This window comes from Serratia marcescens, assembly GCF_001902635.1.
Taxonomy (GTDB): Bacteria; Pseudomonadota; Gammaproteobacteria; order Enterobacterales; family Enterobacteriaceae; genus Serratia; species Serratia marcescens_F.
Genome location: NZ_MJAO01000014.1, coordinates 56,632 through 157,241 on the forward strand (window position 1 = coordinate 56,632; position 100,610 = coordinate 157,241).

The following is a 100,610-nucleotide window of genomic DNA, read 5'->3' on the forward strand; positions in this document are numbered from 1 at the left end:
CGTGAAGATCCGCCTGCTGGTGCGCGGCATGTGTTCCCTGATTCCCAACCTGCCGGGGATCAGCGACAATATTCAGGTGATCAGCATCGTCGATCGCTTTTTGGAACACGATCGGGTTTACGTTTTCGACAATAAAGGTGACAAACGGGTGTATCTGTCCTCCGCCGACTGGATGACCCGCAACATAGATTACCGTATCGAAGTGGCGGTATCGCTGCTGGATCCGGCGCTGAAACAGCGCGTTCTGGACATTCTGGAGATCCTGTTCAGCGATACGGTCAAAGCCCGCTATGTGGATAAAGAACTGAGCAACCAGTACGTGCCACGCGGCAACCGCCGCAAAGTACGTGCCCAGGTGGCTATTTACGAGTATTTAAAAGCTCTGGAACAACCAGGACAGTAGGCCAGCAACTATGCCGCTAAAAAACACTGCAACGAACAAACCGCAGGAAATCGCCGCCATCGACCTCGGGTCGAACAGTTTCCACATGGTGATCGCCCGCGTCGTCAACGGCGCCTTACAGGTATTGGGCCGTTTAAAACAGCGGGTGCATCTCGCCGACGGATTGGACAGCAACAACGTACTCAGTGAAGAGGCGATAGAACGCGGCCTGGCCTGCCTGGCCCTGTTTGCCGAGCGGCTGCAGGGCTTCCCGGCGGATAACGTCACCATCGTCGGGACCCACACCTTGCGCCAGGCGGTGAACGCGGAAGTGTTCCTCAAACGCGCCGCCAAAGTGATCCCCTACCCGATAGAAATCATCGCCGGTCAGGAAGAGGCGCGTCTGATCTTCATGGGCGTGGAGCATACGCAACCGGAGAAAGGCCGCAAGCTGGTGATCGACATCGGCGGCGGCTCCACCGAACTGGTGATCGGCGAAGACTTTGAGCCGCTGCTGGCGGAAAGCCGCCGCATGGGCTGCGTCAGCTTCGCCCAGCTGTTCTTCCCAGGCGGCGAGATCAGCAAAAACAACTTCCGCCGCGCGCGGCTGGCGGCGGCGCAGAAGCTGGAAACCCTGGCGTGGCAGTACCGCATTCAGGGTTGGCAGTATGCCCTGGGTGCCTCGGGCACCATCAAAGCCGCCCACGAAGTGCTGGTGGCAATGGGGGAAAAAGACGGTCTGATCACCCTCGAGCGCCTGGAAATGCTCAGCGAACAGGTGCTGCAGTTCAAAAACTTCAGCGCGCTCAGCCTGCCGGGGCTGTCCGAAGATCGCCAGTCGGTGTTCGTGCCGGGGCTGGCTATCCTGTGCGGCGTGTTCGACGCGCTGGCGATCCGCGATCTGCGCCTGTCCGACGGTGCGCTGCGCGAAGGCGTGCTGTATGAAATGGAAGGCCGTTTCCGCCACCAGGACATCCGCAGCCGCACCGCCAAGAGCCTGGCCGATCACTACAACATCGACCGCGAACAGGCCAAGCGGGTGCTGGAGACCACCGAGCTGCTCTACTCGCAGTGGATGGCGCAGAACACCAAGCTGGCGCACCCGCAGCTGGAAGCGCTGCTGAAATGGGCCGCCATGCTGCATGAAGTCGGGCTGAGCATCAACCACAGCGGCATGCACCGCCATTCGGCCTATATTCTGCAAAACTCCAACCTGCCTGGTTTCAACCAGGAACAGCAGCTGCTGCTGGCGGCGCTGGTGCGCTTCCACCGTAAGGCGATCAAGCTGGAAGAGCTGCCGCGCCTCAACCTGTTCAAGAAGAAATACTACCTGCCGCTGATCCAACTGCTGCGTCTGAGCACCCTGCTCAACAACCAGCGTCAGTCGACCACCACGCCGGAAACGCTGCGCCTGACCACCGACGATAACCACTGGACGCTGCGCTTCCCGGCCGGCTACCTGGCGCAGAACAACCTGGTGCAGCTGGATTTCGAGCGCGAACAGGCCTACTGGAACGACGTCGTCGGCTGGAAGCTGCTGATCGACGAAGAAGGCTCGCAGAACGAACAACGCTCCGCCTGATCCCCCGCCCCCTGCCAGACAGGGGGTTTTTCTTTCCGCCGTCGCGTCGCCAACCTAAACGAAAACCAAATACGCCGCGCCGCGCGCCGGAAAAAAATAGACAACTTTTGTCATCAGCGCCTAAAATCCGGTTACAAATTCTCGAGCGAATAACACAGGACACCGGCATACCGGGTGATATATGCGCAAGAAAACCACCGGACAGATGACGAAGATAGTGTTGTTTATCAGCTTTATCATTTTAGTCGGCCGACTGCTGTACGCCGCCGTGGTCGCGGTGCCTCACCATCAGGAAAAAAAGCAGGCTTCCGCGCAAAACGCCGCCGAAGTCAGCGCGCCGCAACAGGACGCTTCCTCTGAATAATCGCCGCACCCCGTCCGTTTCATAAAAATGACTCCGGCACTCGCTATGCTCTATCTTTTAATGAGCCTGCGTCAGGAACGCCGAGCGCCCGTTAAGGAACACCATGTCAGCCGCAACCCATAACGTCAAAAAAGTCGCTGAACACCGCCAGCGCATTCTCAATCTGTTGTTGAACGACAAGGAATTGGTCGACGGCATCCTCGGCCGGCCAGGGGATGAACATGTCCTCAGCAAAAGCGAACTGCTGAACCAGACGGCGGAAATCACCGGCCTGTTGGACGATATGCACGCCGCCGACCTGGCGGATCTGCTGGAAGCGCTGCCGCAGGATGAACGTATGGCGCTGTGGCGGCTGGTGGGCAACAGCAAGCGCGGCCAGACGCTGGTGGAGGTCGCCGAACCGGTCTGGGACAGCCTGATCGAGGAAATGAGCGACAAAGACCTGCTCAAAGCGATCAAAACGCTGGACGTTGACGAACAGGCGTATCTGGCGCAATACCTGCCGCGTAACCTGATGGGCCGGTTGCTGACCTCGTTGGAGCCGGAACAGCGCGCCCAGGTGCGCGAGATGAGCCAGTATGCCAAAGACAGCGTCGGCTGGATGATGGATTTCGAACTGGTGACGGTGCGGCCGGACGTCACGCTCGGCGCGGTGCACCGCTTTTTGCGCATGCGCAAAACCATCCCCGACGCCACCGATAAACTGTTCGTCACCGACCGCAAAAACACCCTGCTGGGCGAGCTGCCGCTCACTGCGGTGCTGCTGAACGACCCGGAAATCCCGGTACGCGAAGTGATGGACAGCGATCCCGCCACCTTTCAGCCCGAAGACAAAGCCGAAGAAGCGGCCGGCGCGTTCGAACGTTACGACCTGATCAGCGCCCCGGTGGTCGACGCCAAAGGCAAGCTGATGGGCCGCCTGACCATCGAAGAGATCGTCGACGCCGTCAACGAAGAGAGCGACACCAACCTGCGCCGCATGGGCGGTTTGAGCCCGGAAGAAGACGTGTTCGCCCCGGTCAGCAAAGCGGTCAAGACCCGCTGGGCCTGGCTGGCGATCAATCTCTGCACCGCGTTCGTCGCCTCCAGGGTGATCGGCCTGTTCGAACACACCATTTCCCAGCTGGTGGCGCTGGCGGCGCTGATGCCGATCGTCGCCGGCATCGGCGGCAACACCGGCAACCAGACCATCACCATGATCGTGCGCGCGCTGGCGCTGCACCAGATCGAAGTCGGCAACATTTCGCGCCTGATGCTCAGAGAGCTGGGAGTGGCCATCATCAACGGCGTGGTGTGGGGCGGCATCATGGGCGTAATCACCTGGCTGCTGTACGGTGACGCGGCGATGGGCGGCGTGATGACGCTAGCGATGCTGCTCAACCTGCTGCTGGCGGCGCTGATGGGCGTGGTGATCCCGATGACCATGCTCAAACTGGGGCGCGATCCGGCGGTCGGCTCCAGCGTGCTCATCACCGCGTTGACCGACACCGGCGGCTTCTTCATCTTCCTCGGCCTCGCCACCCTGTTCCTGCTGTAATATGTCAAAAGCCGGCCCCGCGCCGGCTTTTTCGCCATTCTGTCGCCGGGTTTGCGTTAGCGAATTAAAGTCAGTCGCCCCGGTAGGCTTTCCCGCCGCGCTATACTACCCTTTGCCAATAAATCGTCTTAATTCATCCACGTCATGAATCTAATCACTGACAGATGCCATCGGTAAGGTTGTCTATGGATATCAGCGCGCCGAACACATTCGGCACACACAAAGGCGTCATGCTGACTCATTCCCTGTTGGTGGCACTGGCGACGTTTTTACTCGCCTTGCTGAGCCTGTCGCTGTCCAGCGAGGCTCACCATTTTACGCCGCTGTGGTTCCCGACCGCCGCCGCGATCGTGGTGTTGTATCGCCACGCCCCGCGCCACTGGGGCCTGCCGTTGCTGGCCAGCGGTCTGGGCATCGTGTTCGCCAGTTTCCTGCTGTTCGGCGTCAGCGCCATTCCCGTCAAGCTGGCCACCATCAACCTGATGGAGGCGGCGGTGTGCGCCCTGTTGCTGCGCCGAACGCTGCCGGCGAACGATCCGCTGAGCGATCTGGGCTGTTGGCTGCGCTTCGTGGTCTGTGCGGTGATCTTTACCCCGCTGTTCAGTGCGCTGCTGGCCGCCGGGCTGGTGCCCACGCCGGACCAGACGTTTTGGCAGTCGTTCGGCACCTGGTTTATCTCCGAGGCGATAGGGGTACTGTCGCTGGCGCCACTAGGCCTCACCTATCACCGCCGCACGCTGGCGGCGCTGAACCCCTACCCGCTGCTGTTGACGCTGATGGCTACCCTGGCGTTCAGCTACCTGTCGCTGACCTACCTGCCGTTCCCGTTCACCTTCGTGATCCTGCCGCTATTATGGGCCGCCATCGCGCTGCCGCGCTTCGAAGCGTTGGCCGTCTGTTTCTGCGCCATCCTGCTGATCACGGTACTGATCTCGCTGGGGCTGATGCACCTGCAGACCTCCCCGCACGCGTTCGGCGAGTTCGGTCTCTATCTGCCGATGCTGCTGATCCTGATCCCGGCGCACGCGATGGCGATGGTGATGCACACCTTTCGGGTGGAAAAACAGCACATCGTCGAGAGCGAAAGCCGCTTTCGCAGCGCGCTGGAATATTCCGCCATCGGCATGGCGCTGGTATCGACGGAGGGCAAATGGCTGCAGGTCAATCAGGCGCTGTGCAAACTGCTCGGCTATGCACCGGAAGCATTGCATCGCCTGACGTTTCAGGAGATCACCCACCCCGACGATCTCAACGCCGATCTGAGCCAACTGCACGATCTGCTCGACGGCCATATCAGCAGCTATACCATGGAGAAACGCTATATCCGCAGCGACGATCAAATCGTCTGGGCGCTGCTGGCGGTGTCGCTGGTGCGCGACGTTGAAGGTCAGCCGCTGTATTTCATCTCTCAGGTAGAAGACATCAGCGGCCTCAAGCGCAGCGAAGCGGAGAACAACCGGCTGGTGGAGCGCATCACGCTGGCCAACCAGGTAGGCGGCGTCGGCATCTGGGAGTGGGTTATGAACCAGGAAAACTTCACCTGGGATCAGCGCATGTTCGAACTCTACGACCTCAATCCGGACCAGACGCCGACGCTGGCGCTATGGCGCGCCCTGCTGGTGCCGGAGGATCGCGAACGCACCGACCGCGAGCTGGCCGAGATCCTGGCACAACCGCGGCCGTTCATCATGGAGTACCGCATCGTGACCCGCCAGGGCAAAGTGCGCCATATTCGCGGCCAGGGCAACGTGATCCTCGACGAACAGGGCCGGCCGCTGCGCATGATCGGCACCAATATCGACATGACCGAGCTCAAGAGCCTCGCCGAGGCGTTGCACGAAGAGAAAGAGCGCTTGCACATCACCCTCGACGCCATCGGAGAAGGGGTGATCTCCACCGACAGCCACATGCGCATCACCTTTATGAACCCGGTGGCCGAGCAGATGTGCGGCTGGCCGCTTGAATTGGCGATCGGCATGCCCGTCGCCGGCGTGGTGCGCCTGACCAACGGTAAAGACGGGCCGGAAATCGACAATCTCACCCAATACCCGCGGCAATGGCCGGCGGATTACGCGCTGGTGCTGCACAGCCGCGACGGGCGTCATTTCGACGTGCAGCAGTCGGCCTCGCCGCTCAAAACCCTCGACGGCGAAACGATGGGGACAGTGATGGTGTTGCAGGACGTCACCGCCTCGCGCGAGTTGATGAAAAAGCTCAGCTACAGCGCCTCACACGACGCGCTTACCGGCCTGCCGAACCGCACCAACTTCGAGAAACAACTGAAGGCGGCGATCGTCGCCAGCGGGGAACAGGCGCCGCCGCATTCGCTGGTGTTCCTCGACCTGGATCGGTTCAAGGCGGTGAACGACACCGCCGGCCACGCGGCGGGCGATGCTTTGCTGCGGGACATCGCCCAGTTGATGCGGCACCAGCTGCGCAACAGCGACTGTCTGGCCCGGCTGGGCGGCGACGAGTTCGGTCTGATCCTGTTCGACTGCCGGCTGGAACAGGCCAAGTCGCTGATGCAGCAAGTGGTCAACCAAATCAGCCAACACCCGTTCTACTGGGAAGGGAAGATTTACCGCGTCGGCGCCAGCGCCGGCATTACGCACATCGGCGGCGACGCCAAAAGCAGCGAACTGCTGGCGCAGGCCGACATCGCCTGCTACACCGCCAAGCACCACGGACGCGGCCAGGTTTATCTGTACGAAATGCGGCAAAAGCAGATGCTGGAGCGGCAGCACGAATTGCTGAGCTCACAGGAAGTGCTGGCGATTATCCGCGAGGGGCAACTGCGCTTGCAGACCAGCGCGATCGCGCCACCGGCAACGCCGCTGTCGGCCGCGTTCCACCAGGTGAAGCTGCAAGTGATGGCCCCGGACGATCGGCCGCTGCCGCACGAGGCTTTCATCGCCGCGGCGCAGCTGTACGGCCTGATGCCGGACGTCGATCGCTGGGCGGTGGCGCAATTGCTGGTGCGGTACGCCGACGACATCAAACGCAAAGGGCTGTCGCTCGCGTTGCCGTTAGCCACCGACAGCCTGCTGAACGCGGAGTTCCGGGGCTATCTGCTGGAAACGGTGCGCGCTTCGTCGCTGCCGCCGCAGGCGCTGCTGTTCAGCGTCGACGAAACCGTCGTGCTGGAGCACCCCGAGCCGAGCCGGGCGTTTATCCGCGAACTGCAGCAGCTGGGCTGCCGACTGATCGTCAACGGCTTTGGGCATAACATCAATGCCTTCGATGAGCTGAACGAGCAGAAGATCGACATCATTCGCATCGATGAACGCTTTATCACCAACGTGCACTGCAATCAGATGGATGAACTGATGGTGTCGATGCTCAACGGCGCGGCACATCGGATCAAGGCACAGACGCTCGCCGGCCCGGCCCACCAGCCGGTGACGCTGCAGGCGCTACGCGAGATCGGCGTCGATTTGGTGGACGGCGATCAGGTGGCGCAGGAACAACCGCTGGCAACCTTGCTCAGCGACGGTTACTTCGGCATCCGCTAACGCGCATTTTAACCTCCCCCGCGCCATCTTCCCGGACGGCGCCTCACCACTCGCCCTTCACATTATGTTAACGAATATAAGATTAGTGATATAAATAACACCTGAAGCTAAACCGATTAAGTAATATGAAATTCCCATGCGGAAGTGGGCGTATTCGTTGATGTTCTTCGACATGTGATGGTTCAGAGATAAGGGATTATGGAAAAGAAATGGTTTTCCGCCAGGGAACTGATGGGTAAGGCGGGGTTGCCCTCAACCCCGCAAGGCGTCAACTTGATGGCCCGGCGTGAAGGCTGGGTCAGCCGCCGCCGCAGCGGCGTGCAGGGCAAAGCGCTGGAATACCACATCGACAGCCTGCCATTCGGCGCGCGTAGCCTGTCAGCCTTGCGTGACGCCGACCATCCTGATTACGACGTCAAACGCCAGGATCCGGTGCGAGTCTGGATCGAGTATTATTACCACCTGACACCGGCCGAACGGGAAAAGCTGTTGGCGTTTCTGATGCGCGAAGGCATGAGCCGTCTGCTGCAGCTGATCGAATCGCCCCGGTAACCCCGCGTTCAACCTTCCGCTTCCGGCGCCCAGCCGTCGTTGTGCCACAAATGCAACGTGGCGTAAGAGCGCCACGGGCGCCAGCGCTCGGCATAGCGCTCAATCTGTCGTGGCGTCATGCCGGGGAAACGCTGTTTGATCAGATAGTCGCCGGCCAGGAACACGTCCGGCCACGACCAGGCGCGCATCGCGATATAACTGGCGGTCCAGCCGCCGATGCCCGGCAGCGCGGTCAGCGCCTTGATGCCTTGCTCGATATCCAGCACGTTGTCGAGCTGTAGCCGCCCTTCGCACAACGCGCGGGCGATCGCAATCAATGCCGCCGCACGCTTCAATTGTACCCCGAGCGGGCGCAGTTCCTCGGGCTGTAACCGCGCCACACGTTCGGCGGAGGGAAAAACGTGGGTGATGCCCTCATGCGGCTCCGCCAACGCCTCCCCCCAGCGTTCGGCCATGCGCCCGGCGAAGGTCGCCGCCATTTTCACGCTGACCAACTGCCCCAACACCGCCCGCGCCGCCTGCTCGAAACTGTTCACGCAGCCCGGCAGGCGCAGGCCCGGCGCATCGGCCGCCAGGCCACGCAGCGCCTCATTGATACGATCCGGCGCGGCGTCCAAGTCAAACAACAAACGCACGCGGCGCAGCACTTCCGTCGTCACCAGACTGAGCGCAGGCGCGATCTCCACCCTGACCCGGTTGCGTTCTTCTTCCGGCTGCACGCTAACCCAGCCGCGGTGCTCCGTGCCGCCTTGGTTGACGGCGATCGAACGCAGATAGCGGCGGCCTTGCACGCGCTCCACGCCCTGCACGGCGCGCGCCTGCAAGAAGTTCAGCATGCGCTCCCAGTCATAGGGCGGCCGATAGCTCTGGTGAAACACCAGCCCGCTGGCGGCGGCCCGTTCACCGCGCGCGCCACCGCTGCGCAACGCCGACGGAATCAGGCGATAACGCGCCTTGAACAGCTCGTTGAAACGCCGCAAGCTGCCGAAACCGGCGGCGAACGCTACCTCGCTGAGCGGCAGATCGGTATCCGCCAGCAGGCGTTTGGCCTGCAGCAAACGGTGCGACTGCGCATAATCGATCGGCGAGGCGCCAAACTGCTCGGCGAAGATGCGTCGCAGGTGGCGATCGGAGATGCCCAGCCGCGCCGCCAGCGCTTCGCAGCTGTGCTCGGACAGATAGCCCTGTTCGATGAGTTGCACCGCCACCTGCGCGTAGCGGTTGCCCAGATCGATCAATGCCAGGCCGGGGGCCAGTTCCGGCCGGCATTTGAGGCAGGGGCGGAATCCCGCCAGTTCGGCCGCCGCCGCGCTCGGATAAAAGGTGCAGTTTTCCAGCTTCGGCGTGCGGGCGCTGCATACCGGGCGGCAATAGATGCCGGTGGATGAGACGCCGACGAAAAAGCGGCCGTCGAATTTGCGGTCACGCGCGCGCAGCGCGTCGTACAACGCTTGCTGTTGAGTATTCATGGCAACGCTCGGGTTCGGTTTTTTCTGCATTATGGGGCTCGGCTGGCGCGCTGACGTGCGGAATTCGGACATTAAGTTAAGCACGCCGCCACCGCGCCCGCTAAATTTTTCGACACTCGCGCATCGGCGCATTGCCCACCGGCCCCGTCTCGGGTAAAGTCGCCCCCCTTCATTGGCATGGGGACAAAAAGAGATGTTTATAGGATTCGACTACGGGACAGCCAACTGTTCCGTTGCAGTGATGCGCGACCACGGCCCCGAGCTGTTGACGCTGGAAAACAACGCGCCGTATCTGCCTTCGATGCTGTGCGCACCCACCCGCGAAGCGGTGAGCGAATGTTTGCACCGCCATTGGCAGGTGCCGACCGGCAGCGACGAAAATCAGCAGTTGCTGCGCCGCGCCATCAGTTACAACCGCGAAGAAGACATTCCGGTCAGCGGCGACAGCGTGCTGTTCGGCCTGCAGGCGCTGGCGCACTACATGGAAGATCCGGAAGAGGTGTACTTCGTGCGCTCGCCGAAGTCCTTCCTCGGCGCCAACGGCCTGAAGCCGCAACAGATCGCGCTGTTCGAAGATCTGGTCTGCGCCATGATGTTCCACATCAAACGCCAGGCGGAAAACGTGCTGCAGACCGGCATCGATCAGGCGGTGATCGGCCGGCCGATCAACTTCCAGGGCATCGGCGGCGAAGAGGCCAACCGGCAGGCGCAGGGCATCTTGCAGCGTGCCGCCGAACGCGCCGGTTTCAAAGACATTGAGTTCCAGTTCGAGCCGGTGGCGGCGGGACTGGATTTCGAGGCAACGCTGAGCGAAGAACAAACCGTGCTGGTGGTGGACATCGGCGGCGGCACCACCGACTGCTCGGTGCTGCTGATGGGGCCGCAATGGCGCGACCGCGCCGACCGTCAACAGAGCCTGCTGGGCCACAGCGGCTGCCGGGTCGGCGGTAACGATCTGGACATCATGCTGGCCTTCAAACAGCTGATGCCGCTGTTCGGACTGGGCGGCGAAACCGGGAAAGGCATCGCCCTGCCTGCGCTGCCTTACTGGAACGCGGTCGCGACCAACGACGTGCCGGCGCAAAACGACTTCTACAGCGCCGCCAACGGCCGCGTGCTGCGCGATCTGATCCTCGACGCGGCGGAGCCGGAAAAGGTCAAACGCCTGCTGAAAGTGTACCAGCAGCGCCTGAGCTACCGACTGGTGCGCGCGGCCGAAGAGAGTAAGATCGCCCTGTCCGGCCAAACGGCCATCAGCGCGCCGCTCAGCTTCGTGCAGGCCGATCTGGCGGAGAGCATCAGCCAGGATCAGCTCGCCGACGCCATCTCGCAGCCGTTGATGCGCATCCAGGAGCAGGTCAGCGCCGCGTTGGCCAGCAGCCAAACCGCGCCGCAGGTGATCTACCTGACCGGCGGCAGCGCGCGTTCGCCGCTGCTGCGCGCCGCCCTGCAACAGCAGCTGCCGGGCATTCCGATCGTCGGCGGCAACGACTTCGGCTCGGTCACCGCCGGGCTGGCCCGCTGGGCGCAAACGCTGTTCCGTTGATCGCTAAAAGGCGCGGCTCGCCGCGCCTTTTCTCATAGGAGGCTATTCTGTATGTCAACCATCCTTACCCTCGACAGCGCCAGACTGCGGCTGCGCCCCTGGCGCGACGACGATCTGCCGGCGTTCGCCGCCCTCAACGCCGATCCGCAGGTGATGCGCCATTTCCCGGCGACGATGACGGCCGAAGAAAGCCACGCGCAGGCCGAACGTATCCGCGCCTTCATGCAACAACGCGGCTGGGGGCTGTGGGCGGTGGAAGAGAAAGGCGGCGCGCCCTTTATCGGCTTTGTCGGGCTGGCAATACCGGGCGACGATCTGCCTTGTTCGCCCTGCGTGGAGATCGGCTGGCGACTGGCCGCGGCCCATTGGGGCAACGGCTACGCCAGCGAAGCGGCGCTGGCCGCGCTGGATTGCGCTTTCGGCACGCTGCAACTGCCGGAAGTGGTTTCCTTCACCGCCGAAGGCAACCAGCCGTCGCGCCGGGTGATGGAACGCATCGGCATGCGGTTTGACGGCGAAACTTTCCTGCACCCGCGCCTGCCGGCTGGCCATCCGCTGCAAAAGCATGTCTTGTACCGGCTGAACCGACAAACGTGGCGCGATAGCCACGGCGATTAATCGCGCACGCCGCGCCTTACCAGGCGCTGGCGTGGTTCAAGGTCTGAATGTCGTCGCCATCCAGCGTCAAACGGGTGGCGCTGACCAACTCCTCCAGCTGTTGCAGCGAAGTGGCGCTGACGATCGGCGCGGTAATGCTCGGCCGCGCGATCAGCCAGGCCAGGGAAACCTGCGCCGGGGACGTGCCATGTTTGTCCGCCACCTGATCCAGCGCCGCTAATATGCGGAAACCGCGCGGGTTGAGATAGCGCTCGACAATGCGATCGCCGCGCTGGCTTTTGCCCTCGTCCTGCGCGCTGCGGTATTTACCGGTCAGGAAACCGCTGGCCAGCGCGAAGAAATTGATCACCCCCAAACCGTGGCGCTGCGCCACGCCTTCCAGCTCGGCCTCATAGCCTTCGCGCGCATACAGGTTATATTCCGGCTGCAGGGTTTCGTAACGCGCCAGCCCGTTGCTTTCACTCACTCGCAGTGCTTCTTCCAGGCGATCCGCCTGATAGTTGGAGGCGCCGATCGCCCGCACCTTGCCGGCCTTAATCAACGCATCAAACGCCGCCAGTGTCTCTTCCAACGGCGTATCGCGGTCGTCGTCGTGCGACTGATAGAGATCGATATAATCGGTTTGCAGGCGGCGCAGCGAATCTTCCACCGCCTGCTGAATATAACGCGGCGACAACCCCTGCTTGCCTTCCCCCATCGGCTTACCCACCTTGGTGGCGATAATCACCTGGTCGCGCTTGCCGCTCTTCTTCAGCCATTCGCCAATGACGGTTTCCGATTCGCCGCCCCGGTTGCCCGGTGCCCAGCTGGAATAGACATCAGCGGTATCGATAAAGTTGAGCTGATTCGCCACCAGCGCATCCAGCAAACTGAAAGAGGTCGCGTGATCCGCCGTCCAGCCGAACACGTTACCGCCAAAGGTCAACGCCGGCACCTGAATGCCCGAACGGCCCAGTTGTTTCTTGCTCATTGCAGAGGCTCCATGAGTTAAATTATTTGCTCGTTAATTATTAGTGCCAAATACAGAAAGCCGTTAAAACCCATTGGCTATAAGTTAAAAACCTACGCTTATAAACATAGCAGGCAACAATCGATAACTTATTCGGAAAATGCTGACGATTCCTCCTTATTTCCTTCACTTTTATGCCGCTTTAAGTCGCTAAACTAGTATTCTGTAAGGAATGTCATTTTTGTGGCAACCCGTTCCCGCACGGTTGTCCTCTGGAGAGAATTTTCGCCGCCATGAATGCAAAACCCCAACGTCGTTCCCTGATGCTGCGCCTGCTGGTTGCCGTCATCGTGGCCATTGTCGCCGTTCTCATTTGGCGTCATTTCAACGCTGCACCGCCGGCCGCAGAAACGCCGGCTGCCGCCCGCCATACCGGCGGCGCTCAGGGGGCAGCCGGCGGCAAACGGCGCGGCAATCTGTCGCCGGTTCAGGTGGCCACGGCCACGCAGCAATCCGTACCGAGTTATCTGATCGGGCTGGGCACCGTCACCGCCGCCAATACCGTCACCGTCACCAGCCGGGTCGACGGCCAACTGATGGCCCTGCACTTCACCGAAGGGCAGCAGGTAAAAGCCGGCGATCTGCTGGCGGAGATCGATCCCCGGCCGTTCCAGGTACAGCTGACTCAGGCCCAGGGGCAACTGGCGAAAGACCAGGCGACGCTGGCCAACGCCCGGCGCGATTTGGCACGCTTCCAACAGTTGGTGAAAAACAGCCTGATTTCCCGCCAAGAGCTGGATACGCAGGCCTCACTGGTGCAGCAAACCGAAGGATCGATCAAGGCCGATCAAGGCGCAGTGGACAGCGCTCAGCTGCAGCTGACCTACAGCAAAATCATCGCGCCGATCGCCGGCCGCGTGGGCCTCAAGCAGGTCGATATGGGCAACTACATCACCAGCGGTTCCACCGCCATCGTGGTCATCACGCAGACGCACCCGATCGACGTGGTGTTCACGCTGCCGGAAAGCACTATCAGCGATATCATGAAGGCGCAGAAAGCCGGGCCGGTCAGCGTAGAAGCCTGGGGGCGCACCAACAAGACCCTGCTGGCGCAGGGCAACCTGCTCAGCCTGGATAACCAGATAGACACCACCACCGGCACCATCAAGCTGAAGGCGCAGTACGCCAACCAGGACGATGCGCTGTTCCCCAACCAGTTCGTCAATGCGCGGCTGAAAGTCGCCACGCTGCAAAATGCCATCGTGGTGCCGACCGCCGCCGTGCAGATGGGCAACGAAGGCAACTTCGTCTGGACGATGGACGACGAAAACAAGGTCAGCAAACGCCTGGTGACCGTCGGCATTGAAGACAGCCAAAACGTGGTCATCGCCAGCGGCCTGAACGCCGGGCAACGCGTGGTGACCGACGGCATCGATCAACTGACGGAGGGCATGAAGGTTGAGGTGGTGACGCCGCAGACCAAAGCGGCCGGCGGCAGCGCCACGCCGCACGCCAAGCGGGAGAAAGCCTGATGCAGGTGATGACGCCGAACCCCGGCGGCGGCCCGTCCCGCCTGTTTATTCTGCGCCCGGTCGCCACCACGCTGCTGATGGTGGCGATCCTGCTGGCGGGGATCATCGGCTACCGCGCGCTGCCGGTTTCCGCGCTGCCGGAAGTGGACTACCCGACCATTCAGGTGGTCACGCTGTACCCCGGCGCCAGCCCGGACGTGGTGACCTCCGCCATCACCGCGCCGCTGGAACGCCAGTTCGGCCAAATGTCCGGCCTCAAACAGATGCTGTCGCAAAACTCCGGCGGCGCCTCGGTGATCACCTTGCAGTTCCAGCTGGCGTTGTCGCTGGATATCGCCGAGCAGGAAGTGCAGGCGGCGATCAACTCCGCCACCAACCTGCTGCCGAACGACCTGCCCTATCCGCCGATCTACAGCAAGGTTAACCCCGCCGATCCGCCGATCCTGACGCTGGCCGTCACCTCCACCGCCCTGCCGATGACGCAGGTGGAAGACATGGTGGAAACCCGCGTGGCGCAAAAAATTTCCCAGGTGACCGGCGTCGGGCTGGTCACCCTTTCCGGCGGCCAGCGCCCGGCGGTGCGCGTGAAGCTCAACGCGCCGGCCATGGCGGCCAACGGGCTTGACAGCGAAACCGTGCGCACCGCCATCAGCAATGCCAACGTCAACTCCGCCAAAGGCAGCCTGGATGGCCCGAGCCGTTCGGTTACCCTGTCCGCCAACGATCAGATGAAATCCGCCGACGAGTACCGGCGGCTGATCGTCGCCTACAAAAACGGCGCGCCGATCCGTCTGCAGGACATCGCCACCGTGGAGCAAGGCGCGGAAAACACCCGCCTGGCGGCCTGGGCCAACAAACAGCCGGCGATCGTGCTGAACATTCAGCGCCAGCCCGGCGTCAACGTTATCACCACCGCCGACAGCATCCGCGAGATGCTGCCGACGCTGATTAAAAGCCTGCCCAAGTCGGTCGACGTCAAGGTGCTAACCGACCGCACCACCACCATTCGCGCCTCGGTCAGCGACGTGCAGTTCGAACTGCTGTTGGCGATCGCGCTGGTGGTGATGGTGATCTACGTTTTCCTGCGCAACGTGCCGGCGACCATTATCCCCAGCGTGGCGGTGCCGCTGTCGTTGGTCGGCACCTTCGCCGTGATGTACTTCCTTGGCTTTTCCATCAACAACCTGACGTTGATGGCGCTGACCATCGCCACCGGCTTCGTGGTAGACGACGCCATCGTGGTGATCGAGAACATCTCGCGCTATATCGAAAAAGGCGAAAAACCGCTCGACGCCGCGCTGAAAGGGGCCGGCGAGATCGGCTTTACCATCATCTCGCTGACCTTCTCGCTGGTGGCGGTGCTGATCCCGCTGCTGTTTATGGGCGACATCGTCGGCCGCCTGTTCCGCGAGTTCGCCGTGACGCTGGCGGTGGCGATTCTGATCTCCGCCGTGGTATCGCTGACGCTGACGCCGATGATGTGCGCCCGCCTGTTGAATCACGAGTCTCTGCGCAAGCAGAACCGCTTCTCCGCCGCCTCTGAGCGCTTCTTCGAGCACGTGATCGCCGGCTACGGCCGCTGGCTGAAAGTCGTGCTCGCCCACCAGTGGTTGACGCTGTGCGTGGCGTTGAGCACCCTGGCGATCACCGTGCTGCTTTACCTGTTCATCCCCAAAGGTTTCTTCCCGATCCAGGACAACGGCCTGATCCAGGGCACGCTGGAGGCACCGCAGTCGGTGTCGTTCAGCAAAATGGCGGGGCTGCAACAACAGGTCGCCGCGCAGGTATTGCAAGATCCGGCGGTCGAGAGCCTGACCTCGTTTATCGGCGTCGACGGCACCAACGCCGCCCTCAACAGCGGCCGGCTGCAGATCAATCTGAAGCCGCTGAGCGAGCGCAGCGATAGCCTGCAAACCATTATCGACCGGATGCAGGAAAAAGCGGCGGCGCTGCCCGGCCTGAAGCTCTACCTGCAGCCGGTGCAGGATCTGACCATCGATACCCAGGTTAGCCGCACGCAGTACCAGTTTACCCTGCAGGCGATGTCCCTCGCCCAGCTCAGCCAGTGGGTGCCGCAGTTGGTCGACGAACTGCGGCAGACGCCCGAGTTGCAGGACGTCAGCAGCGACTGGCAAGATCAGGGGCTGGAGGCCTACATCAACGTCGATCGCGACTCGGCTTCACGCCTCGGTATCCAGATGAGCGACGTGGACAGCGCGCTGTACAACGCCTTCGGCCAGCGCCTGATCTCCACCATCTACACCCAGGCCAACCAGTACCGCGTAGTGCTGGAGCATGACGTGCAGGCGACGCCGGGGCTGGCGGCGCTGAACGACATCCGGCTGACCAGCAGCAGTGGCGCCGTGGTACCGCTGAATACCATCGCCAAAATCGAGCAGCGCAACGGGCCGCTGGCGATCAACCACCTCGATCAGTTCCCGTCTAGCACGGTCTCCTTCAACGTGGCAGCGGGTTACTCGCTGGAAGAAGCGGTCAACGCCATCACACAGGTCGAGAAAACCCTGGCGATGCCGAAAGACATCACCACCAAATTCCAGGGCGCGACGCTGGCCTTCCAGGCGGCGCTCGGTAGCACGCTATGGCTGATCCTGGCGGCGGTGGTGGCAATGTATATCGTGCTGGGCGTGCTGTATGAAAGCTTCATCCATCCGGTCACCATCCTCTCCACCCTGCCGACCGCCGGGGTCGGCGCGCTGCTGGCGCTGATGCTGGCCGGCAGCGAGCTGGACGTGATCGCCATCATCGGCATCATTCTGCTGATCGGTATCGTGAAGAAAAACGCCATCATGATGATCGACTTCGCCCTGGCCGCCGAGCGCGAGCAGGGCATGAAGCCTTATGACGCCATCTATCGGGCCTGTCTGCTGCGCTTCCGGCCGATCCTGATGACCACGCTGGCCGCCCTGCTCGGCGCCCTGCCGCTGATGCTCAGCACCGGCGTCGGCGCGGAGCTGCGCCGGCCACTCGGCATCTGCATGGTTGGCGGCCTGATCATGAGCCAGATCCTGACGCTGTTCACCACCCCGGTGATCTACCTGCTGTTCGATAAACTGGCGCGCAACACCCACGCCGAAGAAGACGCGCGGGAGACACCGTGAAATTCTTCTCGCTGTTTATCTTTCGGCCGGTGGCCACCACCCTGCTGACGCTGGCGATTGCGCTGGCGGGCGCGCTGGGTTTCAGCCTGTTGCCCGTCGCGCCGCTGCCGCAGGTGGACTACCCGGTGATTTCGGTCTCCGCCTCCTTGCCGGGCGCCGATCCGGAAACCATGGCGACCTCGGTCGCCACCCCGCTGGAACGCGCGCTCAGCCGCATTGCCGGGGTTAACGAAATGACCTCGATGAGTTCGCTCGGCAGCACCCGGGTGATCCTGCAGTTCGATCTCAGCCGCGACATCAACGGCGCCGCGCGCGACGTGCAGGCGGCGATTAACGCCGCGCAAAGCCTGCTGCCTTCCGGCATGCCGAGCCGCCCCACTTATCGGCAGATGAACCCGTCGGATGCGCCGATCATGATCCTGACGCTCACCTCCGACACTTACAGCCAGGGGCAGCTTTACGACTTTGCCTCCACTCAGCTGGCGCAGAAAATCGCCCAGACCGAGGGCGTCGGCGACGTCACCGTCGGCGGCAGCTCGCTGCCCGCCGTGCGGGTGGAGCTCAACCCTTCCGCCCTGTTTAACCAGGGCGTGTCGCTGGACAGCGTGCGCCAGGCCATCAGCAACGCCAACCTGCGCACGCCGCTCGGTTCGGCCGAAAGCCAGGACAAACGTTGGCAGATCCAAAGCAACGATCAGATCAAGAAGGCCGAGGGCTACAAGCCGCTGATCGTGCACTACAACAATGGATCCGCCGTCAGGCTGAGCGACGTCGCCAACGTCATCGACTCGGTGCAGGACGTGCGCAACGCCGGGATGACCAATGCCCAGCCGGCGATCCTGCTGGTGGTCAGCCGCTCGCCGGACGCCAACATCATCGCCACCGTCGATCGCATCCGCGCCGAGCTGCCCGATTTGCAGGCCAGCATTCCGGCCTCGATCAAGCTGAACATCGCGCAGGATCGCTCGCCGACCATTCGCGCCTCGCTGGCCGAGGTGGAGCAGTCGCTGGTCATCGCCATCGCGCTGGTGATCCTGGTGGTGTTCGCCTTCCTGCGCTCCGGCCGCGCCACGCTGATCCCCGCCGTCGCCGTGCCGGTGTCGCTGATCGGCACCTTCGCCGCCATGTACCTGTGCGGTTTCAGCCTCAACAACCTGTCGCTGATGGCGCTGACCATCGCCACCGGCTTCGTGGTGGATGACGCCATCGTGGTGCTGGAAAATATTTCCCGCCATGTGGAAGCCGGCATCAAACCGTTGCAGGCGGCACTGCAGGGGATACGCGAGGTCGGCTTTACCGTCTTGTCGATGAGCATGTCACTGGTGGCGGTGTTCATTCCGCTGCTGCTGATGGAGGGGTTGCCGGGGCGTCTGTTCCGCGAGTTCGCCGTCACCCTGTCGGTATCGATCGGGCTGTCGTTGATCATCTCGCTGACGCTGACGCCGATGATGTGCGCCTACCTGCTGCGCCCACAGCCTAAACGCACGCAGCAGCGCGTGCGCGGCTTCGGCAAGCTGTTGCTGAAACTGCAGCAGGGCTATGGCCGCTCGCTGCACTGGGTGCTCGGCCATACCCGCTGGGTGCTGGCGATCCTGCTCGCGACGGTGGCGCTGAACGTCTGGCTGTACATCAACATCCCGAAAACCTTCTTCCCGGAGCAGGACACCGGCCGCCTGGTGGGGTCGATTCAGGCCGATCAGAGCATTTCATTCCAGGCCATGCGCCAGAAGCTGCAAGATTTCATGACCATCGTGCGCGACGATCCGGCGGTGGCCAACGTCACCGGCTTTACCGGCGGCTCGCGCACCAACAGCGGTTCGATGTTCATTTCGCTCAAACCGCTGTCCGAACGCCAGGACAGCGCGCAGCAGGTGATTGCCCGCCTGCGCGCCAAGCTGGCGAAAGAGCCCGGTGCCAACCTGTTCCTGATGGCGGTGCAAGATATCCGCGTCGGCGGCCGGCAGGCCAACGCCAGCTACCAGTACACGCTGCTGTCGGACGATTTGAGCGCTTTGCGCACCTGGGAACCGAAAATCCGCGCCGCGCTGGCCGCCCTGCCGGAGCTGGCAGACGTCAACTCGGATCAGCAGGATAAAGGCTCGGAAATGGATCTGATCTACGATCGCGATACCATGTCGCGCCTCGGTATCTCGGTGTCCGACGCCAACAACCTGTTGAACAACGCCTTCGGCCAGCGGCAGATCTCGACCATCTATCAGCCGCTCAACCAATACAAAGTGGTGATGGAAGTGGCGCCGCCCTACACCCAGGACGTGAGCTCGCTGGACAAGATGTTCATCATCAACAAGGAAGGCAAGGCGATCCCGCTCTCCGACTTCGCGCACTGGCGGCCGGCCAACACGCCGCTGGCGGTCAACCACCAGGGGCTGTCCGCCGCCTCCACCATCTCGTTCAACCTGCCGCTCGGCGCCAGCCTGGGCGACGCCACCGACGCCGTCACCCGCGCCATGACCCAGCTTGGCGTGCCGCCGACGGTGCGCGGCGCCTTCGCCGGCACCGCCCAGGTGTTCCAGGACACCCTGAAATCGCAGGTGATCCTGATCCTGGCGGCGATCGCCACGGTGTACATCGTGCTCGGCGTGCTGTACGAGAGCTATATCCATCCGCTGACCATCCTCTCCACGCTGCCTTCCGCCGGCGTGGGGGCGCTGCTGGCGCTCGAGCTGTTCGGCGCGCCGTTCAGCCTGATCGCGCTGATCGGTATCATGCTGTTGATCGGCATCGTGAAGAAAAACGCCATCATGATGGTCGACTTCGCGCTCGAGGCGCAGCGCAACGGCGGCATCAGCGCCCGCGAGGCGATTTTCCAGGCCAGCCTGCTGCGTTTCCGGCCGATCATGATGACCACGCTGGCGGCGCTGTTCGGCGCGCTGCCGCTGGTGCTGACCAGCGGCGACGGTGCAGAGCTGCGCCAGCCGCTCGGCATCACCATCGCCGGCGGCCTGGTGATGAGCCAGCTGCTGACGTTGTACACCACGCCGGTGGTCTACCTTTACTTCGACCGGCTGCAGGCGAAGTTCCGTCGCAACAAGCAACTGGCCCCGCTGCCACATTAATGGCCGACCGATGCTGATGAAACACACCGCCACGGTACGCTGGCAACTCTGGATAGTGGCATTCGGCTTCTTTATGCAGACGCTGGATACCACTATCGTCAACACCGCCCTGCCCTCGATGGCTGCCAGCCTGGGGGAAAACCCGCTGCGCATGCAGTCGGTGATCGTCTCCTACGTACTGACGGTGGCGGTGACGTTGCCGGCCAGCGGGTGGCTGGCGGACAAGGTCGGCGTACAGCGGGTGTTTTTCAGCGCCATCGTGCTGTTCACCCTCGGTTCTATCCTCTGCGCCCGTTCGGAAACCCTGAACGAACTGATCGCCTCGCGCGTGATTCAGGGCATCGGCGGCGCGATGATGGTGCCGGTCGGCCGCCTGACGGTGATGAAGATCGTGCCGCGCGAGCAGTACATGGCGGCGATGACCTTCGTGACGCTGCCGGGCCAGATCGGCCCGCTGATGGGGCCGGCGCTGGGTGGTTTTCTGGTGCAATACGCCAGCTGGCACTGGATCTTCCTGATCAATATTCCGGTGGGCATCGTAGGTGCCATCGCCACGCTGCTGCTGATGCCCAACTACCAAATGCAAACCCGGCGCTTCGACCTCAGCGGCTTTATCCTGCTGGCGGTCGGCATGGCGTCGCTGACGCTGGCGCTCGACGGCCACAAAGGCATGGGGCTGTCCGGCGCAGCCATCGCCGGGCTGGTGGCGCTGGGCGTGGCGGCGCTGTTGGGGTATGTTTGGCATGCCTACGGCAATAGCCGCGCGCTGTTCTCGCTGCGGCTGCTGCGCACCCCGACCTATAAAATCGGGCTGCTGGCCAGCCTGTTGGGGCGCATCGGCAGCGGCATGCTGCCGTTCATGACGCCGCTGTTCCTGCAGGTGGGCATGGGCTTCACGCCGTTTCACGCCGGGCTGATGATGATCCCGATGATCATCGGCAGCATGGGCATGAAGCGCATCGTGGTACAGGTGGTCAACCGCTTCGGCTACCGCAACGTGCTGGTGGCCGCCACGCTGCTGCTGGCGCTGGTCAGCCTGAGCTTCCTGCTGGCGGCGCTGCTCGGCTGGCTGTGGCTGCTGCCGGTGGTGCTGTTCTTCCAGGGGATGGTCAACTCGCTGCGCTTCTCAGCGATGAACACCCTGACGCTGAAAGACCTGCCGGATCGGCTGGCCAGCAGTGGCAACAGCCTGTTGTCGATGGTCATGCAGCTGTCGATGAGCCTCGGCGTCAGCGTCGCCGGCATCTTGATCGGCAGCTTCGCCCAACATCAGGCGGTGGCCGACAGCCCGGCCATCCATAGCGCATTTATCTACAGCTACTGCTGTATGGCGTTGATTATCGCCCTGCCCGCGCTGGCCTTCGCGCGCGTGCCGGCCGATAGCGCGCCCAACCGCACACTGACCAAAGAGCCGGGCACCGGTTCAACGAGGTTGCAATGAAGATAGGCATTACCGGGAAGCTGTTCCTGGCCATTTTCGCCGCCTGCATGCTGGTGTTGATCACCATGCATTGGGGGGTGCGCGTCAGCTTTGAACGCGGCTTTATCGATTACATCAAACACAGCAACGAGCAGCGTATCAACATGCTGAGCGAAGCGCTGGAGGAGCAATACAGCCGCCACGGCAACTGGGTGTTCCTGCGCAACAACGATCAGGTGATCTACCAGATCATGCGCTCGTTCGAGCAGAACAGCGACAGCAGCCACAATCTGCCGCCCAAAGGCTGGCGCACCCAGTTTTGGGTGGTGGACAGCCAGTTCAACCGGCTGGTGGGCCACTCCGGGCCGGTGCCGAAAGAGGGCCCGCGCCACCCGATCCGCTACAACAATGAGATCGTCGGTTGGGTGATCACCACGCCGGTTGAGCGCCTGACGCGCAATACCGATATCAACTTCGATCGCCAGCAGCGGCGCACCAGCTGGATCATCGTCGCGCTCTCTACCCTGCTGGCGGCGGCGGTGACCTGGCTGCTGTCGCGCGGCATGCTGGCCCCGGTCAAACGCCTGGTGGCGGGCACCCACCGCCTGGCAGCAGGCGACTTCACCGCTCGCGTGGCGGTCAGCAGCCAGGATGAGTTGGGCAGGCTGGCGCAAGACTTCAACCAGCTGGCCACCTCACTGGAGAAAAACGAGCAGATGCGCCGCGCCTTTATGGCCGACGTCTCCCATGAACTGCGCACGCCGCTGGCGGTACTGCGCGGCGAGCTGGAGGCGCTGCAGGACGGCGTGCGCCAACCAACGCCGGATTCGCTCAGTTCGCTGCAGGCCGAGGTGTCCACCCTGACCAAACTGGTCGACGATCTGCACCAACTCTCGCTCTCCGATCTCGGCGCACTGGCCTACCGCAAGTCGTCGGTGGACTGCGTGCACCTGCTGCAGATCGCCGTCGCCGCCTTCCGCGAGCGCTTCCGCGCCAAAGGGCTGGAGATCGTCACCCATCTGCCGGCCCAGGCGCCGCTGTTCGGCGATCCCGATCGCCTAAACCAACTGTTCAACAACCTGCTGGAAAACAGCCTGCGCTACACCGACGCCGGCGGCCGTCTGGAAATCAGCGCCGAGTTGCAGCCGGGGCGGCTGTTCCTCTACTGGCAGGACAGCGCGCCGGGTATCAGCGATCAGCAACTGACGCGCATTTTCGAACGTTTCTACCGGGCAGAAGGTTCACGCAACCGCGCCAGCGGCGGTTCCGGGTTAGGGCTGGCGATCTGCCACAACATCGTGGAAGCGCATGACGGGAAAATCCGCGCCGAGCATTCGCCTTTAGGCGGCGTGCGGATTACAGTAGAGTTTGCCATCCCTATCAAAAATAAGGCGCCCTGATGGACATTCAGAATCACCCCGTGCAGATCATGATTGTTGAAGATGAACCCAAACTGGGCCAACTGCTGGTGGATTATCTGCAGGCGGCGGGTTACGCCACCCGCTGGCTAACCAACGGCAATGAGGTGGTGCCGACCGTGCACCAGCATCCGCCGGCGCTGATCCTGCTCGACCTGATGCTGCCGGGTGCCGACGGGCTGACGGTATGCCGCGAACTACGCCGCTTCAGCGACGTGCCGATCGTGATGGTGACGGCGAAAATCGAAGAGATCGACCGCCTGCTGGGGCTGGAGATCGGCGCCGACGATTACATCTGCAAACCCTACAGCCCGCGCGAGGTGGTGGCGCGGGTGAAAACCATTCTGCGCCGCAGCTATCGGCCGCAGGAGAACGCGCGGGAAGATGACCTGCTGCACATTGATGAGCCGCGGTTCCAGGCCAGCTATCAGGGGCAGTTGCTGGATCTGACGCCGGCGGAGTTCCGCCTGCTGAAAACGCTGGCCAGCCAACCGGGCAACGTGTTTTCCCGCGAGCAGCTGCTGAACAACCTGTATGACGACTATCGGGTGGTCACCGACCGCACCATCGACAGCCACATCAAAAACCTGCGCCGCAAGCTGGAGCTGATCGACGGCGAGAAATCCTTTATCCGCTCGGTATACGGCGTGGGTTACCGCTGGGAAGCCGAGCCCTGCCGGCTGGTGAATGGGATTTAGGGGGAAATCAGCGCGTCCAGTCTTCAACCGCCAACCCGGGCACCATGGCGAATGCGCGATCGTTGGTCACCAGCGTCGCGCCACGGCTCTGCGCGTGAGCGGCGATCAGTTGATCCAGCGCGCCCATGATTTTGCCCTTTCTCTCCATGTTCGCGCGCATTTCACCGTAGCAGCGGGCGGCCTCGCTATCCCATGCGTAAACCGTCACCGCGGCAAGAAAGGCCTCGACCATGCTTTGCAACGCCTTGTTCCGCCGTTTAGCCACACCGTAAAGCAGTTCCGCTTCCGTGACGCTGGAAATACATACGGCAGAAGGCGGGAGCTTTTCCATGACGTTAAGCACCTGCGGATGCTGCCGAAACAAGTGGCTGACGGTGTTGGTATCAAACATGTACATCGCCTACTCTTCCTCTGAGAATGGATCGCGGTCTGCAACCCCTTGCTGACGATCTTCCGCGCCAAGAAACTCTTGCGGCACCGGCGTTTGGGCGATAATGCTCAGCAGCGGTGCCCAGCTGTCCGGCTTTGCCGGATATTTGGATAAAATCACGTTGCCCTCCCGATCGCGACGGATATAGACACGATCCGTATCAAATTCAAATTCCACCGGTAACCTCACCGCCTGATTTCTGCCGTTTTTAAACAGCTTTGCGATTCTTTCCATCTCGACACCTCCACAGCAGGCATAGGCCAAAGCATATGCCTGTAGCGTGTCGATGCCAAGATGTATCGCTCATTTTTCACTCACCTTTACGTAGCGGGCAAAAGGTAACGCGCAATGCCGCTCGATGAAACCTCGTTATTGTCATTATGCGGCGCACTACGCAATCACCACGCCTTCTCTTTAGCTCCCCGTGCGACGCGATGTTTCCAGGACGAAAACGCCACGCCGACGCAAAAAAACTGCGCATTTTTTCGACTAGGCTGGCATGAGGTTTAGCCGCCGATTTTCAAGCGATTGGCTACACTTACATCACGAATCGGAACCTACAGGAGAAGAACCATGGCCATCGGTCATTACGAGCTGAAAAAAGCAAAGAACGGACAGTACCACTTCAACCTGAAAGCCAGTAACGGCGAGATCATTCTGGTCAGCGAGATGTACGCCAGCAAAGCCTCGGCGGAGAACGGCATCGCCTCGGTGCAGACCAATTCGCCGCACGAAGCGCAATTTGAACTGAAGCACAGCACCAGCAATCAGCCCTATTTTGTGCTGAAGGCCAAGAACCATCAGGTGATCGGCGTCAGCGAAATGTACAGCACCGAAAGCGCGGCCAAACACGGCATCCAGTCGGTGATGAAAAACGGCCCGACCATCGATATCCGCGATTTGAGCGCCTGATCCCCCGTTTCGCCCGCGCGGTGGCCACCATCGCGCGTTTTCCATTTGACCGGGATCAATCTCCCTTGAATAAATCCGGTTAACTGCTGATTTCTTGCCGCGCTGCGGCTACAATCCCCCGCTTTTACTGCGCCATCTGGGGCGCGATATACCCACTGGCTTTCATACGGCAGCTAGACTAAGCGGCAAGTTCGTGAGTCTCCAGGAGCTTGGTCAACCAAGTGACGGGAGTGAGCGAATGCAGCCAACAACGCTGCAGTTAGAAAGACAGAGGTATACTGACCTGAAATCAGACCGAGACACACTATGTTTACACCGGAACTTCTCTCCCCGGCCGGAACGCTGAAAAACATGCGTTACGCCTTCGCCTATGGTGCCGATGCGGTTTACGCCGGCCAACCGCGCTACAGCCTGCGAGTGCGCAACAACGAGTTCAACCACGAGAATCTGGCGCAGGGCATCAATGAAGCTCATGCGCTGGGCAAAAAATTCTACGTGGTGGTGAACATCGCCCCGCACAACGCCAAGCTGAAAACCTTCCTGCGCGATCTGAAGCCGGTGGTCGACATGGGGCCGGACGCGCTGATCATGTCCGATCCCGGCCTGATCATGATGGTGCGTGAAGCCTTCCCGCAGATGGATATCCACCTGTCGGTGCAGGCGAACGCCGTTAACTGGGCGACGGTGAAGTTCTGGAAGCAAATGGGCCTGACCCGCGTGATCCTGTCGCGCGAACTGTCGCTGGAAGAGATCGCCGAGATCCGCGCCGAAGTGCCGGACATGGAGCTGGAAATTTTCGTCCACGGCGCGCTGTGCATGGCCTACTCCGGCCGTTGCCTGCTGTCCGGCTACATCAACAAGCGCGATCCCAACCAAGGCACCTGCACCAACGCCTGCCGCTGGCAGTACAAAGCGGAGGAAGGTAAAGAGGACGATACCGGCAATATCGTGCACCAGCACGAGCCGATCCCGGTGCAAACCGTCGAGCCGACGCTGGGCATCGGCGCACCGACCGACAAGGTGTTCATGCTGTCTGAAGCGCAAAAGCCAGGCGAATATATGAGCGCCTTCGAGGACGAGCACGGCACCTATATCATGAATTCCAAGGATCTGCGCGCCATCCAGCACGTCGAGCGCCTGACGCAGCTCGGCGTGCATTCGTTGAAGATCGAAGGCCGCACCAAGTCCTTCTACTACTGTGCGCGCACCGCGCAGGTCTACCGCCGCGCCATCGACGACGCCGTCGCCGGCAAGCCGTTCGATCCGACCCTGCTCACCACGCTGGAAGGCCTGGCGCACCGCGGTTACACCGAGGGCTTCCTGCGCCGCCACGTACACGAAGCGCAGCAGAATTACGAGTACGGTTCGTCGCTCTCCGAGCGCCAGCAGTTCGTCGGCGAATTCACCGGCGTGCGCCGTGACGGTTGGGCGGAAGTCGACGTGAAGAATAAGTTCGCGCTCGGCGACAGCGTGGAGATGATGACGCCAGGCGGCAACGTGCTGTTCACCCTCGAAAGCATGCAAAATAAAAAAGGCGAACCGATTGAAGTGGCGCCGGGCAACGGCCATATCGTTTATTTACCGATCCCGCAGGATATCGATCTCAATTATGCTTTGCTGATCCGCAATTTGACGGAAGAAAATAGCGCCGGGGCGTAAAAACGAATCGCCGTCATTCGGCGGCGATTTTTAGCAAATATTAGAATTGGATCACATCAATGTGTTCGCAGCTTGGTTACTATCACGCTGCTTAAAACGAACAACGAAAATACTTGCATAGCAATACTAGGAACCACCTCCTTAGCCGGCCCAATCTCCCTTGGGCTGGCTTTTTCTTTATGGGGCCGGCCTGCTTTCATCCGCGTGCCTATTTCCATAACTTTCTCCCGTTATCCGTTTTAATAAAAATAATAACGTCGCATCGATATATAAATAACGCTACTGCGATTCATCCCCCATTAAAAGCCCGCTTCTCTCTGGGTAAAATTCAGATAAATTCCCTATACCGTCATATTCACTGCGCAATGGGAAATAACCGAAATTAGCTGAATATTCTGATGGTCTGCCGGCGGCGGCTGGTTTATCTTGAGGTTTTATTGGTTTTCCGCCGGAGGATTATCGGCAATGCCTAAACACCCGCATGCACCCGCTCTGCTTATTATCAACGGCAAGGGCGCCGGCAACGAAGAGCTGCGCCTGGCGGTCAAACAGTTGCGCAAAGAGCAGATTACGTTGCACGTGCGCGTCACCTGGGAGCACGGCGACGCCGAACGCTACGTCGCTGAAGCCGCTCAGCTCGGCGTCGGCACCGTTGTCGCCGGCGGCGGCGACGGCACCATCAACGAAGTGGCCGCCGCGTTGGTGCAATTGCCAGCGCACAGCCGACCGGTGCTGGGCATTTTGCCGCTCGGCACCGCCAACGACTTCGCCGTGGCCTGCAATATTCCTTCGTCGCCGGAACAGGCGCTGCAGTTGGCGATTAAGGGCCGCTCGGTGCCGATCGATCTGGCGAAGGTCAACGGCAAGCGCTACTTCATCAACATGGCCACCGGCGGCTTCGGCACCCGCATCACCACCGAAACGCCGGAAAAACTGAAAGCGGCGCTGGGCGGCGTCTCCTACTTTGTTCACGGTTTACTGCGCATGGATACGCTGCAGGCCGACCGTTGCGAAATACGCGGGCCGGACTTCCGCTGGGCCGGTGAGGCGCTGGTGATCGGCATCGGCAACGGCAAGCAGGCCGGCGGCGGCCAGGAACTGTGCCCCAGTGCGTTGATCAACGACGGCCTGCTGCAACTGCGCCTGCTGATCGCCGATGAGCTGCTGCCGGCGCTGGTCGCCGCCCTGTTCAATGACGAAGAGAGCAACAGCATCCTCAGCGCGGCACTGCCGTGGCTGGAGATCGACGCGCCGCACGAGATGACCTTCAACCTCGACGGCGAGCCGCTAAAAGGCCGCCATTTTCGCATCGAAGTCTTGCCGCAGGCCATCGAATGCCGCCTGCCGCCTCACTGCGCCCTGCTGGGCTGACCTTGCCGGGCGCAGCCTCTGCGCTCCGTCTTGCTTCTCCCGATATCCCGACGGAACAGCGACGGGTTCGAGATCGAATAATCAACCGCTTAGCGCGCCGGGGGCGATCGCCCCCGCGTATTTGGCTACGTAAATGGCATTTCCTCTCAATCGCATCTATTGTTTCTCCTTGCCGGATCAAGTTCGGTAGTATCGCTTTACAGCTTCAATCACCGCTTTTTACTGCGCCGGTGGTCAAAATACCTTGCATTACCGGTGTATGAAGAAGCTTAATCGGGAGTGAATCATGACTGATATTGTGCAGTTGCTAGGAAAGGAAGCGGAAGATCTGCTGCAACACCGCTGTACCACTATCCCCGCCGAGAATCTCTACCTGCCGGGCGCCGACTTCGTCGACCGCGTAATGATCGATAACAACCGACCCAACAGCGTGCTGCGTTCGATGCAAACCCTGTTCAACCACGGCCGCCTGGCCGGCACCGGCTACCTGTCTATTCTGCCGGTCGATCAGGGCATCGAGCACTCCGCCGCCGCCTCGTTCGCCGCCAACCCGCTGTATTTCGATCCGAAGAACATCGTCGAACTGGCGATTGAAGCCGGCTGTAACTGCGTCGCCTCCACCTACGGTGTGCTGGCGGCAGTATCGCGCCGTTATGCGCACAAGATCCCGTTCCTGGTCAAAATCAACCACAACGAAACGTTGAGCTACCCGACCCAGTACGACCAGACCCTGTACGCCAGCGTCGAGCAGGCGTTCAACATGGGTGCGGTGGCGGTCGGCGCCACCATTTACTTCGGCTCCGAGCAGTCGCGCCGCCAGATTGAAGAGATCTCGATCGCCTTCGAGCGCGCACATGAGTTGGGCATGGTCACCGTACTGTGGGCCTATCTGCGCAACCCGGCGTTCAACAAGGACGGCGTGGACTACCACTCCAGCGCCGATCTGACCGGCCAGGCCAACCACATCGCCGCCACCATCGGTGCCGACATCGTCAAACAGAAGATGGCGGAAAACAACGGTGGCTACCGCGCGGTAAAATTCGGCTACACCGATGACCGCGTCTATAACAAGCTGACCACCGATCACCCGATCGATCTGGTGCGCTACCAGCTGGCCAACTGCTACATGGGCCGCGCCGGCCTGATCAACTCCGGCGGCGCCGCCGGTGAGAACGATCTGCAGGAATCGGTGCGCACCGCGGTGATCAACAAACGCGCCGGCGGCATGGGCCTGATCCTGGGGCGCAAAGCGTTCAAGAAATCGATGAAAGACGGCGTGGCACTGATCAACGCCGTGCAAGACACCTATCTGGACAAGAAGGTCACCATCGCCTGATGTGACAGACCGCTTGTCGCAAGCCCGGTTCGCCGGGCTTTTTTGTGCCCGTTCCCCCAGTTCTGAGACACCGCCCTTCTCTTTCTTTCATTTTAAACTTTCAAAATAAAATATTTATCTTTCAAACTGTGATCTATTTAAAACAAATAGCCCAACAAAGTGACTACTGTAAGGCCCATGGCGACAGAGCCGCCGTTCGCTCCAGGCCATATCAGTCCATTACAGGAGAACATAATGATTGAGCTAATCACCCACGGCGCCGAGTGGTTTATCGGCCTGTTTCAGAAAGGCGGTGAAGTGTTTGTCGGCATGGTGACCGGCATTTTACCTTTGTTGATCAGCCTGTTGGTTATCATGAACGCACTGATCAAGTTTGTTGGCCAGGAACGTATCGAACGATTGGCGCAGCGCTGCGCGGGCAACCCTGTCTCGCGTTATCTGCTGCTGCCGCTGATCGGCACCTTTGTCTTCTGCAACCCGATGACCCTCAGCCTGGGCCGTTTCATGCCGGAGAAATACAAGCCGAGCTACTACGCGGCGGCCTCCTACAGCTGCCACTCGATGAACGGCCTGTTCCCGCACATCAACCCCGGCGAACTGTTCGTCTACCTCGGTATCGCCAGCGGCCTGACCACCCTCGGCCTGCCGCTCGGCCCGCTGGCAGTGAGCTATTTCCTGGTGGGGCTGTTCACCAACTTCTTCCGCGGCTGGGTCACCGATCTGACCACCAGCCTGTTCGAACGCAAGATGGGCATCCGTCTGGATCGCCAGGTGCAACTTTAATTCATGGAGTGCAGCATGAGTGCTTATATCCGTATTGAAAAAGGCGCCAGCGGCTGGGGCGGCCCCCTGGAGCTGCCGATCGAACCCGGCAAGAAAGTGGTGTATATCACCGCCGGCACCCGGCCTTCCATTGTCGATCGCCTCAGCGAATTGACCGGCTGGCCGGCCGTCGACGGTTTCAAAGAGGGCGAGCCGCCGGCGGAAGAGATCGGCGTGGCGGTGATCGACTGCGGCGGCACCCTGCGCTGCGGCCTGTACCCGAAGCGCCGCATTCCGACGGTCAACATCCACGCCACCGGCCAGTCCGGCCCGCTGGCGCAGTTTATCCTCGAAGACATCTATGTCTCCGGCGTGCGCGACCACAATATCAGCCGGATTGAAGCGGCAGAGCGCCAACCCGCCGTCGCCGAAACGCCGCCCAAGGCGCGCGACTACGACACCAGCAAGAAGATCACCGAGCAAAGCGACGGGCTGCTGGCGAAGGTCGGCATGGGCATGGGATCGGTGGTGGCGGTGTTCTTCCAGGCCGGGCGCGACACCATCGACACCGTGCTGAAGACCATCCTGCCGTTTATGGCGTTCGTCTCGGCGCTGATCGGCATCATCATGGCCTCCGGCCTCGGGGACTTTATCGCCCATGGCCTGACGCCGCTGGCCAACAGCCCGATCGGCCTGGTGACGCTGGCGCTGATCTGCTCGTTCCCGCTGCTGTCGCCGTTCCTCGGCCCCGGCGCGGTCATCGCCCAGGTGATCGGCGTATTGGTCGGGGTGCAGATCGGCCTCGGCCATATTCCGCCGCAGCTGGCGCTGCCCGCGCTGTTCGCCATCAACGCGCAGGCCGCCTGCGACTTCATTCCGGTTGGCCTGTCGCTGGCGGAAGCCAAGCAGGACACCGTGCGGGTCGGCGTGCCCTCGGTGCTGGTCGGCCGCTTCCTGACCGGCGCGCCAACGGTCCTGATCGCCTGGGCCGCCTCGGCCTTCATTTATCAATAGCTTGCTGTTCAGGGAGACGTTCATGCACACCATTTTTCACACCACTATCACACAGATCGGCGGCAGCGCCCGCGACGCGTTGCTGGACAACATGCTGATCACCTTCCGTGAAGGCGCGCCGGCGGATATCGAAGAGTTCTGCTTTATCCACCGCCACGGTGCGACCGCCGGCGAGCTACAGGTCGGCGGCGTGATGGAGTTGGCGCAGCAGCGTTACGCCATCACCGCCGTCGGCAGCGTCGCCACGCAGAATCTGCGCGAACTGGGCCACATTACCGTGCGCTTCGACGGCGAAGCCGAAGCCGAATTCCCCGGCTCGATCCACGTATCCGGCCCGACGCCGGCCGATATCCCATTGGGCAGCACGCTGTCATTTATCGCATAAGGAGTAGACCATGTCTGAAGTAGCTGTAGTGATTGGCGGTGGCCAAACGTTAGGCGCCTTTTTGTCCCACGGGCTGGCGCAGGCCGGTTATCGGGTGGCGGTGGCCGATCTGAACGCCGGCAATGCCAATCAGGTGGCACAGCAGATCAACGAGGAGCACGGCGCAGGCAGCGCCTGCGGTTTTCAGGCCGACGCCACCGACGAGCAGAGCGTGATCGCGCTGGCGGCGGCGGTTGACCGGGCGTTCGGCCAGGCCAACCTGCTGGTGTACAGCGCCGGTATCGCCAAGGCGGCGCCGATTACCGATTTCCCGCTGGGCGACTTCGACCGCTCGCTACAGGTGAACCTGGTGGGCTATTTCCTCTGCGCCCGCGAGTTCTCGCGCCTGATGATCCGCGACGGCATCGCCGGGCGCATCATTCAGATCAACTCCAAGTCCGGCAAGGTCGGCAGCAAGCACAACTCCGGCTACAGCGCCGCCAAGTTCGGCGGCGTGGGGCTGACGCAGTCGCTGGCGCTCGATCTGGCGGAGTATGGCATTACCGTGCATTCGCTGATGCTCGGCAACCTGCTGAAGTCGCCGATGTTCCAGTCGCTGCTGCCGCAGTACGCGCAAAAACTGGGCATTGCGCCGGATCAGGTAGAGCAGTACTACATCGACAAAGTGCCGCTGAAGCGCGGTTGCGACTACCAGGACGTGCTGAACACCCTGCTGTTCTACGCCAGCGATAAGGCCTCTTACTGCACCGGCCAATCGATCAACATCACCGGCGGCCAGGTGATGTTCTGACGCCATCGACGCCCCCTTCCGCAGAAGGGGGCCTAAGGAGCCCCCCATGACACAAGCCCTGATTGCCTTCGCATTGCTGGCCTGGCTGCTGCAAATCGCCTTCGGCTGGTGGCAACTGCAGCGCTTCAACCGCGCCTTCGACGGCCTGTGCCGGCTGGGTGCCGTCGGCGTCGGCCGTTCCGGCGGCCGTTTCCGCCCGCGGGTGGTGCTGGCGCTGGCCTTCGACGCCGATCGGCGGGTGTGCGGCAGCCTGTTGCTGCGCGGCCTGACCGTTTTCGCCCGGCCCCACCCACTGCCTCGATTGCACGGTTTGCATCAGCGGGATTTGCGCCCGGATGTGATCTTCCCCGAGGATCGCGCATGCCAGTCTGCACTATCGTTAGCGATTGAACCCAAATCGTGATATTTTCACATTAAAAGACATTACCTTTCATAGTGAATTATTCAGCGAGGGGAAATGCCCAACTCTTGTGAACGGGAATCGCGATGAAACCAAAGCAGCGGCAGGCCGCTATCCTTGAATATCTGCAGCGGCATGGCAAAACGGCGGTAGACGCCCTGGCCGAGCATTTCTCCACCACCGGCACCACCATCCGCAAGGATCTCACCCTGCTGGAAGAAGAAGGCGAGGTGATCCGCACCTACGGCGGCGTGGTGCTCAGCCGTGACGACGGCGATCAGCCGATCGACCGCAAAACCCATATCAACACCGAGAAAAAACGCCGCATCGCCAGCGCCGCCGTGGCGCTGATCGCCGACGGCGACTCGCTGATCTTCGACGCCGGCAGCACGGTGCTGCAGATGGTGCCGCACCTGGCACAGTTCAATAACATCACGGTGATGACCAACAGCCTGACCATCGTCAACGCGCTGGTGGAGCTGGACAACGATCAGACCATCCTGATGCCTGGCGGCACCTACCGCAAGAAATCGGCCTCGTTCCACGGCAGCCTGGCGGAATCGGCGTTTCAGCAGTTCAGCTTCGACAAACTGTTTATCGGCGCGGACGGCGTCGATCTCAACGCCGGCGTCACCACGTTCAACGAAGTGCACAACGTCAGCAAAGCGATGTGCGAAGCCGCCGGCCGCATTATCCTGTTGGTGGACTCCTCAAAATTCGGCCGCAAGAGCCCTAACGTGGTGTGCGAACTCAGCGCCGTCGACACGCTGATCACCGACAAAGACATCAACCCCGATTACCTCGCCGCCCTGCAGGCGAAAGGCATCAATACCATTCTGGTAGGAGACCCCGATGAGTAACGCCAACGCCCTGCTCGCCTTCGCCCGCGAAACGCTGGAGATCGAGCTGACCGAAGCGCAGCGCCTGCTGGCGCGCCTGGACGACAACTTCGTCTGCGCCTGCGAACTGCTGTTGAACTGCCGTGGCAAGGCGGTGATTTCCGGTATCGGCAAGTCCGGCCATATCGGCAAGAAAATCGCCGCGTCGCTGGCCAGCACCGGCACACCGTCGTTCTTCGTTCACCCGGCGGAGGCACTGCACGGCGATCTCGGCATGATCGGCGCCGAGGACGTGGTGGTATTCATCTCCTATTCCGGCCGCGCCAAAGAGCTGGACCTGATCCTGCCGCTGCTGGCAGAGAACGGCATTCCGGTGATCGCCATCACAGGTGGCAAAGAGTCGCCGCTGGCGCTGGGCGCCGCCTGCGTGCTGGATATCGGCGTCGAGCGTGAAGCCTGCCCGATGGGGCTGGCGCCGACCTCCAGCGCGGTCAACACCCTGATGATGGGGGATGCGTTGGCGATGGCGCTGATGCGCCAACGCGGCTTCAACGCGGAGGACTTCGCCCGTTCGCATCCGGGCGGTAGCCTGGGCGCGCGCCTGTTGAACCGCGTGCATCACCTGATGCGCACCGGCGAGCGCCTGCCGCACGTCAGCGAAAGCGCCAACGTGATGGAAGCGATGCTGGAACTGAGCCGCACCGGGCTCGGGTTAGTGGCGGTCTGCGACGCGCAGCAGCGGGTGGTAGGCGTGTTTACCGACGGCGACCTGCGCCGCTGGCTGGTGAAGGGCAATAGCCTGCAGGCTCCGCTCAGCCCGGCGATCACCCGCCCCGGCTATCGGCTGCCGGAGCAGTGGCGCGCCGGCGAGGCGCTGGAAGCGCTGCACGAACAGCACATCAGCGCAGCCCCGGTGGTCGATATGGACGGCGTGCTGGTAGGGGCGCTCAACCTGCACGATCTGCATCAGGCCGGCATCGGCTGATCAACGCAGGGGCGCCATCACCGGCGCCCCCTGGCGGATTATTTCCAGTCGGGATTGTTCTCGAACTGCTGCTTCAGCAGCGCCTTCATGCCTTCATCCGGCTTGCCGAGCCACTGGTACTTGGCGTATTTCTTCGGATGATCGACGGCCTCCGGCCGGTCTTCCACCTCCACCCGCACGCCCCAGGCCTGGGATTTATCCGCGCTGAACGCCACGATCAAAAAATTATTGCCGCAGTCGTGCGGTTTGCACAGGTTGCCGACCAGATACTCTTTACCCTTCCAGCTCAGGTGCTGCGCCGGCGTGGAGGTGCCGACGCCCTTGCGCGCCCAGCCCGGCATCCGCGCCTGGCCTTTCACCATGTTTTGCCAGCTGGTCTGATACCCCGGCTGCTGAATCAAATCCGACGTGGTGACGATCTGCTGGGCAAAGCTGCCCGCGCTGAAGCTGAGCAGTGCGCCGAAAAGGGCGCAACGCAGCGCCTGGTGTCCCGTCATAATCCTTCTCCCTAGGTTGAATCAGGTTTCGCCCATAAAACCGGGCCCGAACAAGTCAGACCACGATGGCTACAAAAAGTTGGCTCACCACCAGGCGTGAAAATGGTGCACCGGCCCGATGCCATGCCCCACTTCCAGCGTGTCCGCCTGTTGCAGCGCTTTTTGCAGGTAGTCTTTGGCGGCGGCCACCGTCGTCGCCCAGTCGGCATGACGTGGGCGCAGCGCCGCCAGCGCGGCCGAGAGGGTACACCCGGTGCCGTGGGTATGCCGGGTGGCGACGCGCGGCGCGGTAAAGCGCTGTTCCCCCTCGGCGGTAAACAGCCAGTCCGGGCTCTCGCTTTCGCTCAGGTGGCCGCCCTTCATCAACACCGCCCGGCAGCCCATCGCCAGCAGCGCCCGCCCTTGCTCGCGCATTTGCGCTTCATCTTCCGCCGGTGCGCAGTCCAGCAGCGCCGCCGCTTCCGGCAGGTTCGGCGTGATGATCGACACCCGCGGCAACAATTCGCGCCGGATCGACGCCACCGCCTCCGGTGCCAGCAACGGATCGCCGCTTTTCGCCAGCATCACGGTATCCAGCACCACGAATTCCGGCCGGTAATGACGCAGACGTTCAGCGACCGCCTGCACGATGTCCGCATTGGCCAGCATGCCGATCTTGACGCTGTCGATACGCACGTCGCTGAACACCGAGTCCAGCTGTGCGGCGACGAACGCCGGATCGATGTAATACACCGACTGCACGCCGCGGGTATTCTGCGCCACCAGCGCGGTGATCACCGAAGTGCCGTAGGCGCCGAGCGCCGAGAAAGCCTTCAGATCGGCCTGAATGCCGGCGCCGCCGCTGGGATCGGTACCGGCGATGGTCAGGGCGTTGATGCGTTTCATCACAGATCCTCCCCACGCAGCTGGTACAAGGCGTCGAGGAATGCCGGCGTAAAGCTGCCCGGACCGGCGGCGCGTTTGGCAGCCAGGCCGCCGCAATGGGACATCACCCGGCAGGCGGTCGCCACGTTGTCCAGGCGATCGCCCGGCAGGCTGCAAAACGCCGCCACCACCGCCGACAGCGCGCAGCCGGTGCCCACCACCCGCGTCATCAGCGGGGAACCGCCCTCGATCGCCCAGTCGCGTTGGCCGTCGGTGACATAGTCCACCGCGCCGGTCACCGCCACCACCGCGCCGCTGCGCTGCGCCAGTTCACGCGCGGCGGGCAGCGCCGCCAGTGAATCATCGCCGCTGTCCACGCCGCGGCCACTGGCGAGCAGCCCGCTGAGCGCCATGATTTCCGAGGCGTTGCCGCGTATCGCCGCCGGCTTCTCGTCCAGCAGCTGTTTCGCGAAGGCGGTGCGGTAGGAGAGCGCGCCGACCGCCACCGGATCCAGCGTCCAGGGTTTGCCGGCCTGATTAGCGGCGGCCACCGCCGCCCGCATCGATTCGGCGCGCAGTGCGTTGAGGGTACCGATGTTGATCAGCAGGCCATCGGCCAGCGCGCTGAACTGCGCCGCCTCTTGCGGCTCCACCACCATCGCCGGGGAAGCGCCGAGCGCCAGCAGCACGTTGGCAGTCAGCGACTGCACCACTTCGTTGGTCAGGCAGTGGATCAGCGGAGGCCGCTGTTGGAATGGGGTCAGACAGGCCGCGGCGCGCGCGCCGGGTAGTGCATCAGGTCGAGCGATCATATTCCTCCCAACCGGCGTTCAAGAAGGCGGCGCCGGTTGGGCGGCCGTGACTTCCCTACGCTGGCATTATCCAGATCAGGTAATACGGGTATTTCTCAGCCTTCACGCGGAAGGGCACCCCGAGTCATGAAAATCAATAGGTTGTGATCAACGTTGCGTTAATCCCTGAGAGGGATCATGCCAGCCGCGGCGCGGACAAACAAGCGATTAAATCGGCTGCACGCCTGATGGCAACGCGGGCACTGGACAAAAAACCGCAAGGCCGGCCCACCGCCGGTTTGCGGCCCGAGAAACATCAAACTTACTGATAATTACTGAGCCTGGTTTGCGCCCCGCCTTAACGCTGGAAAGCACGTTCCCCGCGTTAAACAGGCGCAAAAAGTGTTACCGGAGGCAAGAGTCGTATGCAGGCGCTAGACACAACTCATCAATTCTCATTAATATAGCCACACATTTTATGAGTCATGATGCTATGCCAGAAATCACTGAATCCATTTTCGTCAATTCAGATCTGCTTAATGAACATTTTGACCCCGATGCCATTGATACGCCCATCGTGTCGATCTACGCCTCTTTCTCACATGAGAAAGAACACTCGCTGCGTTCGAAAATGCACTCGCATACCAAAGGCCAGTTGGTCTATGTCAAATCGGGCGCCGCTATCGTCATGTTGGAAGCGCGCATTTGCTCTGTGCTGCCGCACCAGCTGCTCTGGATCCCAGGCGGCGTTTCCCACAATGTGATCCTCCGCGACAATGTCGATTTTCGCGCCGTTTATCTCGACCAAAAACGCTTCGCGTCGCTGTCGAAAAGCGTCGAAATATTTACCGTCACTCCGCTGCTGGAAGAGGTTATCGAGACCATGTGCCGCTCCCCTTTCCACACCGACTGGATGGCGGGAACTGAGTTCCATCTGCAATCCCTGCTCATCGATAAAATCCGGGTCGCCGCCCATCCCCCCACCTGGCCGGCTTTGCCTAACGATTCCCGGGTACGCAACTACCTGCAGTGTTACCACCTAAAAGGCGAAATGGTGCCCCGATTGAATGAGCTGGCGTCCCACTGCGGCGCATCCGAGCGCACCATCCATCGGCTGTTCGTCCAGGGAACCGGCATGTGTTATCAGCAGTGGCGCCAGCAGGTGCGTTTGCAGTTGGCGCTGGAGTTGCTCACCACCAACAAACCGATCACCGAGATCGCCCACTATCTCGAGTTCTCCACCACCAGCGCCTTTATCTCCTTTTTCAAACACCACCGGGACATCACGCCGAAGAAGTACCGCGACCAATTGCCCAAGCCCAACGCACGCTGATCGCGGTCAGCCCAGCCCGCCGATCAGCCAAAACGTCGCCATGCCGAGCAGCAGCATCAAGGTGGCATTGTGCGTTTTCCACATCACCAGCGTCGCCACGAGCGCCGCACACAGTTTTGGCGCGCCTTCAACCGTCAGCGCCGAGGGGGACGCGATCAAGGCAGGCACGATCAGAGACACGATGGCCGTAGCCGGGATCAGTTTCAGCCACTCGCCCACCCGTTCGGGAAACGGCAGGCGGTCATTGAGCCACAGGAAGGAGTAGCGCAGCAGAAACGTACCCAGGCTGCTGATGACCAGCACCCATAAAATCGTCGTCTCGCTCATGACGCTTCCCCACGGCGTTGAGACCATCGGGTCTTGTGATACACACCGCCGGCCAATACGCCCACAGCCATGGAAAACAAGAATCCCAGATTATAGGGCCAGCCGCTGGTAAAGGCGGAAACCAGCCCGGCACAGGTGGCCGCCACCACGATGGGGGCGTTTTTCAACATCGGCACCAACAGGGAGATAAAACACAGGGTGATGGCGAACTCCAGATGCCAGCCGGCGGGAATCAGCGGGCCGGCGAGGATCCCCACCGCCGTTCCCGCTTGCCACACCAGCCACATCGGCAACGCCGTGCCGAAGTAATACAGCGTTTTCTCTTTTGCGCTCGGCGGCTGGGCCTGACAACGCAAAAACGTCAGCGCGTAAGTTTGATCGATCAGCACCTGCGCCGCCGCGAGCTTGGTCAGCGGAGTGAAATGGAGCTTCAGCTGAGACAACCCGGCGCTGTAGATGGCATAGCGAAAATTGATCGCAATGTGCGTGACGATCACCACAAACGGCGCCGCGCCGGCCGTCATCAGCGTGGCAGCGGCAATTTGTGAAGCCCCGGACATCAGCAACAAAGACGACAGTTGGGCAACCCAGGGCGTCATTCCCGCCTGAATGGCGCTGACACCGGTCAGCACGGCGAAGGGCAGCAAGCCCAGCAACAGGGGCATGGCGTCTTTATTGCCCTGAATAAAGAAAGACATCGGCTTCATGGTACGGCTCTCGAGAATAAGCCTTCCCCCGCTGACGGGGGAAGCTATAAGGATGACAGGCGAAATCAGGCCCGCTGCGCATTGGCGATCGCGTCCTGCAATCGCAACAGCTGATTGTATTTGGCCATCGCCTCGGTACGCGCCAAGGAGCCAAACTTCACCTTGGTGCCATTCAGCGCCACCGCCAAATCGGCGATGCTGGTGTCCTCGGTTTCACCGGAGCGCCGTGAGAACACGATGCCGTATCCGGCCGCTTTGGCTGACGCCACCAGGTTCATGGTTTCACTCAGCGTGCCGATTTGATTCGGCTTCACTAAAATCGAGTTGGCCATCTGCATGGCGACGCCCTGCTCAAAGCGCGCCAGATTGGTGGTGAACAGATCGTCGCCCACCAGCTCTATTTCGCCGCCCAGCCGCCGCGTCAGCGCAACCCACCCGTCGAAGTCGTCCTCTCCCAACGGATCTTCCATCAGCATGATCGGATAGCGCCCGCAGAGCGACGCCAGGTAATCAATAAAGGCCGCGGTCGTGAGCGTTCGCCCTTCAGCTGCCAGATGATACCGGCCGTCTTTAAAGAACATCTCGGCCGCGATATCCATGCTCAACCCGACCTCGACACCCGGCTCATAGCCCGCCTTTTCAATGGCTTCCAGCAGCAGCGCCAGCCCCTGCTCATTGGAGCTTAGCGGCGGCAGAAACCCTCCAGTGCCGGAAACGCCGGTGCTGATCCCGCGCGCCATCAGCAAGGATTTCAGCGCCATATGCACGTTCTTGCCGACTTGCAACGCCGCTTCAAGATGCGGTGCATTTAGCGCAATCACCTGAAAATCCTGAAAATCGCAGTTGCCATCGCCATGCATGCCGCCGGATAACATGGAAAAAATGGGTTGCGGCATGGACTTTTCCCGGCCGCGACTGACGTAATCGCACAGCGACTGATTGCTTTGCACCGCCGCGGCATTCGCCACCGCCAACGACACGCCCAAAATCGCATTGGCCCCCAGCCGGCTCTTATTCACGGTGCCGTCCAGCGCGATCAACATGCGGTCGATCTCTTCTTGCGCATAAGGAGACAGGCCGCGCAGCTGCGGTTTAATCACGGTGTGCACGATGTCTATCGCCCGCAAGACGCCCTGGCCGCTGAAGCGCAGGGGATCGTTGTCGCGCACCTCGATCGCTTCATGCTTGCCTTTGGAACAGCCCGTCGGGATGATGCTGCGGCCGCGTTTACCGCTGTCCAGCACGACTTCGACCTCAAGCGTAATGTCCGCGCGGGAGTCAAACACTTCACGCGCGCAAATATCTATAATGGTTGGCATGCTTAACGGCTCTCCTGAGCTGACAAGGGGGAATGAAAATCCTCGATCGTGTGCGCAAGTTGCCCGCCGGGCAGCGTCAACGGCGTGAGCACCGCATCACAATAGAGCCCCCAGCTGGCCAAAATGGCGGAATGCCCGCCCCGTCCCCCTGCGACGACCAGATCGATATCCTGGGCGCTGCGCGTCGCCGGCATGGGATCGCGGCCGGCAAACTGCGCCGGCCTCACGGGCACCAGGCCTTTGCCCTGCACGGCACCAAGCGGGTTATGAATATGTGCGTGCAAATATTCCCGCAGCGCGCTCTTACTCCAGCCCGCGTTCTGCAGCATTTGGGCGTGATCGGGCGTCAGAACAATCAAGATTCGCCCCGGGATGTACGCGTTCATGCGCCCCAGATGGGTGGCGCTGTCGACAATCACCTCAAGCAGGCTGTCCGCCGTTTGGCTCAGAAAATCGACCACGTCGGTCGGCGGTTCCGCCTTCATCAGATACACGCTGGTGGCCCCAGGCCCGAACCGCTCTTCATTCAACGTCGGCCACGGACTGTGGCTCAGGCTTTCGGCAAAACAGTAAGTGAATTCAACCGGCGAACCGAGGCAGCCCAGATCCGCTTTGCCCGGGTAGGCGCGGCACACATTGAGGATCGTCAGGTTAACGGCCCGACCAATGGTGGCATTGGCGCGAAATCCCGGCCCCATGCAGCCCTGGCCAGAACTGATCCCCAGTTCGTCGGCAATCGGGCCGCTGACCAGCACCAGGTTGCCGCCGTTGTACGAGGTAGTGATCGATTGCTGGAAGTTGAATGCAGGATCGGCCATGGCGCGGATCGTCGCCATCACAATGGGCAAGAATGCGGGCTTGCAGCCGGCCAGAATACTGTTGACGACCACATCCCGCACTCGGATGTTTTTGCCTGAAGGCCCCGCCTCGGGTATCAGCACGGTATCCAGCGGCTCAGCGCAGTATTCCAGCATGGCGGCAAAACGCGCCGGCGTCGGCGGGATCACCGGCAAACCATCGCCGATAGACTGGCTTTCATACTCCGCCATCAGCGCATCCAGACCGCTGTAGCGCATCATTTCCGCCCCGGACACATGCCGATCGCGATCCATTTTCGGATGAAGTTCAGCGGCGGCCTGCGTATTGCCGGTGCAAGTGAGCGCCTCCAACACGTAGGCGCACTGGGCGTCAACTTGCCGGCGGATATCGCTGACGGTGCTTGCCTGATAGATATCGAGACGGCAAATGCACAGCTGCCCCGCCCGGTAATGCGCCACATGTTCGGCCAGATTGTCTCCGGGAGGCGAGGCGATCAAGAGCGTGGCGATCCCCCTTTTCTCCAGCTCAATGGCGAGGATGGTGGTCATCACCGACGTTCCCATGTCGGCTAACGCCACCACGGCGGCCTGAACCTGCCTTTGCGCCAGGTTGTCCGCCAGCGCGCGAATCTGTTCCGTCATGGTGCCGCGCACGGACTGACGAACATGTTCGATATGATGAATCCCGTGTTCATTCAACACCGCCTCAAGGCGGGTGAATATTTCGCGGTAATGACAGAAATCCAACTTGGTATTGTCAAAAAACAGAACTTTGCCATCCCTTAATGCCTGCAGGCTGGGGCGTGGCGCCAACTGTAATTCGTAAAAGCGGTTCTCTCCACGCGGATCAAAAATAGAATCAGCCAACTCGTTGCTCATCATTATCATTGTTTACCGTGAGGTTTTCGGGATAAAAATAGTAGCAATGAGCCTAAATCGCGGAATATAAAAAATACGCCAGTTAATTGCCAAAGTCCGCCAAGCTGGCGCAAGGCGGGAAAATCCGCCCGCTGTTCGCCCCTCTTTCGCCTTTTCAACAGCAGGCATTTGCTTTACTCTTTAGCGACGTATTTCCGCCTGTGGCGCGTTTGGAACAGATTGCCATGCATCGACTCTACAGCTACCTTTGCGCTATCCATGCGCTGCCGTCACCGGTAAGAACGGTCAATAAAACGGAAACCATCGAACGATTTCCGGAAGGGGAAAACATGATCGAAGAACGCGAAATCCTTTACGCGTTTAATAATGGCGTTCAAATTTTATATAAAATGGAATCCGATACGTTCCAATCGGATGATGTTTGCCGTGAGTGTTGGGTAAGTTATGAAGTAGTGCACGATGGCGGATACGCCATTTCACCGCAGAAAAAGCAGTTTTATAATCGCTGCCAGGAAGACTTCTGGCTGAAAATGCAGGCTGAGCATGCTTGAAAATATAAAACACCGGCCCCTTGCTCAACCGGTGCTTTATTTATCTGTGACCTAACACGCCTCAATGGCAATGTCTTCGCCGTTAATTTCCACCAGTTGGCCCTGCGTGAACAGCGCCAAAACGTCCCCGTCGAAGCTGTCAAAAATGGGGATGTCTATCGCCATCGCCGACTCAAAAAGAATCGGATCCGCACGATTGCAAATGATCGCCGCCGGCGCGTTACCCTGTTGAAACGCTTCGTAAATCAAAAACGGCGCCATGGTCCCGCCTTTACCGCCCGGGCACACCAGCGCCTTTCCCGCCAACGACTCCCCATAGCGTGGATGATGCGGGATCAGCAGCGCCCCGGTCTGAGGATCGAAGTCGCCGATGAACGAAAATGCCTGTTCGACGAGAAACACCTCTGCGGTCACGCACCCTGGGTTCAGCGATCTGGCCTGTAATTTCATGCGGTCACCTGCGGTGTGGGGGCGGTTGAATCGAGCAATGACTGAATACAACATTCGATGTCCGCAACGCCCACGGAGAGGCGTTTCTGATTCAACTGCGTGATGTAATGAGCGGCCTTCATCGAAGACGTCATTACGGAATTGACCTGCGCCGGGATGGGGGAATCAGGAATGGTGGACATGCAGGCGCTGACCATGACGCCACCCGCGCGTTCAATGGTCGCCGCATAGCCCATTTCCCTGGCGAGCTGGTATTGCTGATGCGCCAACCCGATCCACAAATGTTTATGGCGCGGAATATGCCGCCCCGCCAGCAAACCGGCGAGTAAACGGATCTCCTGAATGGTCAAGTGCGGGCACCCCAGCACCACCATATCGGTCGGGGCCATGTCCCGCTTCGGCGTCACGCCGGCCTGCGGCGACAACAAGGGAACGCCCGCCCCGCTCTTCGGCGCATACTGCGCCAGCGACTGACGCAAGATCTCGCGGCCGACCGAGATCTTTTTCACCGGGCGACGCCCGCCAAACGCTTCTTTCAACGTGTCGGCTTCCGGCGTCACCCCGAGAACATGGCAAACCCCCACCGATCCCGTGACCGTCAGCGGGATCATGATCTGCTTAAGATGATCCATGCCGAGTTCACGGTCGATGCCGTCGATCACGATATTGTGTGATTTGGCCTGCGCCCCCAGGTAATAACCTATCGCGCTAAGCTCCGCTTTTGAGAGCCGATTCGCATCGAGCCCGTCAAACGTGACCCACACCTTCGCCAGGCGGTTGCTATCCAGAAACAAGCCGTAATATGGCGAACGGCCTGTAATGGCCGCCGCCAGCGTGAGCAACGCCCCGTCGCGATTGCAGCGTGCGCCGATGGTCGAATTCACCAGCACCTGCCCTCCGGAACCGATCCAGGAGACGTAGTCGCCTTTTTTCGGCAGGCTGCCCACCATCGCCGGGTAGCAGGTGTAGGTTTGATTAAATCCTTTCTCCGCAAACAGTGCCGCCCGGCGTTTCACATCGGGAAGTTTCGCCTGCGCATACTGCGTGTCGATGCCCATCGACGGCCAGGCGCTGGGGCAAAGCGCGGACATGTGGGGATGCAGGGTGGTCATGACAGGCAGCGTTTCCACCCCCTCGGTCAGCGTTTCCAGCAGCCCCAAGGGAATATTGGGAATCACGTGCGCGCTGGCGATATTCACCAGCTTCGGCGCGCCAAAGGCTTTCGAAAAGTTGACGAGCACCTGCATGCACTTTTGCACGCCAGGCCCGGCCGCGCCGGCAAGGTATGCCTGATCCGTTTCGGTTAGTTGCATAAGTCACTGATTCCTTGGAGGGAGCACCAGAGAGGCCCCTTCAATATTTAGCGTGACGAGAAATTAACACTACAAAAAGAATGGAAATATCAATAATCAGAAGATTAATAACAATAAGCGGCCAACTTGCACCACAGCGACGGCACGCACGCGGCCGCCGCAAACCCTCACCCCATTGCCTACGCCGCGCTTTCTTTCCCCGCCAGATACAGGCTCAGCACGCCGGGCAGCTCTGCCAGCGAGAATGCCACACTCTGCGGCGCCGTCTTGAAAATGTGGTGCAAGGTGCCGGCCACCAGGCTTTGCAACAGCCGGGTTTGCTGCAAGATCTCCGCTTCGGCGGTCTCGGGGCGGCGCAGCTGCAGCACTCTGGCAATCAGCGACAGGAAAGTGGACTTTTCGTCCGGCAGGTTCATTTCCCGCATCACCGGCAGGTAGTCGGTGTGCTCGCGCAGGTATTGCGCATAGGGTGAAAACAGCCGCTGGATCACGTCCTCGGCGGAGAGCCGCCGCCACTCTTCGTCACTGGCCAACGCCATGCCGCTGACCAGCGCCTCGACCGACTCGGTATGCCGATCCGCCAACGCCTTGATCACCGCATGGCGATCGGGGAAAAAGTGATACATCGAGCCGATGGAGGTTTTGGCGTGTTTGGCGAGCCGCTGCATGCTGAGCGCCGCCAGGCCGTCCTGCGCCACGATCGCCGCCGCCGAATCCAGAATGGTTTGTACGCGTTGCCGCCCTCTTTCCTGCTGCGGCTCCCGCCCAGAGATGTGTTCGTCGATATGCATATTCGTATCTGCCAACTATGATCAACGCATTATACCCATTTGCCGCCGTGAAGGCAGGGCGACACAAAAAACTAGATTAATCCCTCTAATTTGAAGTAGAGTATTCATTCTAGTTTCCCAGGCGCAAGCGTTGGGAAGGCAAACAGTGACCTCTCTCACTGAAAAAGAGTCATTTTATTCAGCCAGCCACCTAAGCAAATCGCCAGAGAACGCCCTATGCCAGACAAAAAACTGCTTATCACCTGCTTGACCGCGCTGTTGCTCACCGGGTGCTCGCCGGCACCGTCCATGGTGGTATTCGGCGCCTCGTTCCCCGACTGGCTGTTTTGCCTGTGCGGCGGCGTGGCCGGTATGGTGGCAATCCACCTGCTGCTGCGCACCGCGGAAAAACGCGCCTGGCTGGCACCGCAGCTACTGACGTATCCGGCGCTGACCGCACTGATCGCCATGCTGATCTGGTTACTGGTTTTCCCCCACTGAGATTGACGCCATGACACAACCCCAGACCCCAAACACGCGCAGACTGTTGGTGCTTATCATCCTGGCGTTGACGCTCATCGTGGCCGCCGTCGTCGTCTGGCGGGTGGAAAATGCCCCCACCACCGATGACGCTTACGCCTATGCCGACACCATCGACGTGGTGCCGGAGGTGAATGGCCGCATCATCGAGATGCCTATCCGCGACAATCAGGAGGTGCGGCAAGGCGATCTGCTGTTCCGCATCGATCCGCGCCCTTACCAGGACGCGCTGGCGGCCAGCGAGGCGCGCCTGATCACGCTGAATGAACAGATCAAGCTGACGCAGCGCTCGGTCAACGCGCAGCAGTACAACGCCGAATCGATGAACGCCATCGTCAAACGCTCGCAGGCGCTGGTGGCGCAGGCGACCGACACCCTCAACCGCCGGCAGAAGCTGCTCGGCAAGAACTACGTTTCGGCGGAAGAAGTGGAAACCGCCCGCACCTCCCAGCGCTCGGCGCAGGCAGAGTTGCAGGCCGCGCTGCTGCAGGCGAAACAGGCTGAAGCCGCCGTCAGCGGCGTCGAAGCCCTGGTCGCGCAGCGTGCCGAAGTGCAGGCCGAAATCGCCATCGCCAAACTGAACCTGGAATTCACCGAGGTCAGAGCGCCGTTTGACGGCCGCATCGCCTCCCTGAAAACCACCGTCGGCCAGTATGCCTCCAGCGCCAAACCGGTGTTTACGCTGATCGACACCCGCCACTGGTACGTGGTCGCCAACTTCCGCGAAACCGACCTGAAAGGCGTGCATCCCGGCGTGCCGGCCACGCTGTATCTGATGAGCGATGCCAGCCAGACATTCAGCGGCAAGGTGGAATCGGTCAGCTACGGCGTGCAGCCCGACGACGGCGGTACGGTGCTGGGCGGCCTGCCCAACGTATCGCGCAACATCAACTGGGTGCACGTTTCGCAGCGTTTCCCGGTCAAGATCGCGGTGGAAGCCCCCAACCCGACGCTGTTCCGCGTCGGCGCTTCAGCGGTGGCGAAACTGAACCTGCGCCATGAAGAGTGAAACGATGTCTCGCGGCTGGCTGTCTCAGTTAATCGACGAGCTGCGCCCTTCGGACAGCCGCATCAACCTGGTGATCCGCGCTCTGCTCTCCAGCGCGATCGCCATCGTGATCTCGCAGACGCTGCAGGTGCCGTGGCTGGCGCTGTCGCTGATCGCTGTCTTCTTTATCACGCAATCCAATATCGTGATCACCCGCATGATCGGCATCCTGTTCTTCGTCAGCTCCACGCTGGCGATCGGCGCCGCCATCCTGGTGTTGAAGTTCACCTACGACTACCCGATGCTGCGCATCTTGCTCTCCAGCGCGCTGTTTTTCCTCAGCGTTTTCCTGATGCGGGTAACCAAGGTCGGGGTGCTGTTCTTCCTGATGGCGCTGGTGGTGATCTATGTGCAAAGCTTCGTCGATCTCACCCCGCAGGCGGAAGTGGTGATAAGGCTGGTGCTGTGGGTCTGGGTGGCGATCAACTATGCCATTTTGGTCACCCTGATCGTCAATACCCTGCTGCTGCCGGCCGAGCCGCTGAAGCAGCTACAAAGCCGGATGATCGCGGTGTTGGACGAAACCCGCACCCTGTTGGCCACCGGCGGCGAAACGCACGATCTGAGCGCCATCTCGCAGCACGCCACCGAGCTGCATAAACTGCTGCGCTTTTCGGTGATGCGAAACAATAGCTGCCGCGCCAACGAGCCCGGTTATCTGGCGCTGATCACCCTGGTGTTGCAACTCAATATCCTGGCCTACCAACTGCCGCCGGCTTTCGGCGCGGCCGCGCGTAAATTGGCGCAGGAGATAGACGACGCCTGCCGCACGCTGCAAGCCGCGATCGGCAACGGCAGCGCGCTGCGATTTTCCGTTGAGATCGCCGGCAGCGACGATCCGCAGGTGCCGGCACCGCTCAATGAGATGGCCGGCCACCTGCAGGTCTATGCCAACCGCAGCGACTATGCCGAGGCCGTGCAGGCCGCACCGCCGCCGAAAGTGCCCTTCTTGACTCCCGATGCCCTGACCAACCCGGTTTACATCCAGTTTTCGTTGAAAACGCTGCTGACCGTGCTGGTTGCCTACGTGTTTTATACCGCCGTCGATTGGTCCGGCATTCATACCATCATGCTGAGTTGCCTGATCGTGGCACAGCCCAGCCTTGGCGCCACACAGCGGCGGGCGCGACTGCGTCTCGGCGGTGCGGCAATCGGCAGCCTGCTGGCGCTGATCTCGGTGGTGTGGATCATGCCTCATCTCGACAGCATCGTCGGGTTGCTACTGCTGACGTTGCCGGTGATCGCCCTCTCCGCCTGGATCGCCGCCGGTTCCGAGAAGATAAGCTATGCCGGGGTGCAGATCGTGTTCACCTTTTCCCTGGCGCTGCTGGAAAGCTTCGGCCCGGTCACCGAGCTGACCGAGATCCGCGATCGCCTGATCGGCATCGTGCTGGGAGTGGGGTTCGCCACCTTCATTCACGCCACGCTCTGGCCGGAATACGAAGGGGAGTCGCTGCGGCAGCAGGTCGCCAACCTGCTGCAGGAGCTGTCGCGTTTCCTCGGCGGTGAGAACAAAAACGCCATCGGCATCTGGCAAAAGATCGAAGGCTGCGAAGCGGTGGTGGCCCGGGTGACGCTGGAGCCTACCTGGCAGCTGGCGGATGATAACCATGAAAGTTTCACCCGGCATATCCAACTGATCTTTAACCAGACGCGCAGCCTGCTGCTGACCAGCGAAAAGCTGAATACGTATCTGGCCGGCAACGATGCAGCGCTGTCGGCGCAGGAACGCCAGGCGCTGCTCGAGATACAGCACCAGGGTGGACGCATCCTCGCCGACTATGCGGCGCAGCTTTCCCGCGCCCCGCAAGCGCTGCGGGCGCCCGACTTTCATCCGCCGTTGGCCGCCCTGCACGCCGACACCGTGCGACACCTGGCGCAGGAGTTAAGCGATGGCGTCAATCGCCTGCCCGCCTGGGGAGACGCCTAGCATTTTCCGTTTGCGGCCGTGCACACCCGGCGCAATGCGCTATAGTGAGCACAAACCACCGGGAGATGCCATGCAGATAAGACCCTACCAAGAGACCGACCGCCCCGTCCTGCGCACGCTGTATCTGACGTCGCGCAAGGCGGCATTCGGCTGGCGCGACACCTCAAACTATCAGTTGGAAGATTTCGACAGCGCGACGCAGGAAGAAGAGATCTGGGTCGCGGAAGACGGCGGCGAGCTGCTGGGATTCGTTTCCATCTACCGCGCCGACAACTTCATCCATAACCTGTATGTCGATCCCCATCAGCCGCCACGCGGCGTCGGCAGCGCGCTGCTGCGGGCGGCGAACGCCACCTTCACTGCCACCGGCTCGCTGAAATGCCTGGTGAAAAACGAAAAGGCGCTGGCGTTCTATCGCAAGCACGGTTGGCGCGTCATCTCCACCGGCAATGACGGCGAAGAAGATTATTACCTGATGCATTCCCAGACACTTTAGCCCTTGGCATGCGCGGCATCCGGCATGCCGCGCAGCGTCAGCCGCCAAAACAGCAGTGCGATCAGGCTAACGCCCGCGCCCAGCCAGCAGACGCCGCTCCAGCCCGCCCAGGCGTACATATGAGTACCGGCGAAGGCGCCTAACCCGCTGCCGACGGCGTAAAACAGCATGTAGCAGCCCACCAGCCGGCTGTGCGACTGCGGGTGCGCACTGAAAATCATACTCTGGTTCAGCACGTGGATCGCCTGGCCTGCCAGATCCAGCAGCACGATGCCCGCCACCAGCCAAGCCAGGCCGCTGTCGAGCAAGCCGAGCGGCAACCAGGCCAGCGTCAACAGCAGCAAACACGCGCCGCTGGCCGCTTGCCCCAGCCCGCGATCCGCCAGATGCCCGGCGCGCACCGCCGCCAGCGCACCCACTGCGCCGACCAAGCCGAACGCCCCCACCGCGGCATGCGTGAAGTTGAACGGCGGCTGGCTGAGCGGCAACACCAGCGAACTCCAAAAGAGGCTGAAAGCGCCGAACATCAGCAGCGCCAGCATGCCGCGAATTTGCAGCGTGCGGTCATGCAGCAACAGGCTCAGCATCGAACGCAGCAGCGCGGGATAACTCAGCGTGCTGGGAGAGGTGCGCGGTGCAGGCAGCAGGCGCGACAGGATCGGCAACAAGACCAGCGTCACTCCGGCGGAAAAGAAGTACACCGTGCGCCAGCCGCCAGCGTCCGCCAACGCGCCGGACAAGGTGCGCGCCAGCAACAGCCCCAGCACCACCCCGCCCTGTGCCGCGCCGACCACCCGCCCGCGCTCCTGCGGTGCCGCCAACGCGGCGGCAAAGGCAATCAGCCCCTGCGTCATGGCGGTGCCCAGCAGCCCCACCAGCAACATGCCCGCCAGCAGCCAGGGCGCGCTGTGCGCCCACCCCACCAGCAGCAGCGCAGCGATCAGCCCCAGTTGCTGCACCGCCAGCAGCCGATGCCGGTTCAGCCGATCCCCCAGCGGCACCACTAACAGCAACGCCAGGGCGCATCCCAGTTGGGTCACGGTGATCACCATGCCGACCGCCGCCAGGCTGATGGAGAAATCACGGGCGATGGCGTCCAACAGCGGCTGCGCATAGTAAACGTTGGCCACGCTGAAAGCGCTGGCGGCGGCCAGCAACAGCACCAAGGCAGCCGGCAGACGCCCCAGCGTTGCACAGGGGGGATCCAACAGTTTGTCGCTCATCACGCACCTCAATCTGGTTTCGTTATTAAACCCAGTGAACTTTAGGTGCATAGGTTTTATAATGCAACCAGAATATGCGGCAGGAGATAAACATCGTGAAACGTAAAAGCCTGGAAGATGCGCCGTGCCCGGTGGCGCGCACGCTGGACGTGATTGGCGACTGGTGGTCGCTGCTGATCGTGCGCGACGCCTTCGACGGCGTCACCCGCTTCAGCGAATTTCAAAAAGGGTTGGGGATGGCGAAGAACATTCTTTCCACCCGCCTGCGCGCCCTGGTGACGCACGGCGTGCTGGAGATTGTTCCCGCCGCGGACGGCAGCGCCTATCAGGAATATGTGCTGACCGAAAAAGGCCGCGCGCTGTTTCCGGTGATCGTCGGCCTGCGCCAATGGGGAGAGGATTATCTGTTCGCCGCAGGGGAAGCCCATTCGACACTGGTGGAAAACGACAGCGGCCGCCCCGTCCCGCGCCTGACGCCGATCGGCAGCGCCGGGCAGACGCTCACCCCGCTCAATACCCGGGTGGTGAAAATACCTTAGCGGCGACAACGTTCGGAAGCGCTCAGCCAACCCTGCACGATTCACTTCGCAGCGTCATCCGGGTAATGTATAGTCCGCGTTTTACGGAGATCCCATGCTGACTAACTCATCCATTCGTCTGAACAAATACATTAGCGAGAGCGGCATCTGCTCGCGTCGCGACGCCGATCGTTACATCGAACAAGGCAACGTTTTCATCAACGGTAAGCGCGCTACCGTTGGCACTCAGGTATTTGCCGGCGATGTCGTGAAGGTTAACGGCCAGCTCATCGAACCACGCAATGAAGAAGATTTGGTGCTGATCGCGCTGAACAAACCGGTCGGCATCGTCACCACCACTGAAGACGGCGAGCGCGACAACATCACCGACTTCGTCAACCACAGCAAGCGCATCTTCCCGATCGGCCGCTTGGATAAAGATTCGCAGGGGCTGATCTTTTTGACCAACCACGGTGATCTGGTCAACAAGATCCTGCGCGCCGGCAACAATCACGAAAAAGAGTATCTGGTAACGGTCAACAAGCCAGTGACCGACGAGTTTATTCGCGGCATGGGCGCCGGCGTGCCGATGCTGGGCACGGTGACCAAAAAGTGCAAGGTGAAGAAAGAAGCGCCTTTCGTATTCCGCATCACGCTGGTGCAGGGGCTGAACCGCCAGATCCGCCGCATGTGCGAACACTTCGGCTACGAGGTCACCAAGCTGGAACGCACACGCATCATGAACGTCAGCCTGAAGGGGTTGCCGCTGGGCGAATGGCGCGATCTGACCGATGACGAACTGATCGACCTGTTCACGCTGATCGAGGGTTCCTCGTCCGAGGCCAAACCGGCGAAGAAAGCCCCGGCCAAGCCCGCCGCGGCGAAAAAACCGAGTGCCGGCGGGCCGAAAAGCGCCGACAAATCCGGCGGCGCACCGGCCGGCCGCAAACGCTTTACCCAACCGGGACGCAAGAAAAAAGGGCGTTAAACGCCCTTTCGCCCTCGCTCAGCCCGCCATTGCGCGGGCTTTTTCATCGTAAAAATCAGTCCAGGCTGCCCGCCACCGGCGCTTGCGCCCAATCGAGCGCAAAATCGGCCACCGCCTCCCACCCCTGTTCGCCACAGGTATAGTGGCTGCGGCCGGGAAACAGCTTGTAAGCGCTGATGGCCTGTGAACCCTTGGCGTTTTTCTCGTAATTCTCCCGCTGCACCGCCGGCGGCAAAATATGATCGTTGCCGCCGGCGATAAACAGCAGCGGCGCGCGATCGCCGTTGGCGAAATTGTAGGTGGTCGCCGCATCCGGCGTAAAGTTAGCCAATCCGCCCTGGAACAGCATGCGCCCCGACACCGGCACCGAGTAGCGATCGTACACCGCTTTAGACGCTTCCAGGCTCAGGTTGTTGGTGAAGGCATAGTGGAAATCCTTCTCGCCGATCGGCACGGCGCGATGCAGGTTGGCCGGGTTGCGCAGCACCGGGAAGGTGGCTTTGATTTCGCTGAACGGCAACGCCTTCACCCCTTTTACCGCCGCGCCGTCGATAGAAACGCCCGCAGAGCCGAAGCCGGCATCCAGCAACAACTGCACAAAAGCACCGCCGAACGAGTGCCCCATGATGATCGGCTTATTGTCGAGTGCGCCGACGATCGCCGCCAGATGCTCGTACACCTCGCGCACGCCCAGATTCGCCAGCGGCGAAGGATCGCGGCGCAGCGCCTCAACGCCGGCGACGCCCGGCTCAATGCCCGGATAGCCGGGCGTGATCACCCTCATGCCCCGCTGTTCGTAGCGAGTGATCCAATGCTCCCACGACAGTGGCGTCATCCAGAGCCCGTGAATTAAAACAACCGTGTCGGTCCGCGCTTCTAGCGCCATAATGCTTACCCCATGCCATCGTTAACGGAAGCGCCTCACCGCACGGCGGAACGCTGCATGGCAGCCGTTGCGCCGGCTGCCGCCTCATCGAATAGCCTTTGACTTCGGCAATATTCTGTAGAGATGATGTCCAAATTATAGAAGCGATACAGGCGCACGACATGACCAAAAAGCCGGAATTCTTTGCTGAAACGCCGCCGTATAAAGAGGATGAAGCAGAACCCTTCGCCTTCAAACGCGACGCCTTTTCTGAAGTGCTGGAGCTGATTCGCGTGCGCGGTAATACGGTGTTCACCTGCGCGGCATCGGCGCCGTTCGGCTGGCGCTTCCCCGCCGGCAAGCACCGTCTGCACATCATCAGAAACGGCAGCGTGGCCATTGAGGCGGAAGGCGATGCTCGGGTATACCACGCCTCGCAGGGCGATCTGGTGATGCTGATTCACGGCCACGCCCACACCATCGCCGACCAACCGGGCCGCCCGGCGCACGATCTGACGGCGCTGGCGCGCCGCCACTATCACCGGGAGAGCCTGACGCTCGGCCACGGCGAAACCACCTGGCTGTGCGGTGATTTCGGCTTTGACGGCATGCTGTCGCAGCGCCTGTTGTCAGTGCTGCCGCCGGTCTTGATCCTGAAAGGCCTGCGCGAACGGCCATTCGAGTGGCTGGAGCTGAGCTGCCGCTTCATCCTCGACGAGGCGCTCAACCCGCGCGCGGGCGCCGCCGCCATGATCTCGCGTCTGCTCGACGTGATCTTCGTGCAACTGCTGCGCACCTGGGCGACAGAAGGTGAAGCCGGGCGCGGTTGGCTTTCCGGCGCGATCGACGCGCGCATCAGCCCCGCCATGAGCGCCATTCACGCCGATCCCGGCCATCCCTGGAACGTGCCGGAACTCGCCGCGCTGGCTAATCTGTCGCGCTCGGCCTTCGCCGATCGTTTCCAGCGCATCGTCGGCCAGGCACCGCTCAACTATCTCACCACCTGGCGGCTGGATCGCGCTGCGGAGCTGCTGCGCTACAGCCGCGCTTCGGTAGCGCACATCGCCAACCGGGTCGGCTATACCTCCGAAGCGGCATTCAGCCGCGCGTTTCGCGGCCGTTACGCGCTTTCTCCTATGCAGTGGCGCAAGCTGGCGGCTGTTTAGCCCCCATCATAAAAAAGGCCCGCATCATGCGGGCCTGTAGGTACCAGAGAAGTCTAAAAACAGGATCAGAACGACCAACGCAGGTTAGCGTTGACCGAATTGACGCGGGTATCGGCGCCGAATTGCCCCTGATAACCGACATCCAAGGTCGCGGCGCGCGACAGTTTCACGCTCACCCCAATATCACCCACCATCACGTTGTCATCCACGGCCTGGCCCTGAGTGACGAACGCGTCGCTGCCGGCAAACGCCATGCGTGACGAGGTGTTCTTATCGCCGTAGGCATGCTGCCAGCCAAGCGAGCCGTAAAGGCTGACGTTCTTCGGCAGCTCAGTCACACCGCGCACCCCGAGCGTGGAGTAGAAGGTGTTCATCGTTTCATTACGCACGCTCAGCGCCGCAGCGCCACCGCTTTCCTGGAAGCTGTCGGTATGCAGGCGGATGTAGCTCAGGTTGATGAACGGTTCGACGTTCATCTCCGGCTGGCCGAAACGGTAACCCGCCTCAGTGAACGCCAGCAGCGAGTTCGCGTCGTAATCCGACTTCAGCCGATCCGAGAAGCCGCTGAAATCGACGTTGCGTTTGCCTTCAATCTTGTGCCAGGTGTAACCCAGCGCACCGCGCAACGAGAACGCATCCTGCTGCCCCGCCGCATACAGGCCGAGGTGATAGTTGTCGGTATCAGCCTTGGAACGGCGGCTGTCGACGTCGTAATCGCCGCGACTGTAACCGAAATAGCCACCGATGCGCACGTTATGGTCAGCCAGCTGGCGATCGGCGCCCAACAGGAAGCCGGTGGTGTTGCCATCCAGCTTGCCCACGTTGTTGTTACCGCTGTTTCTGCCCCAGGAACTGAAGGTCTGGCCCCAGACGCCGCTGTTGTGCGCCTGCGCCGGTTGCACCAGCGACATCGCCAACGGCGGTACCGGCAAGCTGTCGTTGTCGAACAAACGCAGCATGCGCTGGTTCAGCACGTTGAACAGCTGGGTGCTGCCGGCGATCAGGTTAGACTGCATCGACGGATAGACTTCGCCGGACAGCTGGTCGAATGCCTCGCGCGCTTCCGGCGCGCTCAACAGCAGCAGCGAATTGTACAGCGCCAATGACGGGCCGCTCTGCGTCAGCGTCGAGAGCGCGCCGGCGGTATTCCACTGGTTGCCGGTCTCGGCCACCGTTTGGAAAATCCCCGGCTTGCCCCCTGGGTTTTCTCCGCCCGGGTTCTCGCCCCCCGGATTCTCACCACCCGGGTTTTCCCCTCCTGGGTTCTCGCCCCCCGGATTCTCACCGCCCGGATTTTCCCCTCCTGGGTTCTCGCCCCCTGGATTCTCACCGCCCGGATTTTCCCCTCCTGGGTTCTCGCCGCCCGTGCCTTTCTGCGCGATGGTCAGATCCACGGCGTTGGCGCTGTGATTCAGCGCCACATCGAGGAATGCGGACTTGGAAACCGCCGCCGCGAACTGGCCGTCAATGCCACCTTTCGAAGTCAGAATGCGGTAGCTTTGGCCGGTTTTATAGCTGGTTTGCGGATCCAGCGCCGTGACCTGCACCTTGGCCTGATCGCTGATGGTGGTTTTGCCCGCCACCAGCAGTTGGTCGCTGCGGCCATCGCCGGCGATATCGACGTCGTAGAAGGACTCGCCGATAAAGTTCAGGTAGCGTTTCAGCGTCAGCGTGCCGATATTGCCGTCGCCGGGCGAGATATGCCCGCCGGACTGGATCTCGGTCTGGCCCAGCCTGCCGTTGCCGCCCAGCGTGCCGCCGGCCTTGATCGACGCGGCGCTGCTGTAGCCGTGACCGTTATTGACGTCAGAGCCCGCCGTCGCGTTGAGAATCAGCGTACCGCCGTTCTCGGCGCTAAGAGTTTGGATCTCGAAGATATCGTCTTCTTTCTGGGTATTGATATCTCTGGCGATGATGAGTTTGCCGCCGCGCACGGTAACGTTCGCCTGCAACCCAGTGAGATCGCCGTTTAGCGTCGTCTGCCCGGCGGTGTTGATCACCTCGCCTTCGCCGCTCATCTTGTTGCTGAACAGGTAGTTGCCGGCGGTATGGTTAAAGTACACATAGCTGCCGAACAAGCCGCCCCGCAGGGCGATCGCCGTCTTGGCATCGAGGGTGCCGGCACCGCCCGCCGCGCCGAGCGTCGGTTCGGTCAGCCCGGTGCCGGTGTCCATGTTGCCGCGGCTGCCAATAATCAGCGCGCCGCGGTGCGAGCCGGAACCGGTCGCCCCCAGCACCAGTTGGTTGCCGCCGGCGGAAAACGTCCCGCCGTCCATGACCGCCAGCACGCCGTTGCCGTAATCGCCGACATTGACGCTGCTGCCGCTGGTAAAGCGTGAGCCGTTGCCGGCGATCACCAGCTCGGCGGTTTTATGCGTGCCGGAGACGCCCGCCACTTGGGCGCTGCCGACATTGACTATGCCGCCGTTCAACACGTCCAGATCGCCGTAGAGCGTGAGCGCGCGGCCGACGATCCACCGGGAATATGCTATGCCGTTGCTCCCCCTGACGGTGACTTTCGGACTCAGTTTGTCGGTTTCGCCTGGCTCATAACCATTGCCAACATATGCATCGTAAGTCGTCCTCAGCAAAGCGCCATCATCAACCAACACGGTGGAACGAGCGCCCAATTCGGGGCCGACGCGAAGAAAGTTGCTGGCGATTTGAGAACCTGCCCCATAGGTGGACTTCAGTTCAATGTAGCTGTCGTAACCGCGGGTAGTACCTACTACGATATTTTTCGCGCTGACCCGCGCGCCATCGTCGACCAGTAAGCTCCCCCACTCAAGCTCCAAGTTGCCGCGCATGACCGATTGATCATTCACCACTTTCAACTCGGCGTTCCACCCGGTAACCGTGATACGGCTGTCATAAATTTGACCGTTGAACATCCGACCGACATAGATGTTATCAACGGTGACTTGGCCATTACGGACAAGCAAGTATCCGATTCGATTGCGGCCGACGTAAACATCCCCGGGGTAGGTCTCCCGTTCGGAAATACGTATGTAACCGTCGAAAATGGTATCGTCTGCGCGAGCGATATCGGCGGGCGCCAGCATCAACAACGGTGCGGAAAATAGAGCGAGGTAAAGTTTGGAAAGCGGTGCCTTGACCGCTAGAGGGTGCGATACATTGTCATTCACGGGCTATCTCCGTCCTCATTAACGTGATCTCGCAAAATAGTTGTTATATGAAAAATCAATGAAACGGTAGAAGTATAAGGCATCATTTCACGCTGGCAGGTTTATTGTTCGTCGAAGCGGAAGCTTATGCCCCCCGGCGCTCACGCTCCGACGACGGAAAACCAGAAAGCGGCAATACCGCCCCCAGAATGAATTATTTATGCGTGACCACCGGCGTACAGGTCGGTGCGCTCAACGATGGGGAGGAGCCTAAAATTCCCGGCATCATCATCGACGAGCAATCGAAAATTCGGCCTTTTTCCGTGGTGGCACGATAAGAAAGTTTTTGCCCGCCCAGCGCATCCGGTTGCGCGCCATTGACGTTGGTCACGGTAATTTCGTCCGACGAGCCCAGGCCCAGCATTTTGGCAGTTTCCGCCTGCAGCAGCGGAATGGCCTGATCGGTTTTCAGGGTGGTACAACCGGCTATCATCATCGTCACGGTTAAAGCGATAAGTGGTTTCTTCATAAATTGTCCTTTATAACCAATCAGTTAAAATTATCGATTGGCTTTATTTTTTCTCTTATCAAAATCCTCGAATAATATATTTCCCTTTCCTAAACTAAAAAACCCTCCTAAAGTAGGGAGGGTTGATAATAATTCATCAGAACTATCTGAACTATGAAGGCGAAAGGAGAATCCTTTGGGGCAGGATTATGCGTTGGTCGTTGATGACCATCCATTGGTAGCGAGCGGCATCGCTAATTTTCTCAGCACGCATTGCCGATTCAAACAGGCGCATGTGGTGACCAATGAAGAGAATTGCTACCGCCATATTAGGGAAAATGGCCCACCGCGTTTACTGGTGATTGATTTTTGGCTCTCTTCCGGCACGGCACTGAAATTACTCAAAGAAGTCAAACAGCTTTACCCGCAGGTGCGCCTGCTGGTGGTCAGCGGCGACGAGAATAACGATATCTGGCAGAAAGTTCATCATGCCGGCGGGCACGGGTTCGTATTAAAAAATGAACCACCTGAATTATTCGCCAAAGCGGTTTTGGCGCTGAATAATAATCAGGATTGGTTTCCTGACGGGAATGAATGCGTCGTTAAAAACAACCATAATCATTTAAATGACTTTAATTTAACGCCGCGGCAAATAGACGTATTGAATATGATGATGCGCGGACTGCCAAATAAAAGAATTGCGACACAGCTCTCTATTTCCGAACCGACCGTCAAAGAACATATCAGCAATATCCTGAAAAAGATTGGCGTCAGCAGCCGGGTAGAGGCCATTACGCTGTTGCACGGTAAACGGGCGCCGTCGCAATGAGATTTTTCAAGCATTTACAAAATGATGGCATCTCCCCGCGCGCGCAGATCCGCCTGCTGGACAACACCTTCATGCGGTTAGTGTTCAGCTTCACCGCCGTGCCTTTCGTCGGCATCCCTTTTGCCATCTGGATTTATTTGCTGGGCGACAAGCTCGAGCCAACCATTACCTGGATAATCATTTACCTGCTATGCGCCGTAGCGATCCGAATATGGCATCGTCGCTACCAGCGCGAGGCCGCAGAAAATGACGAAGACACCGTGCTGCGCCGCTGGCTGCCGCGCATTAATAAGGTGGCCTTTATTCACGGACTGGGGATCTCATCACTCTATTTAATTACGCCGCAAACCCATAACTTTGACTTTTTCCTGCTGCTCAATATCAGCATCGCCGCGATCGTCGCCGCCAACGCAACGCATCTGACGCCCGTCATCAGCACCTTTACGCGCTTTTTCTTCGCCTCCTGGGGGCTGCTGAATATCGGCATCATCTGGCGGTTGGAAGACGTGATGTTCATCGTGCTGATGCTGAACCTGCTGTACGGCTTCGCCATTTACCGCCACGCGTTAACCTCGCATGCGTTCTTTATTCAGCAAGCGCTGCTCGAAGAGCAAAGCTCGCGCCTGGCGGAGCAGTTCCGCCAGGCCAAAGAAGAGGCGGAACAGGCACTGCTGGATAAGAACCAGTTCCTGACCACCGCCAGTCACGATCTGCGCCAACCGGTGCACGCCATGGGCTTTCTGATTGAAGCCATCATCCACAAGAACCGCGACGACAGCCTGACACCGCAGCTGCTGGATCTGCAACAAAGCGTGCGTTCGGTGCATTTGATGTTCAATTCGCTGCTCGATCTCAGCAAGATCGAATCCGGCAACGTGCGCACCGCCGCCACCCATGTGGATATCGGCAGCCTGCTCGACTCGGTGATCACCCTGTTCCGCGAAGAGGCCAACAGCCGCACCCTGGCGTTGCGCACCTGGCGGCCCAAGCGGCGCATCAGCGTGATGGGCGATCCGCTGCTGGTGCGGCAATCGCTGATCAACCTGATCCAAAACGCCCTGCGCTATACGCAACGGGGCGGCGTACTGATCGCTATCCGCCCGCGCGGCGCCGAGTGTCTGGTGGAAGTGTGGGACACCGGCGTGGGCATCGCCGATGAAGAGAAAAGCAAAATCTTCTCCCCTTACTACCGCCCCGAACTGGCGTGGAAAATCGACAGCGCCGGCCACGGGCTGGGGCTGGCGGTGGTGGCGCGCTGCGCCAAGCTGATGAAGGTGAAGTACGGCATGCACTCCGTCGAAGGCAAAGGCTCGCGCTTCTGGATGCGCTTCACGCAATGCAGCGGCGAAGACAAAGCGCCGGAAACCGCGGCCGCCTACGACAACACCGCCACGCCCATCCACTATGCGCCGCTGCGCGGCGCCTGCCTGGTAGTGGACGACGATCCGCTGGTGACCTCCGCCTGGGAGAGCCTGATGAGCACCTGGGGCATCACCGTGCGCTGCGCGGCCTCCGCCGAGGAAGCCTTCGCCATCGTCGACGACGGCTTTACGCCGTTCGCCGTGCTGTGCGACCAGCGCCTGCGTTCCGGCGAGAGCGGCTTCGACATCCTGCAAGCACTGTTCGAACGCCTGCCGGACGTGAGCGGCGCCATGGTCAGCGGCGAGTTCAACTCGCCGATCCTGCAAGAGGCCGAACAAGAGGGCTACCTGGTGCTGCGCAAGCCGCTGGAGCCGGCCAGGCTACATGCACTGCTGACGCAGTGGGGGGCCGGCTGAGGCGATTAAGAGCGGCCAGAAAAGATACGACGAGCAAAACCTACAGGGTGAACATTGAGGCTCGCGCCTCAATGCTCTACGCGCAAAATGGCCGCGTACATCCAGTAATCCCGGGCCTGCCCACGCACCCGGCGGTATTGCCGGATTAAGCCTTCGCGTTGCAGGCCCACGCGTTCCAGGACGGCAATCGACAAGATATTGCTATCAAGGACCGTAGCCTGCACGCGTTGCAGGCCCAACGCCGTATGCGCCCAGTGTACGACGGCGCTTGCCGCTGCCGTCGCCAGCCCCCTGCCGCAGTGGCGCGGGTCAAGATCGTAAGCAATTTCCGCGCGGCCGTGCTCGCGGGATATCTCGTTCAACCCCACCGTGCCGAGCAAACTGTCATTCGAGTCCACGATGCCCCAGCGAAGCGCGTCCCTGCCTGCGGCATAGCCCGAAACAAGTTTCTCCAGATTGGCCGCCCCGACGTCGCCCCAGCTGGTATGTTCCGTAACGCCAGGCCGGCTCAAATACGCCGACCAGGCATGAACATCCCCCCGTTCCAGCGGCCTTAAAGACGCGCCAAGCTCGTCAGGCAGAAGGATTCGTGTTGGCAAAACCGTCATAGCACCTCCGTCATCCCGTTCACCATTCGGCTGCCTAATTTACCGCCGATATAAAGAGATAACCTACTTGGGCTTAGCGCGTTGTGAACCCTGACCAGCGAAAACGGCGCGGATTGGCAATGGGGAAAATTTGGAAGATGGTCGCCGGAGAAAATATAAAAAAGCCCACAATTAAGCGGGCTTAGGGATTATTTTTGCCATTCAGTGCCGGCCTGGGCCGGCTAGGGCTATCAGGCCATGATCAGTCGCTTAAACAGCAGCTGCTGGATATCCTGCCGATGTGACAAAATCGCATGTGCTGTTACCAACCTTCCGTCTACGGAATACAAAACCCGGTAACCACCAGCGTGATTAAACTCCCGGTACTTTGCGCAGCCGATTTTGAGCAGCTCAGGGCAAATCTGGCATCCCTGCGGGAACTGGCCAACGATGCTCTCAAATTGAGTGAGAATATCTGCAATCACCGGGCGCGGTTCGACATCAACGCGACGGAGATGGTTCACTATTGTATCGATGCAGTGCTTTACCGTAAGCGTGTACTCAAAGGTCATCTGCTGTTCCATTGCAATCCCTTAATGTTGAGCACTGTAATGCTTAAAGCCCATCCAACAGCTGTTCCTTCGAGAACACGTGCCCTTCCGCTTTATCTTTCTCTGACAGCGTCAGCAATTTCAGCAGAGCAATGGCGTTCTCCCGCTCCTGCTGCTGCTCATAGGATTCTATCACGTAGGCGGGAACCCCATTTTGCGTGACCAGGATAGGTTCAGAGAGATCGAGCGTGGCCGCGTTTTTTTTAACGTAGCTGATGGTCTCTACTTTCATCGTGCCCCCAGGCGCTATCAATCATACCAAGGTCTGAATATAGGCCATATTTAGACCACAAACAATGTTCGGCTTTATCCAAGGCTGGAAGCATGGCGGAAAAGATATGGCCATATAAAGAAAAACCCCCTGTAAAAACAGAGGGTTTCAGTCACTTCGTCCTAGTTGCGAACAGGCTGCGAAGGGGGTTAATCATTCCCACTCAATCGTCGCCGGCGGCTTGCCGCTGATGTCGTACACCACGCGGGAGATGCCGTTCACTTCGTTGATGATGCGGTTGGACACGCGGCCAAGGAAGTCATACGGCAGGTGCGCCCAGTGCGCGGTCATAAAGTCGATGGTTTCAACCGCACGCAGGGAGACCACCCAGTCGTATTTGCGGCCGTCGCCCATTACGCCGACCGAACGCACCGGCAGGAACACGGTGAACGCCTGGCTGACTTTGTTGTACAGATCGGCTTTGTGCAGCTCTTCGATGAAGATGGCATCGGCGCGGCGCAGCAGATCGCAGTACTCTTTCTTCACTTCGCCCAGTACGCGCACGCCCAGACCCGGCCCCGGGAACGGGTGACGGAACAGCATGTCGTACGGCAGGCCCAGCTCCAGGCCGATCTTGCGCACTTCGTCTTTGAACAGCTCTTTCAGCGGCTCGACCAGGCCCAGCTTCATCTCTTTCGGCAGGCCGCCCACGTTGTGGTGCGACTTGATCACGTGCGCTTTGCCGGTGGCGGAAGCGGCGGACTCGATCACGTCCGGGTAGATGGTGCCCTGTGCCAGCCATTTCACCTGCTCTTGCTTGCAGGCTTCTTCGTCGAACACTTCAACGAACACGCGGCCGATGATTTTGCGCTTGGCTTCCGGCTCGTCCACACCCGCCAGTGCGGTCAGGAAGCGATTTTCCGCCTCGACGTGCACAATGTTCAGGCCGAAGTGGTCGCCGAACATTTCCATCACCTGCTTGGCTTCGTTCAGGCGCAGCAGGCCGTTGTCGACGAATACGCAGGTCAGGCGCTTGCCGATGGCGCGGTGCAGCAGCATCGCGGTGACGGAGGAGTCAACGCCGCCGGACAGGCCGAGGATCACGTGGTCTTCACCTACCTGCTCGCGGATGCGCTCGACCGCATCTTCGATGATGGTAGCTGGGGTCCACAGGGCTTCACACTGGCAGATCTCCAGTACGAAACGCTCCAGCATGCGCTGGCCCTGACGGGTGTGGGTCACTTCCGGGTGGAACTGCACGCCGTAGAAGCGTTTTTCTTCGTTGGCCATAATGGCGAACGGGCAGGTGTCGGTGCTGGCGATGGTCACGAAGTCGGACGGGATCGCGGTCACTTTGTCGCCGTGGCTCATCCACACGTCCAGCAGCGGTTTGCCGGCCGGGCTGATGGCGTCTTCGATGTCGCGCAGCAGCGCGCTCTCTTTGACGATTTCCACCTGCGCGTAGCCGAACTCGCGTTCGTTGGAGCCCTGCACATGGCCACCCAGCTGCATCGCCATGGTCTGCATGCCGTAGCACACGCCCAGCACCGGCACGCCGGCGGTGAACACGTAGTCAGGGGCGCGCGGGCTGCCGGCTTCGGTGGTGCTTTCCGGGCCGCCGGACAGGATGATGCCGCTTGGGTTGAATTCGCGGATCTGCTCTTCGCTAACGTCCCAGGCCCACAGCTCGCAGTAAACGCCGATTTCGCGCACGCGGCGGGCGACCAGTTGGGTGTATTGCGAACCGAAGTCCAGTATGAGGATGCGATGCTTATGGATATTTTGTGTCATTGAGGCGAATTCCAGCAACAAGAGAAAAAGGAAAAATCTAAATCGTCAGGACGATTTCAGGCGGCGAGGCCAAGCAGTTGGCCGCCGCCCGCAGTACAGCATGCGCAGTTGACACAACGTCAATGAGCACTGCGAGCAGCGGACGGCGAACAAATGCGCCGGCCGCAGCCCCTGAAATCAGCCCATGCGGTAGTTCGGCGACTCTTTGGTGATGGTCACGTCATGCACGTGGCTTTCCTGAATGCCGGCGCCGCTGATGCGCACGAACTCCGCCTTGGTGCGCAGATCGTCGATGGTGGCGCAACCGGTCAGACCCATGCAGGAGCGCAGGCCGCCCATCTGCTGGTGCACGATGGCTTTCAGCATGCCTTTATAGGCGACGCGGCCTTCGATACCTTCCGGCACCAGTTTGTCGGCGGCGTTATCGGTCTGGAAGTAACGGTCGGAAGAGCCTTTGGACATCGCGCCCAGTGAGCCCATGCCGCGGTAAGACTTGAACGAACGGCCCTGATACAGCTCGATTTCACCTGGGGATTCTTCGGTACCCGCCAGCATGGAGCCAACCATCACGCAAGATGCGCCTGCCGCGATCGCTTTCGCGATGTCGCCGGAGAAGCGGATGCCGCCGTCGGCGATAACCGGAATGCCGGTGCCTTCCAGCGCTTCCACCGCGTCAGCGATGGCGGTGATCTGCGGTACGCCCACGCCGGTCACGATACGGGTGGTACAGATAGAGCCCGGGCCGATACCCACTTTCACCGCGCTCACGCCGGCTTCAGCCAGCGCTTTGGCGCCCGCTGCGGTCGCGACGTTGCCGCCGACGATCTGCAGATCCGGGTATTTGGCGCGGGTTTCACGGATGCGCTGCAATACGCCTTCGGAGTGGCCGTGCGAGGAGTCGATCAGCAGGACGTCAACGCCTGCCGCCACCAGCGCATCAACGCGCTCTTCGTTGCCGGCGCCGGCGCCGACCGCCGCACCTACGCGCAGACGGCCGTGCTCGTCTTTACAGGCGTTCGGTTTACGTTCCGCTTTCTGGAAGTCTTTAACGGTGATCATGCCCAGCAGGTGGAAGCTGTCGTCCACCACCAGCGCTTTCTCTACGCGCTTTTCGTGCATTTTCTGCAGCACCACGTCGCGCGCTTCACCTTCTTTCACGGTGACCAGGCGATCTTTCGGCGTCATCACCGCGGTAACCGGCTGAGACAGATCGGTCACGAAGCGCACGTCGCGGCCGGTGATGATGCCGACCAGCTCGTTGTCTTCGGTGACGACCGGGTAACCGGCGAAGCCGTTGCGCGCGGTCAGCTCTTTCACTTCCTGCAGCGTGGTGGTTGGGGTAACGGTCTGCGGGTCGGTGACTACGCCGCTTTCATGTTTCTTCACGCGGCTGACTTCTTCAGCCTGGCGCTCGATGGACATGTTTTTGTGGATGAAGCCCAGGCCGCCTTCCTGCGCCAGCGCGATGGCCAGGCCGGATTCGGTAACGGTATCCATGGCTGCGGACAGCATAGGGATGTTCAGGCGGATGGTTTTGGTCAGTTGAGTGCCGAGCTCTGCGGTGTTAGGCAGAACCGTGGAGTGGGCTGGAACCAGGAGGACGTCGTCAAACGTCAGAGCTTCTTTAGCGATACGTAGCATGGGCAATATCTCACCAGGGTGGGCTGTGAAAAAGATAAAATATTGCCGCGGCATTATACAGAGCGGAATCGGTTGCCTCCAGCACTTTCTTACAAAAAGTCTTGATTACCTTTTTCAGCCATGTAGTATCGACCAATTAAGTGATTGTTTTGAAATTTGATCTGGGTCACATGACGCTACCTGTTTCGCCTTCCATTTTTACCGTAAGCCGCCTGAATCAGACGGTTCGCCAACTGCTGGAAATGGAAATGGGGCAGATTTGGCTCTCCGCCGAGATCTCCAACCTCTCCCAGCCCGCCTCGGGCCACTGGTATTTCACGCTGAAAGACGATCGCGCCCAGGTGCGCTGCGCGATGTTCCGCAACAGTAACCGCCGCGTCACCTTCCGGCCGCAAAACGGCCAGCAGGTATTGGTGCGCGCCAGCATCACGCTGTATGAACCGCGCGGCGACTACCAGCTGATCGCCGAAAGCATGCAGCCCGCCGGCGACGGCCTGCTGCAGCAGCAGTTCGAGCAGCTGAAACAGCGCCTGAGCGCCGAAGGGCTGTTCGACCAGCAGTTCAAGCAGCCGCTGCCCGCCCCGGCTAAACGCGTCGGGGTGATCACCTCCGCCAGCGGCGCGGCGCTGCACGATATTCTGCAGGTATTGCAGCGGCGCGATCCGTCGCTACCGATCGTCATCTACCCTACCTCGGTGCAGGGCGCGGAGGCACCGCTGCAGATCGTGCGCGCCATCGAGGCCGCCAACCGCCGCGATGAATGCGACGTGCTGATCGTCGGCCGCGGCGGCGGTTCGCTGGAAGATCTGTGGAGTTTCAACGACGAACGCGTGGCGCGGGCGATCTTCGCCAGCCGCATTCCAATCGTCAGCGCCGTCGGCCATGAAACCGACGTCACTATTGCCGACTTCGTCGCCGATCTGCGCGCGCCAACCCCTTCCGCCGCCGCCGAACTGGTCAGCCGCAATCAGCTCGAGCTGTTGCGCCAGTTGCAGTCGCAACAGCAGCGGCTCGAGATGGCGATGGATTACTACCTGGCGCAGCGCCAGCAGCAGTTCACCCGCATTCACCACCGTTTACAGCAGCAGCATCCGCATCTACGCCTGGCGCGCCAGCAGACGCTGTTGTTCAAGCTGCAGCGCCGAATGGAAGAAGGCATGCAGCAGCAGCTGCGCCTGGCCGCCCGCCGCAGCGAACGCGCCCAGCAGCGGCTGGCGCAGGTGCAACCGCAGGGCCGCATTCACCGTTACCAACAACGCGTACAGCAGCAGGAATACCGCCTGCAGCACGCGATGGAGCGGCAGCTCAACGCCTACCGTCAACGCTTCGGCGTGGCCTGCAGCCAGCTGGAGGCCGTCAGCCCGCTGGCTACGCTGGCGCGTGGCTACAGCGTGACGCAAACCCCGCGCGGCGAGCTGCTGAAAACCACCAAGCAGGCACAGGTGGGCGAATTGCTGAAAACCCGCCTGCAGGACGGCTGGGTGGAAAGCGAGGTGAAAACCATCACCGCCGCCAAAAAGCCGCGCAAAAAACGCTCGGCCGAGTAATTCCAACGCCAGCGTAAAACGCTCTCCCGCTTCATGGTTGCCCCTCAGCTCGTCGGCAGGCTGGGCCGGGTGCCCTTGCGCGTATCACAGCGCCTCCCCCCTGCCGCCAACCCCTCGCCAATTCGTCGACAGAGCATCATAACCCCATGATCTGTTTTCCTTGCCGCACCGATAAAACGGCTCTATCAATGCAGGCTCCCCAGTGAAACTGTTTTTTTGCAAAGATTTTCACAGGTGGGTGAAAAAATGGTCATAATGGCCGGAAAAGTCGGCCAGGATGCTGAAAAGCCGCAGTAAAAATATGCTCATGGACGAATTTTAAGGAGATCGCAAAATGAACGGAAAGCTGAAAATTCAGGAGATAGCCCGCCAAACCGGGCTGTCGATCAGCACCGTTTCCCGCGTGCTGGCGGGCAAGGCCAACACCAGCGCCGAGGCGCGCCGCAAGGTGTTGGCTTACGCGCAGCAAAACGGCATTCTGCAGGGTATTTCCAGCGGCCGGCTGATGCTGAACAACCTGATGGTGTTCGCGCCGCAGCGCACCGACATCATCTACGACAGGGTCATCCAGGGCATCGCCACCGCGCTGATGCAACATGAGGTGCGCATCCGCTACTGCGGGTTGGAAGAGCGGCACAGCGACGGCGCGCTGTTTCTGGAAAAGATGCACGAGCCGTACACCGAAGCGGCGCTGCTCATCGGCATCGACGACGAGCACATCCACACGCTGGCCGCCGATCTGCGCAAGCCTTGCGTGCTGATCAACTGCAGCGATCGGCAGATGCGGCTGGACAGCGTCTCGCCGGATCATCTGTTGATCGGCGACTACTCCGCCAACTACCTGTTCCAGCAAGGGCACAGCCATATCCTCATCCTGCAGAGTCCCCACACTATGTCGCTGCGGCTGGCGGGCATCCGGCAGGCTTACGCCCGGCATCATCGGCCGTTCGACGACGGCCGCCATCTGCTCACCGCGTCCGGTTTCGACAGCGAAGCGGCCGAGCAGGCGCTGACCACCTACCTGACAAGCATCAGCGGCCGCACCCCGTTGCCGACGGCGATCCTGGCCGACGGCGACGACATGGCGCTGGGCGCGGTCAAAGCGCTCAATAAGCTCGGGCTGCGCGTGCCGGACGACGTCTCGGTGATGAGCGCCGACGGCTTCAACCTGGCGGAACGCCATGATGTGCCGCTAACCTCGGTACAGGTCCCGCGCGACGAACTGGGTTACGAGGCGATCCAACTGCTGCAGCGGCGCATGCTGCGCGCCGACGCCCCGCCGTGCAACCTGTTGCTGCACGGCCGGCTGGCGGTGCGCGCCTCGGTGCGGCACATCAGCCCGCACCAGACCGCGCCGGCGGTGAGCACGCATGACCACAGGCGGTATGACGAGTAGGCTACACTTAGGCACAGTGCATTCATTCGATGAGGTAAAATTTTTGCCTAAGGAGAGCCACTATGCCAACCCAGCGCATGCGTTCCGTCATTCCTCCCTACATGCTGCGCCGCATCATTGAGCACGGCAACGCCCCGCAGCGCGACTGCGCGCTGCACACCCTGAACCACGTGCAAAGCCTGCTCGGCAACAAGCCGCTGCGCTCGCTGACGGAAAGAAACGCCAGAGCCGGTGAAGCGATCCGCGATATCTACGATGCCCAGAACTGCACCCAACTGCCCGGCAAACAGGTGCGCAAAGAGGGGCAGCCCAGCAATCACGACGTGGCGGTGGATGAAGCCTACGAGTATCTCGGCGTCACTTACGATTTCTTCTGGCAAGCCTATCGGCGCAATTCGCTGGATAACAAAGGGCTGCCGCTGACCGGCAGCGTGCACTACGGCGAAGAGTACCAGAACGCCTTCTGGAACGGCCAGCAGATGGTGTTCGGCGATGGCGACGGCGAGATCTTCAACCGCTTCACCATCGCCATCGACGTGGTCGGCCACGAACTGGCACACGGCGTGACCGAGAGCGAAGCCGGGCTGATTTACTACCAGCAGTCCGGGGCGCTCAACGAGTCGCTGTCCGACGTGTTCGGCTCGCTGGTCAAGCAATTCCACCTGCAGCAAACCGCCAACCAGGCCGACTGGCTGATCGGTGCCGGGCTGCTCGCCAAGGGTGTCAAAGGCAAAGGGCTGCGCTCGATGTCGGCGCCCGGCACCGCCTACGACGACCCGCTGCTGGGCAAAGACCCGCAGCCCGCCAGTATGCAGGATTACATCCAGACCAAGGAAGACAACGGCGGCGTGCACCTCAACTCCGGCATCCCTAACCGCGCTTTCTATCTGGCGGCGACGGCGCTGGGCGGTTTCGCCTGGGAAAAAGCCGGCTACGTCTGGTATGACACGGTGTGCGACAAAGCGCTGCCGCAGAACGCCGACTTCGCCACCTTCGCCCACGCCACGGTGAAACATGCGCGAGAGCGCTTCGATCAGAACGTGGCGGACAAGGTGCAGCAAGCCTGGCATCAGGTGGGGGTGGAATAATGAAACCGCTGCCGACGCTCAATCAGGATACGGTCATTGAGCTGGCACGCGAGGGAGGCTTCGCCTACATTCCCAAGCTGGCGGGCCAGCGGCGCATCGCGCTGGCCGATATCACGCCGGAGCAGCGGCAGCGTCTGAATCAGTTGTTGAACCAGACGCTGCCCTATGCCCGGGAAGAGGGCCAACCCAACTCCCCCGGCTGCGGCGACCAGCGCTACTATCGCGTGCAGATCAACTATACCAGCCCCACCCTGAGCAGCGAGATCGTGCTGTTAATCCCGGAAAGCAGCGCGCCGCAGGCGCTGGTGGATCTGTGGAAGACCGGCCAGGTGGATGAGTGAGGGCTTACAACGGCTGATAACTGAAGAGCACACGCTTTTTGGAGATCAGCCCGTGCCCGTTCTGGCACAGGTAATCCACCGCGCCGCAGGCTTTCAACTCTTGCAGCGGCTGCCCGCATTCCGGGCAGCTCGCCAGCTGCCGATAATCGCGCTGACAGGCTTCACAATGGTAGTGACCCGCTACCCAATTCATGGTCTGACGACATTGTGGACAATGCGCTTCCATAACGACTCCCAGGTTAAATTGCGCCCCATGAGCGCAAGAAATAGATCCCCAACGCGGTGGTGAAGAACGAACCGACGGTGGTGATGGCGATAATATTCGCCGCCAGCGTGGCGTTGCCGCCCATGGCGCGAGTCATCACATAGCTGCCTGAAGCGGTCGGCGTGGCGGAAAACAGGAAGATGATGCCCAGCGCAGCCCCCTGGAACCCGCACAGCCAGCCGGCGAGCGTCATCAGCAACGGCACCAGAAACAGCTTGGCCGCCGACGACAGCGCCGCCACATTGGACGAGCGGAACATGGCGCGGAAATCCAGACTGGCGCCGGTGCACAGCAGCGCCAACGGCAGCGACAACGCGGAGATATAGCTGCCGGTCTGGCGGATCACCTGCGGGATGCCCAGCCCGGTTTGCGCATACGCCAGCCCGCACACCAGGCCGATGATCAATGGGTTGGTGACGATGCTGCGCAACAGCGACAGATGGCTGATTTTTTTGCCCTGCCCGCCGTGCAAGCTGCGCGTCAGGGTGATCACCGACAGCACGTTGAACAGGATCACCGTCACCGTCAGGTACAGCGAAGCGAGCGCGATCCCTTCGCTGCCGTAGGCGGTCATGGCGTAGGCCAGGCCGACGATGGCGGTATTGGCGCGAAAGCCGCCCTGCACGAACACCCCGCGCTCCCGCGGCTCTTTCACCAGCCACTTGGCCGCCAGCTCCAGCAGCAGGAAGGTCGCCAACGTGGCCAGCGCGCCGAACAGCACCAGCGGCAGGTTGCCGAGCAGCTGCGGGTGGTTGGTGGCAATGCTGAAAAACAGCAGGCACGGCAGCGCGAGATTGAACACCAGGCGGGTCGCGCCGTCGACGAAACGGTCATCCATCAGGCGCCAATGGCGCAGCAGGATCCCCAGCAGCATCATCAACAGATTCGGCACGGTGACGTTGAACGCAAAACTCCAGGTTTTCCAGGACATGGTGTTCCTTCAGGCAGGCGAGGTAATCTTCAGATAATAAAACGATTTCAGGCCAATAAAAAAGGGGCGCGGCATCACTGCCGCGCCCCTCATGAGCGATTACTTGCTCTTTTTCAGGTGGCTCATCAGGCGCTTGCGCTTACGCATCTGGGTCGGTGTCAGCAGGTTGCGTTTGCCGGCGAACGGGTTGTCGCCCTCTTTGAACTGGATACGGATCGGCGTCCCCATCACGTTCAGCGAGCGGCGGAAGTAGTTCATCAGATAGCGCTTGTACGAATCGGCCAGGTCGCTGACCTGGTTGCCATGGATCACCACGATCGGCGGGTTGTAACCGCCGGCGTGGGCGTATTTCAGCTTCACGCGGCGGCCGCGTACCAACGGCGGCTGGTGATCGTCAACCGCCATCTGCATGATTTTGGTCAGCATCGAGGTGTTTACCCGACGGGTCGCGCACTCGTAGGCTTCCTGCACCGATTCGAACAGGTTGCCGACACCGCTGCCGTGCAGCGCGGAAATGAAGTGCACGCGCGCGAAGTCGACGAAGCCCAGGCGCAGATCGAGCATCTCTTTCACGTGCTCGCGATCTTCTTCGCTCATGCCGTCCCACTTGTTGACCGCAATCACCAGTGAGCGCCCACTATTGAGGATAAAGCCGAGCAGCGAGAGATCCTGATCGGAAATGCCTTCACGCGCATCGATCACCAACAGCACCACGTTGGCATCTTCAATCGCCTGCAGGGTCTTGATCACCGAGAATTTCTCGACGGTTTCCGTCACCTTGCCGCGTTTGCGCACCCCGGCGGTGTCGATCAGCACGTATTCACGTTCGTCACGTACCATCGGAATGTAGATGCTGTCGCGGGTGGTGCCCGGCATGTCGTACACCACCACGCGCTCCTCGCCGAGGATGCGGTTAGTGAGCGTAGACTTACCGACGTTCGGGCGGCCGACGATCGCCAACTTGATCGGCAGATCCTGCGGATTGAACTCTTCTTCCGGCTCTTCGTCTTCTTCGCCTTCCAACGTTTCGCCGTTTTGCTCAGCCCAGTAAGCGGCGTTGGCCTCTTCCTCGGTCAGCTCGACGTCTTCCGGTTTTTCCGGCACAAACGGTACCAGCACATGTTCGATCAGCTGGGTCACGCCGCGGCCGTGGGAAGCGGCGATAGCGAACACTTCGCCCAGGCCGAGCGAGTAGAAATCGGCGGTAGCGGTGTCCGGATCCAGACCGTCAGTCTTGTTGGCCACCAGGAAGGTCGCCTTCTGGCGGCTGCGCAGGTGCTGGGCAATGCCCTGATCGGCCGGCATCAGGCCGGCGCGGGCGTCGACCATGAACAGTACGATGTCCGCTTCTTCGATCGCCAGCAACGACTGGCCGGCCATGCGCGTTTCGACGCCGTCCTCGGTGCCGTCGATACCGCCGGTATCGACGATGATGAATTCATTGCCTTCGATTTCAGCACGACCATACTTGCGGTCACGCGTCAGCCCCGGGAAATCCGCCACCAGCGCATCGCGCGTATGTGTTAAACGGTTGAACAAGGTGGATTTACCCACATTCGGGCGCCCGACCAGCGCGACGACAGGTATCATTGTTGAAGCCTCATTACTTAATAATCAATGCGTTACTGCACTGTGGATAGACACCAACGGTGCAGCTTATAAAAATACGAAACGGCCCCTGAACACTCAGGAGCCGTTTTCCCCTTCATCTTTCGCGCCACAGCGGCGTTGTCTGCGCACCTTCGCCCCGGTCACTTAGTTCACTAAGCTCCCGAGGACTCATGCGCTTGCCGCCTGGCTGCAACCCGAAAACTTTCGGGTGCAAGAAGGGCCACGACGAGCGGCGTTAGCGGGTGAAAGCGTAAACTTTCCCGCCGCGAGCCTGGATGACCAGCTTGTCGCCGGCCACCATCGGCGCAGACAGGAAGCCGGAGCTATCCACTTCCTGCTGGGCGACAAAACGGCCATCGGTGGTGTTGACCCAGTGCAGATAGCCTTCAGCGTCACCGGTCACCAGATAACCATTATACATCACCGGCGGCGTCAGGTTGCGGTGCAGCAGATCGCTCTGCGTCCACACGGTCACACCGCCTTCGGTGCTGAGTGCCACCACGCGATCGTTCTGGTCGATCAGGTAGATGCGGCCCGCGTCAACGATGAAATCATTCACCGAACCCAGCTCGCGTTTCCAGATGATCTGACCGGAACGCAGATCCAGCGCCGTCAGGTTGCCGTTGTAACCCAGCGCGTAGACTACGCCGTCAACGATCACCGGCGTGGTGTCCACGTCGTTCAGGCGATCGATTTCGGTCGCGCCGCTCGGTTGAGAAATGCGCTGTTGCCAGATCAGTTGGCCCTGCTGCATCAGTACCGCGCTGACGCGGCCGTTGTCACCACCGACGATGGCGGCGCCAAAAGCGACGGCCGGCGCGGATTCACCGCGCAGCGACAGCGAAGGTATGTCCAGGTTAACCGTCCACTTCACCGCGCCATCGGCTTCGTTCAGCGCCTGCAGCATGCCGTTGGAGGTGTGCACCAACACCATGCCGTCGCTGACAACCGGGCGGGAGATCGCCTCACCGGCCACCTTGGTCTGCCAGGCGATAGCGCCGTCGGCGGTGTTCAATGCGTAAACCACCGCTTTTTCGCTGCCGACGTAAATCTTGTCACCCGCGACAGTCAGACCACCCGACAGCAGCGCAGACAGGTTGCTGGATAAGAAGCCGGTCTTCTCGGAAAGATTGACCTTCCACTTTTCGTTGCCGCTGTCGGCGTCCATCGCTTTCACGATGCCGAAGCGATCGGCGGCGTAAATGGTGCTGTCCTGATAGGCCGGACGCAGGTGGGAGTAATACTCACCGACGCCGTCGCCGACCGAGGTGCTCCACGCCTTATTCGGCGTAAACTGATTTTCAACTTTCGGCAACGGCGACATGGTAACCACGTCTTCTTCGCTGTTAAACAGCGAGCAACCACTCAGCAAGGCAGCGGAAACCAGTCCGACCAAGAGTGTTTTACGCAATTGCATGGGAATTCCCCTTAGCTGGACAAATTATTCAATTTCATGCGCAGCAAGACCTGCAGCGCCTGAGAAGCGTTGGACTCAATGCCTTTGCTGTAAGCTTCGCGCGCGCCCTTGGCGTCGCCCTTGGCCAGCAACACGTCGCCGCGCACGTCCTGCGTCATCGCCGCCCAGCCTTCGCCTTTCACGCCATCCAGCGTTTTCAGCGCTTCATCCAGCTTTTTCTCCTGCAGCTGGACACGCGCCAGACGCAGGTCGATCATCGCCAACAGGTTGTCGTCTTTGGTCTGGCCCTGCGCCAGCGCCAATTGCTGCTCCGCCTTGGCGAAATCATTCTGTTCGACAAAGTGCTTGGCCAACTGCAGCGCGGCCAATACGCCGTAGCTGTTGCCGTTAGCCTGGACAAATTTTTCCGCGGCAGCCACGTCATCCGGCTTGCCGGCCGCCAGACGATCGCTGGCTTCCTGATAGGATTGCGACGCAGCCATCATGTTGGCGTTCTCGTGGCTCTGCCAGTAACGCCAGCCGAACAGGGCACCAATTCCGAGCACCACGCCCACCGCCAGCGCTTTGCCGTTTTCGGCAAAGAACCGACGCAGTGCGTCGACTTGTTCGTTTTCAGTGGTATAGACTTCCACGGTGTCCTTCTCCTTAACCTAACATCAAAGCCAGACGCGCAGCGACTTCGCTTTGCGCCAGCGTTTCTTGTTCACCACTGCGCAGGTCTTTCACCACCACCTGCTGCGCCGCCACTTCGCTCTCACCCAGGATCAGCGCAATGCGCGCGCCCCATTTGTCCGCACGGGTGATCTGCTTCTTGAAGTTGCCGCCGCCGTAATTGGTCATCAGCTTCAGCTGCGGCGCCACGTCGCGCACCTGTTCAGCCAGCTGCATCGCCGCGCTCTGGGTACCCGCGCCGGACGAGATGACGTACACGTCGATAGCCGACGGCGCCTTGAATTCCGGGTTAACCGCCTGCACCAGCAGCACCAGACGCTCCAGGCCCATGGCGAAACCGACCGCCGGCGTCGCACGCCCGCCCAGTTGCTCAACCAGGCCGTCGTAACGGCCGCCCGCGCACACGGTGCCCTGTGCGCCCAGGCTGGTGGTCACCCACTCGAACACGGTGCGGTTGTAGTAATCCAGACCGCGCACCAGGCGCTCGTTAACGGTATATGGGATACCCGCCTGCGCCAAAAGTTCACACAGACCGGCGAAGTGAGCCCGGGATTCTTCATCCAGGTACTCGGACAGGCGCGGCGCGTCGTTCAGCAGCGCCTGCACCTCAGGATTCTTGGAGTCCAGCACGCGCAGCGGGTTGCTGTACATGCGGCGCTTGCAGTCTTCGTCCAGCACGTCGACGTGCTGCTCCAGGAACGCCACCAGCGCATCGCGGTAGTTGGCGCGCGCTTCCAGCGAACCGATGGAATTCAGCTCCAGCTTGACGTGCTCGGCGATGCCCAGCGCTTTCCACCAGCGCGCGGTCAGCAGGATCAGCTCGGCGTCGATGTCCGGGCCTTGCAGGCCGAACACTTCCGCACCCAGCTGGTGGAACTGACGGTAGCGGCCCTTCTGCGGGCGCTCGTAGCGGAACATCGGGCCGATGTACCACAGACGCTGTTCCTGATTGTACAGCAGACCATGTTCGATGCCGGCGCGCACGCAGCCGGCCGTCCCTTCCGGACGCAGCGTCAGGCTTTCGCCGTTGCGGTCTTCGAAGGTATACATCTCTTTTTCCACGACGTCGGTCACTTCGCCGATCGCGCGTTTGAATAACGGGGTCTGCTCTACAATCGGCAACCGGATTTCGCTGTAACCGTAGCCGCCCAGCACCTGCTTGAGGGTGCCTTCAATACGCTGCCATAATGCCGTTTCTTCCGGCAGGTAGTCGTTCATGCCGCGAATGGCTTGAATGTTCTTTGCCACGTGAGTTCTCTGTCCGTTGTCTGTAAAAATGAACCCGATTATAGGGACTTTGCCGCCCGGTATTCAACGCGGATGCGGTTTTCTGCCCTTCAGGTTCATAAACAAGCGGGCCAACAGGCCCGCCGTGTAGCGATAACGCTTATTTTTCCAGCAGATTGACCGTGATGCGGTTGCTTTCATCCATCATCGCGGCCTTGGCGCGAATCTTCGCTTCCAGCTGGTCGATCATCTGTTCGTTGTCGAAACGCTCTTTCTGGCGCACGCCGTCTTCATAGAAGCCGCTCTTCTTGTGGCCGCCGGTCACGCCCATGGTGGACACCAGCGCTTCGCCCGGGCCGTTCACCACGCAACCGATGATCGAAACGTCCATCGGCGTAATGATGTCTTCCAGGCGCTGTTCCAGTGCGTTCACCGTGCCGATCACGTCGAACTCCTGACGCGAACAGGTCGGGCAGGCGATGAAGTTGATGCCGCGCGCGCGGATGCGCAGCGACTTCAGGATGTCGAAACCGACCTTCACCTCTTCGACCGGATCCGCCGCCAGCGAAATGCGCAGGGTGTCGCCGATGCCTTCAGACAGCAGCATGCCCAGGCCGATGGCCGATTTGACCGATCCGCTGCGTGCGCCGCCGGCTTCGGTGATACCCAGATGCAGCGGCTGATCGATGCGCGAGGCCAGCAGGCGGTAGGATTGCACCGCCAGGAACACGTCCGACGCCTTGACGCTGACTTTAAACTGGTCGAAGTTAAGGCGATCGAGGATGTCCACATGGCGCATGGCGGATTCCAGCAGCGCTTCCGGCGTAGGTTCGCCGTACTTTTCCTGCAGGTCTTTTTCCAGCGAGCCACCGTTGACGCCGATGCGAATCGGGATGTTCTTGTCACGGGCGCAGTCCACCACCGAGCGAATGCGCGATTCGTTGCCGATGTTGCCCGGGTTGATGCGCAGGCAGTCTACGCCGTATTCGGCAACCTGCAGCGCGATGCGATAATCGAAGTGGATATCGGCGACCAGCGGCACGTTGACCTGCTGCTTGATCAGCTTGAACGCCTCGGCGGCGTCCATGGTAGGAACCGAAACGCGGACGATATCGACGCCCACGCGCTCCAGCGCTTTGATCTGATTAACCGTTGCTTCAACATCGGTGGTACGAGTGTTGGTCATCGACTGTACGGCAATCGGTGCGCCATCACCAATAGGCACCTTGCCGACGTAAATACGTGTAGATTTTCGACGGTTGATGGGCGCTTGGTTATGCATTACTTACTCTCCATTGCTGCTCTGACATCACGACCGGGGCCGCGCGATTACTGCGCGGCGACGGTCAGGCGAGCAACACGGTTTGACTTAACGAACCGGCTTAAATCAACCGGCTTACCCTGATACTGGATCTGTACTGCCGCCGGCGCGCCGATGGTCAGTTTGTACGGCGCGGTCCCGGTCAGGTTCAGCTTACCGCCTTTCTTCTGGATGCCGCTGAACAGCGTTTTGCCGCCGGCGTCGGTCACCTGCAGCCAGCAGTCGGCTGAGAAGTCCATCACCAGCGCGTTCGGATCGGCCGCCGGCGCGGCAACGCCTGCATCGGCGGTCGGCAGCGGCGCTTGTGCCGCCGGGGTGGTTTCCGGCAGGGTCGTCTGGCTTGGCGACACCACGGCAGGCTGCTGCTGGGCCGCACCTGGCGCCTGAGCGGTAGCCGCCGGCGCCTGAGCCGTTGCGCCGGTATCGGCCGGCGCGGCGCTGTTGTCGGTCAACGGCACGTTGGTGCCGGCGTCGACGTTGCCGTCGGTCAGCGGCACGGACTGCCCTTCGTTATGCTGTGAAAGCTGCGCGGAAGTCTGATCGGCCATGGTGGCGATCTCTTCCTGCTGCGCTTTGTGGTTTTGCCACCACCAGGCGCCGGTCAGGCCAATCACCACGAACACGATCAGCCAGGTGAAACTCATCAGCCAGCCATCGCGTTTTTTGCGGCGTTTGCCCAGCGAGAAGCTTTGCATCGGCGCCACTTTCGCCATCTTCAACGGCGCCTGCTTGGCCATCATCGGCAGCAATTCGTCTTCCGGCAAATGCACCAGCTTGGCGTAGGAACGGATATAGCCGCGCACAAAGGTAGACGCGAGGTCAGCAGACACGCTGTCTTCCTCGATATCGCGCACGGTGGACATTTTGAGACACAGGCGTTCTGCAACGGTCTGTTGGCTCAGCCCGAGTTGCTCACGGGCCTGACGCAGGCGCTGGCCCGTCGTCATGGATACGGTTTTATCTTGGGAGGCTTCAGTATTCATTAGCTAAGAACTGCTGGTACTGTTTGGATTGTGGAAAACTTCGCGCTAGCTGCTTGCCATAGCGTTGAACGCTATCCTGACGGCCGGCTAACGCGGCGAAACGAATCTGTAACCATAAGCTGCTGGCGCTGGCCGGCAGAACATGCTGATAAACATCCAATAAAAGTTGCGACTGGGCGCGCTTCCCTTCTCCAAATTGCTTTTCAGCCTCCGCCAGCAGCGGAGTGCCTTTGTCCGGATCGACCTTCAGCGCGCGGCTCAACAGCGTGCGCGCCTCGTCGTTTTGTCCGGCCTTGAGAAAACAGTAACCTGCGTTTTCCAGGCTGTCGGCGACCTGACCGTAATCAGGCACCAGCGCCGCAGCGCTAAACTGCTGTTGCGCCGGTACATACTGCCCTAAACCGCAAAGAAACGCACCGTAATTATTCAACACGGTGCCATTGCCTGGCGCAAGTTTAAGCGCTTGCCGGTAGCGCTGTTCAGCCGCGGCATTTTCACCGATCCGCTGCTCGTAGAGCGCCATGCCCAACTGCGTGCGGTAATCCTGCGGAGCCGCGTCCAGCGCCTTTTCCAGGTTCTGGCGCGCGGCGTCCATGTCGCCTTGCTGCAGGTACTCCAGGCCCAGCTGCAACCGCGTCTGGCCCGCTTCAGAGACTTGTGCTTCCTTTTCCGGCGCTGAACCGGAACACCCGGCCAACAATCCGGCCGCCAGCCACACACCCCACAGTTTCAGCTTCATGCCCGCATTCATTTCCTTATCGGCCGTCATCTTACGCCCGCCAGCGTTAACTTCTCGCATAACAGGCTGTTAGATAACAAAAAAATGGTGCTATAGGATTCAGACCGCCCGCACGTTGATAGGTTCCCCGGCCATTTTCTTTTTCAGGGTACGCTTGGTACGGTCGATCACTTCTCCCGCCAGTTGTCCGCAGGCGGCGTCGATGTCGTCACCACGGGTTTTACGAACAATAGTCGTAAAGCCGTATTCCATCAACACTTTGGAGAAACGATCCACCCGGCTGTTGGAGCTGCGGCCATAAGGTGCGCCCGGGAACGGGTTCCACGGGATCAGGTTGATCTTGCACGGGGTGTCTTTCAGCACTTCCGCCAGCTGATGCGCGTCGTCGGTGCTGTCGTTGATGTGATCCAGCATCACATACTCGACGGTGACCCGGCCCTGGTTGGCGTTGGATTTCTCCAGATAGCGGCGCACCGCGGCCAGGAAGGTCTCGATGTTGTACTTGCGGTTGATCGGCACGATCTCATCGCGGATGGTGTCGTTCGGCGCATGCAGCGAGATCGCCAGCGCCACGTCGATCATGTCGCCCAGCTTGTCCAGTGCCGGCACCACGCCGGAGGTGGACAGGGTCACACGGCGCTTGGACAGGCCGAAACCGAAGTCGTCCAGCATGATTTCCATCGCCGGCACCACGTTGTTCAGGTTGAGCAGCGGCTCCCCCATGCCCATCATCACCACGTTGGTGATCGGGCGTTCGCCGGCGACTTTCAGCGCGCCGATGATTTTCGCCGCGCGCCACACCTGGCCGATGATTTCCGACACGCGCAGGTTGCGGTTGAAGCCCTGCTGGGCGGTCGAACAGAATTTGCACTCCAGCGCACAACCCACCTGGGAAGAGACACACAGGGTGGCACGGTCGCCGTCAGGGATATACACGGTTTCGACCTGCTGATCGCCCACCTTGATTGCCCATTTAATGGTGCCGTCGGCTGAACGCTGTTCTTCCGCCACTTCCGGCGCGCGGATTTCCGCCACGCGCTGCAGCTTGGCGCGCAGCACTTTGTTGATGTCGGTCATCTGCTCGAAATCGTCGCAGCAGTAGTGGTACATCCACTTCATCACCTGGTCGGCGCGGAACGGTTTCTCACCCATTTTGGCGAAGAACTCGCGCATTTGCTGACGATTCAGATCCAGCAGGTTGATTTTGGCCACGGCCGGTTGCTCCGCGTTAACGGATGGGGTAGTCAGCGAATTATTTTCAGACACGGTGTGCTCAGACGTGATGGGTTCTAACATAATGATCTCTGGCCTCGTTATTACACGTTATGGCGCTAAAGAATGGAAAGTAAGTTGTGCATTCAGCCCGCATGATTCGGGTGGCGGCACTAAAAACGCGCCCCTGACAAGTCGTCTTATCAGGGGCGCGGCATTGTACAAATTTTAGTAGCGGGTGGCTATGGCTGAAAGGCATTCAGGGCATTTTTATTGTTTCAGCCGGTGAATACATCTCGCGCCATGCAAACTTCGCTCATGATCCCTTATGGATTTCAAGTTGCAGCCAACAATGCTGCGGCTTGAAAGACAGCGGGGATTAACGTGCGCAGATTTCGCTTTCGTTGAAGAAGTAAGCGATTTCACGCTGTGCGGATTCAACGGAGTCGGAACCGTGAACGGCGTTAGCGGTGAAGCTGTCCGCGTAGTCGGCGCGCAGGGTGCCGGCCAGGGCGTTGTCCGGGTTGGTTGCACCCATGATGTCGCGGTTGCGCTGCACGGCGTTTTCAGATTCCAGAACCTGCACCATGATTGGGCCAGAGGTCATGAACTCAACCAGACCGTCGAAGAATGGGCGGCCTTTGTGCTCAGCGTAGAAGCCTTCAGCTTGCTCGCGAGTCAGACGCAGCATTTTAGCGGCGATGATTTTGAAACCGGCGCGCTCGAAACGAGCGTAGATAGCGCCGATGTCGTTGTTGGCTACAGCGTTTGGTTTAACGATGGAAAAGGTACGTTCTACGGTCATGATGGCCTCTGTATGACTTCCAAAACAGGCCGGTCTGCAATGTTGCCGGCCTTCTCAAGTGGCGCAGATTATATGTGCGCCGTTAACGCTTGCCTACGGGAAAATCAACATTTCATTAAAAAAATATGATCTTCATTCGCCATTTTCGGTGACGCGCCGACGTTACTGGGTCTTGTCGGTGGACGGGATCAAATTGCGCAGCCAGCTGCCCCAACGGCGCTGATAAAACGGCTGCGTATGGGAGATCAGGTAATGGCTGATACCGCGCTCTTTCTCCGACACCAGGCAAAAATCTACCGGTTCGTCATTTGGCGCCGTTTCGCTGGCGACGCTGCCGGCCTCGTTGATCAACGCCTCGATCTCCGCCGGCTCAGCCTCTACTTCCAGACCGATCAGCAGATTCGGCTTCTCGTCCGCCGCCTGGTCGTGCATCAGCGCCAGAAACGCACGGCGCACCGGCTTGCGCTGGCTAAACAGCGTGGTCAGCGCGTCCACCATCGCCGACGGGTATTCTTCGGGCTGCCCCAGCAGAATTTGGGTCTCTTTGTCGACGTAATGTTCCACCGGTTTAATGACGCCCCCGCTCGCCAGCAGCATCGCTACCTCTTCCGGGTAGAACTCCTTGCCGTATTCCGCCTTCGGGTTGAGGAACAGATCCGCGCCCTGGGTGATTTCGAACAGCACCCGCGCCGGCATGGCGATGAACGGCTGCTCGTCCTCGACGGCTTTCTGCAGCGCCTCCAGCGAGGTGAAGAACGGAATGATGCTCCCGCCGTCCTGCTTTTCCCAATGCTGGATATTGACCGACGTATCCGCGTTCAGCGTGATGTCGCCGTCTTGCTGCACCTGTTCGCTGTCGCCGAGGATCAGCACCGTGGCGTCGAGCAGTTCACGGAAGAACGCCGGGCGGTGGGCCGGCTCCGTCACCGCCAGCTTCAGCAGGCGTTCAAGCTCGTTCTCGCTCGGGGCGGCATCGTGATGATGGGAACTCATGGCAAACTCCAGGGATCAAATAGCGAGGCCCAGCATGCTGGGCCCCGAAGATAATGCGTATTCTAGCGCCCGACGCGGCGGGCGTTCAATTACTTGGCTTTGCTCAGCAGCAGATTGGCCAGGGCGCGCACGCCCAGACCGGTTGCACCGGCCGCCCACTGCTCCACCGCGCCTTTACGGTAGGTGGCGGAACAGTCGATGTGCAGCCAGCCTTGCTGGTAGTTCTTGACGAAGTGCGACAGGAAAGCGGCTGCGGTGCTAGCGCCGGCGGTGTAAGCCGGGCCGGCCACGTTGTTCAACTCGGCGAAGTTGGACGGCAGCTGGCTGCGGTGGAACTCGGCCAGCGGCAGACGCCAGAACGGCTCGTGCTCGGCGGCTGCGCTGCTCAGCAGCTCCTGCGCCAATGCGTCGTCGAAGCTGAACAGCGCGTGATAGTCGTTGCCTACCGCGGTTTTCGCCGCGCCGGTCAGGGTGGCGCAGTCGATAATCAGCTGCGGATTCTGCTCGGCGGCGTCGATCAGGCCGTCGGCCAGTACCAGGCGCCCTTCCGCATCGGTGTTCATCACCTCGACGGTTTTGCCGTTGCGGTAACGAATGATGTCACCCAGTTTGAAAGCGTTGCCGCTGACCATGTTGTCGGCGCAGCACAAGTACAGCTTCACGCGCTGCTTCAGACCGCGCGCCGCCGCCAGCGCCAGAGCGCCGGTAATGGTGGCCGCGCCGCCCATGTCAGCCTTCATCGAATCCATAAAGGCGCTCTGTTTCAGGCTATAACCGCCGGTATCGAAGGTGATGCCCTTGCCGACCAGGCAAGCGAACACCGGCGCATCCGGGTTACCGGTCGGGTTGAAGTCCAGCGCCAGCAGCACCGGCGGGCGCTCGGAACCGCGGCCGACGGTGTGGATGCCGGCATAGTTCTGCTCGCGCAGATCTTCGCCCTTGGTGATACGGTAGCTGACGGCCTCGCAGCCGACGTCGCACATCAGATCGACGGCGCGGGTCGCCAGTTGTTCAGGCCCCAGCTCTTCCGCCGGCATGTTGATGGTGTCGCGCACCCAGTCAACGATCTTCAGGCGCTTATCCAGCTCCTGACGCGCGGCTTCCGGCAGTTCGGCCCATTCGACGTTGCGCTGCCCTTTCGGCCCGCGGTAGCCCTGCCAGAACGCCCAGCTGTTTTCCAAATCCCAACCGTCGCCGGCCAGCTTGACGTTTTTGATGCCCTGACCATCGATTTTGCGGCCTGCGCGCTGGATCGCGCCCAGCTTGTCGGCGCCGGTCAGATGGATGGTCATCCCTTCGCCGTTGGTGCTCAGCAGCGCTTTCTCGCCCCAACGGGCGTCGGCAGGTTGTTGCGATAACGTGACTTGCATGAATTCTGTTGTCATAGCCTTCTTACTCCGGATTATTCTTTTATTAATCTTGTCGGATACAAAATAAACGGGCCGCCCATGGCAGCCCGTTACGCTATTTACTCCGCTTCATCTAACCAGACCAGCAGGATCGCTTCCAGTATTTTTTCGTTGGAAGCCTGCGGATCGTCGTCGAACTCTTCCAGATCGCAGATCCACTGATGCATGTCGGTAAAACGCACGGTTTTCGGATCGGTGTCCGGGTATTGGTCGTACAGGGCTTCGCCGATTTCACGGCTGTCGGTCCACTTCAGTCCCATTATTTCCTTCCTCTCATTCAAGGATACCCACTGGATTTCACGGTGCAGCTAGGCGGCAAGTGCGCGAATCCCCAGAAGCTTACTCAAGTAAGTGACTGGGGTGAACGCATGCAGCCAACAACGCTGCGGCTTGAAAGACAATGGGTATCAATGCTCACGCGCGTGGTTGACGGTGTAGCGCGGCATTTCGACCACCAGATCTTCGTCGGCGACCAGCGCCTGGCAGCTCAGACGGCTTTCCGGCTCCAGCCCCCACGCTTTGTCCAGCATGTCGTCTTCCAGCTCGCTGCTCTCTTCCAGCGAATCGAAGCCTTCACGCACGATGCAGTGGCAGGTGGTGCAGGCACAGGATTTCTCGCAGGCGTGCTCGATTTCAATGCCGTTGCGCAGCGCAACGTTGAGGATCGACTCCCCTTTTTCAGCTTCCAGAACCGCCCCTTCCGGGCAAAGATCTTGATGGGGCAGGAAAACAATTTTAGGCATGGTTAAACCTCATCCACAGAATGGCCAGCCAGCGCGCGGCGAATGGAAGCGTCCATGCGGCGTGCGGCAAAATCTTGCGTTTGTGCATCTAATGTTTTGATGGCGTCTTCGATAGCGGCGGGATCTTCCCCCTGCACCGCCTGCTGCAACGCCTGGGTCGCGGCGGCGATCGCCTGGCTTTCCGTCTCGCTCAGCAGCGCGGCGTCGGTGGCCAGCGCGCCCTGCAGGCTTTCCAGCACTCGCGCCGCTTCCACGCGTTGCTCCGCCAGCTTGCGCGCGCCCACGTCGCTTTGCGCGTTGGCCATCGAATCCTTGATCATACCGGCGATTTCACTGTCCGACAGACCGTAGGACGGCTTGACCTGGATCGACGCTTCGACGCCGGTGGATTTCTCCATCGCGGTGACGCTCAGCAGACCGTCGGCGTCCACCTGGAAGGTCACGCGAATGTGCGCGCCCCCGGCAGGCAGCGGCGGCAGGCCGCGCAGCGTAAAGCGCGCCAGCGAACGGCAGTCCTGCACCAGTTCGCGCTCCCCCTGCAGCACATGGATCATCATCGCGCTCTGGCCGTCTTTAAAGGTGGTGAACTCCTGCGCGCGCGCCACCGGAATGGTGGTGTTGCGCGGGATCACTTTCTCCACCAGACCGCCCATGGTTTCCAGGCCCAGCGACAGCGGGATCACGTCCAGCAACAGCATGTCGCTGTCCGGCTTGTTGCCCACCAGAATATCGGCCTGGATCGCGGCGCCGATGGCGACCACTTTATCCGGGTCGATCGACGTCAGCGGCGTGCGGCCAAAGAAGGCGCCCACCTGCTCACGCACCAGCGGCACGCGGGTGGAACCGCCGACCATCACCGCTTCCAGCACTTCGTCGGCGGCGACGCCGGCGTCTTTCAGCGCACGGCGGCAGGCCATCAGCGTGCGTTTCACCAGCGGGGCGATCAGCGCCTCAAACTGGGCGCGGGTCACGTCGCCCTGCCAGCCGGCAACTTCGACGCGCACGCTGTCGGCATCGCTCAGCGCGATTTTGGCGGCAATGGCGGCATCCAGCAGTTGGCGCTGCACGCCGTGGTCGCTGCGATCGGCCACGCCGGCCTGCTCGCGTAGCCAGTCGGCCAGCAGGTGATCGAAGTCGTCGCCGCCCAGCGCGGAATCGCCGCCGGTCGCCAACACTTCGAACACGCCGCGGCTGAGGCGCAGAATAGAAATATCAAAAGTGCCGCCGCCCAGATCGTAAACCGCGATCACCCCTTCCCGGCCGGAATCCAGCCCGTAGGCGATCGCCGCTGCGGTCGGTTCGTTCAACAGGCGCAGGACGTGCAGGCCGGCCAGACGCGCCGCGTCTTTAGTGCCCTGGCGTTGCGCGTCGTCGAAATAGGCGGGCACGGTGATCACCACGCCGTCCAGCTCCCCTTCCAGCGCCGCTTGCGCGCGCGCGGACAGAGCCCGCAGGATATCGGCGGAGACGCCGACCGGGTTAACCGGGCCGGCAGCGGTGACGATCAGCGGCAGGCCGTTGTCGCTGGCCTGGAATTGATACGGCAGGTTCGGGTAACGCTGCTGCACGTCCGCCAACGAACGGCCCATCATGCGTTTGATGGAGCTGACGGTATTGGCCGGATCCTGCGCCGCCTGTTGGCGCGCCTCCCAGCCGACGCGCTGTGCGTCCGCCTGATAATGCACCACCGAAGGCAGCAAATGGCGGCCCTGTTCGTCGGCCAGCGTTTCCGCCTGCCCGCTGCGCACCGTGGCGACCAGCGAGTTGGTGGTGCCTAAGTCGATGCCGGCGGCCAGACGCCGCTGGTGCGGCGCGGCGCTGAGGCCAGGCTCACTAATTTGTAATAAGGCCATGTTGAAGCTTCCACAATCAGAATCAGAAGGTGTTACTCAAAACCCAGCAGTTTTTCTTCGAGTTGTTCAACCTGTTGCTGGAGTTTGTCCAAAAAGCGCAGCTTGCGCACGGTGTCGGCGGCGTCCGCCCATTGCTCGCCGTCCAGCTGCTGCAGCATCAGCGCGCTGCGCTGTTTGACCGAAACGGCCAGCCGCGCGCCGAAATCGGCCAGCAGGCTTTCCGCCTCCGGCTTGCGCTCAATGGCGTCGAGCTCCTCGCGCAGCTCCAGCTGTTCCATCAGAAACGCGGTATCGCGCATCGTATGCTGTTCGTTGCCCAGATCGAAGCCGTGCAAAGATAGCATATACTCCGCGCGTTTTAATGGGTGCTTCAGCGCCTGGTAGGCTTCATTGATGGTCGCCGCCTGCTGCAACGCCATCAGGCGTTCGCGCTCCGGCTGGTTGGCGAAACGATCGGGGTGGAATTGGCGCTGCAGATCCTGGAAGCGGGACGCAAGCAGGCTGCCGTCCACGGTGTAGCGAACTGGCAGCCCGAATAAAGTAAAGTAATCCATAGCGTGCTCTGGGCGTTAGCGGATGAAGTTCCCCCGCCGAAACGGGGGAGCACGATGGACTGTCAGACGTTGAAACTCTCGCCGCAGCCGCATTCGCTTGAGACGTTCGGGTTGTTGAACTTGAAGCCTTCGTTCAGGCCTTCCTTAACGAAATCAAGCTCGGTGCCGTCAAGGTAGACCAGGCTCTTGCCGTCGATGATCACCTTGATGCCTTTGTCTTCAAACACGATGTCGTCATCGTTGGCTTCGTCAACAAATTCCAGCACATACGCCATCCCGGAGCAGCCGGAAGTTCGCACTCCCAGACGCAGGCCGAGACCTTTGCCGCGGTTCGTCAAAAACGCCTGAACACGCTGCGCAGCGCTGTCGCTCATGGTAATAGACATCACAACCTCACACTTCACATCAAAGCCCGGCGCGGCCGGGCCGACTCAGAAAAATTACTTGGCGCTATGCTTGCTCTTATAGTCGGCAATCGCTGCTTTGATGGCGTCTTCAGCCAGGATCGAGCAGTGAATTTTGACCGGCGGCAATTCCAGCTCTTCGGCGATCTGGGTGTTTTTGATCGCTTCAGCCTGATCGAGCGACTTGCCTTTCATCCATTCGGTCACCAGCGAGCTGGAGGCGATGGCGGAACCGCAGCCGTAAGTTTTAAAGCGCGCGTCTTCGATGATGCCTTCATCGTTAACTTTGATTTGCAGCTTCATCACGTCGCCGCAAGCCGGCGCCCCTACCATGCCGCTGCCGACGGTAGGATCTTCGTTGTCGAAAGAACCCACGTTGCGCGGGTTTTCATAATGATCGATTACTTTTTCGCTGTAAGCCATGACCTTGCTCCTGAAACCTGAGAATTAATGATGCGCCCATTCGATGCTGTTGATATCCACGCCCTGCTTGAACATCTCCCACAGCGGGGACAGGTCGCGCAGACGGCCGATGGATTTACGCACCAGCTGAATGGTGTAGTCGATCTCTTCTTCCGTGGTGAAACGCCCCAGGGAGAAACGGATCGAGCTGTGCGCCAGTTCATCGCTCATGCCCAGTGCGCGCAGCACGTAGGACGGTTCGAGGCTGGCGGAGGTGCAGGCTGAACCGGAGGAAACGGCCAGGTCTTTCAGCGCCATGATCAGCGACTCGCCTTCAACATAGTTGAAGCTGACGTTCAGGATGTTCGGTGCGCCGTGCTCCAGATCGCCGTTCAGATACACTTCTTCCATATCTTTCACGCCGTTCCACAGACGATCGCGCAGAGTGCGCAGACGCGCCATCTCTTCGGTCATCTCTGCTTTGGCAATGCGGTAAGCTTCGCCCATGCCGACGATCTGGTGAACAGGCAGGGTGCCGGAACGCATGCCGCGTTCGTGACCGCCGCCGTGTACCTGCGCTTCGATGCGGATGCGCGGCTTGCGACGCACGTACAGCGCGCCGATGCCTTTCGGGCCATAGATTTTGTGGCCGGAGAACGACATCAGATCGACTTTCAGCTTGCTCAGATCGATAGGCAGTTTGCCCACGCTCTGGGTGGCGTCAACGTGGTAGATGATACCGCGCGCGCGGCACATTTCGCCGATCGCTTCGATGTCCTGCACCACGCCGATTTCGTTGTTGACGTGCATGATAGAAACCAGAATGGTGTCATCGCGCATCGCCGCTTCGAGATCCTGCAGGCTGATGATACCGTTGCTCTGCGGCGCCAGATAGGTCACTTCAAACCCTTCGCGCTCCAGCTGACGGCAGGTGTCCAGCACGGCTTTGTGTTCGGTTTTGCTGGTGATGATGTGCTTGCCTTTTTTCTGATAGAAATTGGCAGCGCCTTTGATCGCCAGGTTGTCGGATTCGGTCGCCCCGGAGGTGAAGACGATTTCGCGCGGGTCGGCACCCACCAGTTCGGCAATTTGGTTACGGGCGATGTCTACCGCCTCTTCCGCCTGCCAACCGAAACGGTGGGAACGGGAAGCCGGGTTGCCGAAAGTGCCGTCCAGGGTCAAAAACTGCATCATCTTCTCAGCAACGCGCGGGTCGACCGGCGTCGTTGCTGAGTAATCCAGATAAATCGGTAATTTCATTGCTCTTGTGCTCCGTACATCACTTCCAAAAACTAAAATGATTTCGCCAGCTGCTTATGCGCGCAGATTAACGTTGATAGTTTCTTGCGGACGACCGTTGGCCGTGCGGCGCGTATCGTTGTTTTGACGATCCGCCACCATCAGCACTTCCTGGTTGTTGACCAGTTCAGCCAGCGTAATGTTGTTCAGGAACCCGCTGATGCGCTCGCTCAGATCGCGCCACAGGGCGTGGGTCAAGCAGCGATCGCCGCCCTGACAGCCTTCTTTGCCCTGGCAACGGGTTGCATCTACCGATTCATCGACGGCAGTGATGACAGCGCCAACGGCGATCTCACCCGCGTCTTTACCCAGCAGATAACCACCGCCCGGACCGCGCACGCTGGCCACCAGGCCATTCTTGCGCAGACGGGAGAATAATTGTTCCAGATAAGAGAGCGAAATACCCTGGCGTTCGGAAATATCCGCCAGTGGCACCGGCCCTTCCTGGGAATGCAGTGCTACGTCGAGCATAGCGGTTACGGCATAACGGCCTTTGGATGTCAGTCTCATAGCTCAATGGTTACCTGTTGGTCAAATATGGCCGAAAGTCTGACATTCCTGAGTAAATCAGTCAACTATTTAACCTAGTAATTAACTCAAGTATTAGCACGTTTTGCACTGAGCAAGAACAAAGGTATATAAAATACATGTTATAACCTTTGGATAACTAATACTATTGCCGCTAACCGTTACGCCGCATCAATTAATTGCCTTGCTGTTTGTCCTGTTTCTCGATCGACGTCAGCATGCCGCGCAGGATATTCAGTTCCTGCCCTTCCGGGCGAGCGCGGGTGAACAGCCGGCGCAGGCGGCTCATCACCTGCCCCGGATGGGACGGGCGAATAAAGCCGGTGCGCTGCAGCGTCTGCTCCAGGTGCTGATAGAAACGCTCGAGGTCGTCCACCAGCGGATACGGCGTCTCTTCCAGCTGCGGCGCACCCGCCTGTTGGCGATCGAGGTAAGCCACGCGCACTTCATACGCCAGGATCTGCACCGCCATCGCCAGGTTCAGCGAGCTGTAATCCGGGTTGGCCGGAATGGCGACGTGGTAGTGGCACTTCTGCAGTTCATCGTTGGTCAACCCGACGCGTTCGCGGCCGAACACCAGCGCCACCGGCGCGTGCTCGCCTTCGTGCACCGCGCGTACGCCGCATTCGCGCGGCTCCAGCATCGGCCACGGCAAGGTGCGGGAGCGCGCGCTGGTGCCCACCACCAGGCTGCAACCTGCGATGGCGTCGTCGAGAGTGTCAACGATGGTGGCGTTGCCGATCACGTCGCTGGCGCCGGCGGCCAAGGCGATGGCCTGGGAATCGGGTTTGATCAGCGGATTAACCAGATAAAGGTTGGTTAAACCCATGGTTTTCATGGCTCTGGCGGTCGAGCCCATGTTGCCGGTATGTGAAGTCTCTACCAGAACAATGCGGATATTGTGCAGCATACAAACTCTGAGCGTAGCGGAAAATCGCAGCATCTTAACACAGCCATAGGCAATTTGCCGAACAGCTGCTATACTTCGCGCCGTTTCCTGTTCTTTAACATCCTAGTTGGAAGATACCCATGCATCCGATGCTGACTATCGCCGTGCGCGCTGCGCGCAAGGCCGGTAACCTGATTGCCAAAAACTACGAAACCCCGGACGCTGTAGAAGCGAGCCAGAAAGGGACCAACGACTTCGTCACCAACGTCGATCGCGATGCAGAGCATCTGATCATCGACGTCATCCGCAAGTCTTATCCGCAACATTGCATCGTTAGCGAAGAACGCGGTGAGCTGATCGGCGAAGATCGCGATGTGCAATGGGTGATCGATCCACTGGATGGCACTGCAAACTTCATCAAACGTCTCCCTCATTTCTCCGTTTCCATCGCCGTACGCATCAAAGGCCGTACTGAAGTGGCCGTGGTTTACGATCCGATGCGCAACGAACTGTTCACCGCCACCCGCGGCCAGGGCGCACAGCTCAACGGTTACCGCCTGCGCGGCACCAACGCCAAAGATCTGGATGGCACCATCCTGGCGACCGGCTTCCCGTTCAAAGTCAAACAGCACGCGACCCCATACATCAACGTGGTCAGCAAACTGTTCACCCAGTGCGCGGACTTCCGCCGCACCGGTTCCGCTGCACTGGATCTGGCCTACGTTGCCGCCGGCCGCGTGGACGGTTTCTTCGAAATCGGCCTGAAGCCGTGGGACTTCGCTGCGGGTGAACTGCTGGTGCGTGAATCCGGCGGCCTGGTGACCGACTTCGTCGGCGGCCACAACCACTTCAGCTCCGGTAACGTGGTAGCGGGCAACCCGCGCGTCGTGAAAGCCATGCTGGCGAACATGCGTGAAGAACTGAGCGAAGCGCTGAAGCGTTAATCGCCAAAAGCGAATCGAAAAAAGCGCTGCTTCGGCAGCGCTTTTTTTATGCCCGTTAGCGGGAGAAGGGCCTAATGCCACCGCCGAATTCCGGCTGCGCGCCGGCATACAGCAACAGCCCGGCGGCCAATAAGATCAGTCCGCCAGCCAGCGCCAGCGTGCCCCAGGCCACCGCACTCCAGGCGGCTGGCGCGCGCGAACGGCTGAGGCGCACCGCCAAGCGGCGGCTGTAATGCACCAGTAGCGCCAGCATGGAGATCGTCAACGACGTGCCGAACGCCATCACCAGCGCCGAGATCACGCCCCAGCCGAAGACGCCGATCACCTTGGAGAACAGCAGCACCAAAATCGCCCCCGAACAGGGACGCATGCCCATCGCCAGCACGATGGCGGTCTGGGTGCGCCAGTCGCTTCCCGCCTGCAGCTCGCTGTCGCTCGGCATATGCCGATGGCCGCAGCCGCAGTTGGCGCTGTGCACATGATCCGCCGCCAGCGGCGTCAGACTGTTGATGCGCAGCGCCGGTGCCGGGCGCATTGCCTTGATCGCCGCAGACAAGCGCTTTAACGCGCGCCAGCTCAACAGCACGCCAAGCAGCATGACCAGAATAAAACTGCCCTTCTCCAGCCAAAAACTGCTTTGGTGCAGCTGGCGCGAGGAGAGTTGCAATACCACCAGCATCAGCGTGACCAACGCGATCGCCACCCCTCCTTGCACCAGCGAGGCGGCGAAAGTCAATTTCAGGCTGCTTTTCAACCGCGCCGGGTGGGTGGCCAGATAGGTGGCGATCACCACTTTGCCGTGGCCGGGGCCGAGCGCATGCAAGACGCCGTAGCCGAGGCTGAACAGCATCAGCGCCAGTCCGGCCTGCTGCGGCTCGGCCTTCACTTGCTGCAACAATCCCGCCATCTGCTGGTGCAGCGCTTTTTGCCATACCACGCTCTGCATCAGCAACTGCGGCCAATAGTGCCACGCCAACAGCGCGGCCGCCGCCAGCGCCAGCGTAAACGGCAGCAGCGGCCACAGGCCGAGGGCCCAATGGCGCCGGCGAACCGCCGATTGAGAGAGGTTTATCGACATTGTAGCGTCACCCGCTGAGCGAACTGTTGCCCCAGCGCCATGTCTTCGCCGGGCGAGTCGTTCTTGTCGAGCGACAGCGCATAGGCCTGCAGCGACGCATTAGGTTTCGGCGTCATCAACTTGTAGCTGCACAGTTCGGCCATCTCCGGCGGCAGGTGCAGCGCATTGGGATTTTTATAGGTCATATCGACAAAATAGGTCGGATCATAGGTAGAAAGCTCAAACGGCTTGCCCGCCAACGGCTGCGGCTCGGCCAACGGCAGCACGAACTCCAGCACCGCCTGGTTGCCCTGGCGCGACAGATGGTATTCGCTGGGTAGATTCAGGTACTTCACCGGCTTGCCGTTACGGTACAGATCGGTGAAATAGTGCTGCCCCAGCACGTTGGCCATCACTTCCGCCGCCAGCTTTTTCCACACTTCCGAATCGCTCTTGGCATTCTTCGCATCGTAAAGCAGATCCGCCGAGGTGATTTCATCCATCACCCACACCATTTTCAAACCGACCAGTTGCTGATCCCTGGCGACAAAAGTGGTGTTCATGTCGATAAAACTGTGCGGATGGGCAACTGCGCCGGCGCTGAACACGGCGCCAATAGCGGCCAAAAGACGACGTAACTTCATCATTATCCTGCCTTACCTGCATTTGTTATAACGTAACATAAACTTGCACCAAATGGCCGCCTCTCCCGGCGATATTTGTGACGAAAGTTGTAAGCCGAAGTAAAAGCCGCACAGTACCCCTGCTGTTACAAAGCCTTTTGCTATGCTTAGGCATAATCGCAACCTTATCTACCAGAAGGTGATATGAGCCTGGACACTTCTCCCGTGCCTGAGCTCTCCGGACAACAACGACGCTGCCATCTGCTGCTGATGCTGTACACGCCGGAGCCCGAGTTAAAGCTGGAGACCCTAAGCCGCATCAATGGCGTCGCCCCCCCTATCACCCGGCAAGATATAGCCGAGGTAGCCAGTGAAATCCAGCGTTTCCACCACCTGGAGATCGCCGTCGATCCCGACCTTGGCTACCAACTACGGGGAAGCGCGCTCAACCAACGCCTATGCCTGATCCATTGGTTGCGACGCGCCCTGCGCTGTAGCCCGCAGTTTGTCGAACGCGATTTCGCCCCGCGCCTGCGGCAAGCGCTGGCGGCCGATGCAGGGCCGAGATCGCAACTGGCTCAGGCGATCGACGCCTGCGAGCCGCTGCTCCACCGCCATTTCGACGCGCGCGACCGCCATTTCCTGCAGCATTACCTGTTCTACTGCGCCTGGCAAAACCACCTGCAGCGCCACCCGCGCTTCGACGCCATTCAGCGCGACTGGCTGCGGCAAAAACCGGAACAGCACGCCGCCGCCTGGCTGCATCACGCGTGCAATCAGTTATTTAGCCAGCCGCCGCATGAGGACGAGCGTGATTTTCTGGCGCTGACGTTTACCATGCTGAAAAACCACTGTTACCACAGCAATGACTCGGCGGAAGAGCAACGGTTGATGGCGGCGATCGACAACATGGTCGAGCGTTTCCAACAGCTTTCCGGCATGGCTTTCAGCAGCACGGCGGAGCTGGTTAGCCAGCTGTTCGCCCACCTGGCGCCGGCGCTGGAGCGCTGCCGTTTCGCCATCGGCATCGACAATATGCTGCTGGAAGAAGTGGTGCGCAAATATCCGCGCTTAATGCGCACCACACAGGAAGTGTTGCAACCGCTGGAGCTGGAGTACGACGTGCATTTTTCCAACGAGGAGGCGGGCCTGGTGGCGATCAGCTTCGGCGCCTGGCTGATGCAGGACAATGCGCTGCAGGAAAAGCAGGTGGTGTTGCTGACGTTGGACAACCCGCAGCTGGAAGAGGAAGTGGAGTATCAGATCCGCGAACTCACGCTACTGCCGCTGAACATCAAGTATCTGCCGCTGCGCGACTATCTGCGCGCCGGGGCGCCACAGGGCGTCGCGCTGGTCATCACCCCCTATGCGGCGGTGCACAGTGAACCGCATCCGCCGCTGATCTATACCGAACTGCCGTTGGAGCACCGGCAGCGCCAGGCCATCCGCGCGCTGCTGGAAGCCCCCTGATCAGCGGCTGACGCTGACCGCCGGCGGCCGGATGAACAAGGCCGGCGCTGCCACCGCCGCCATCACCCAGAATACCCCACCCTGCCAATGTTCGAACAGGAACCCGGCGATCACCGTCATGACGGCGATACCGCCGCCCATCGCCAATGCCGAATACACCGCCTGCAGCTGGATCACCGCTTGCCCCTGGCGCGCGGCGATAAAGCGCATCGCCGCCAGATGGCAGACGGTGAAGGTGCCGCAGTGCAGGATCTGGATCAGCAGCAGCCAGCCCAGTTCGGTGCTGTAAGCCATCAGGCTCCAACGCAGCACACCGCAGCAGGCGGAGAGCAACAGCAGGTTGCGCGCATTCCAGCGGCGGAACAGCAGGTTGCTGCTGGCGAAGATGATCACCTCCGCCACCACGCCCAGCGCCCACAGATAGCCGATGGTCGACGCCGAATAGCCGGCCTCTTGCCAGTAAATGGAACCGAAGCTGTAGTAACCGGCGTGCGCGCCCTGCAACAACGTGACGCACAGCAGGAAGCGCCATACCGGCCCTTCTTTCAGCAACGCCCACAGCGAACGCTCGGCCTCGCTGTGCGTGCGCGTTTCGCCCTGCGGCATGACGGTGGGTTTCAACAACATGCCCAGCAGCATCGCCAGCACGCCGAGGATCAGGCTGTAGAGGATAGCGTTATGCCCCCATACCGCCACCAGTTGCCCGGTCAGCGCCGAGCCGATAACGAACGCCAGCGAGCCCCACAGCCGCACCCGGCCGTAGTCCATGCGGATTTGCTTTTGCCAGGTGGCAGCCAGCGCGTCGGTCAACGGCACCAACGGCGAGAAGAACAGGTTGAAACCGGCGATCACCAACATCAACCAACCCCAGCCGTTGCCGAAGCAGAAACCGACGGCGAAGGCCAGGGTCAGCAGCGCCAGCAGGCGCAGGGCGGAGACCAAATGAGAGGGATCTTTAACGCGAGGCGCAATCAGTAAACTGCCGAGGAAGCGGGCCACCAAACCGGCGCCGAGCAAAATGCCGATGGTTTCGGGCGCGATGCCCTCGCCTTTCAGCCACACGCCCCAGAACGGTAAGAAGATGCCATAAGAAAAGAAGTAGGTGAAATAACTGAGAGCGAGCCAACGCGTTGATTGCAGAACCATGATCCCTCCGGAGTGAGGGCAATACTTTGACAGAGCTCACACCGCCCCGCAATCTTCATTCCACTTCAATGCATTAGAGTGCCAAACAGTTCACAGTTTGCCGCGAGCGGCCATAAAAAAACCCGCCGCAGCGGGTTTTGTCAGGCAAAAGCGGGATTATGCGTAAACCGGCAGGCGGGCGCAAATATCCAGCACTTTCTTCTTGGTACGTTCGATGGTGGCTTCATCGTTGATGTTGTCCAGCACATCGCAGATCCAACCGGCCAGCTCGCGCACTTCGGCTTCTTTGAAACCGCGACGGGTGACGGCCGGCGTACCGATACGCACGCCGGAGGTGACGAACGGGCTCTTCGGATCGTTCGGCACGCTGTTCTTGTTGACGGTGATGTTGGCGCGGCCCAGGGCGGCGTCAGCTTCTTTACCGGTCAGGTTTTTGTCGACCAGATCCAGCAGGAACAGGTGGTTATGGGTGCCACCGGAGACCACTTTGTAGCCGCGCTGCAGGAACACTTCGACCATCGCCTTGGCGTTGATCGCCACTTGCTGCTGGTAAACCTTGAACTCAGGCTCCATCGCTTCTTTCAGCGCCACCGCCTTGCCGGCGATCACGTGCATCAGCGGGCCGCCCTGGCCGCCAGGGAACACGGCGGAGTTCAGCTTCTTGTACAGCTCTTCGTCGCCGCCCTTCGCCAGGATCAGGCCACCGCGCGGGCCCGCCAGGGTTTTGTGGGTGGTGGTAGTAACGATGTGCGCGTGCGGAACCGGGTTCGGGTACACGCCGGCGGCGATCAGGCCCGCCACGTGCGCCATGTCGACGAACAGGTAAGCGCCGATGCTGTCGGCGATTTCGCGCATCTTGGCCCAGTCAACCACGCCGGAGTAGGCGGAGAAGCCGCCGATGATCATTTTCGGCTTGTGGGTTTGCGCCTGCTTGGCCAGATCGTCATAGTCGATTTGACCTTTTTCGTCGATGCCGTAAGGCACCACGTTATACAGTTTGCCGGACAGGTTGACCGGGGAACCGTGGGTCAGGTGGCCGCCATGCGCCAGGTTCATGCCCAGAATGGTGTCGCCCGGCTGCAGCAGCGCGGTGTAAACGGCGAAGTTAGCCTGGGAGCCGGAGTGCGGCTGCACGTTGGCGTAATCGGCGCCGAACAATTCTTTGGCGCGGTCGATAGCCAGCTGCTCAACGATATCCACGTATTCGCAGCCGCCGTAGTAACGCTTGCCCGGATAGCCTTCAGCGTATTTGTTGGTCAGCTGGGAACCCTGAGCCTGCATCACGCGCGGGCTGGTGTAGTTCTCAGACGCGATCAGCTCGATGTGCTCTTCCTGACGCACCACTTCCTGCTCCATGGCACGCCACAGTTCCGCATCGTAATCGGCAATGTTCATTTCACGCTTTAACATCCGGCATCTCCTGACTTAAATCAGCTAACTAAAAAATCACCAAATAACTACCCGTTTGGGGTCTGGGCCACAGTGTAAACCGTTTCGCCCTACCGAAGATAGGTCTTGACAGAGGTTTTTACGCAAACGATTGGCATAAGGCGGCGCAAGGCTTTGATCCGCGAAACGCGGCCGTTTATCAACGGACATTTCCTCATGCTAACCCTGCGGTTTTTTCATGTTCTGTGAGCCCGATCGACGGGTAAGGAACACCGTAACGAAAACAAGGGTATTTACAAGCGGTGTGGAACCCAATAAGATGCATTTAAAATACATCATTAAAATGTCGTCAGATCCCACATCTAAGGAGCGCTTCCATGCTGGATAGCCAAACCATCGCCACCGTGAAATCCACTATTCCCCTGCTGGCTGCGACCGGGCCGAAACTGACCGCCCACTTTTACGATCGCATGTTCGCGCACAACCCGGAATTGAAAGATATTTTCAATATGAGCAACCAGCGCAACGGCGATCAGCGTCAGGCGCTGTTCGACGCCATCTGCGCCTATGCCGCCAACATTGAGAACCTGGCGGCGCTGCTGCCGGCGGTGGAGCGCATCGCGCAGAAGCACACCAGCTTCAATATCCAGCCGGAGCAGTACCAAATCGTCGGCGGCCACCTGCTGGCGACGCTCGACGAAATGTTCAGCCCGGGTCAGGAAGTGCTGGACGCCTGGGGCAAAGCCTACGGCGTGCTGGCCAACGTGTTCATCCAGCGTGAAGAGCAGATTTATCAGCAGAGCGAAACCGACAACGGCGGCTGGCGCGATCTGCGCGCGTTCCGCATCCTGAAGAAACAGCCGCAGAGCGACGTGATCTGCAGCTTCGTGCTGGCGCCGGTGGACGGCGGCCGGGTGGCGGACTTCAAACCGGGGCAATACCTGGCGGTCTACATCAAGCACGACAGCCTGGAACATCAGGAAATTCGCCAGTATTCGCTGACCACCTCGCCGAACGGCGAGTTCTACCGCATCGCGGTGAAGCGTGAAGATCAGGGTAAAGTGTCCAACTATCTGCACCAGCAGGCGCAGGAAGGCGACGTGATCTACATCGCTCCGCCGCACGGCGACTTCTTCCTCGACGTGGCACCGACCACGCCGGTGGCACTGATCTCCGCCGGCGTCGGCCAAACCCCGATGCTCGGCATGCTCAACAGCCTGCACGACAACCAGCATCAGGCGCAGGTCCACTGGCTGCACGCGGCGGAAAACGGCGGCGTGCACGCCTTTGCCGATGAAGTGGCGGGTATCGCCGGGCGCATGCCGAATCTGAGCCGCCATGTGTGGTACCGCGAGCCGGGTGCCGATGACGTGGAAGGCCGCGATTACCACAGCCGCGGATTGATGGATTTGAGCGCGCTGCAAGGCAGCCTGGCCGATCCGCAGATGCATTATTACTTCTGCGGCCCGGTGGCCTTCATGCAGTTCGTGGGCAAACAGCTGCTGGAGATGGGCGTAGAGGCCGAACGCATCCACTACGAATGCTTCGGCCCGCATAAAGTGCTGTAATGCCTCCGGAGCGCGGCCGCCGGGCCGCGCTCCAGCATCATTTCTCCTGCAGTTGGCGCGCGTCCTGCACCTGCTGCACCGTCACCGGCGCCGCCTGGTTGCCCCAGCTTCCCCGCAGATAGCTCATCAAATCCGCCGCCTGCCGGTCGTTCAACGCCCAACCGTAAGCCGGCATATCGAACGCCATCGCGTGCTGCGTGGTCGGCGTATGCGCCCCTTCCAGCACCACGCGCAGCGCGGTCAGCGGGTTGTCCGCCGTTACCGTGGCATTGCCCGCCAGCGCCGGAATGGCAAAATCGGTGCCTTCGCCCTTGTTGCCGTGGCAGGTCGAGCAGTACATCGCGTAGGTCGCCTCGCCGCCCGGATTATTCGCCTGCACGGCAGGTGCAGCGGCTTTGGCGGCGGCTTCCGGCGCCAGGCTGCGCAGGTACACCGCGATGGCGTTCAGATCGCCGTCGCTGAGGTACTGCGTGCTGTGGGTCACCACCTCGCTCATCGGCCCGGCGACCGCCGCATGACGGCTGCGGCCGGTTTTCAACAGCGCCGTCACCTCTTCCGGCGGCAGGCCACGCAGATTGGAGGCGTACCAGCCGTCCAGCTCGGCGCCGCTCAGGAACACCGGCTCCTTGCCGTCCAGCCCCTTCTCCTGCATCGCCCAACCGCGCGGCGTGTGGCAGCTGCCGCAGTGGCCCGCGCCCTGCACCAGGTAGGCGCCGCGGTTCCATTCGGCGCTTTGCTGCGGATCCGCCTGATACGGCTGATCGTCGTGGAACAGCTGGTTCCACACCGCCAGCGGCCAGCGCATCGACAGCGGCCAGCTGATGTCGCTGTCACGGTTGGCGACGTTCTGCGCCAGCACCTCATTCATCAGATAGTCATACAGCGCGCGCATGTCTTCCGCACTCATTTTTGCGTACGAGGTGTACGGCATCGCCGGGTAGAGCCGGTGACCGTCTTTGGCGATCCCCTGGCGCATCGCGCGATCGAACTCCTCGAACGAATAGGCACCGATGCCGTGCAGCTTGTCCGGCGTGATATTGGTGGCGTAGATCGCCCCGAGCGGCGTCGGGAATTTCATGCCCCCCGCCAGCTCGGCGCCGCCCGGCGCGGTATGGCAGGCGGTGCAATCACCGGCTTTGGCAACGTATTCCCCAGCCGACATCGCCTGGGCCGAGCCGCCGGCCGCCAACAGGCTCAACAGATACAGCGAACGCAGACTCATGCTCCCTCCTTGGCGGCAACCTTGCCATAGGCCAGTTCGTTAACCGCACGCCACGCCTGGTCGATCGCCGAGTTGGCGTACGGGCTCCAGTCGGAATCGGAGTTGGCGATAACGATCTTGCCGATCGGCTGCCGCGCCGTTTCAATGATTTTCTTGGCTTCTTCTTCGTCGTCAAACAGCCCGTTGAGGAAGTAAGAGTAACCGTGCGACCAGCGGTTGACGGTGATCGCCTGAATGTCGCGCTGGTGGTCGAAACCGGCCTCGCCCAGCATGCCCTGCAGCTGTTCGCGGATCATCTGTTCATGCACCTCGAACGGCGTGCCCAGCAACAGCGCGCGCCCTTTGCGCGACTGCTCGCGCGGGCTGAGGCCGCTGCCCGGCAGCGTCGGCACATACACCATATGCAGGCCGATCGGCCGATCCGGATCGCGCGGATGCTGGTAACCGCCCATGCTCACCGGGTAATCCAGCTTCACGCGGCTGTACGGCGCGGCCGGCGAATAGACTTCGTGCACGCCCAGCTTGATGAACGGCTGCCAGTTGCGGATCACCACCTTGCTGTACACCAGCGGCGACTTGACGTTTTGCTTCAGCGCCTCCTGCTGCTCGTGCGACATTTCCGGCACCAGGTACGGGATCATCATGTTGTAGCCGGCCATCACCACCTGCCCGGCGCGCACTTTGGCCATCTTCTCGCCGGTCATATAGGTGACTTCCACCTTGTCGCCGACGTTGGCCGCGTGCAGTCCGGTGCTGTTCAAACGCAGCTTCACCGGCGATTCCGGCCGATCGAGCTGGCTATAGTCAAACTTGGCCAGCACTACGTCGTTCATGTCTTTGCCGGCCGGCGCCACCGCCGGGATCAGCTTGCGCACCATCAGGCGCGTCAACGTGGCGTTGCCGTCCGGGAAGTGGAACACGTAAGGATCGTCGAGATCCGCCTGCGACTCTTCGTCCAGCGGCGGCAGGTTCATGCCGCCGAGGCCCGGCAGATCGCAGATGCGCGCATCGCTGCACGAAGTGCCGTCGATGCCCACCGCCTGGAAGTCGTTGGTGGTCTGCTGGAAATAACGGATCGCCAGCTCACTCAGGCCCACCTTCTCACGCAAGAATTGGGTGTAGCTGTGGGTGTCGAGCCATTCGACCTTCTGTTCCAGGTTCATTTCCGGCAGGTAATCTTTCTCTACCGTATGCAGCGCGATCAGCGCCTGGCGGTCGCTCTCCGGCAACGGGAAGTCGCCGATGAACGCTTCGTAAGAGCGGCCGTTGAGACGATCGCGCGGAATGTCGTCCGCCACCGTGCGGCCCGGATCGCCGCTCACCACCTTGTCGACGCCGAAGTTCTTGCGGTCGAAGTAAACCCCGCGGCTCAGATTGAGGTCCGGGTAGAAGGTGGTATCAAACGCCTGCTCCAGTTGATCAATATCGAC

Annotated in this window: 94 protein-coding genes and 1 riboswitch (1 of these 95 running past the window's edge); of the genes, 43 read left to right on the forward strand and 51 right to left on the reverse strand. The window is 60.7% G+C overall.

Translation table 11 applies throughout. The annotated features are described in order from the left end of the window. The 6 genes from ppk1 to BHU62_RS15115 all read left to right on the forward strand — a co-directional run. Nucleotides 1-403, forward strand: partial view of a polyphosphate kinase 1 gene (ppk1, locus tag BHU62_RS15090; RefSeq protein WP_073532730.1) — the 3' end only. Its footprint begins 1,661 nt before the window's first position; only the last 403 of its 2,064 coding nucleotides appear in the window; its start codon lies beyond the left edge, outside the window; it ends in the stop codon at nt 401-403. Nucleotides 404-413: 10 nt separating this feature from the next. Then, nucleotides 414-1,964 (forward strand): exopolyphosphatase, encoded by a 1,551-nt coding sequence (gene ppx, locus BHU62_RS15095; protein WP_073532731.1) that lies wholly within the window; start codon nt 414-416, stop codon nt 1,962-1,964. A gap of 181 nt (nt 1,965-2,145) precedes the next feature. Then, the gene (locus tag BHU62_RS15100) at nt 2,146-2,328 is read left to right on the forward strand and encodes a YfgG family protein (protein ID WP_073532732.1); all 183 of its coding nucleotides are present in this window, start codon (nt 2,146-2,148) and stop codon (nt 2,326-2,328) included. Between the two features lie 103 nt (nt 2,329-2,431). Further along, nucleotides 2,432-3,865 carry a magnesium transporter gene (mgtE, locus tag BHU62_RS15105; protein WP_073532733.1) on the forward strand — a complete coding sequence of 478 codons (1,434 nt, stop codon included), beginning with the start codon at nt 2,432-2,434 and terminating at the stop codon, nt 3,863-3,865. 185 nt (nt 3,866-4,050) lie between these two features. Further along, nucleotides 4,051-7,377 (forward strand): diguanylate cyclase, encoded by a 3,327-nt coding sequence (locus BHU62_RS15110; protein WP_073532734.1) that lies wholly within the window; start codon nt 4,051-4,053, stop codon nt 7,375-7,377. A 198-nt stretch (nt 7,378-7,575) separates the two neighbouring features. Beyond that, the gene (locus tag BHU62_RS15115) at nt 7,576-7,929 is read left to right on the forward strand and encodes a DNA-binding protein (RefSeq protein ID WP_073532735.1); all 354 of its coding nucleotides are present in this window, start codon (nt 7,576-7,578) and stop codon (nt 7,927-7,929) included. An 8-nt stretch (nt 7,930-7,937) separates the two neighbouring features. Here the strand turns inward: BHU62_RS15115 and alkA are convergent, their stop codons facing one another. Then, nucleotides 7,938-9,428: a DNA-3-methyladenine glycosylase 2 gene (gene alkA, locus BHU62_RS15120; RefSeq protein WP_073532736.1), complete on the reverse strand. Its 1,491-nt coding sequence runs from the start codon at nt 9,426-9,428 to the stop codon at nt 7,938-7,940. 163 nt (nt 9,429-9,591) lie between these two features. Between alkA and yegD the strand changes: the two genes are divergently transcribed. After that, the gene (gene yegD / locus BHU62_RS15125; RefSeq protein WP_073532737.1) at nt 9,592-10,944 is read left to right on the forward strand and encodes a molecular chaperone; all 1,353 of its coding nucleotides are present in this window, start codon (nt 9,592-9,594) and stop codon (nt 10,942-10,944) included. 51 nt (nt 10,945-10,995) lie between these two features. Next, nucleotides 10,996-11,562 carry a GNAT family N-acetyltransferase gene (locus tag BHU62_RS15130; RefSeq protein WP_073532738.1) on the forward strand — a complete coding sequence of 189 codons (567 nt, stop codon included), beginning with the start codon at nt 10,996-10,998 and terminating at the stop codon, nt 11,560-11,562. Between the two features lie 16 nt (nt 11,563-11,578). Here the strand turns inward: BHU62_RS15130 and BHU62_RS15135 are convergent, their stop codons facing one another. Next, a complete protein-coding gene (locus BHU62_RS15135) occupies nt 11,579-12,532 on the reverse strand; it encodes an aldo/keto reductase (protein ID WP_073532739.1) in 954 nt (317 codons plus the stop codon). A gap of 272 nt (nt 12,533-12,804) precedes the next feature. On the opposite strand from BHU62_RS15135, the gene BHU62_RS15140 reads away from it, so the two are divergent. The 6 genes from BHU62_RS15140 to baeR are packed head-to-tail and all read left to right on the forward strand — an operon-like array spanning nt 12,805 to nt 23,775. Beyond that, nucleotides 12,805-14,043 (forward strand): MdtA/MuxA family multidrug efflux RND transporter periplasmic adaptor subunit, encoded by a 1,239-nt coding sequence (locus tag BHU62_RS15140; protein ID WP_073532740.1) that lies wholly within the window; start codon nt 12,805-12,807, stop codon nt 14,041-14,043. Continuing rightward, nucleotides 14,043-17,162, forward strand: a complete 3,120-nt coding sequence (locus tag BHU62_RS15145; protein ID WP_073532741.1) for an MdtB/MuxB family multidrug efflux RND transporter permease subunit — start codon at nt 14,043-14,045, stop codon at nt 17,160-17,162. The genes BHU62_RS15140 and BHU62_RS15145 overlap by 1 nt, the downstream gene beginning before the upstream one ends. Continuing rightward, entirely contained in the window at nt 17,159-20,239 is a 3,081-nt protein-coding gene (mdtC, locus tag BHU62_RS15150) for a multidrug efflux RND transporter permease subunit MdtC (protein ID WP_073532742.1), read from the forward strand. The genes BHU62_RS15145 and mdtC overlap by 4 nt, the downstream gene beginning before the upstream one ends. Before the next feature lie 10 nt (nt 20,240-20,249). Next, complete coding sequence (gene mdtD, locus BHU62_RS15155; protein ID WP_073532743.1) at nt 20,250-21,680, forward strand: multidrug transporter subunit MdtD; 1,431 nt, start codon at nt 20,250-20,252, stop codon at nt 21,678-21,680. Continuing rightward, the gene (gene baeS, locus BHU62_RS15160; RefSeq protein ID WP_073532744.1) at nt 21,677-23,059 is read left to right on the forward strand and encodes a two-component system sensor histidine kinase BaeS; all 1,383 of its coding nucleotides are present in this window, start codon (nt 21,677-21,679) and stop codon (nt 23,057-23,059) included. Before mdtD ends, baeS begins: the two co-directional genes overlap by 4 nt. After that, nucleotides 23,059-23,775 (forward strand): two-component system response regulator BaeR, encoded by a 717-nt coding sequence (baeR, locus tag BHU62_RS15165; RefSeq protein ID WP_073532745.1) that lies wholly within the window; start codon nt 23,059-23,061, stop codon nt 23,773-23,775. The genes baeS and baeR overlap by 1 nt, the downstream gene beginning before the upstream one ends. Nucleotides 23,776-23,782: 7 nt before the next feature. Here baeR and BHU62_RS15170 read toward each other — a convergent pair whose 3' ends face one another. Then, entirely contained in the window at nt 23,783-24,172 is a 390-nt protein-coding gene (locus tag BHU62_RS15170) for a type II toxin-antitoxin system VapC family toxin (RefSeq protein ID WP_047730091.1), read from the reverse strand. Nucleotides 24,173-24,175: 3 nt separating this feature from the next. Further along, complete coding sequence (locus tag BHU62_RS15175; protein WP_004941563.1) at nt 24,176-24,439, reverse strand: antitoxin; 264 nt, start codon at nt 24,437-24,439, stop codon at nt 24,176-24,178. A gap of 339 nt (nt 24,440-24,778) precedes the next feature. Between BHU62_RS15175 and BHU62_RS15180 the strand changes: the two genes are divergently transcribed. The 11 genes from BHU62_RS15180 (at nt 24,779) to gutQ (ending at nt 34,658) form a co-directional block, all read left to right on the forward strand. Beyond that, complete coding sequence (locus BHU62_RS15180) at nt 24,779-25,117, forward strand: YegP family protein (RefSeq protein ID WP_073532746.1); 339 nt, start codon at nt 24,779-24,781, stop codon at nt 25,115-25,117. A gap of 306 nt (nt 25,118-25,423) precedes the next feature. After that, nucleotides 25,424-26,776, forward strand: a complete 1,353-nt coding sequence (gene yegQ, locus BHU62_RS15185) for a tRNA 5-hydroxyuridine modification protein YegQ (RefSeq protein WP_073532747.1) — start codon at nt 25,424-25,426, stop codon at nt 26,774-26,776. Between the two features lie 465 nt (nt 26,777-27,241). Next, nucleotides 27,242-28,147, forward strand: a complete 906-nt coding sequence (yegS, locus tag BHU62_RS15190) for a lipid kinase YegS (RefSeq protein WP_073532748.1) — start codon at nt 27,242-27,244, stop codon at nt 28,145-28,147. A gap of 286 nt (nt 28,148-28,433) precedes the next feature. After that, complete coding sequence (gene fbaB, locus BHU62_RS15195; protein ID WP_073532749.1) at nt 28,434-29,483, forward strand: class I fructose-bisphosphate aldolase; 1,050 nt, start codon at nt 28,434-28,436, stop codon at nt 29,481-29,483. A 234-nt stretch (nt 29,484-29,717) separates the two neighbouring features. Continuing rightward, nucleotides 29,718-30,266: a PTS glucitol/sorbitol transporter subunit IIC gene (locus tag BHU62_RS15200; protein ID WP_004941528.1), complete on the forward strand. Its 549-nt coding sequence runs from the start codon at nt 29,718-29,720 to the stop codon at nt 30,264-30,266. A gap of 15 nt (nt 30,267-30,281) precedes the next feature. Continuing rightward, complete coding sequence (locus tag BHU62_RS15205) at nt 30,282-31,259, forward strand: PTS glucitol/sorbitol transporter subunit IIB (RefSeq protein ID WP_073532750.1); 978 nt, start codon at nt 30,282-30,284, stop codon at nt 31,257-31,259. Nucleotides 31,260-31,281: 22 nt separating this feature from the next. Further along, entirely contained in the window at nt 31,282-31,644 is a 363-nt protein-coding gene (gene srlB, locus BHU62_RS15210) for a PTS glucitol/sorbitol transporter subunit IIA (RefSeq protein WP_073532751.1), read from the forward strand. A gap of 10 nt (nt 31,645-31,654) precedes the next feature. Further along, the gene (gene srlD, locus BHU62_RS15215) at nt 31,655-32,434 is read left to right on the forward strand and encodes a sorbitol-6-phosphate dehydrogenase (protein ID WP_073532752.1); all 780 of its coding nucleotides are present in this window, start codon (nt 31,655-31,657) and stop codon (nt 32,432-32,434) included. 46 nt (nt 32,435-32,480) lie between these two features. Further along, nucleotides 32,481-32,837 carry a transcriptional regulator GutM gene (gene gutM / locus BHU62_RS15220; protein ID WP_073532753.1) on the forward strand — a complete coding sequence of 119 codons (357 nt, stop codon included), beginning with the start codon at nt 32,481-32,483 and terminating at the stop codon, nt 32,835-32,837. Nucleotides 32,838-32,920: 83 nt separating this feature from the next. Beyond that, nucleotides 32,921-33,694 carry a glucitol operon DNA-binding transcriptional repressor SrlR gene (gene srlR, locus BHU62_RS15225; RefSeq protein WP_073532754.1) on the forward strand — a complete coding sequence of 258 codons (774 nt, stop codon included), beginning with the start codon at nt 32,921-32,923 and terminating at the stop codon, nt 33,692-33,694. Next, complete coding sequence (gene gutQ, locus BHU62_RS15230) at nt 33,687-34,658, forward strand: arabinose-5-phosphate isomerase GutQ (protein WP_073532755.1); 972 nt, start codon at nt 33,687-33,689, stop codon at nt 34,656-34,658. Before srlR ends, gutQ begins: the two co-directional genes overlap by 8 nt. Nucleotides 34,659-34,696: 38 nt before the next feature. Here the strand turns inward: gutQ and BHU62_RS15235 are convergent, their stop codons facing one another. The 3 genes from BHU62_RS15235 to thiM form a co-directional block, all read right to left on the reverse strand. Continuing rightward, the gene (locus BHU62_RS15235; protein ID WP_073532756.1) at nt 34,697-35,155 is read right to left on the reverse strand and encodes an inhibitor of vertebrate lysozyme family protein; all 459 of its coding nucleotides are present in this window, start codon (nt 35,153-35,155) and stop codon (nt 34,697-34,699) included. Between the two features lie 84 nt (nt 35,156-35,239). After that, complete coding sequence (thiD, locus tag BHU62_RS15240; RefSeq protein ID WP_073532757.1) at nt 35,240-36,040, reverse strand: bifunctional hydroxymethylpyrimidine kinase/phosphomethylpyrimidine kinase; 801 nt, start codon at nt 36,038-36,040, stop codon at nt 35,240-35,242. Further along, entirely contained in the window at nt 36,040-36,831 is a 792-nt protein-coding gene (gene thiM, locus BHU62_RS15245) for a hydroxyethylthiazole kinase (protein WP_073532758.1), read from the reverse strand. The genes thiD and thiM overlap by 1 nt, the downstream gene beginning before the upstream one ends. A gap of 35 nt (nt 36,832-36,866) precedes the next feature. After that, nucleotides 36,867-36,963: riboswitch (TPP riboswitch) on the reverse strand. Nucleotides 36,964-37,303: 340 nt separating this feature from the next. Between thiM and BHU62_RS15250 the strand changes: the two genes are divergently transcribed. Next, nucleotides 37,304-38,143, forward strand: coding sequence for an AraC family transcriptional regulator (locus tag BHU62_RS15250; RefSeq protein ID WP_073532759.1), 840 nt, complete (start codon nt 37,304-37,306; stop codon nt 38,141-38,143). Nucleotides 38,144-38,149: 6 nt separating this feature from the next. On the opposite strand, the gene BHU62_RS15255 is transcribed toward BHU62_RS15250, so the two are convergent. The 4 genes from BHU62_RS15255 to BHU62_RS15270 all read right to left on the reverse strand — a co-directional run bounded on the left by BHU62_RS15255 (nt 38,150) and on the right by BHU62_RS15270 (nt 42,181). Next, the gene (locus tag BHU62_RS15255) at nt 38,150-38,470 is read right to left on the reverse strand and encodes an AzlD domain-containing protein (RefSeq protein WP_073532760.1); all 321 of its coding nucleotides are present in this window, start codon (nt 38,468-38,470) and stop codon (nt 38,150-38,152) included. Further along, nucleotides 38,467-39,177, reverse strand: a complete 711-nt coding sequence (locus tag BHU62_RS15260; RefSeq protein WP_073532761.1) for an AzlC family ABC transporter permease — start codon at nt 39,175-39,177, stop codon at nt 38,467-38,469. The genes BHU62_RS15255 and BHU62_RS15260 overlap by 4 nt, the downstream gene beginning before the upstream one ends. A gap of 65 nt (nt 39,178-39,242) precedes the next feature. Continuing rightward, nucleotides 39,243-40,496: a phosphopyruvate hydratase gene (eno, locus tag BHU62_RS15265; protein ID WP_073532762.1), complete on the reverse strand. Its 1,254-nt coding sequence runs from the start codon at nt 40,494-40,496 to the stop codon at nt 39,243-39,245. A 2-nt stretch (nt 40,497-40,498) separates the two neighbouring features. Continuing rightward, nucleotides 40,499-42,181, reverse strand: a complete 1,683-nt coding sequence (locus BHU62_RS15270; protein ID WP_139282290.1) for a hypothetical protein — start codon at nt 42,179-42,181, stop codon at nt 40,499-40,501. A gap of 98 nt (nt 42,182-42,279) precedes the next feature. Here BHU62_RS15270 and BHU62_RS15275 point away from each other — a divergent pair, with 98 nt between their 5' ends. After that, nucleotides 42,280-42,744, forward strand: coding sequence for a hypothetical protein (locus BHU62_RS15275; RefSeq protein WP_078062074.1), 465 nt, complete (start codon nt 42,280-42,282; stop codon nt 42,742-42,744). Nucleotides 42,745-42,795: 51 nt separating this feature from the next. On the opposite strand, the gene BHU62_RS15280 is transcribed toward BHU62_RS15275, so the two are convergent. The 3 genes from BHU62_RS15280 to BHU62_RS15290 all read right to left on the reverse strand — a co-directional run bounded on the left by BHU62_RS15280 (nt 42,796) and on the right by BHU62_RS15290 (nt 45,298). Further along, nucleotides 42,796-43,194 carry an aconitase X swivel domain-containing protein gene (locus BHU62_RS15280; protein ID WP_073532764.1) on the reverse strand — a complete coding sequence of 133 codons (399 nt, stop codon included), beginning with the start codon at nt 43,192-43,194 and terminating at the stop codon, nt 42,796-42,798. Next, nucleotides 43,191-44,507, reverse strand: coding sequence for an aconitase X (locus BHU62_RS15285; RefSeq protein ID WP_073532765.1), 1,317 nt, complete (start codon nt 44,505-44,507; stop codon nt 43,191-43,193). The genes BHU62_RS15280 and BHU62_RS15285 overlap by 4 nt, the downstream gene beginning before the upstream one ends. Before the next feature lie 179 nt (nt 44,508-44,686). After that, nucleotides 44,687-45,298, reverse strand: a complete 612-nt coding sequence (locus BHU62_RS15290; protein ID WP_073532766.1) for a TetR/AcrR family transcriptional regulator — start codon at nt 45,296-45,298, stop codon at nt 44,687-44,689. Nucleotides 45,299-45,514: 216 nt separating this feature from the next. On the opposite strand from BHU62_RS15290, the gene BHU62_RS15295 reads away from it, so the two are divergent. The 4 genes from BHU62_RS15295 (at nt 45,515) to BHU62_RS15310 (ending at nt 49,291) form a co-directional block, all read left to right on the forward strand. After that, nucleotides 45,515-45,778: a YtcA family lipoprotein gene (locus BHU62_RS15295; RefSeq protein ID WP_073532767.1), complete on the forward strand. Its 264-nt coding sequence runs from the start codon at nt 45,515-45,517 to the stop codon at nt 45,776-45,778. A gap of 10 nt (nt 45,779-45,788) precedes the next feature. After that, on the forward strand, nt 45,789-46,826 hold the full coding sequence (gene mdtN / locus BHU62_RS15300) for a multidrug transporter subunit MdtN (RefSeq protein ID WP_073532768.1): 1,038 nt from the start codon (nt 45,789-45,791) through the stop codon (nt 46,824-46,826). Then, nucleotides 46,816-48,795, forward strand: coding sequence for an FUSC family protein (locus BHU62_RS15305; RefSeq protein ID WP_236720680.1), 1,980 nt, complete (start codon nt 46,816-46,818; stop codon nt 48,793-48,795). Before mdtN ends, BHU62_RS15305 begins: the two co-directional genes overlap by 11 nt. 70 nt (nt 48,796-48,865) lie before the next feature. Next, complete coding sequence (locus tag BHU62_RS15310; protein WP_073532770.1) at nt 48,866-49,291, forward strand: GNAT family N-acetyltransferase; 426 nt, start codon at nt 48,866-48,868, stop codon at nt 49,289-49,291. On the opposite strand, the gene BHU62_RS15315 is transcribed toward BHU62_RS15310, so the two are convergent. Further along, entirely contained in the window at nt 49,288-50,514 is a 1,227-nt protein-coding gene (locus BHU62_RS15315; protein ID WP_073532771.1) for an MFS transporter, read from the reverse strand. The two genes, BHU62_RS15310 and BHU62_RS15315, sit on opposite strands and share 4 nt — an antisense overlap. 95 nt (nt 50,515-50,609) lie before the next feature. On the opposite strand from BHU62_RS15315, the gene BHU62_RS15320 reads away from it, so the two are divergent. Beyond that, complete coding sequence (locus tag BHU62_RS15320) at nt 50,610-51,053, forward strand: winged helix-turn-helix transcriptional regulator (protein WP_073532810.1); 444 nt, start codon at nt 50,610-50,612, stop codon at nt 51,051-51,053. A 94-nt stretch (nt 51,054-51,147) separates the two neighbouring features. Beyond that, a complete protein-coding gene (gene rluF / locus BHU62_RS15325; RefSeq protein WP_073532772.1) occupies nt 51,148-52,020 on the forward strand; it encodes a 23S rRNA pseudouridine(2604) synthase RluF in 873 nt (290 codons plus the stop codon). A 55-nt stretch (nt 52,021-52,075) separates the two neighbouring features. Here rluF and BHU62_RS15330 read toward each other — a convergent pair whose 3' ends face one another. Then, on the reverse strand, nt 52,076-52,906 hold the full coding sequence (locus tag BHU62_RS15330; RefSeq protein WP_073532773.1) for an alpha/beta hydrolase: 831 nt from the start codon (nt 52,904-52,906) through the stop codon (nt 52,076-52,078). A gap of 161 nt (nt 52,907-53,067) precedes the next feature. On the opposite strand from BHU62_RS15330, the gene BHU62_RS15335 reads away from it, so the two are divergent. Then, a complete protein-coding gene (locus BHU62_RS15335) occupies nt 53,068-54,051 on the forward strand; it encodes an AraC family transcriptional regulator (protein WP_073532774.1) in 984 nt (327 codons plus the stop codon). Nucleotides 54,052-54,116: 65 nt separating this feature from the next. On the opposite strand, the gene BHU62_RS15340 is transcribed toward BHU62_RS15335, so the two are convergent. Further along, entirely contained in the window at nt 54,117-57,197 is a 3,081-nt protein-coding gene (locus BHU62_RS15340; RefSeq protein ID WP_073532775.1) for an autotransporter domain-containing protein, read from the reverse strand. A gap of 193 nt (nt 57,198-57,390) precedes the next feature. Then, nucleotides 57,391-57,705: a hypothetical protein gene (locus BHU62_RS15345; RefSeq protein ID WP_073532776.1), complete on the reverse strand. Its 315-nt coding sequence runs from the start codon at nt 57,703-57,705 to the stop codon at nt 57,391-57,393. 175 nt (nt 57,706-57,880) lie between these two features. Here BHU62_RS15345 and BHU62_RS15350 point away from each other — a divergent pair, with 175 nt between their 5' ends. Both BHU62_RS15350 and BHU62_RS15355 read left to right on the forward strand, forming a co-directional pair. Next, a complete protein-coding gene (locus tag BHU62_RS15350) occupies nt 57,881-58,513 on the forward strand; it encodes a response regulator transcription factor (RefSeq protein WP_073532777.1) in 633 nt (210 codons plus the stop codon). Beyond that, on the forward strand, nt 58,510-60,291 hold the full coding sequence (locus tag BHU62_RS15355; RefSeq protein ID WP_073532778.1) for a hybrid sensor histidine kinase/response regulator: 1,782 nt from the start codon (nt 58,510-58,512) through the stop codon (nt 60,289-60,291). Before BHU62_RS15350 ends, BHU62_RS15355 begins: the two co-directional genes overlap by 4 nt. Nucleotides 60,292-60,359: 68 nt before the next feature. Here the strand turns inward: BHU62_RS15355 and BHU62_RS15360 are convergent, their stop codons facing one another. From BHU62_RS15360 to guaB, 5 genes are all read right to left on the reverse strand, one after another. Beyond that, on the reverse strand, nt 60,360-60,899 hold the full coding sequence (locus tag BHU62_RS15360; RefSeq protein ID WP_073532779.1) for a GNAT family N-acetyltransferase: 540 nt from the start codon (nt 60,897-60,899) through the stop codon (nt 60,360-60,362). Nucleotides 60,900-61,129: 230 nt separating this feature from the next. Next, nucleotides 61,130-61,462 (reverse strand): type II toxin-antitoxin system RelE/ParE family toxin, encoded by a 333-nt coding sequence (locus BHU62_RS15365; protein ID WP_073532780.1) that lies wholly within the window; start codon nt 61,460-61,462, stop codon nt 61,130-61,132. 31 nt (nt 61,463-61,493) lie between these two features. Further along, nucleotides 61,494-61,721: a type II toxin-antitoxin system Phd/YefM family antitoxin gene (locus BHU62_RS15370; RefSeq protein ID WP_073532781.1), complete on the reverse strand. Its 228-nt coding sequence runs from the start codon at nt 61,719-61,721 to the stop codon at nt 61,494-61,496. 192 nt (nt 61,722-61,913) lie between these two features. Beyond that, nucleotides 61,914-63,491 (reverse strand): glutamine-hydrolyzing GMP synthase, encoded by a 1,578-nt coding sequence (gene guaA, locus BHU62_RS15375; RefSeq protein WP_073532782.1) that lies wholly within the window; start codon nt 63,489-63,491, stop codon nt 61,914-61,916. A 177-nt stretch (nt 63,492-63,668) separates the two neighbouring features. Then, nucleotides 63,669-65,132, reverse strand: a complete 1,464-nt coding sequence (gene guaB / locus BHU62_RS15380) for an IMP dehydrogenase (RefSeq protein ID WP_073532783.1) — start codon at nt 65,130-65,132, stop codon at nt 63,669-63,671. A gap of 170 nt (nt 65,133-65,302) precedes the next feature. On the opposite strand from guaB, the gene xseA reads away from it, so the two are divergent. The 4 genes from xseA (at nt 65,303) to BHU62_RS15400 (ending at nt 69,504) form a co-directional block, all read left to right on the forward strand. Next, a complete protein-coding gene (gene xseA / locus BHU62_RS15385) occupies nt 65,303-66,679 on the forward strand; it encodes an exodeoxyribonuclease VII large subunit (RefSeq protein WP_073532811.1) in 1,377 nt (458 codons plus the stop codon). Between the two features lie 334 nt (nt 66,680-67,013). Next, nucleotides 67,014-68,075: a LacI family DNA-binding transcriptional regulator gene (locus BHU62_RS15390; protein WP_073532784.1), complete on the forward strand. Its 1,062-nt coding sequence runs from the start codon at nt 67,014-67,016 to the stop codon at nt 68,073-68,075. A gap of 62 nt (nt 68,076-68,137) precedes the next feature. Continuing rightward, nucleotides 68,138-69,163 carry a M4 family metallopeptidase gene (locus tag BHU62_RS15395; protein ID WP_073532785.1) on the forward strand — a complete coding sequence of 342 codons (1,026 nt, stop codon included), beginning with the start codon at nt 68,138-68,140 and terminating at the stop codon, nt 69,161-69,163. Further along, nucleotides 69,163-69,504 carry a protealysin inhibitor emfourin gene (locus BHU62_RS15400; RefSeq protein ID WP_073532786.1) on the forward strand — a complete coding sequence of 114 codons (342 nt, stop codon included), beginning with the start codon at nt 69,163-69,165 and terminating at the stop codon, nt 69,502-69,504. The genes BHU62_RS15395 and BHU62_RS15400 overlap by 1 nt, the downstream gene beginning before the upstream one ends. 4 nt (nt 69,505-69,508) lie before the next feature. Here BHU62_RS15400 and BHU62_RS15405 read toward each other — a convergent pair whose 3' ends face one another. The 22 genes from BHU62_RS15405 to trmJ form a co-directional block, all read right to left on the reverse strand. Then, nucleotides 69,509-69,730 (reverse strand): zinc ribbon domain-containing protein, encoded by a 222-nt coding sequence (locus BHU62_RS15405; protein WP_073532787.1) that lies wholly within the window; start codon nt 69,728-69,730, stop codon nt 69,509-69,511. 13 nt (nt 69,731-69,743) lie between these two features. Further along, nucleotides 69,744-70,700 (reverse strand): AEC family transporter, encoded by a 957-nt coding sequence (locus tag BHU62_RS15410; protein ID WP_073532788.1) that lies wholly within the window; start codon nt 70,698-70,700, stop codon nt 69,744-69,746. Nucleotides 70,701-70,799: 99 nt separating this feature from the next. Continuing rightward, nucleotides 70,800-72,290, reverse strand: a complete 1,491-nt coding sequence (der, locus tag BHU62_RS15415) for a ribosome biogenesis GTPase Der (protein ID WP_019452357.1) — start codon at nt 72,288-72,290, stop codon at nt 70,800-70,802. Between the two features lie 256 nt (nt 72,291-72,546). Then, the gene (gene bamB, locus BHU62_RS15420; RefSeq protein ID WP_073532789.1) at nt 72,547-73,728 is read right to left on the reverse strand and encodes an outer membrane protein assembly factor BamB; all 1,182 of its coding nucleotides are present in this window, start codon (nt 73,726-73,728) and stop codon (nt 72,547-72,549) included. A gap of 11 nt (nt 73,729-73,739) precedes the next feature. Next, nucleotides 73,740-74,360: a YfgM family protein gene (locus BHU62_RS15425; protein ID WP_073532790.1), complete on the reverse strand. Its 621-nt coding sequence runs from the start codon at nt 74,358-74,360 to the stop codon at nt 73,740-73,742. 13 nt (nt 74,361-74,373) lie between these two features. After that, entirely contained in the window at nt 74,374-75,648 is a 1,275-nt protein-coding gene (gene hisS / locus BHU62_RS15430; protein ID WP_073532791.1) for a histidine--tRNA ligase, read from the reverse strand. Between the two features lie 139 nt (nt 75,649-75,787). Beyond that, nucleotides 75,788-76,909 (reverse strand): flavodoxin-dependent (E)-4-hydroxy-3-methylbut-2-enyl-diphosphate synthase, encoded by a 1,122-nt coding sequence (gene ispG / locus BHU62_RS15435; RefSeq protein WP_016929756.1) that lies wholly within the window; start codon nt 76,907-76,909, stop codon nt 75,788-75,790. Between the two features lie 47 nt (nt 76,910-76,956). Further along, nucleotides 76,957-77,931 carry a cytoskeleton protein RodZ gene (rodZ, locus tag BHU62_RS15440; protein WP_073532792.1) on the reverse strand — a complete coding sequence of 325 codons (975 nt, stop codon included), beginning with the start codon at nt 77,929-77,931 and terminating at the stop codon, nt 76,957-76,959. Then, the gene (gene pilW / locus BHU62_RS15445) at nt 77,921-78,670 is read right to left on the reverse strand and encodes a type IV pilus biogenesis/stability protein PilW (protein ID WP_060423976.1); all 750 of its coding nucleotides are present in this window, start codon (nt 78,668-78,670) and stop codon (nt 77,921-77,923) included. Before pilW ends, rodZ begins: the two co-directional genes overlap by 11 nt. Nucleotides 78,671-78,769: 99 nt before the next feature. Beyond that, nucleotides 78,770-79,966 (reverse strand): bifunctional tRNA (adenosine(37)-C2)-methyltransferase TrmG/ribosomal RNA large subunit methyltransferase RlmN, encoded by a 1,197-nt coding sequence (locus BHU62_RS15450; protein WP_073532793.1) that lies wholly within the window; start codon nt 79,964-79,966, stop codon nt 78,770-78,772. Between the two features lie 295 nt (nt 79,967-80,261). Further along, nucleotides 80,262-80,687 carry a nucleoside-diphosphate kinase gene (ndk, locus tag BHU62_RS15455; RefSeq protein WP_004941424.1) on the reverse strand — a complete coding sequence of 142 codons (426 nt, stop codon included), beginning with the start codon at nt 80,685-80,687 and terminating at the stop codon, nt 80,262-80,264. A 162-nt stretch (nt 80,688-80,849) separates the two neighbouring features. Further along, nucleotides 80,850-81,680, reverse strand: a complete 831-nt coding sequence (sseB, locus tag BHU62_RS15460; RefSeq protein WP_073532794.1) for an enhanced serine sensitivity protein SseB — start codon at nt 81,678-81,680, stop codon at nt 80,850-80,852. A gap of 89 nt (nt 81,681-81,769) precedes the next feature. Then, a complete protein-coding gene (gene pepB, locus BHU62_RS15465; RefSeq protein ID WP_073532795.1) occupies nt 81,770-83,065 on the reverse strand; it encodes an aminopeptidase PepB in 1,296 nt (431 codons plus the stop codon). An 83-nt stretch (nt 83,066-83,148) separates the two neighbouring features. Beyond that, nucleotides 83,149-83,349, reverse strand: a complete 201-nt coding sequence (iscX, locus tag BHU62_RS15470; protein WP_006327336.1) for a Fe-S cluster assembly protein IscX — start codon at nt 83,347-83,349, stop codon at nt 83,149-83,151. 147 nt (nt 83,350-83,496) lie between these two features. After that, on the reverse strand, nt 83,497-83,832 hold the full coding sequence (gene fdx / locus BHU62_RS15475; RefSeq protein ID WP_004941417.1) for an ISC system 2Fe-2S type ferredoxin: 336 nt from the start codon (nt 83,830-83,832) through the stop codon (nt 83,497-83,499). A 2-nt stretch (nt 83,833-83,834) separates the two neighbouring features. After that, the gene (gene hscA, locus BHU62_RS15480; RefSeq protein WP_073532796.1) at nt 83,835-85,685 is read right to left on the reverse strand and encodes a Fe-S protein assembly chaperone HscA; all 1,851 of its coding nucleotides are present in this window, start codon (nt 85,683-85,685) and stop codon (nt 83,835-83,837) included. Between the two features lie 32 nt (nt 85,686-85,717). Continuing rightward, complete coding sequence (gene hscB / locus BHU62_RS15485; RefSeq protein ID WP_073532797.1) at nt 85,718-86,239, reverse strand: co-chaperone HscB; 522 nt, start codon at nt 86,237-86,239, stop codon at nt 85,718-85,720. Between the two features lie 62 nt (nt 86,240-86,301). Beyond that, nucleotides 86,302-86,625, reverse strand: a complete 324-nt coding sequence (iscA, locus tag BHU62_RS15490; RefSeq protein WP_004941410.1) for an iron-sulfur cluster assembly protein IscA — start codon at nt 86,623-86,625, stop codon at nt 86,302-86,304. Nucleotides 86,626-86,679: 54 nt separating this feature from the next. Beyond that, on the reverse strand, nt 86,680-87,066 hold the full coding sequence (gene iscU, locus BHU62_RS15495; protein WP_004941408.1) for a Fe-S cluster assembly scaffold IscU: 387 nt from the start codon (nt 87,064-87,066) through the stop codon (nt 86,680-86,682). A gap of 24 nt (nt 87,067-87,090) precedes the next feature. After that, nucleotides 87,091-88,305: a cysteine desulfurase gene (iscS, locus tag BHU62_RS15500; protein WP_073532798.1), complete on the reverse strand. Its 1,215-nt coding sequence runs from the start codon at nt 88,303-88,305 to the stop codon at nt 87,091-87,093. 54 nt (nt 88,306-88,359) lie between these two features. Next, on the reverse strand, nt 88,360-88,854 hold the full coding sequence (gene iscR / locus BHU62_RS15505) for a Fe-S cluster assembly transcriptional regulator IscR (RefSeq protein ID WP_025159551.1): 495 nt from the start codon (nt 88,852-88,854) through the stop codon (nt 88,360-88,362). 193 nt (nt 88,855-89,047) lie between these two features. Beyond that, nucleotides 89,048-89,782 (reverse strand): tRNA (cytosine(32)/uridine(32)-2'-O)-methyltransferase TrmJ, encoded by a 735-nt coding sequence (gene trmJ / locus BHU62_RS15510; protein WP_073532799.1) that lies wholly within the window; start codon nt 89,780-89,782, stop codon nt 89,048-89,050. A gap of 119 nt (nt 89,783-89,901) precedes the next feature. Here trmJ and suhB point away from each other — a divergent pair, with 119 nt between their 5' ends. Then, nucleotides 89,902-90,705: an inositol-1-monophosphatase gene (gene suhB, locus BHU62_RS15515; RefSeq protein ID WP_073532800.1), complete on the forward strand. Its 804-nt coding sequence runs from the start codon at nt 89,902-89,904 to the stop codon at nt 90,703-90,705. Nucleotides 90,706-90,760: 55 nt separating this feature from the next. Here suhB and BHU62_RS15520 read toward each other — a convergent pair whose 3' ends face one another. Together BHU62_RS15520 and BHU62_RS15525 are read right to left on the reverse strand one after the other, a co-directional pair. After that, a complete protein-coding gene (locus BHU62_RS15520) occupies nt 90,761-91,783 on the reverse strand; it encodes a nickel/cobalt transporter (RefSeq protein WP_073532801.1) in 1,023 nt (340 codons plus the stop codon). Next, complete coding sequence (locus BHU62_RS15525; protein WP_073532802.1) at nt 91,774-92,409, reverse strand: DUF1007 family protein; 636 nt, start codon at nt 92,407-92,409, stop codon at nt 91,774-91,776. The genes BHU62_RS15520 and BHU62_RS15525 overlap by 10 nt, the downstream gene beginning before the upstream one ends. 180 nt (nt 92,410-92,589) lie before the next feature. Here BHU62_RS15525 and csiE point away from each other — a divergent pair, with 180 nt between their 5' ends. Further along, nucleotides 92,590-93,855 carry a stationary phase inducible protein CsiE gene (gene csiE, locus BHU62_RS15530; protein WP_073532803.1) on the forward strand — a complete coding sequence of 422 codons (1,266 nt, stop codon included), beginning with the start codon at nt 92,590-92,592 and terminating at the stop codon, nt 93,853-93,855. Here csiE and BHU62_RS15535 read toward each other — a convergent pair whose 3' ends face one another. Next, a complete protein-coding gene (locus tag BHU62_RS15535) occupies nt 93,856-95,001 on the reverse strand; it encodes a 3-phenylpropionate MFS transporter (protein ID WP_073532804.1) in 1,146 nt (381 codons plus the stop codon). A gap of 156 nt (nt 95,002-95,157) precedes the next feature. Beyond that, nucleotides 95,158-96,411: a serine hydroxymethyltransferase gene (glyA, locus tag BHU62_RS15540; RefSeq protein ID WP_073532805.1), complete on the reverse strand. Its 1,254-nt coding sequence runs from the start codon at nt 96,409-96,411 to the stop codon at nt 95,158-95,160. A 356-nt stretch (nt 96,412-96,767) separates the two neighbouring features. On the opposite strand from glyA, the gene hmpA reads away from it, so the two are divergent. Next, nucleotides 96,768-97,958 (forward strand): NO-inducible flavohemoprotein, encoded by a 1,191-nt coding sequence (gene hmpA / locus BHU62_RS15545; protein WP_073532806.1) that lies wholly within the window; start codon nt 96,768-96,770, stop codon nt 97,956-97,958. Between the two features lie 37 nt (nt 97,959-97,995). Here hmpA and BHU62_RS15550 read toward each other — a convergent pair whose 3' ends face one another. Both BHU62_RS15550 and BHU62_RS15555 read right to left on the reverse strand, forming a co-directional pair. Next, complete coding sequence (locus BHU62_RS15550; protein WP_073532807.1) at nt 97,996-99,180, reverse strand: c-type cytochrome; 1,185 nt, start codon at nt 99,178-99,180, stop codon at nt 97,996-97,998. After that, on the reverse strand, nt 99,177-100,610 hold a 1,434-nt coding region (locus BHU62_RS15555; RefSeq protein ID WP_073532808.1), incomplete at its 5' end, for a spermidine dehydrogenase. The genes BHU62_RS15555 and BHU62_RS15550, both read right to left, overlap by 4 nt.

Excerpts from the sequence above, each read along its gene's own strand:
- xseA (WP_073532811.1), top strand. The coding sequence starts at position 65,303 with ATGACGCTACCTGTTTCGCCTTCCATTTTTACCGTAAGCCGCCTGAAT.
- BHU62_RS15525 (WP_073532802.1), bottom strand. The coding sequence starts at position 92,409 with ATGATGAAGTTACGTCGTCTTTTGGCCGCTATTGGCGCCGTGTTCAGC.
- suhB (WP_073532800.1), top strand. The coding sequence starts at position 89,902 with ATGCATCCGATGCTGACTATCGCCGTGCGCGCTGCGCGCAAGGCCGGT.
- hmpA (WP_073532806.1), top strand. The coding sequence starts at position 96,768 with ATGCTGGATAGCCAAACCATCGCCACCGTGAAATCCACTATTCCCCTG.
- iscA (WP_004941410.1), bottom strand. The coding sequence starts at position 86,625 with ATGTCTATTACCATGAGCGACAGCGCTGCGCAGCGTGTTCAGGCGTTT.
- BHU62_RS15520 (WP_073532801.1), bottom strand. The coding sequence starts at position 91,783 with ATGTCGATAAACCTCTCTCAATCGGCGGTTCGCCGGCGCCATTGGGCC.
- fbaB (WP_073532749.1), top strand. The coding sequence starts at position 28,434 with ATGACTGATATTGTGCAGTTGCTAGGAAAGGAAGCGGAAGATCTGCTG.
- BHU62_RS15170 (WP_047730091.1), bottom strand. The coding sequence starts at position 24,172 with ATGTACATGTTTGATACCAACACCGTCAGCCACTTGTTTCGGCAGCAT.
- BHU62_RS15295 (WP_073532767.1), top strand. The coding sequence starts at position 45,515 with ATGCCAGACAAAAAACTGCTTATCACCTGCTTGACCGCGCTGTTGCTC.
- fdx (WP_004941417.1), bottom strand. The coding sequence starts at position 83,832 with ATGCCTAAAATTGTTTTCCTGCCCCATCAAGATCTTTGCCCGGAAGGG.
- mdtD (WP_073532743.1), top strand. The coding sequence starts at position 20,250 with ATGCTGATGAAACACACCGCCACGGTACGCTGGCAACTCTGGATAGTG.
- BHU62_RS15145 (WP_073532741.1), top strand. The coding sequence starts at position 14,043 with ATGCAGGTGATGACGCCGAACCCCGGCGGCGGCCCGTCCCGCCTGTTT.
- ispG (WP_016929756.1), bottom strand. The coding sequence starts at position 76,909 with ATGCATAACCAAGCGCCCATCAACCGTCGAAAATCTACACGTATTTAC.
- BHU62_RS15305 (WP_236720680.1), top strand. The coding sequence starts at position 46,816 with ATGAAGAGTGAAACGATGTCTCGCGGCTGGCTGTCTCAGTTAATCGAC.
- guaB (WP_073532783.1), bottom strand. The coding sequence starts at position 65,132 with ATGCTACGTATCGCTAAAGAAGCTCTGACGTTTGACGACGTCCTCCTG.
- BHU62_RS15410 (WP_073532788.1), bottom strand. The coding sequence starts at position 70,700 with ATGTCCTGGAAAACCTGGAGTTTTGCGTTCAACGTCACCGTGCCGAAT.
- BHU62_RS15110 (WP_073532734.1), top strand. The coding sequence starts at position 4,051 with ATGGATATCAGCGCGCCGAACACATTCGGCACACACAAAGGCGTCATG.
- baeS (WP_073532744.1), top strand. The coding sequence starts at position 21,677 with ATGAAGATAGGCATTACCGGGAAGCTGTTCCTGGCCATTTTCGCCGCC.
- BHU62_RS15235 (WP_073532756.1), bottom strand. The coding sequence starts at position 35,155 with ATGACGGGACACCAGGCGCTGCGTTGCGCCCTTTTCGGCGCACTGCTC.
- BHU62_RS15550 (WP_073532807.1), bottom strand. The coding sequence starts at position 99,180 with ATGAGTCTGCGTTCGCTGTATCTGTTGAGCCTGTTGGCGGCCGGCGGC.
- BHU62_RS15290 (WP_073532766.1), bottom strand. The coding sequence starts at position 45,298 with ATGCATATCGACGAACACATCTCTGGGCGGGAGCCGCAGCAGGAAAGA.
- csiE (WP_073532803.1), top strand. The coding sequence starts at position 92,590 with ATGAGCCTGGACACTTCTCCCGTGCCTGAGCTCTCCGGACAACAACGA.
- srlR (WP_073532754.1), top strand. The coding sequence starts at position 32,921 with ATGAAACCAAAGCAGCGGCAGGCCGCTATCCTTGAATATCTGCAGCGG.
- rluF (WP_073532772.1), top strand. The coding sequence starts at position 51,148 with ATGCTGACTAACTCATCCATTCGTCTGAACAAATACATTAGCGAGAGC.
- ndk (WP_004941424.1), bottom strand. The coding sequence starts at position 80,687 with ATGACCGTAGAACGTACCTTTTCCATCGTTAAACCAAACGCTGTAGCC.
- yegQ (WP_073532747.1), top strand. The coding sequence starts at position 25,424 with ATGTTTACACCGGAACTTCTCTCCCCGGCCGGAACGCTGAAAAACATG.
- yegD (WP_073532737.1), top strand. The coding sequence starts at position 9,592 with ATGTTTATAGGATTCGACTACGGGACAGCCAACTGTTCCGTTGCAGTG.
- BHU62_RS15310 (WP_073532770.1), top strand. The coding sequence starts at position 48,866 with ATGCAGATAAGACCCTACCAAGAGACCGACCGCCCCGTCCTGCGCACG.
- hscA (WP_073532796.1), bottom strand. The coding sequence starts at position 85,685 with ATGGCCTTATTACAAATTAGTGAGCCTGGCCTCAGCGCCGCGCCGCAC.
- BHU62_RS15135 (WP_073532739.1), bottom strand. The coding sequence starts at position 12,532 with ATGAGCAAGAAACAACTGGGCCGTTCGGGCATTCAGGTGCCGGCGTTG.
- BHU62_RS15100 (WP_073532732.1), top strand. The coding sequence starts at position 2,146 with ATGCGCAAGAAAACCACCGGACAGATGACGAAGATAGTGTTGTTTATC.
- iscU (WP_004941408.1), bottom strand. The coding sequence starts at position 87,066 with ATGGCTTACAGCGAAAAAGTAATCGATCATTATGAAAACCCGCGCAAC.
- ppx (WP_073532731.1), top strand. The coding sequence starts at position 414 with ATGCCGCTAAAAAACACTGCAACGAACAAACCGCAGGAAATCGCCGCC.
- gutM (WP_073532753.1), top strand. The coding sequence starts at position 32,481 with ATGACACAAGCCCTGATTGCCTTCGCATTGCTGGCCTGGCTGCTGCAA.
- rodZ (WP_073532792.1), bottom strand. The coding sequence starts at position 77,931 with ATGAATACTGAAGCCTCCCAAGATAAAACCGTATCCATGACGACGGGC.
- BHU62_RS15535 (WP_073532804.1), bottom strand. The coding sequence starts at position 95,001 with ATGGTTCTGCAATCAACGCGTTGGCTCGCTCTCAGTTATTTCACCTAC.
- eno (WP_073532762.1), bottom strand. The coding sequence starts at position 40,496 with ATGCCAACCATTATAGATATTTGCGCGCGTGAAGTGTTTGACTCCCGC.
- BHU62_RS15355 (WP_073532778.1), top strand. The coding sequence starts at position 58,510 with ATGAGATTTTTCAAGCATTTACAAAATGATGGCATCTCCCCGCGCGCG.
- BHU62_RS15315 (WP_073532771.1), bottom strand. The coding sequence starts at position 50,514 with ATGAGCGACAAACTGTTGGATCCCCCCTGTGCAACGCTGGGGCGTCTG.
- thiD (WP_073532757.1), bottom strand. The coding sequence starts at position 36,040 with ATGAAACGCATCAACGCCCTGACCATCGCCGGTACCGATCCCAGCGGC.
- BHU62_RS15365 (WP_073532780.1), bottom strand. The coding sequence starts at position 61,462 with ATGGAACAGCAGATGACCTTTGAGTACACGCTTACGGTAAAGCACTGC.
- mgtE (WP_073532733.1), top strand. The coding sequence starts at position 2,432 with ATGTCAGCCGCAACCCATAACGTCAAAAAAGTCGCTGAACACCGCCAG.
- srlD (WP_073532752.1), top strand. The coding sequence starts at position 31,655 with ATGTCTGAAGTAGCTGTAGTGATTGGCGGTGGCCAAACGTTAGGCGCC.
- srlB (WP_073532751.1), top strand. The coding sequence starts at position 31,282 with ATGCACACCATTTTTCACACCACTATCACACAGATCGGCGGCAGCGCC.
- baeR (WP_073532745.1), top strand. The coding sequence starts at position 23,059 with ATGGACATTCAGAATCACCCCGTGCAGATCATGATTGTTGAAGATGAA.
- iscX (WP_006327336.1), bottom strand. The coding sequence starts at position 83,349 with ATGGGACTGAAGTGGACCGACAGCCGTGAAATCGGCGAAGCCCTGTAC.
- BHU62_RS15285 (WP_073532765.1), bottom strand. The coding sequence starts at position 44,507 with ATGCAACTAACCGAAACGGATCAGGCATACCTTGCCGGCGCGGCCGGG.
- BHU62_RS15345 (WP_073532776.1), bottom strand. The coding sequence starts at position 57,705 with ATGAAGAAACCACTTATCGCTTTAACCGTGACGATGATGATAGCCGGT.
- BHU62_RS15360 (WP_073532779.1), bottom strand. The coding sequence starts at position 60,899 with ATGACGGTTTTGCCAACACGAATCCTTCTGCCTGACGAGCTTGGCGCG.
- der (WP_019452357.1), bottom strand. The coding sequence starts at position 72,290 with ATGATACCTGTCGTCGCGCTGGTCGGGCGCCCGAATGTGGGTAAATCC.
- yegS (WP_073532748.1), top strand. The coding sequence starts at position 27,242 with ATGCCTAAACACCCGCATGCACCCGCTCTGCTTATTATCAACGGCAAG.
- BHU62_RS15335 (WP_073532774.1), top strand. The coding sequence starts at position 53,068 with ATGACCAAAAAGCCGGAATTCTTTGCTGAAACGCCGCCGTATAAAGAG.
- BHU62_RS15180 (WP_073532746.1), top strand. The coding sequence starts at position 24,779 with ATGGCCATCGGTCATTACGAGCTGAAAAAAGCAAAGAACGGACAGTAC.
- BHU62_RS15280 (WP_073532764.1), bottom strand. The coding sequence starts at position 43,194 with ATGAAATTACAGGCCAGATCGCTGAACCCAGGGTGCGTGACCGCAGAG.
- BHU62_RS15450 (WP_073532793.1), bottom strand. The coding sequence starts at position 79,966 with ATGTTAGAACCCATCACGTCTGAGCACACCGTGTCTGAAAATAATTCG.
- thiM (WP_073532758.1), bottom strand. The coding sequence starts at position 36,831 with ATGATCGCTCGACCTGATGCACTACCCGGCGCGCGCGCCGCGGCCTGT.
- BHU62_RS15255 (WP_073532760.1), bottom strand. The coding sequence starts at position 38,470 with ATGAGCGAGACGACGATTTTATGGGTGCTGGTCATCAGCAGCCTGGGT.
- BHU62_RS15200 (WP_004941528.1), top strand. The coding sequence starts at position 29,718 with ATGATTGAGCTAATCACCCACGGCGCCGAGTGGTTTATCGGCCTGTTT.
- pepB (WP_073532795.1), bottom strand. The coding sequence starts at position 83,065 with ATGACAACAGAATTCATGCAAGTCACGTTATCGCAACAACCTGCCGAC.
- alkA (WP_073532736.1), bottom strand. The coding sequence starts at position 9,428 with ATGCAGAAAAAACCGAACCCGAGCGTTGCCATGAATACTCAACAGCAA.
- gutQ (WP_073532755.1), top strand. The coding sequence starts at position 33,687 with ATGAGTAACGCCAACGCCCTGCTCGCCTTCGCCCGCGAAACGCTGGAG.
- BHU62_RS15130 (WP_073532738.1), top strand. The coding sequence starts at position 10,996 with ATGTCAACCATCCTTACCCTCGACAGCGCCAGACTGCGGCTGCGCCCC.
- BHU62_RS15370 (WP_073532781.1), bottom strand. The coding sequence starts at position 61,721 with ATGAAAGTAGAGACCATCAGCTACGTTAAAAAAAACGCGGCCACGCTC.
- BHU62_RS15250 (WP_073532759.1), top strand. The coding sequence starts at position 37,304 with ATGCCAGAAATCACTGAATCCATTTTCGTCAATTCAGATCTGCTTAAT.
- iscR (WP_025159551.1), bottom strand. The coding sequence starts at position 88,854 with ATGAGACTGACATCCAAAGGCCGTTATGCCGTAACCGCTATGCTCGAC.
- BHU62_RS15390 (WP_073532784.1), top strand. The coding sequence starts at position 67,014 with ATGAACGGAAAGCTGAAAATTCAGGAGATAGCCCGCCAAACCGGGCTG.
- BHU62_RS15175 (WP_004941563.1), bottom strand. The coding sequence starts at position 24,439 with ATGGAAAGAATCGCAAAGCTGTTTAAAAACGGCAGAAATCAGGCGGTG.
- BHU62_RS15115 (WP_073532735.1), top strand. The coding sequence starts at position 7,576 with ATGGAAAAGAAATGGTTTTCCGCCAGGGAACTGATGGGTAAGGCGGGG.
- bamB (WP_073532789.1), bottom strand. The coding sequence starts at position 73,728 with ATGCAATTGCGTAAAACACTCTTGGTCGGACTGGTTTCCGCTGCCTTG.
- hscB (WP_073532797.1), bottom strand. The coding sequence starts at position 86,239 with ATGGATTACTTTACTTTATTCGGGCTGCCAGTTCGCTACACCGTGGAC.
- BHU62_RS15395 (WP_073532785.1), top strand. The coding sequence starts at position 68,138 with ATGCCAACCCAGCGCATGCGTTCCGTCATTCCTCCCTACATGCTGCGC.
- BHU62_RS15405 (WP_073532787.1), bottom strand. The coding sequence starts at position 69,730 with ATGGAAGCGCATTGTCCACAATGTCGTCAGACCATGAATTGGGTAGCG.
- BHU62_RS15140 (WP_073532740.1), top strand. The coding sequence starts at position 12,805 with ATGAATGCAAAACCCCAACGTCGTTCCCTGATGCTGCGCCTGCTGGTT.
- iscS (WP_073532798.1), bottom strand. The coding sequence starts at position 88,305 with ATGAAATTACCGATTTATCTGGATTACTCAGCAACGACGCCGGTCGAC.
- glyA (WP_073532805.1), bottom strand. The coding sequence starts at position 96,411 with ATGTTAAAGCGTGAAATGAACATTGCCGATTACGATGCGGAACTGTGG.
- sseB (WP_073532794.1), bottom strand. The coding sequence starts at position 81,680 with ATGAGTTCCCATCATCACGATGCCGCCCCGAGCGAGAACGAGCTTGAA.
- trmJ (WP_073532799.1), bottom strand. The coding sequence starts at position 89,782 with ATGCTGCACAATATCCGCATTGTTCTGGTAGAGACTTCACATACCGGC.
- mdtN (WP_073532768.1), top strand. The coding sequence starts at position 45,789 with ATGACACAACCCCAGACCCCAAACACGCGCAGACTGTTGGTGCTTATC.
- guaA (WP_073532782.1), bottom strand. The coding sequence starts at position 63,491 with ATGACACAAAATATCCATAAGCATCGCATCCTCATACTGGACTTCGGT.
- BHU62_RS15260 (WP_073532761.1), bottom strand. The coding sequence starts at position 39,177 with ATGAAGCCGATGTCTTTCTTTATTCAGGGCAATAAAGACGCCATGCCC.
- BHU62_RS15205 (WP_073532750.1), top strand. The coding sequence starts at position 30,282 with ATGAGTGCTTATATCCGTATTGAAAAAGGCGCCAGCGGCTGGGGCGGC.
- BHU62_RS15400 (WP_073532786.1), top strand. The coding sequence starts at position 69,163 with ATGAAACCGCTGCCGACGCTCAATCAGGATACGGTCATTGAGCTGGCA.
- BHU62_RS15330 (WP_073532773.1), bottom strand. The coding sequence starts at position 52,906 with ATGGCGCTAGAAGCGCGGACCGACACGGTTGTTTTAATTCACGGGCTC.
- pilW (WP_060423976.1), bottom strand. The coding sequence starts at position 78,670 with ATGAAGCTGAAACTGTGGGGTGTGTGGCTGGCGGCCGGATTGTTGGCC.